The organism is Novosphingobium sp. 32-60-15 (assembly GCF_002280675.1).
GTDB lineage: Bacteria > Pseudomonadota > Alphaproteobacteria > Sphingomonadales > Sphingomonadaceae > Novosphingobium.
Map to the genome: position 1 here is coordinate 1 of NZ_NCEN01000001.1, position 115,343 is coordinate 115,343.

At 58.8% G+C, this 115,343-nt stretch carries 106 protein-coding genes (1 of these 106 running past the window's edge); 63 read left to right on the top strand and 43 right to left on the bottom strand.

What is annotated here, in order from left to right:
* Positions 1 to 73 precede the first annotated feature (73 nt).
* The 4 genes from B7Y89_RS00005 to B7Y89_RS00020 all read left to right on the top strand — a co-directional run bounded on the left by B7Y89_RS00005 (position 74) and on the right by B7Y89_RS00020 (position 5,391).
* On the top strand, positions 74 to 1,801 hold the full coding sequence (locus tag B7Y89_RS00005) for a class I adenylate-forming enzyme family protein (protein WP_292934553.1): 1,728 nt from the start codon (positions 74 to 76) through the stop codon (positions 1,799 to 1,801).
* 1 nt (position 1,802) lies between these two features.
* On the top strand, positions 1,803 to 2,669 hold the full coding sequence (locus B7Y89_RS00010; RefSeq protein WP_292934555.1) for an amidohydrolase family protein: 867 nt from the start codon (positions 1,803 to 1,805) through the stop codon (positions 2,667 to 2,669).
* Positions 2,670 to 2,788: 119 nt separating this feature from the next.
* Positions 2,789 to 3,871: a Rieske 2Fe-2S domain-containing protein gene (locus tag B7Y89_RS00015; protein ID WP_292934557.1), complete on the top strand. Its 1,083-nt coding sequence runs from the start codon at positions 2,789 to 2,791 to the stop codon at positions 3,869 to 3,871.
* Positions 3,868 to 5,391: an amidase gene (locus tag B7Y89_RS00020; protein WP_292934559.1), complete on the top strand. Its 1,524-nt coding sequence runs from the start codon at positions 3,868 to 3,870 to the stop codon at positions 5,389 to 5,391. The genes B7Y89_RS00015 and B7Y89_RS00020 overlap by 4 nt, the downstream gene beginning before the upstream one ends.
* A 63-nt stretch (positions 5,392 to 5,454) precedes the next feature.
* Here the strand turns inward: B7Y89_RS00020 and B7Y89_RS00025 are convergent, their stop codons facing one another.
* Positions 5,455 to 6,258 carry a crotonase/enoyl-CoA hydratase family protein gene (locus B7Y89_RS00025; protein WP_292934561.1) on the bottom strand — a complete coding sequence of 268 codons (804 nt, stop codon included), beginning with the start codon at positions 6,256 to 6,258 and terminating at the stop codon, positions 5,455 to 5,457.
* Between the two features lie 134 nt (positions 6,259 to 6,392).
* Between B7Y89_RS00025 and B7Y89_RS00030 the strand changes: the two genes are divergently transcribed.
* From B7Y89_RS00030 to B7Y89_RS00040, 3 genes are all read left to right on the top strand, one after another.
* The gene (locus tag B7Y89_RS00030) at positions 6,393 to 7,301 is read left to right on the top strand and encodes a LysR substrate-binding domain-containing protein (protein ID WP_292934563.1); all 909 of its coding nucleotides are present in this window, start codon (positions 6,393 to 6,395) and stop codon (positions 7,299 to 7,301) included.
* 72 nt (positions 7,302 to 7,373) lie between these two features.
* Positions 7,374 to 8,522 (top strand): acyl-CoA dehydrogenase family protein, encoded by a 1,149-nt coding sequence (locus tag B7Y89_RS00035; protein WP_292934565.1) that lies wholly within the window; start codon positions 7,374 to 7,376, stop codon positions 8,520 to 8,522.
* A 13-nt stretch (positions 8,523 to 8,535) separates the two neighbouring features.
* Positions 8,536 to 9,507 carry an acyl-CoA dehydrogenase family protein gene (locus B7Y89_RS00040; RefSeq protein WP_292934567.1) on the top strand — a complete coding sequence of 324 codons (972 nt, stop codon included), beginning with the start codon at positions 8,536 to 8,538 and terminating at the stop codon, positions 9,505 to 9,507.
* Positions 9,508 to 9,540: 33 nt separating this feature from the next.
* On the opposite strand, the gene B7Y89_RS00045 is transcribed toward B7Y89_RS00040, so the two are convergent.
* The 8 genes from B7Y89_RS00045 to B7Y89_RS00080 all read right to left on the bottom strand — a co-directional run bounded on the left by B7Y89_RS00045 (position 9,541) and on the right by B7Y89_RS00080 (position 16,299).
* Positions 9,541 to 10,074, bottom strand: coding sequence for a nuclear transport factor 2 family protein (locus tag B7Y89_RS00045; RefSeq protein WP_292934569.1), 534 nt, complete (start codon positions 10,072 to 10,074; stop codon positions 9,541 to 9,543).
* A gap of 6 nt (positions 10,075 to 10,080) precedes the next feature.
* Entirely contained in the window at positions 10,081 to 10,611 is a 531-nt protein-coding gene (locus B7Y89_RS00050) for an SRPBCC domain-containing protein (protein WP_292934571.1), read from the bottom strand.
* An 11-nt stretch (positions 10,612 to 10,622) separates the two neighbouring features.
* On the bottom strand, positions 10,623 to 11,393 hold the full coding sequence (locus tag B7Y89_RS00055) for an SDR family oxidoreductase (RefSeq protein WP_292934573.1): 771 nt from the start codon (positions 11,391 to 11,393) through the stop codon (positions 10,623 to 10,625).
* Positions 11,394 to 11,457: 64 nt separating this feature from the next.
* Positions 11,458 to 12,498 (bottom strand): 4-hydroxy-2-oxovalerate aldolase, encoded by a 1,041-nt coding sequence (dmpG, locus tag B7Y89_RS00060; protein WP_292934575.1) that lies wholly within the window; start codon positions 12,496 to 12,498, stop codon positions 11,458 to 11,460.
* 13 nt (positions 12,499 to 12,511) lie between these two features.
* Positions 12,512 to 13,450 (bottom strand): acetaldehyde dehydrogenase (acetylating), encoded by a 939-nt coding sequence (locus B7Y89_RS00065; RefSeq protein ID WP_292934576.1) that lies wholly within the window; start codon positions 13,448 to 13,450, stop codon positions 12,512 to 12,514.
* An 11-nt stretch (positions 13,451 to 13,461) separates the two neighbouring features.
* Entirely contained in the window at positions 13,462 to 14,256 is a 795-nt protein-coding gene (locus B7Y89_RS00070) for a fumarylacetoacetate hydrolase family protein (protein WP_292934578.1), read from the bottom strand.
* Complete coding sequence (locus B7Y89_RS00075) at positions 14,243 to 15,073, bottom strand: alpha/beta hydrolase (RefSeq protein ID WP_292934580.1); 831 nt, start codon at positions 15,071 to 15,073, stop codon at positions 14,243 to 14,245. Before B7Y89_RS00075 ends, B7Y89_RS00070 begins: the two co-directional genes overlap by 14 nt.
* Positions 15,074 to 15,087: 14 nt before the next feature.
* Positions 15,088 to 16,299, bottom strand: a complete 1,212-nt coding sequence (locus B7Y89_RS00080; protein ID WP_292934582.1) for a flavin-dependent monooxygenase — start codon at positions 16,297 to 16,299, stop codon at positions 15,088 to 15,090.
* 344 nt (positions 16,300 to 16,643) lie between these two features.
* Here B7Y89_RS00080 and B7Y89_RS00085 point away from each other — a divergent pair, with 344 nt between their 5' ends.
* The gene (locus B7Y89_RS00085; RefSeq protein WP_292934584.1) at positions 16,644 to 17,756 is read left to right on the top strand and encodes a flavin-dependent monooxygenase; all 1,113 of its coding nucleotides are present in this window, start codon (positions 16,644 to 16,646) and stop codon (positions 17,754 to 17,756) included.
* Between the two features lie 57 nt (positions 17,757 to 17,813).
* On the opposite strand, the gene B7Y89_RS00090 is transcribed toward B7Y89_RS00085, so the two are convergent.
* Complete coding sequence (locus tag B7Y89_RS00090; protein WP_292934586.1) at positions 17,814 to 19,943, bottom strand: FAD-dependent oxidoreductase; 2,130 nt, start codon at positions 19,941 to 19,943, stop codon at positions 17,814 to 17,816.
* 147 nt (positions 19,944 to 20,090) lie between these two features.
* On the opposite strand from B7Y89_RS00090, the gene B7Y89_RS00095 reads away from it, so the two are divergent.
* The 4 genes from B7Y89_RS00095 (at position 20,091) to B7Y89_RS00110 (ending at position 25,442) form a co-directional block, all read left to right on the top strand.
* Positions 20,091 to 20,945 (top strand): SDR family NAD(P)-dependent oxidoreductase, encoded by an 855-nt coding sequence (locus B7Y89_RS00095; RefSeq protein ID WP_292934588.1) that lies wholly within the window; start codon positions 20,091 to 20,093, stop codon positions 20,943 to 20,945.
* A gap of 132 nt (positions 20,946 to 21,077) precedes the next feature.
* Positions 21,078 to 22,763, top strand: coding sequence for an FAD-dependent oxidoreductase (locus B7Y89_RS00100; RefSeq protein ID WP_292934590.1), 1,686 nt, complete (start codon positions 21,078 to 21,080; stop codon positions 22,761 to 22,763).
* A gap of 19 nt (positions 22,764 to 22,782) precedes the next feature.
* Positions 22,783 to 24,615 carry an acyclic terpene utilization AtuA family protein gene (locus tag B7Y89_RS00105; RefSeq protein WP_292934592.1) on the top strand — a complete coding sequence of 611 codons (1,833 nt, stop codon included), beginning with the start codon at positions 22,783 to 22,785 and terminating at the stop codon, positions 24,613 to 24,615.
* Between the two features lie 5 nt (positions 24,616 to 24,620).
* Positions 24,621 to 25,442: a Coq4 family protein gene (locus B7Y89_RS00110; RefSeq protein WP_292934594.1), complete on the top strand. Its 822-nt coding sequence runs from the start codon at positions 24,621 to 24,623 to the stop codon at positions 25,440 to 25,442.
* Positions 25,443 to 25,483: 41 nt separating this feature from the next.
* Here B7Y89_RS00110 and B7Y89_RS00115 read toward each other — a convergent pair whose 3' ends face one another.
* The 3 genes from B7Y89_RS00115 to B7Y89_RS00125 all read right to left on the bottom strand — a co-directional run bounded on the left by B7Y89_RS00115 (position 25,484) and on the right by B7Y89_RS00125 (position 30,857).
* Positions 25,484 to 27,913, bottom strand: coding sequence for a TonB-dependent receptor (locus B7Y89_RS00115; RefSeq protein ID WP_292934595.1), 2,430 nt, complete (start codon positions 27,911 to 27,913; stop codon positions 25,484 to 25,486).
* Between the two features lie 213 nt (positions 27,914 to 28,126).
* Positions 28,127 to 29,005: a Coq4 family protein gene (locus B7Y89_RS00120; protein WP_292934596.1), complete on the bottom strand. Its 879-nt coding sequence runs from the start codon at positions 29,003 to 29,005 to the stop codon at positions 28,127 to 28,129.
* Between the two features lie 109 nt (positions 29,006 to 29,114).
* Positions 29,115 to 30,857 (bottom strand): D-aminoacylase, encoded by a 1,743-nt coding sequence (locus B7Y89_RS00125; protein ID WP_292934598.1) that lies wholly within the window; start codon positions 30,855 to 30,857, stop codon positions 29,115 to 29,117.
* A gap of 148 nt (positions 30,858 to 31,005) precedes the next feature.
* Here B7Y89_RS00125 and B7Y89_RS00130 point away from each other — a divergent pair, with 148 nt between their 5' ends.
* The 4 genes from B7Y89_RS00130 (at position 31,006) to B7Y89_RS00145 (ending at position 34,792) form a co-directional block, all read left to right on the top strand.
* On the top strand, positions 31,006 to 31,758 hold the full coding sequence (locus B7Y89_RS00130; RefSeq protein ID WP_292934600.1) for a helix-turn-helix transcriptional regulator: 753 nt from the start codon (positions 31,006 to 31,008) through the stop codon (positions 31,756 to 31,758).
* 126 nt (positions 31,759 to 31,884) lie between these two features.
* Positions 31,885 to 32,655, top strand: coding sequence for an SDR family oxidoreductase (locus tag B7Y89_RS00135; RefSeq protein ID WP_292935043.1), 771 nt, complete (start codon positions 31,885 to 31,887; stop codon positions 32,653 to 32,655).
* Entirely contained in the window at positions 32,648 to 33,193 is a 546-nt protein-coding gene (locus tag B7Y89_RS00140) for a nuclear transport factor 2 family protein (protein ID WP_292934602.1), read from the top strand. Before B7Y89_RS00135 ends, B7Y89_RS00140 begins: the two co-directional genes overlap by 8 nt.
* An 84-nt stretch (positions 33,194 to 33,277) precedes the next feature.
* The gene (locus B7Y89_RS00145) at positions 33,278 to 34,792 is read left to right on the top strand and encodes an NAD(P)/FAD-dependent oxidoreductase (protein WP_292934603.1); all 1,515 of its coding nucleotides are present in this window, start codon (positions 33,278 to 33,280) and stop codon (positions 34,790 to 34,792) included.
* Positions 34,793 to 34,826: 34 nt separating this feature from the next.
* Here B7Y89_RS00145 and B7Y89_RS00150 read toward each other — a convergent pair whose 3' ends face one another.
* Complete coding sequence (locus tag B7Y89_RS00150) at positions 34,827 to 36,125, bottom strand: MFS transporter (protein WP_292934604.1); 1,299 nt, start codon at positions 36,123 to 36,125, stop codon at positions 34,827 to 34,829.
* Positions 36,126 to 36,129: 4 nt separating this feature from the next.
* Positions 36,130 to 36,888 carry an SDR family oxidoreductase gene (locus B7Y89_RS00155; protein WP_292934605.1) on the bottom strand — a complete coding sequence of 253 codons (759 nt, stop codon included), beginning with the start codon at positions 36,886 to 36,888 and terminating at the stop codon, positions 36,130 to 36,132.
* A 352-nt stretch (positions 36,889 to 37,240) separates the two neighbouring features.
* Here B7Y89_RS00155 and B7Y89_RS00160 point away from each other — a divergent pair, with 352 nt between their 5' ends.
* Entirely contained in the window at positions 37,241 to 39,763 is a 2,523-nt protein-coding gene (locus B7Y89_RS00160) for a TonB-dependent receptor (protein WP_292934606.1), read from the top strand.
* Between the two features lie 112 nt (positions 39,764 to 39,875).
* Here the strand turns inward: B7Y89_RS00160 and B7Y89_RS00165 are convergent, their stop codons facing one another.
* Positions 39,876 to 41,330 (bottom strand): FAD-dependent oxidoreductase, encoded by a 1,455-nt coding sequence (locus B7Y89_RS00165; protein WP_292934607.1) that lies wholly within the window; start codon positions 41,328 to 41,330, stop codon positions 39,876 to 39,878.
* Positions 41,331 to 41,568: 238 nt separating this feature from the next.
* Here B7Y89_RS00165 and B7Y89_RS00170 point away from each other — a divergent pair, with 238 nt between their 5' ends.
* Genes B7Y89_RS00170 through B7Y89_RS00270 form a run of 21 tightly spaced genes read left to right on the top strand, consistent with a single transcriptional unit; the run spans position 41,569 to position 61,043 of the window.
* Positions 41,569 to 42,336 carry an SDR family oxidoreductase gene (locus B7Y89_RS00170; RefSeq protein ID WP_292934608.1) on the top strand — a complete coding sequence of 256 codons (768 nt, stop codon included), beginning with the start codon at positions 41,569 to 41,571 and terminating at the stop codon, positions 42,334 to 42,336.
* A gap of 5 nt (positions 42,337 to 42,341) precedes the next feature.
* Positions 42,342 to 43,265: a VOC family protein gene (locus tag B7Y89_RS00175; RefSeq protein WP_292934609.1), complete on the top strand. Its 924-nt coding sequence runs from the start codon at positions 42,342 to 42,344 to the stop codon at positions 43,263 to 43,265.
* Entirely contained in the window at positions 43,262 to 44,152 is an 891-nt protein-coding gene (locus B7Y89_RS00180; RefSeq protein WP_366415360.1) for a CoA-transferase, read from the top strand. The genes B7Y89_RS00175 and B7Y89_RS00180 overlap by 4 nt, the downstream gene beginning before the upstream one ends.
* Positions 44,152 to 44,943 carry a ketoacid CoA transferase gene (locus tag B7Y89_RS00185; RefSeq protein ID WP_292934610.1) on the top strand — a complete coding sequence of 264 codons (792 nt, stop codon included), beginning with the start codon at positions 44,152 to 44,154 and terminating at the stop codon, positions 44,941 to 44,943. The genes B7Y89_RS00180 and B7Y89_RS00185 overlap by 1 nt, the downstream gene beginning before the upstream one ends.
* 11 nt (positions 44,944 to 44,954) lie before the next feature.
* On the top strand, positions 44,955 to 45,848 hold the full coding sequence (locus tag B7Y89_RS00190; RefSeq protein ID WP_292934611.1) for an enoyl-CoA hydratase: 894 nt from the start codon (positions 44,955 to 44,957) through the stop codon (positions 45,846 to 45,848).
* The gene (locus B7Y89_RS00195) at positions 45,848 to 46,915 is read left to right on the top strand and encodes a nitronate monooxygenase (RefSeq protein WP_292934612.1); all 1,068 of its coding nucleotides are present in this window, start codon (positions 45,848 to 45,850) and stop codon (positions 46,913 to 46,915) included. The genes B7Y89_RS00190 and B7Y89_RS00195 overlap by 1 nt, the downstream gene beginning before the upstream one ends.
* Before the next feature lie 3 nt (positions 46,916 to 46,918).
* Positions 46,919 to 47,674, top strand: a complete 756-nt coding sequence (locus B7Y89_RS00200) for an enoyl-CoA hydratase family protein (protein ID WP_292934613.1) — start codon at positions 46,919 to 46,921, stop codon at positions 47,672 to 47,674.
* Positions 47,674 to 48,819, top strand: coding sequence for an acyl-CoA dehydrogenase (locus B7Y89_RS00205; protein ID WP_292934615.1), 1,146 nt, complete (start codon positions 47,674 to 47,676; stop codon positions 48,817 to 48,819). The genes B7Y89_RS00200 and B7Y89_RS00205 overlap by 1 nt, the downstream gene beginning before the upstream one ends.
* A gap of 17 nt (positions 48,820 to 48,836) precedes the next feature.
* The gene (locus tag B7Y89_RS00210) at positions 48,837 to 49,868 is read left to right on the top strand and encodes an acyl-CoA dehydrogenase family protein (protein WP_292934616.1); all 1,032 of its coding nucleotides are present in this window, start codon (positions 48,837 to 48,839) and stop codon (positions 49,866 to 49,868) included.
* On the top strand, positions 49,861 to 51,012 hold the full coding sequence (locus tag B7Y89_RS00215) for an acetyl-CoA C-acetyltransferase (RefSeq protein WP_292934618.1): 1,152 nt from the start codon (positions 49,861 to 49,863) through the stop codon (positions 51,010 to 51,012). The genes B7Y89_RS00210 and B7Y89_RS00215 overlap by 8 nt, the downstream gene beginning before the upstream one ends.
* A gap of 5 nt (positions 51,013 to 51,017) precedes the next feature.
* Complete coding sequence (locus B7Y89_RS00220; RefSeq protein WP_292934620.1) at positions 51,018 to 51,458, top strand: nuclear transport factor 2 family protein; 441 nt, start codon at positions 51,018 to 51,020, stop codon at positions 51,456 to 51,458.
* A 12-nt stretch (positions 51,459 to 51,470) separates the two neighbouring features.
* On the top strand, positions 51,471 to 52,388 hold the full coding sequence (locus B7Y89_RS00225; RefSeq protein ID WP_292934622.1) for an SDR family oxidoreductase: 918 nt from the start codon (positions 51,471 to 51,473) through the stop codon (positions 52,386 to 52,388).
* A 45-nt stretch (positions 52,389 to 52,433) separates the two neighbouring features.
* The gene (locus B7Y89_RS00230) at positions 52,434 to 53,489 is read left to right on the top strand and encodes an acyl-CoA dehydrogenase family protein (protein ID WP_292934624.1); all 1,056 of its coding nucleotides are present in this window, start codon (positions 52,434 to 52,436) and stop codon (positions 53,487 to 53,489) included.
* Positions 53,486 to 54,664, top strand: coding sequence for an acyl-CoA dehydrogenase family protein (locus tag B7Y89_RS00235; RefSeq protein ID WP_292934625.1), 1,179 nt, complete (start codon positions 53,486 to 53,488; stop codon positions 54,662 to 54,664). Before B7Y89_RS00230 ends, B7Y89_RS00235 begins: the two co-directional genes overlap by 4 nt.
* Positions 54,661 to 55,446 (top strand): SDR family oxidoreductase, encoded by a 786-nt coding sequence (locus B7Y89_RS00240; RefSeq protein ID WP_292934627.1) that lies wholly within the window; start codon positions 54,661 to 54,663, stop codon positions 55,444 to 55,446. The genes B7Y89_RS00235 and B7Y89_RS00240 overlap by 4 nt, the downstream gene beginning before the upstream one ends.
* A gap of 3 nt (positions 55,447 to 55,449) precedes the next feature.
* Entirely contained in the window at positions 55,450 to 55,920 is a 471-nt protein-coding gene (locus B7Y89_RS00245; protein ID WP_292934629.1) for a MaoC family dehydratase, read from the top strand.
* On the top strand, positions 55,913 to 56,290 hold the full coding sequence (locus tag B7Y89_RS00250; protein WP_292934631.1) for a steroid Delta-isomerase: 378 nt from the start codon (positions 55,913 to 55,915) through the stop codon (positions 56,288 to 56,290). Before B7Y89_RS00245 ends, B7Y89_RS00250 begins: the two co-directional genes overlap by 8 nt.
* A 26-nt stretch (positions 56,291 to 56,316) precedes the next feature.
* Positions 56,317 to 57,519: an acetyl-CoA C-acyltransferase gene (locus tag B7Y89_RS00255; RefSeq protein ID WP_292934633.1), complete on the top strand. Its 1,203-nt coding sequence runs from the start codon at positions 56,317 to 56,319 to the stop codon at positions 57,517 to 57,519.
* An 11-nt stretch (positions 57,520 to 57,530) separates the two neighbouring features.
* Positions 57,531 to 59,075 (top strand): FadD3 family acyl-CoA ligase, encoded by a 1,545-nt coding sequence (locus tag B7Y89_RS00260; RefSeq protein WP_292934634.1) that lies wholly within the window; start codon positions 57,531 to 57,533, stop codon positions 59,073 to 59,075.
* Between the two features lie 20 nt (positions 59,076 to 59,095).
* Positions 59,096 to 59,866, top strand: coding sequence for an SDR family NAD(P)-dependent oxidoreductase (locus B7Y89_RS00265; protein WP_292934636.1), 771 nt, complete (start codon positions 59,096 to 59,098; stop codon positions 59,864 to 59,866).
* The gene (locus B7Y89_RS00270; protein ID WP_292934637.1) at positions 59,856 to 61,043 is read left to right on the top strand and encodes a helix-turn-helix transcriptional regulator; all 1,188 of its coding nucleotides are present in this window, start codon (positions 59,856 to 59,858) and stop codon (positions 61,041 to 61,043) included. The genes B7Y89_RS00265 and B7Y89_RS00270 overlap by 11 nt, the downstream gene beginning before the upstream one ends.
* Position 61,044: 1 nt before the next feature.
* Here B7Y89_RS00270 and B7Y89_RS00275 read toward each other — a convergent pair whose 3' ends face one another.
* Both B7Y89_RS00275 and B7Y89_RS00280 read right to left on the bottom strand, forming a co-directional pair.
* The gene (locus B7Y89_RS00275) at positions 61,045 to 61,824 is read right to left on the bottom strand and encodes a glucose 1-dehydrogenase (protein WP_292934639.1); all 780 of its coding nucleotides are present in this window, start codon (positions 61,822 to 61,824) and stop codon (positions 61,045 to 61,047) included.
* Between the two features lie 70 nt (positions 61,825 to 61,894).
* Positions 61,895 to 62,974 carry a Rieske 2Fe-2S domain-containing protein gene (locus B7Y89_RS00280; protein WP_292934640.1) on the bottom strand — a complete coding sequence of 360 codons (1,080 nt, stop codon included), beginning with the start codon at positions 62,972 to 62,974 and terminating at the stop codon, positions 61,895 to 61,897.
* Between the two features lie 131 nt (positions 62,975 to 63,105).
* Here B7Y89_RS00280 and B7Y89_RS00285 point away from each other — a divergent pair, with 131 nt between their 5' ends.
* The 12 genes from B7Y89_RS00285 (at position 63,106) to estDL136 (ending at position 73,218) form a co-directional block, all read left to right on the top strand.
* Entirely contained in the window at positions 63,106 to 63,990 is an 885-nt protein-coding gene (locus tag B7Y89_RS00285) for a LysR family transcriptional regulator (RefSeq protein ID WP_292934642.1), read from the top strand.
* A 120-nt stretch (positions 63,991 to 64,110) separates the two neighbouring features.
* Entirely contained in the window at positions 64,111 to 65,277 is a 1,167-nt protein-coding gene (locus B7Y89_RS00290; protein WP_292934644.1) for a sulfotransferase, read from the top strand.
* A 22-nt stretch (positions 65,278 to 65,299) separates the two neighbouring features.
* Positions 65,300 to 66,061 (top strand): SDR family oxidoreductase, encoded by a 762-nt coding sequence (locus B7Y89_RS00295; protein ID WP_292934646.1) that lies wholly within the window; start codon positions 65,300 to 65,302, stop codon positions 66,059 to 66,061.
* A 13-nt stretch (positions 66,062 to 66,074) separates the two neighbouring features.
* On the top strand, positions 66,075 to 66,809 hold the full coding sequence (locus B7Y89_RS00300; RefSeq protein ID WP_292934648.1) for an EthD domain-containing protein: 735 nt from the start codon (positions 66,075 to 66,077) through the stop codon (positions 66,807 to 66,809).
* Between the two features lie 16 nt (positions 66,810 to 66,825).
* The gene (locus B7Y89_RS00305) at positions 66,826 to 67,698 is read left to right on the top strand and encodes an SDR family NAD(P)-dependent oxidoreductase (RefSeq protein WP_292934650.1); all 873 of its coding nucleotides are present in this window, start codon (positions 66,826 to 66,828) and stop codon (positions 67,696 to 67,698) included.
* 276 nt (positions 67,699 to 67,974) lie between these two features.
* Entirely contained in the window at positions 67,975 to 69,387 is a 1,413-nt protein-coding gene (locus tag B7Y89_RS00310) for a cytochrome P450 (protein WP_292934652.1), read from the top strand.
* Positions 69,388 to 69,444: 57 nt separating this feature from the next.
* Positions 69,445 to 69,615 carry a hypothetical protein gene (locus B7Y89_RS00315; protein WP_292934654.1) on the top strand — a complete coding sequence of 57 codons (171 nt, stop codon included), beginning with the start codon at positions 69,445 to 69,447 and terminating at the stop codon, positions 69,613 to 69,615.
* A complete protein-coding gene (locus tag B7Y89_RS00320) occupies positions 69,603 to 69,935 on the top strand; it encodes a 2Fe-2S iron-sulfur cluster-binding protein (RefSeq protein WP_292934656.1) in 333 nt (110 codons plus the stop codon). Before B7Y89_RS00315 ends, B7Y89_RS00320 begins: the two co-directional genes overlap by 13 nt.
* A gap of 127 nt (positions 69,936 to 70,062) precedes the next feature.
* Positions 70,063 to 70,935 (top strand): SDR family oxidoreductase, encoded by an 873-nt coding sequence (locus B7Y89_RS00325; protein WP_292934657.1) that lies wholly within the window; start codon positions 70,063 to 70,065, stop codon positions 70,933 to 70,935.
* Positions 70,932 to 71,360, top strand: a complete 429-nt coding sequence (locus B7Y89_RS00330) for a nuclear transport factor 2 family protein (RefSeq protein ID WP_292934658.1) — start codon at positions 70,932 to 70,934, stop codon at positions 71,358 to 71,360. The genes B7Y89_RS00325 and B7Y89_RS00330 overlap by 4 nt, the downstream gene beginning before the upstream one ends.
* 12 nt (positions 71,361 to 71,372) lie before the next feature.
* A complete protein-coding gene (locus B7Y89_RS00335) occupies positions 71,373 to 72,275 on the top strand; it encodes an NAD-dependent epimerase/dehydratase family protein (protein ID WP_292934660.1) in 903 nt (300 codons plus the stop codon).
* 16 nt (positions 72,276 to 72,291) lie between these two features.
* Positions 72,292 to 73,218 (top strand): chloramphenicol hydrolase, encoded by a 927-nt coding sequence (estDL136, locus tag B7Y89_RS00340; protein ID WP_292934662.1) that lies wholly within the window; start codon positions 72,292 to 72,294, stop codon positions 73,216 to 73,218.
* 45 nt (positions 73,219 to 73,263) lie between these two features.
* Here the strand turns inward: estDL136 and B7Y89_RS00345 are convergent, their stop codons facing one another.
* Together B7Y89_RS00345 and B7Y89_RS00350 are read right to left on the bottom strand one after the other, a co-directional pair.
* Positions 73,264 to 74,022, bottom strand: a complete 759-nt coding sequence (locus B7Y89_RS00345; protein ID WP_292934664.1) for a glucose 1-dehydrogenase — start codon at positions 74,020 to 74,022, stop codon at positions 73,264 to 73,266.
* 45 nt (positions 74,023 to 74,067) lie between these two features.
* Positions 74,068 to 74,571 (bottom strand): nuclear transport factor 2 family protein, encoded by a 504-nt coding sequence (locus B7Y89_RS00350; protein ID WP_292934666.1) that lies wholly within the window; start codon positions 74,569 to 74,571, stop codon positions 74,068 to 74,070.
* A 257-nt stretch (positions 74,572 to 74,828) separates the two neighbouring features.
* Between B7Y89_RS00350 and B7Y89_RS00355 the strand changes: the two genes are divergently transcribed.
* The 4 genes from B7Y89_RS00355 to B7Y89_RS00370 are packed head-to-tail and all read left to right on the top strand — an operon-like array spanning position 74,829 to position 78,145.
* On the top strand, positions 74,829 to 76,313 hold the full coding sequence (locus tag B7Y89_RS00355) for an NAD(P)/FAD-dependent oxidoreductase (RefSeq protein WP_292934668.1): 1,485 nt from the start codon (positions 74,829 to 74,831) through the stop codon (positions 76,311 to 76,313).
* Positions 76,310 to 76,828 carry a nuclear transport factor 2 family protein gene (locus B7Y89_RS00360; RefSeq protein WP_292934670.1) on the top strand — a complete coding sequence of 173 codons (519 nt, stop codon included), beginning with the start codon at positions 76,310 to 76,312 and terminating at the stop codon, positions 76,826 to 76,828. The genes B7Y89_RS00355 and B7Y89_RS00360 overlap by 4 nt, the downstream gene beginning before the upstream one ends.
* Positions 76,806 to 77,372, top strand: coding sequence for a carboxymuconolactone decarboxylase family protein (locus B7Y89_RS00365; RefSeq protein WP_292934672.1), 567 nt, complete (start codon positions 76,806 to 76,808; stop codon positions 77,370 to 77,372). Before B7Y89_RS00360 ends, B7Y89_RS00365 begins: the two co-directional genes overlap by 23 nt.
* Entirely contained in the window at positions 77,369 to 78,145 is a 777-nt protein-coding gene (locus B7Y89_RS00370; RefSeq protein WP_292934674.1) for an SDR family oxidoreductase, read from the top strand. Before B7Y89_RS00365 ends, B7Y89_RS00370 begins: the two co-directional genes overlap by 4 nt.
* A gap of 33 nt (positions 78,146 to 78,178) precedes the next feature.
* On the opposite strand, the gene B7Y89_RS00375 is transcribed toward B7Y89_RS00370, so the two are convergent.
* From B7Y89_RS00375 to B7Y89_RS00440, 14 genes are all read right to left on the bottom strand, one after another.
* Entirely contained in the window at positions 78,179 to 79,351 is a 1,173-nt protein-coding gene (locus B7Y89_RS00375; RefSeq protein ID WP_292934675.1) for an acyl-CoA dehydrogenase family protein, read from the bottom strand.
* Positions 79,352 to 79,357: 6 nt separating this feature from the next.
* Positions 79,358 to 80,143, bottom strand: coding sequence for an SDR family oxidoreductase (locus tag B7Y89_RS00380; protein WP_292934677.1), 786 nt, complete (start codon positions 80,141 to 80,143; stop codon positions 79,358 to 79,360).
* A 151-nt stretch (positions 80,144 to 80,294) separates the two neighbouring features.
* A complete protein-coding gene (locus tag B7Y89_RS00385; RefSeq protein ID WP_292934679.1) occupies positions 80,295 to 80,783 on the bottom strand; it encodes an Lrp/AsnC family transcriptional regulator in 489 nt (162 codons plus the stop codon).
* A 5-nt stretch (positions 80,784 to 80,788) separates the two neighbouring features.
* The gene (locus B7Y89_RS00390) at positions 80,789 to 81,286 is read right to left on the bottom strand and encodes an Lrp/AsnC family transcriptional regulator (protein WP_292934681.1); all 498 of its coding nucleotides are present in this window, start codon (positions 81,284 to 81,286) and stop codon (positions 80,789 to 80,791) included.
* A gap of 195 nt (positions 81,287 to 81,481) precedes the next feature.
* The gene (locus B7Y89_RS00395) at positions 81,482 to 82,063 is read right to left on the bottom strand and encodes a sugar transferase (protein ID WP_292934683.1); all 582 of its coding nucleotides are present in this window, start codon (positions 82,061 to 82,063) and stop codon (positions 81,482 to 81,484) included.
* Entirely contained in the window at positions 82,060 to 82,977 is a 918-nt protein-coding gene (locus B7Y89_RS00400) for an NAD(P)-dependent oxidoreductase (RefSeq protein WP_292934684.1), read from the bottom strand. Before B7Y89_RS00400 ends, B7Y89_RS00395 begins: the two co-directional genes overlap by 4 nt.
* Positions 82,977 to 83,966, bottom strand: a complete 990-nt coding sequence (locus B7Y89_RS00405) for an ATP-grasp domain-containing protein (protein WP_292934685.1) — start codon at positions 83,964 to 83,966, stop codon at positions 82,977 to 82,979. Before B7Y89_RS00405 ends, B7Y89_RS00400 begins: the two co-directional genes overlap by 1 nt.
* On the bottom strand, positions 83,963 to 84,682 hold the full coding sequence (locus B7Y89_RS00410; protein ID WP_292934687.1) for a metallophosphoesterase: 720 nt from the start codon (positions 84,680 to 84,682) through the stop codon (positions 83,963 to 83,965). The genes B7Y89_RS00405 and B7Y89_RS00410 overlap by 4 nt, the downstream gene beginning before the upstream one ends.
* Positions 84,683 to 84,742: 60 nt before the next feature.
* A complete protein-coding gene (locus tag B7Y89_RS00415; RefSeq protein WP_292934689.1) occupies positions 84,743 to 87,073 on the bottom strand; it encodes a Wzz/FepE/Etk N-terminal domain-containing protein in 2,331 nt (776 codons plus the stop codon).
* 114 nt (positions 87,074 to 87,187) lie between these two features.
* Entirely contained in the window at positions 87,188 to 88,291 is a 1,104-nt protein-coding gene (locus tag B7Y89_RS00420) for a glycosyltransferase family 4 protein (RefSeq protein WP_292934691.1), read from the bottom strand.
* A gap of 55 nt (positions 88,292 to 88,346) precedes the next feature.
* The gene (locus B7Y89_RS00425; protein WP_292934693.1) at positions 88,347 to 89,213 is read right to left on the bottom strand and encodes a sulfotransferase domain-containing protein; all 867 of its coding nucleotides are present in this window, start codon (positions 89,211 to 89,213) and stop codon (positions 88,347 to 88,349) included.
* A complete protein-coding gene (locus B7Y89_RS00430; RefSeq protein WP_292934695.1) occupies positions 89,210 to 90,424 on the bottom strand; it encodes a glycosyltransferase family 4 protein in 1,215 nt (404 codons plus the stop codon). The genes B7Y89_RS00425 and B7Y89_RS00430 overlap by 4 nt, the downstream gene beginning before the upstream one ends.
* A gap of 8 nt (positions 90,425 to 90,432) precedes the next feature.
* Positions 90,433 to 91,809: an oligosaccharide flippase family protein gene (locus B7Y89_RS00435; protein ID WP_292934697.1), complete on the bottom strand. Its 1,377-nt coding sequence runs from the start codon at positions 91,807 to 91,809 to the stop codon at positions 90,433 to 90,435.
* Positions 91,806 to 93,116, bottom strand: coding sequence for a hypothetical protein (locus B7Y89_RS00440; RefSeq protein ID WP_292934699.1), 1,311 nt, complete (start codon positions 93,114 to 93,116; stop codon positions 91,806 to 91,808). Before B7Y89_RS00440 ends, B7Y89_RS00435 begins: the two co-directional genes overlap by 4 nt.
* A gap of 272 nt (positions 93,117 to 93,388) precedes the next feature.
* Here B7Y89_RS00440 and B7Y89_RS00445 point away from each other — a divergent pair, with 272 nt between their 5' ends.
* Both B7Y89_RS00445 and B7Y89_RS00450 read left to right on the top strand, forming a co-directional pair.
* Positions 93,389 to 94,789: a pectate lyase gene (locus B7Y89_RS00445; RefSeq protein ID WP_292934701.1), complete on the top strand. Its 1,401-nt coding sequence runs from the start codon at positions 93,389 to 93,391 to the stop codon at positions 94,787 to 94,789.
* Positions 94,786 to 96,024, top strand: coding sequence for a glycosyltransferase family 4 protein (locus tag B7Y89_RS00450; protein WP_292934703.1), 1,239 nt, complete (start codon positions 94,786 to 94,788; stop codon positions 96,022 to 96,024). Before B7Y89_RS00445 ends, B7Y89_RS00450 begins: the two co-directional genes overlap by 4 nt.
* 94 nt (positions 96,025 to 96,118) lie before the next feature.
* On the opposite strand, the gene B7Y89_RS00455 is transcribed toward B7Y89_RS00450, so the two are convergent.
* The 5 genes from B7Y89_RS00455 to B7Y89_RS00475 all read right to left on the bottom strand — a co-directional run bounded on the left by B7Y89_RS00455 (position 96,119) and on the right by B7Y89_RS00475 (position 102,178).
* Entirely contained in the window at positions 96,119 to 97,300 is a 1,182-nt protein-coding gene (locus tag B7Y89_RS00455; RefSeq protein ID WP_292934705.1) for an outer membrane beta-barrel protein, read from the bottom strand.
* 47 nt (positions 97,301 to 97,347) lie between these two features.
* Positions 97,348 to 97,929 (bottom strand): polysaccharide biosynthesis/export family protein, encoded by a 582-nt coding sequence (locus B7Y89_RS00460; protein WP_292934707.1) that lies wholly within the window; start codon positions 97,927 to 97,929, stop codon positions 97,348 to 97,350.
* A gap of 62 nt (positions 97,930 to 97,991) precedes the next feature.
* Positions 97,992 to 98,849: a sulfotransferase gene (locus tag B7Y89_RS00465; protein ID WP_292934709.1), complete on the bottom strand. Its 858-nt coding sequence runs from the start codon at positions 98,847 to 98,849 to the stop codon at positions 97,992 to 97,994.
* The gene (locus B7Y89_RS00470) at positions 98,846 to 100,057 is read right to left on the bottom strand and encodes a DegT/DnrJ/EryC1/StrS family aminotransferase (RefSeq protein ID WP_292934711.1); all 1,212 of its coding nucleotides are present in this window, start codon (positions 100,055 to 100,057) and stop codon (positions 98,846 to 98,848) included. Before B7Y89_RS00470 ends, B7Y89_RS00465 begins: the two co-directional genes overlap by 4 nt.
* 3 nt (positions 100,058 to 100,060) lie before the next feature.
* A complete protein-coding gene (locus B7Y89_RS00475) occupies positions 100,061 to 102,178 on the bottom strand; it encodes a polysaccharide biosynthesis protein (protein ID WP_292934713.1) in 2,118 nt (705 codons plus the stop codon).
* 380 nt (positions 102,179 to 102,558) lie between these two features.
* Here B7Y89_RS00475 and B7Y89_RS00480 point away from each other — a divergent pair, with 380 nt between their 5' ends.
* From B7Y89_RS00480 to B7Y89_RS00510, 7 genes are all read left to right on the top strand, one after another.
* Positions 102,559 to 103,734 carry a glycosyltransferase family 4 protein gene (locus tag B7Y89_RS00480; protein WP_292934715.1) on the top strand — a complete coding sequence of 392 codons (1,176 nt, stop codon included), beginning with the start codon at positions 102,559 to 102,561 and terminating at the stop codon, positions 103,732 to 103,734.
* The gene (locus B7Y89_RS00485; protein ID WP_292934717.1) at positions 103,734 to 104,654 is read left to right on the top strand and encodes a formyltransferase family protein; all 921 of its coding nucleotides are present in this window, start codon (positions 103,734 to 103,736) and stop codon (positions 104,652 to 104,654) included. Before B7Y89_RS00480 ends, B7Y89_RS00485 begins: the two co-directional genes overlap by 1 nt.
* Positions 104,655 to 105,338: a PIG-L deacetylase family protein gene (locus tag B7Y89_RS00490; protein ID WP_292934718.1), complete on the top strand. Its 684-nt coding sequence runs from the start codon at positions 104,655 to 104,657 to the stop codon at positions 105,336 to 105,338.
* A gap of 304 nt (positions 105,339 to 105,642) precedes the next feature.
* Positions 105,643 to 106,374: a response regulator transcription factor gene (locus B7Y89_RS00495; protein ID WP_292934720.1), complete on the top strand. Its 732-nt coding sequence runs from the start codon at positions 105,643 to 105,645 to the stop codon at positions 106,372 to 106,374.
* A gap of 278 nt (positions 106,375 to 106,652) precedes the next feature.
* Positions 106,653 to 108,146: a hypothetical protein gene (locus B7Y89_RS00500; RefSeq protein WP_292934721.1), complete on the top strand. Its 1,494-nt coding sequence runs from the start codon at positions 106,653 to 106,655 to the stop codon at positions 108,144 to 108,146.
* A 304-nt stretch (positions 108,147 to 108,450) separates the two neighbouring features.
* Positions 108,451 to 110,055, top strand: a complete 1,605-nt coding sequence (locus tag B7Y89_RS00505; protein ID WP_292934723.1) for a hypothetical protein — start codon at positions 108,451 to 108,453, stop codon at positions 110,053 to 110,055.
* Between the two features lie 218 nt (positions 110,056 to 110,273).
* Positions 110,274 to 112,286 carry an acyltransferase family protein gene (locus B7Y89_RS00510; RefSeq protein WP_292934725.1) on the top strand — a complete coding sequence of 671 codons (2,013 nt, stop codon included), beginning with the start codon at positions 110,274 to 110,276 and terminating at the stop codon, positions 112,284 to 112,286.
* Here the strand turns inward: B7Y89_RS00510 and B7Y89_RS00515 are convergent.
* The 4 genes from B7Y89_RS00515 to B7Y89_RS00530 all read right to left on the bottom strand — a co-directional run.
* The gene (locus B7Y89_RS00515) at positions 112,283 to 113,377 is read right to left on the bottom strand and encodes an AI-2E family transporter (protein WP_292934726.1); all 1,095 of its coding nucleotides are present in this window, start codon (positions 113,375 to 113,377) and stop codon (positions 112,283 to 112,285) included. The genes B7Y89_RS00510 and B7Y89_RS00515 overlap by 4 nt on opposite strands.
* Before the next feature lie 76 nt (positions 113,378 to 113,453).
* Positions 113,454 to 113,792: a hypothetical protein gene (locus B7Y89_RS00520; RefSeq protein WP_292934728.1), complete on the bottom strand. Its 339-nt coding sequence runs from the start codon at positions 113,790 to 113,792 to the stop codon at positions 113,454 to 113,456.
* Positions 113,793 to 113,876: 84 nt separating this feature from the next.
* A complete protein-coding gene (locus B7Y89_RS00525; RefSeq protein ID WP_292934730.1) occupies positions 113,877 to 115,034 on the bottom strand; it encodes a thiolase in 1,158 nt (385 codons plus the stop codon).
* Positions 115,031 to 115,343: the 3' portion of an OB-fold domain-containing protein gene (locus tag B7Y89_RS00530; protein WP_292934732.1), read on the bottom strand. The gene runs 65 nt beyond the window's last position; 313 of the gene's 378 nt are visible here — the last part of the coding sequence; the start codon falls outside the window, past its right edge; the stop codon is at positions 115,031 to 115,033. Before B7Y89_RS00530 ends, B7Y89_RS00525 begins: the two co-directional genes overlap by 4 nt.

A 115,343-nucleotide genomic window follows, 5' to 3' on the forward strand; every position in this document is an offset into this window, starting at 1 on the left:
TTGGCTTTGAAATTCGCAAAAGTCGGTATATGGGTGTGTTAAATAACGCGATGCAGCGGTTTGGGAGTGTTTGATGTCCGATTTACAGGGCGCGGCAGGACAAGTGCGGGAAGAAGGTGCTGGGTCCGGCAGTCCTGTGTTTGCCGATCCTGTTTTGGCGCGCGTTTCGGGGCCGGGCTCTCCGTTTGAAATAGGGGTGCGTGACGGTTTGCGTCAGTTCGTGCAAGCCCCGTCCGATCTGAACCTGATGATCGAAGCAGCGCGCCGGTTTGGTGACCGGACTTGCGTGGTGGATTTTGACAGCGCGGGCAACGAGCGGCGTTTGAGCTTTGACCAGCTTTTCGAATGGCGCGATCAACTGGTGCCGATGCTGCATGTGCAGCGTGGTGACCGGGTGGCGATTGCCATGCGCAACCGTGCCGAATGGCTGGTGGCGTTTCTGGCGGTGATGAAGGCGGGTGGCGTGGCCGTGCTGGTCAACAGCCGGGGATCGGGTCCCGAACTGCTGGCGATGCTGGAAGATGTCGATCCCGCCGTTGTTCTGTGCGATGCCGAGCGGGCGGGTGCGATCCGCGATGCCGGATATGCGGGCCGCGTTCTGGACCTGACCAAGCCTTTTGCGCCTGAAGAAATTGGCCGTCGCGCCAGCGAGTATGCGGCGGATGCGAGTGTGGCAGTTGCGGACGATCCTTGTGCCATCCTGTTTACCTCGGGCACGACCGGGCGGGTGAAGGGGGCGGTGCTTTCGCATCGCAACATGATTACCGGCCTGATGAGCACGCAGATGTCGGGCATGGTTGTGCTGGCCAATATGGCCGCGCAAATGGGGGTGAGCGAGCAGGACCTGATCGCGCGGATGCCGCAACAGGCGGGGCTGCTGGTCTATCCATTGTTCCACGTTTCGGGGCTGGGAGCAGGGTTCCTATCGCCGTTCATGGCCGGATCGAAAGTGGTGATCATGCGCCGCTGGGACGCCGAGGAAGCCGCGCGGCTGATTGCGGCTGAACAGATCAGCATGTTCAGCGCTGTGCCCACGATGCTGTGGGACATCCTGCACCGCGCACGCACCGAAGGCGCCAGCCTTTCAAGTTTGCGCAATATCGGCAGCGGTGGGCAGGCGTTACCGGTCAATCTAGTTGAGGAAGTACATGCACTGTGCCCGCAGGCGCAGATCGGCACCGGCTATGGCATGACCGAATGTTCGGGCGCGATTGCGCAGGCGGTGGGGCCGGAATTCATGAAGCGACCAGCGGCGGCGGGGCGCGTTTTGCCGATGGTGGAAGTGCGCATCGAAGGGGCGGATGGTGCGGTTCTGCCGCTTGGCCAGGCAGGCGAGATCGTGGTGCGTGGCGCGCAAGTGATGAGCGGGTACTGGAACCGTCCCGAGGAGACCGCCGCCGTGCTGACCGCCGATGGCTGGTTGCGTACGGGCGACGTCGGTTATGTTGACGAGGACGGCTATGTTTTCATCGTCGACCGCAAGAAGGACATGGTCATTTCGGGCGGGGAGAACATCTATTGCGCCGAGGTGGAGCGCGCCCTTGGCATGATGCCGGGACTGACCGAATGCGCCGCCTTTGGCTTGCCCGACGAGCGGCTGGGCGAACGGCTGGTGGCGGTGGTCGTGGTCAGCGGCTTGACCGAGGCCGAGATTATCGAAGGCGTAGCGACGCAACTGGCGCGTTACAAAGCGCCCACGCGCGTCGTTATCAGCGAAACAACACTGCCGCGCAATGCGCTGGGCAAGGTCGACAAGATCGCCCTGCGCGCCTTGTGGCCGCAGCTTTCAGGAGAGAATTGATATGGCCATGCCAACCGATATCGGCATCATTGATTGCATGCTTGGCATTCCCGATGCCGAAGACCGCGCCGAGTGGTTTGCGCCGTTCCGTCCGCTGATCAAGGACAAGCAGACGCTAAGCCAGTTTGCCATGCCCGCACAATATATGTTCAAGGACATCCCGCAATCGGGCGAACAGGATGATTACATCGCCTGGACCGTGGCGCAGATGGACAAGCACAATGTCCAGCGCGCGCTGGTGGGGTGGAACGATAATGACACATCGCACCGCGCCAAGGAAATGTACGGCGACCGGTTCTTTTTCGATCTGCCGGTTGATCCCAATCAGGGTGTTGAAGGCATCCGCCGGATCAAGCGTATCCATGCCGAAGTGGGTTTGAGCGCGGTGAGCGTGTTTCCTTCGGGCACGCTGCCGCAAGTGGCGATCAATCACAAATACATGTTCCCGCTTTATGCAGCGTGTGAGGAAATGGGCCTGCCGATCCTGCTGAACGTAGGCATTCCCGGCCCGCGCATTCCGATGGAAACGCAGAAAGTGGAGCACCTCGACGAGGTGTGCTGGTTCTTCCCCGAATTGAAGGTGGTGATGCGCCACGGGGCCGAGCCGTGGGAAGCACTGGCCGTGAAGCTGATGCTGAAATGGCCGAACCTGTATTATTCGACCAGCGCCTTTGCCCCCAAGCATTACCCCAAGGCGATCATCGATTATGCCAACACGCGCGGGGCCGACAAGATCATCTACGCCGGGTACTTCCCGATGGGCCTCAGCCTCGACCGGATCATGAGCGACATGCAGAACGTTCCGTTCAAGGACGAGGTGTGGCCCAAGTTCCTGCGCGAAAACGCGATCAAGGTGTTCGGGCTTTAGACGAGATCGGGGCTGGGAAGTCTGCCCCGTAGTTCAGGCAAAATCCGGGCGGAAAAGACAACCCATTCCGCCCGGTCGCGCCCCGCAATTGTGCAGGCGCTTGAATTGGGAGACCGGCGATGAGTGCCAATGATCAGAAAGCGGCAACCGATGCGCGCACCGCGCCTGTGGCGGTGTGGCAGATCCTCGACAAGCTGAAAGGGCAGGACCTGACCAACTGGCGCACCGCGGCGGTCGAGGGCCGCGCCTCTGTGGCCGAGCGCAATCTGGATATCGGCATTCCGTTCGGCTGGTATCCGGTGGAACTGGCCGCGAACCTTGCCGTGGGCGAGGTCAAGCCGATGCGCTATTTCAGCAAGGATCTGGCGATGTGGCGCGGCGAGGACGGGCAGGTCCGCGTGATCGATGCCTATTGCAAGCATCTGGGCGCGCACATGGGCCATGGCGGCAGAGTGCATGGCAATCTGCTGGAATGCCCGTTCCACGCATGGCGCTATGATGGCGAGGAAGGCGTGGTCAAGGAGATCCCCTATTCCAAGTCCATCCCGCCACAAGTGAAGCGCAAATGCACCCGCACCTGGAGCGTGACCGAGGCGAACCGCTGGATCTGGGTGTGGTATCACCCCGAAGATGCCGCGCCGCTGTTTGAGGTGGAGCACCTGCCCGAAGCGACCGACCCCGAGTGGACCGATTATGACGTGTTCGAATGGAACGTCTACGGATCGATCCAGAACATGGCCGAAAACGGCGTGGACGTGGCGCATTTCAAATATATCCACGGCACCGCCGACGTGCCGCTGGGCGATCTGCGCTGGGGCGAATGGGGGCGCGGCGCCGATGTAAAGGCCAAGATGGGCACGCCGTGGGGCGAGGTCGATGGCCAGATCAGCTATGACACGATGGGGCCGGGGCAGAGCTGGACGCGCTTTACCGGCATTTCCGAAACGCTGCTGGTGGCCTGCATCACGCCGGTAGAACTGGACCATGTGCATGTGCGCTTCTGCTTTACGCAGCCACGCGCACAGGCCGAGGGCGAGCGTGCCGGGGTGGCCCGCGCGATCATCCGCGATATCTGCAAGCAGTTCGATCAGGACAAGATCATCTGGGATCGCCAGAAGTTTGAACCCAACGCCTATATCTGTGAAGGCGATGGTCCGATTGCGCAGTTCCGCAAATATTACGCAAGGTATTATGTGAAATGACGACGACACGGCGCGAGGCCATTGCCGGCGGGATTGCCCTTGCGGCAACCGCCGGGCTTCCGGCAGCAGCAGCAGCAACAGCAAAGGCACGAGGAATGGGCGAAGTTCTGGATAGCCACGATTGTCTGGGGCTGGCAGGCCTTGTGGCCAAGCGCAAGGTATCGGCGGCAGAGCTGCTGGAGGCGGCGATTGCCCGCGCCGAGGCACAGAATCCGAAGTTCAATTTCATGGCGCAAAAGCACTATGATTATGGACGGCGGGCGATTGCGGCGGGGTTGCCGGAAGGGCCGTTCCGGGGCGTGCCGTGGCTTTTGAAAGACTTGAATACGTACATTGCAGGTGAAGTGACCGGCAATGGCAGCCGTCTTTATGCAGGGCAAAAGGCGAGCGTTACGTCGGAACTGGTCAGGCGGATCGAGCGTGCGGGCTTTGTCATTTTTGGCAAGACTACGACGCCCGAATTCGGCCTGACCGGGACGACCGAAAGCGTTGCGACCGGGGCGACACGCAATCCGTGGAACCCGAAACGGGTGGCGGGCGGATCATCGGGCGGGGCGGCAGCGGCTGTGGCGGCGGGTGTCATCCCGGCGGCGCATGCAACCGATGGCGGCGGATCAATCCGCATTCCGGCATCGGCCTGCGGGCTGTTCGGGTTGAAGCCTTCGCGCGGGCGAGTGCCGATGGGACCGGCGCGTACCGAAGGCTGGGGCGGGATGTCGGTGCATCATGCAGTTAGCCGAACGGTACGCGATTCCGCAGCAATCCTTGATGCGACGCATGGGCCGGAGCTGGGCTCACGTTATAGCGCGCCAACGCCGGAGCGGGCATTCCTGGCCGAAGTGGGCCGCAATCCGGGCAAGTTGCGGATCGCTTTGATGCTTGCGCCATTTTCAGGCGCGCCGGTCGATCCCGAAGTGCTGGCCGCTACGCGCGCTGCAGCAAAGCTGCTGGAAAGCCTTGGCCATCATGTGGAGGAGGCCGCGCCGAAGATCGATTTCGCCAGCATTGCCGCGAGCAGCTTTGCCTTGATGGCGTCTTCTGTTGCTGCCGATTGCGAAGACCGTGCCAAATTGCTGGGCATCACGCTTGGGCCGGATGTGGTTGAGCGGACGACGATGGAGTTCATCGCGTTGGGCAAGGGCTATTCCGGCATGGACTTTGCGCGCGGCAACAATGCCTATCAGGCCGCCGCCGTGGCAATTGCGCAGTTCATGGAAAAGTACGACGTCATCTTGTCGCCCACGCTTTCCGCACCGCCATTACCATTGGGGCGGATCGGGTTGGATACAGGGCGGAGCATGGCTGAATGGGGGCGCGAGGTTGGCACGTTCACCGCATTTACCGGCATCTATAACGGAACCGGCCAACCAAGCATGTCACTTCCGCTGGGCATGTCCGCTGACGGATTGCCGATCGGCGTCATGGTTACGGGCCGTTATGGCGAGGAAGGGCTGTTGTTCCGGTTGGCCGGGCAAGTAGAGCAAGCTGCGCCGTGGATCGGGCGTCGGGCCAAGGTTTAGGCTGGACAGGTTGTAAACCCTCCACAGGCCCCTCCCTTAAAGGGAGGGGAGAAGGACTGCGTTCTACTTATCGCCAAATTCCGGGGCGCGTTTTTCGATGAAGGCGGCGACGGCTTCGTGGTGATCATCGGTGTGATGGGCCAAGGCCTGATATGCGGCGGACAGTTCGAGTAGGGGCGCAAGCTTCATATCTTGCCCTTCGCGCAACAGGCGCTTGGCCATGCGGGTTGCGTGGCCGGGATTGGCGGCGATGGATCGGGCAATTTCGATTGCGCGTGGCAGAACCTGTTCATGGGCCACCACTTCGGCCACGAGCCCGTATTCAAGCGCGTGCGCAGCATTAATGGTGTCGCCAGTCAACGTCAGCAGGCTTGTGCGGGCCATGCCGATGATACGGGGCAGTAGCCATGCACCACCATCGCCGGGAACAAGCCCAAGCTTTACAAAGCTTTCGGCGAACAACGCCTTTTCTGACGCGATCCGAACATCGCACATACAGGCCAAGTCAAGCCCGGCACCAATCGCTGGGCCATTGACCGCTGCGATCACCGGCACTTCGAGTTCATAGAGAGCAAGAGGGATCAACTGGATGCCTGTGCGATAGGCTTCGCGTTGCTGGAAGGGCGAACCTGCGAACATGCCAGCCCTGTCTCGCATGTGCTTGATATTGCCGCCTGCACAGAACGCCTTGCCAGCACCGGTGAGGACGACTGCGCGGACGCTGCGATCACGGGTCATCTGGGCGCAAAAGTCGGCAATTTCCTCGCTATGCGCGGTTTCGGAAATGGCGTTGCGATCATCAGGCCGGTTGAGGGTGGCAATGACGACCGGGCCATCGCGTTCGATCAGCAGGAAGGGTTCGGACAATGGACATATCCTCTTTTCAGGCAGGCAGGCAATTCAAACAGGCGGGGAGGGCCACATGCATCAATGTGCAGTCTGGATCGCTATGCCCTTGCGACTGTGTGTGCTAATATTGATTTTCATTTTTGCAATACACGATGAGTATCATGGATCTGCGCCAACTTCGCTATTTCACTGTGCTGGCCGAGACCCTCAATTTTCACCGTGCGGCCGAGCGGCTGAACATGTCGCAGCCGCCGCTGACCGTAGCAATCCGCAAATTGGAAACAGACCTTGGGGCGGTTTTGTTTGAACGCAATCCCCGTGGCTTGCGCTTGACCGAGGCTGGAATGGCGGCGCTGGGGCCTGCGCGCGCGGCCTTGATTCAAGCAGAACAAGTGCGCGAGGCTGCGCGGCAAGGAGCGGTGGGGATGCGTGGCCGACTGGTGGTTGGCTTTATCGGATCCGCTGTCGCGCAATTGCTGCCAAGCATCGTATCGCCATTCCGCAAGGCCTATGCTCAGGTCGAACTGGTGCTGGAAGAAATGACCAGCGTGGAAATCATGGACGCCGTTGCGGGGCGAAAAGTCGATATCGGGCTTGTCAGGTTGCCGGTGCTTAATGCCACGCCGGTTGCAATGGACGTGATCGACCACGACAGCCTGATCGTGGCGCTTCCCGATAATGATCTGCCCGAAGGTGCATCCGCTTTGCATCTGGCGGCGCTGAAAGACAGGCCGTTTATCATGTACGCGCCGATCAGCGTTTTGCATTCTACCATCCGGCTTGCATGCCAGACTGCCGGATTTGTGCCGCAAGTGTCACAAGAAGCAGGGCAGGTGCAGACGATTTTAAGCATGGTACAGGCGGGCCTTGGTGTGGCGCTGGTGCCGGCAAAATCAGCGCGGTTTGCGCCTGCGGGCGTACGGCTTGTCCCATTGGTCGAGCCTATCCCCATTGAAACGGGATTGGTGCGGGCGCTGGATGCCGGGCCGCTGGCCGACAATTTCGTGAAGGCAGCGCTTGCGATACGCGATAGCGTTTCGGTATCGCATCGGCCAAAATAAATATTTGATCCGATGACCCGCCAAGCACATCAAAGCGGCAGTCTGATATTGTTCCAGTAAGGACCAACCGCCGTGTTCGATACATTCACGCTTGCACCTTTGCCGCCAGAGGATGAAGCAATCCGCCCGCAGATCCGCGCCTTTATCGAGCGTGAGATTGCCGGGATGCCTTTGGCAAAGCGCGCGCGGACGTGGATGGGCTTTGATCCTGAATTCAGCCGTGCGCTGGGGCGCGAAGGGTTTTTGGGACTGACGTTGCCAAAGGCCTATGGCGGGCAGGAGCGTGGACCGTTCGCACGCTTCGTGGTGGTTGAAGAGCTGTTGATTGCGGGCGCGCCGGTTGCCGCCCACTGGATTGCCGATCGTCAAAGCGCACCGCTGCTCTTGAACTTCGGGACCGAGCATCAGCGCCAGAAGTACATTCCCGCCATCTGTCGGGGGGAGCAAATATTCTGCATCGGCATGAGCGAGCCGGGATCGGGATCGGATCTGGCCAGCGTTCGGACCCGGGCAGAACGGACGCCTGCTGGCGGCTGGCTGGTCAACGGACAGAAGATCTGGACGACCAATGCGATGCATTCTGACTACATGATTGCGCTGATCCGCACATCGGGTTCGGCGGCAGATCGCAATGCGGGGTTGTCGCAACTGATCATCGATCTGAAGGCGCCGGGAGTTACGATCCGTCCGATTGTCGATCTGACCGGCGATGCCCACTTTGCCGAAGTTTTCTTTGAAAACGTGGAGTTGGGCGACGATGCTCTGGTCGGCAATGAAGGTGAGGGCTGGAGCCAGGTCGTGGCTGAACTGGCGTTTGAACGCTCTGGCCCCGAACGCATCTATTCCAGCGCGCTTTTGCTGGACGCCTGGGTGCGGCATGTGCGGGCCGTGGGGCGGACAGATTGTGCCGCACTGATCGGGCGGCTGACGGCGGAACTGGCAACTTTGCGCGCCATGTCCATTGCCTGCACCGCGCGATTGGCACTGGGTGAAAGCCCGGTGGTGGAAGCCAGTATCGTCAAGGACCGGGGCACAACGTTCGAACAGGAATTGCCCGTGGTCATCGCCGATGATCTGGCGGCCCATCCTGACGAAGCAGTTGATCCGGAACTGTACCGCACGCTGACATACCTGACACATATTTCACCAAGCTTTTCGTTGCGCGGAGGTACGCGCGAGATCTTGCGCGGGATCATCGCGCGCGGAATGGGCCTGCGATAAGGGAGCGCGCGACATGAACGAACTTCTGGAACCCTTTGTCCGCATGCTCGAAAACATTGCTGCACCGGCTGCTGTGCGGGCGGTTGAGCAGGGCGGTTCAGCCGATGCGATGTGGGCTGAAATTGCATCATCGGGCTTTCTTGATGCTCTGGTGAGTGAGGAACAGGGCGGTGCAGGGCTATCGCTGGCCGAAGTGGAACAGCTTTTCGGCGCGCTTGGAGCCCACGCTGTGCCATTGCCGGTAGGCGAGACGATGATTGCGCGCGCGCTTCTGGCGCAAGCAGGCGTGGCGGCACCTGATGGGCCGATTGCGCTGGCAACGTCGGCGCTATCGGGACAAGTTGTGCCGTGCGGCCTTGTGGCGGACCATGTGTTGCTGGACCGGGGTGATGCCCTTACGCTCGTAGCAGTGGCAGATTTGCAGATTGCGCCGCTTGGTATTCACGGTGCGTTGGCGGCGCGCATATCTTGGGGCAATGCACCATCAGGGGCGGTTTTGCCGCGCCCTGCCAATGGTTTGCGCCCTGTCGCGGCAGCGTTGCGTGCGGCGCTGATTGCCGGGTGTGCGGGGCAGTTGTGCACGATGACATCCAATTACGCCAACGAACGGGTGCAGTTTGGCAAGCCGATCGGGCGTCAGCAGGCGTTGCAGCAGAACCTGGCCGTGATGGCCGAGGACATGATCGCTGCGCGGATTGCGGCACAACTGGGATGTGCTGGCGGGCTGGATATCAGCCTTGCCGCAGCGGCCACGGCAAAGGCCACGACATCAGGCATCGTGCCCCGCTTTGCCGCCACCGCCCATGCGGTGCACGGCGCAATCGGTGTGGCCGAAGAATATGACCTGCAATTGCTGACGCGGCGCTTGCACGAATGGCGGCTGGCCGATGGATCAGAAGGTTATTGGAACGAATTGCTGGGGGCCAAGCGGCTGGAAAGCGATGCCTCGACGCTCGATTGGGTGCGCGCCGAGGTATTTGCCTGAACAGTCAGGTAGCGTCGTGGCTTGTTCGCGGCGCTACTCGTCCCACTGTATGAGATGGCTGATGTCGGTGCGTTCTTCGGGTTTACGTCCGGTGGTTGCAAGTCGCTGGACCGAGAGCCGGCCGCCTGTCTTGCTGAACTTGGTGAGGACTTCGATCACGCGGTCGTAATAGGTGCTTTCGATCCGCCAGACCCCGCCTTCACGGCGGTAAGTGTCGGTATAGATCGCGGTGCCGAAGGTGTGATCGTCTTTCTCGGTATCGATGAACACGTCTTGCAGATACCAGATGCCGGTTGCGGTGTTGTCGCCGGTGATCGCCACTTCGGGCATGATGCCGATGTGCATGGCCGCAGCGCCTGAATGGAACGAATTGGCGAGGAATTCGAGCATCGCCGCACGGCCTTTGAGCGAGACTTTGTACGTGCCGCCATTGTAAGTGCAGGCGACATTTTCAACGAAGATATCGGCAAGCAATGCCTGATCTCCGGTATCTATGCCCCTGAAATAGCGGTGTTTGAGGACTTTGATTTCCTCGATGTCGGACAAGTGTTGCAGAGTGAATGGCATTGTGGATCAGGCTTTCACTTCGTTGGCGTAAAGCTCTTCGGCACGGGCTTTCAAGGCGCGGGCGGAATCGTCAAAGGCCCGTTTTACCCACGGTCCGGCAAAGCGGAAGACGTGGATGCCATTGATGCCGAGGAAGGCATCCGTGCTGAAATAGCGGCAGGATGCAGGGCTGGTCGCCTCGATCACCTGATCACGTCGGGCGGGGTAGGGCCATGCTTCGCTGTAGACCATTTCCCATGACAGCAGGCGTTCGGGTTCGTTTGCGCAGATGAACTCGCAATTGGGCACGATGCTGCCGGGCACGGCATAGTTCAACAGCTTCATATGGACAGCAGCGCCCATTTCCAGCGTGGATTCCGCTTTAACGCAGAACGGGTTCCATTCGTTGTAGCGCGGCAGATCGGTCAGCACCTGCCACACCACGCGGGCAGGGGCGGCAATTTCTACAGTATCGCTGACGGTTATGGCATCGGGATCAAGCCCTAATACCGGATCGTCAGAAAGCGTAGGGTGGCTTTTCATCCAGTCGAGCAGCATGACAGAGTTCCTTATGCTGCGACCCAATCGCCGCCGTTGACATCAAGCATGGCGCCGGTGATTTCCGAGGCATAGTCCGAAAGCAGGAAATAGACCGCCTTGGCACAATCGGCATCAGGCGGAATATGGCCCACCGGGATTTCGCTGGCGCGCTGGGTGCGGAAGGCCTCTGCGCCTTCGCCCAGCCCCTTGATAAAGCCTTCAAGCGGTGCGCCCATCATCCAGCCCATCAGCGCTGTGTTGACGCGGATGCCGGTGCCACCAAATTCAACCGCGAGATGCCGGGTCATGTGATTGAGCGCGCCCTTGGCCATGCCATAGCCACCTTCGCCGGGCATCGGCTTGCGTGTGCACAGGGTAGAAATGTTGACGATGGAGCCTGCGCCTTGTGCTTTCATCGTCGGGTAGACGGCCATGGCCATGCGCAATGCGCCTGCCGCGCCCACGTTGAATGCCTGTAGCACTTGTTCGACATCATGGTCGATCAGCGGACCCCAATCGGGGTGGTAATAGGCCGAGTTGATCAGCCCATCGATGCGGCCCCATTTGCTGACAGCGGCTTGTGCGGCGGCTTTGCACTGGTCCATGTTGGTCACGTCGAGTGGTACAGCAATGGCCTCGCCACCTGCGGCGACGATTTCCTGCGCGACTTCTTCGATGGCCTGTTTGGAACGCGCGGTGACGACGACTTTTGCGCCTTCACGCGCTGCGCCGCGACAGGCGGCTTGCCCCATGCCGGGACCAGCGCCTGTCACGATGACGACCTTGTCTTTCAGGATCATGTGCTTCTCTCCCGGTATGGCGCGTGGACTTTTGTCCGTTTTCTTGCGCTGGTGTATGAGGGTATCAGCCCTCGCGTTGTTTGATGATGTCGAGCGCGACGTCGACGATCATGTCTTCCTGGCCGCCCACCATCTTGCGGCGGCCCAGTTCGACAAGGATCGTGCGCGTATCGATGCCGTATGTTTCGGCGGCCTTTTCAGCGTGGCGCAGGAAACTGGAGTAGACCCCGGCATAGCCAAGCGCCAAGGTTTCGCGGTCAACCCGCACAGGGCGATCCTGCATCGGGCGCACGATGTCTTCGGCGGCGTCCATCAGCATCATCACATCGCAGCCGTGGTTCCAGCCCTTGCGATCAGCGGCGGCGATGAACACCTCCAATGGCGCATTGCCCGCGCCTGCGCCCATGCCGGTAAGGCTGGCATCGATGCGCACCGCGCCGCATTGTGCAGCAACAATCGAATTGGCAACGCCCAGCGACAGGTTGTGATGGGCGTGCATGCCGCGCTGGGTTTCAGGCTTCAGCACGCGGTCATAGGCTTCGAACCGCGCGCGGACACCGTCCATATCGAGCGCGCCGCCGCTGTCGGTGACATAGATGCATTGCGCGCCGTAGCTTTCCATCAGCAAGGCTTGCTTGGCCAGCAGTTCAGGCTCGATCATATGGCTCATCATCAGGAAGCCAGACACGTCCATGCCCAGATCGCGTGCGATGCCGATGTGCTGCTTTGATACGTCGGCTTCGGTGCAGTGTGTGGCGACGCGGACCGAGCGGACGCCGATGTCATAGGCGCGCTTGAGTTCCTCGACCGTGCCGACACCGGGCAGGATAAGGGTGGTGAGCACGCAAGTGGTCAGCACTTCGGCAACGGCTTCAAGCCATTCCCAATCGGTGTGCGCGCCAAAGCCATAATTGAAGCTGGCACCAGAAAGGCCATCGCCATGCGCCACTTCGATGGCATCGACGCCCGCCTTGTCGATGGCAGAGGCAATCGCCTTGACCTGATCGATGCCGTACATGTGGCGGATGGCATGCATGCCATCGCGCAGGGTGACGTCCTGGATATAGAGCTTGTCGCCAGCTTCCACGTTGAAGGTTGAGGTCATTTCCGGGTCTCCTTCAAGCGGCCGCTGCGGCCATGCGGCGCGCGGCAAGCAGTTCGCCCGTGGCTTTGGCGGCGGCGGTCATGATGTCGAGGTTGCCCGAATAGCTGGGAAGGTAATCGCCCGCGCCTTCGACTTCGAGCATGATCATCGATTTGACGCCGGAGAATTCGCCTTGGCCGGGGATCTTCAGCTTGTTGTTATCGCCATAGCGTTCGAACTGGACTTCCTGCTTCAAGCGGTAGCCCGGAACGTATTTCTGCACTTCGGCGACCATGTCCTTCACCGATTGGCGGATCGCGTCCTCGTCCGCGCCTTCGGACAGGGTGAACACGGTATCGCGCATGATCATCGGTGGTTCGGCGGGGTTCAGGATGATGATCGCCTTGCCGCGTGTTGCGCCGCCCACTTCTTCGATGGCGCGGGCGGTGGTGCGGGTAAATTCATCAATATTGGCGCGGGTGCCGGGGCCTGCCGAGCGCGAGGACACTGATGCGACGATTTCGGCATAGTGCACTTTGCCGACGCGGCTGACAGCAGCCACCATCGGGATTGTGGCCTGTCCGCCGCAAGTGACCATGTTGACGTTCGACGCGCCCAGATTGGCTTCCATGTTGACCGGCGGGACGATGAATGGGCCGATGGCGGCGGGTGTAAGATCGACCACCTGAATGCCATCGGCGCGCAAAGCTTCATCGTGGACCTTGTGAGCATAGGCGCTGGTGGCATCGAACGCGATGCCGATGTCCTTGTAAAGCGGGTGTTTGCGCAGGCCCTCAAGGCCTTCGTGTGTGGTGGCGATGCCATGTTCGCGCGCCATGGCAAGCCCTTCCGACTTTTCGTCGATACCCACGACGATGGCCAGTTCCATGTTCTGCGGATATTTGATCATTTTCATCATCAGATCGGTGCCGATATTGCCCGAACCGATGATTGCGGCCTTAACCCGTGCCATTGCCAATATCCTTATACGAAGTTTGCAACGCACGTGCCCAAGGGGCCGCTGGCGTCGCTCAAAATCATTTCAAACCGGTCACCTTTGGCCGCAGGGGCCAATGGAACCAGGCTGCCCGACAGGATCACATCGCCTGCATTCAGCGTGACGCCATAAGCGCCAAGGGTGTTGGCCAGCCACGCCACTGCCTGTGCCGGATCACCCTGCACGGCATGGCCATAGCCTTCTGACAGGGCCTCGCCGTTCTTGGTCACGGCGACGTGCAGATTGGGCAGATCAAGCCCTGATGGGTCAAGCCGCTCCTTGCCGATTACATAGACGCCGCAGCTTGCGTTGTCCGATACGGTATCGACGATCTTGATCTTCCAGTCATCAATCCGGCTGTCGACGATTTCAAAGCAGGGCGCGATGCTTTCGGTGGCGGCCAGAACGTCGGCAGCGGTCACGCCGGGGCCGTTGAGGCTGCTTTTGAGAATGAACGCGATTTCCGCTTCGGCACGCGGGGCGATCAGGCCTTTGGCGTCAATATCGATGTCGCCTTCGACATGCATCCAGTCGGTCAGGAAACCGAAATCGGGCTGGTGGACGCCCAGCATATCCTGCACGGCCTTGCTGGTAACGCCGATTTTCTTGCCCACCACCTTTTCCCCGTCGGCCACGCGGCGCGACAGGAAATCGAGGTTGATCGCATAGGCATCATCGAGGGTGAGCGACGGGTCCTGTTCGATCAGCGGGGTGATGGTTTTGCGCTGGCGCAGGGCTTCGTAAAGCGCGGCTCCGAACTTTTCGATCTTATCGGCGGGCATTGAGAAACTCGATGGCGTAGGCGTTGAATTCATCGGCGCGTTCAACCTGTACCCAGTGGCCGGTGCGGGCAAAGGTAATGGCGCGCACATCGGGGCAATGGTCAAGGAACAGGCGCGCGTGGGCCTCGGGGCAGAACTCGTCGTTCAGGCCCCAGAGCACGAAGACCGGTTGGGTGATTTCGGGCAGGCGCGGCGACAGATCGGGCGTGCGCATGCGCATCAGCACATCCTTGGGCTGGGTGCGCGCCACTTCAAAGCGTTCGGCCACCAGTGCATCGGGGATGTTGGGGGCAAAATCGGGGTGGACCAGATTGCTGACAAGGCGCTTCTGTTCGGCCAGATTGAAATCGGGGCTGCCGAAGTTCGACATCATCTTGGCAATGCCGGGCATCACGAAATAGCTTTCGCGTTCCGCCACGCAGCCCGGTGCCATCAGCACGAGATTGCGGGTGAAGCCGGGGTGATCCAGCGTCATCAGCAGGGCAATGCCGCCGCCCAGCGAATTGCCGACCAGACTGGCCGAGGTGATGCCGTGGGCAAGCAATGCTTCATAAAGCGTGTCGGTGAACAATTGCAGCGTGTAATCAATGCCTTCTGGCTTTGATGATCCGCCATAGCCGATTAGATCGGGCAGGATTACGCGATAACCGGCATCCACGAAAGCATCTATGTTCGAGCGGAAGTTTGACGCGCCCGATGCGCCGGGACCGCTGCCGTGGATGAACACGACGGCAGGCGCGGCTGCATCGCCCGCTTCTGCAATGACGATATCATATCCGCCCGAAACGCGGTGCGTTGTGGTGGCAATCTCAGCCATGAGTTACGCTCCGGTCAAAGGAAGGTGAAGCCGGGAGCCTGCCCGCCCATCGCGCCGACAACGTCGCCGGTGCGGTTGGCCGGATCATTGGCGACGTGGGCGCGACCGGCATGCAGATCGAGCCAGGGCTGGAGGATCGGGCTGGAGTTATAGATTGCACGGCCGCCCAGAAGCTTGACCATATCATCCACCAGATCGGCCATGCGGCGCACCACACTGGCCGAATTATAGGCATAGAGCGTGCGCTTTTCCATCGGGATAGCCTCGCCGCGCTCGGCAATGTCCATCAGGTCTTCGAAGGTGACGCGAAGGGTGGTTTCCATTTCGCTGACTTCGGCATGGGCGCGGGCGATGGCGGCCATCAGGAAGGGGTCATCTTTCGACGCCTTGCCGGTGTTGGTTGAAACGCGACTTGCGGCAATCTCGCGCGCGGCCGTGATTGCAGCACGCGCGCCGCCGAAGGCTGCGGTCGATACCGAGCGCATGAACACTTGCGCCCATGGCAGGGTGTAGAGCGGGCCGGTGTTGGTTTCCTGCCCCGGATTGGCGCAGAGGAAGCCATCGACTGAACGGTGGGTGCGGTGTTCGGGCACGAAAACGTCGTCCACAATCACATCATGGCTGCCGGTGCCCTGAAGGCCGAAGACATGCCAGCAGTCGGTGTCGATGGTGTAGTCGGCACGGGGCACAAGGAATGCGCGCATATCGGGCGCACCGCCGGGTTCGGTTGGCGGCACAAGCGCGCCCAGAACCACCCATTGGCAGTGCACCGATCCGGTGGAAAAGCCCCAGCGACCGGACAGGCGGAAGCCGCCTTCGACAGGCGTTACCTTGCCGACGGGTTGATAGGAAGAGGATACCAGCGTCGAGGTATCATCGCCCCAGACTTCTGCCTGGGCCTGTTCATGGAACAGCGCGATTTCATAGGGGTGGCAGCCCACCACGCCATACATCCAGCCGGTGGACATGCAGCCTTCGGCAAGGGCCTTCTGCACATCGTAAAAGACGTTGGGGTGCATTTCATAGCCGCCCCAACGCTTTGGCTGAAGGATGCGGAAAAAGCCCGCCTCGTGCATTTCTGCAATGGATTGAGCCGAAACGTCGCGGTTTGCCACACAGGCGCGCGAACGTTCGCGCAAGGTCGGGATCATCGCGCGGGCGCGGGCCACGAGTTCCTGCCCCGAGGGGTAAGCGTCCAACTGCGGCAAGGCGACTGCGCTGGCCATAATTCAGGTCTCTCCAAACCGAATCAACATGCATTGGATTGCACTGCATTCGTAATTTATATTTGCATCGGATACGCAAATCGTCAATTAAAAACCCATAATCCTTTCAAAAGCGGTAAGTTGGTACTTTTTGCACATCAAGAAGTGCGGTCTAGTGGGAAGAGCGTCCTGCACTTGTGGCATGTGCGGACGCGCGGGCGCTGTGCGGGCAAGTGCCCCTTTGGGCAAACCGGTGCTTTTGGCAGTTTTACAAATGCAAAGTTTGGTTTATTCGTTAATCAAAGCTACTAATGCGTAATGTTAGAAGAATCTGTTTACGCACAGATTGGATGGGAGTTGAGGGTATGGCGATTTCGTCGAAAACGCTGGAACTTGTAGCGGAACATGCCGCGCAGGGGCGCAAGGCGCGGCGCATTTCGGAAGAGGTGGTTGTTGCGCTGCGTGAAGATGGCTTCTTCCGGCATTTCACGCCTGTCAGCCACGGCGGCACCGGCGGGACGCCGCAGGACTTTTTCATCGATCAGATCGCCATTGCCGAACGCGACATGAGCACCGCGTGGGCGCTGGGCATTGTGGCAGTCCACAATTACCAGATCGCGCTGATGGCACCGCAGGCGCAGGACGAGGTCTTTGCAGATGGCCCCGATGCCATGATCTCAAGCTCGTACAATCCGGTTGGCGCCAAGGCCAAGGCAGTAGACGGCGGCTTCATGCTCTCGGGGCGCTGGGGCTGGTCAAGCGGGTGCCTGCACTGCAACTGGGTACTGCTTGGCGGGGTTATCCCCGGTGACGGCTATCGCACGTTTCTGGTGCCAGCCAGCGATTACCGGATTGATGACACATGGTACACGATGGGCCTGCAAGGCACCGGATCGAATGATATCGTGATTGATGAGCCGGTGTTCGTGCCCGAACATCGCACGCACAAGCAGATGGACGGGTTCAATTCAGTCCATCACCAGTCTGATCCGGTTTACGATCTGCCATGGGCGCAAGTGTTCATCCGCGTGGTCAACACCAGCGCCATTGGTGCGGTTCGCCATGCGTTGAGCCTGTTCAAGGACCGCGTGGGTCTTTCATCCACTGACATGAGCAAAAGCGCGACCGATCCTGATGTGCTGGACCGGATTGCCCGGGCATCCAACCTTGCCGAAGAAAGTCTGGCCGTGATGGTCAGCAATTTCAAGGCGATGGAAGCGGTGCAATGGAAGCCTGCGATCGAGGACCGCGTGCGCTATCGCTATCAGGCAAGCCTTGTGGCGGATCGCTGCATTGAGGCGATGGATCTGCTTATGGACGTGGCCGGTGGCCGTTCGGTTTACAGCGACAGCGCGTTTCAGGAATTGTGGCGCGATGTCCGCATGTCCCGCGCGCATGTGGCCAATAATCCGGTCGGCTTTGCCCGCAATTATGCCACTGTGCTGATGGGCGGCCAGAACGGCGATTATTTCTTGTGATCCATCCGGTGGCTTGGGCAATGCAAGGCCCAAGCCACCGGTCTTGGCGGGCCGGTATCAGGCAGCGATGGCCCTGACGGCAGCCCGCGCATCGCGCATTGCACCTTCGATATAGCCAACGCCATTGGCATCGCCGATGGCATGAACGGTAAAGCCGGCGCTGCGTAGGGCATCGGCCAGCGAGAGATCGCCTTGCGCGCCTTTGGCTACGATCACATTGCCGCCAGGCACGTTCTGGCGGGCACCGGATGCGTCGGTAAAGCTGACGGTGTCAGTTCCGATCACGATGTCGGTGGCACCGCTGTGCAGGCCGACGCCGTGTTCTGCAAGTTCGCTCATCAGCCGCATCCGGCGCACCAACGTCAGGCCTTTGCCCATGCGCGGGGCTTCTTCGATCACGTTGACAGTGCGGCCGCGCTCACACAGGAATTCGGCAAGTTCAAGGCCAACCAGTTCGCCCCCGATGATAGTGACCGTATCGGCCAGCGGCATCCATGTGTGCGTGGCTTTCCGGACAAGAGCGAGGTTGGCCGTGGCTCCTGTTGCAGCGCCCACTTTGGTGGCAAGGCGCGTGAACAGGCCGGTCTTGCGCTTCAGTTGATCCGAGCTTTCGCCCAGCATCATCTTGCGCATGTCATCGCCTGAATAGACGTGATCCTGATCACCCCCGGCAATCGCGGGCATGTTGCGCAGCGCGCCGGTGGCAACGATCACTTCATCGACGTTCAGCGTGCTCAGCAATTCCGGCGTGGCAAGCGTTGAAAGACGCACGTCGATCCGGGCTTCCTTTACCTCGCGCCGCAACCATTCAAGGATGCGTTCGTTGGGTTCATAGGCAAGGCTGGCAAAGCGCAGCGTCCCGCCGAGCCGGTCCGACTTTTCGAGCAACGTTACTTTGTGGCCAAGCGCGGCAAGGCGACGGGCAGATTCCATGCCGCCGGGGCCGCCGCCGATGATAGCGACATGTTTGGGGCTTGCACTCGCTGGCGCTGGTTCAACTTCAAATTCAAGGCCTAGCCCCGCGTTGACGGCGCAGCGAGTCGGCTGGCCTGCGTAAATGGCGGAAACGCATGTGTAGCAATACACGCAAGGGCGGACCTTTTCGGTTTGGCCTTCGGCCAGCTTGCGGGGCAGATGCGGGTCTGCCAGCAACTTGCGTCCCATGGCGATGAAATCGGCGTCACCTTTGGCAATTGCGCTTTCGGCTGTGTCCACTTCGATCCGGCCGGACCCGATCACCGGGATTTTTACGGCTTTGCGGATTTCCGCTGTGGCAGGCAGGTTCCAGTTTTCCAGATGCGGAATGTTTGATTCCGAATGCAGCTTGCCGATGCCGGTATCGTGGTACGATGTGATGGTGATCGCATCGACACCTGCGGACTCGACCATTTTGGCATTGGCGATGGCATCTTCCATGGTGATACCGCCGTCTTTGCCCACTTCGCGGGAATCCAGCTTGATCCACAGCGGATAATCGCGGCCCACTTCGGCGCGGATGGCGGCGATCACCTCAAGCGTCAGGCGAAGGCGGTTTTCGCGGCTGCCGCCGTACTGGTCAGTGCGGTTGTTGATATAAGGCGAGGTGAAGGACGATAGAAGATAGCCGTGACCGCCATGGATTTCGATGCCGTCAAAACCCGCCTCTTTGGCGCGGCGCGCGCCTTGGGCAAACTGCTGCACAGCGATGTTTATATCACCCTGATCAAGGATTTTCAGCTCTGGCATCGCCCCGCCACCAACGCCGCCCATTTCCTCGGGCAGGAAGAAATTCATGAAATCGCCCTTGAACGGCTTGGGATAGGCCGGTCCCCACAGCGGATGGCCCCAGCGCGCGGCGGAATAGCCTGCAACAAAGCCGCCGTGATGCAATTGCGCGGCAATCTTTGCGCCATGGGCATGGACGCGGCGGGTCATTTCCTTGAGCGCGGGAATGAAGCGGTCATCCGAGATTGCGGTTTGCTGCATAGCCACGGCACCAACTGGCCAAGCCACTCCAGCCACGCCCGAGATGATCAGTCCGGCACCACCGCGCGCCTGTTCCTCGTGATAGGCCATCATGCGTTCGCCTACGGTGCCATCATCTTCCGACAGGCTGACGCCCATCGCGGTAACGGCAATGCGGTTCTTCACTTCCAATGAGCCGATACGGCCGGGTGAAAGCAGGTGCGGATAGAGATTGGAGGACACGAGGTTTGGCTTTCCCAAAAGATCGATGCAGAAGACCAGTCTTATGCAATTGGTCTATTCATTGCACTCGGCCGGTTTTTGCGCCTTACGGCTTGTTATTGCGTAATGCATGATGGAATATGCTACGAAAATCAAGGGTAACTGATCATGGCATGCGATACGGACATATTTAATCACGGCGTGGCGGTTATCACAGGCGCCGCATCTGGCATCGGCGCAGGACTGGCGCGCCGGGCCGGAGCGCTGGGGATGACTGTGATTGCCACCGATATCAATGCTGATGGGGCGGCGACGACCGTTGCGGCCATTGTGGCAGCAGGCGGCAAGGGAGAGGCGGAACGGGTTGACGTTGCCATCCCCGATGAACTCGACCGTTTGGCCGAACGGGTGTTTGACCGGCATGGTGCCGTACGTTTGCTGATAAACAATGCCGGGATCGAAACGGTGGGCAACACATGGGAAGTGCCCGCCGCGCGATGGGAGGCCACGCTGAACATCAACTTGCACGGCGTGATCCATGGCGTTCGTGCGTTTGTGCCGCACATGATTGCCAGCGGTAAAGAGGCTTGGATCGGCAATCTTTCATCGGTTGGCGCGTTCGGGCAAATGCCGGGGCAGACCGCCTATACCGTGACGAAGCATGCGGTTCAGGCGTTCAGCGAATGCCTTTATCTGGAAATGGAGCTGAAGGCCCTGCCGATACACGTTTCGGCCATCGTTCCCGGCATGGTTCGCACTGCAATCTTTGATGCAGAGGCGGGGTTTGGCGAGCCTGAAAGCGCCACCGGCCATCGCCGCGCGATGTTCGACATGATGCGCGCGCATGGGATGGACATTGATCAGGCAAGCGCGATGTTCCTTGAACAGATGGCGCAAAATCGGTTCTGGGTGCATAGCGATCCAGCAATGGCTGCACAGATTATTGGCGCGCGCATAAAGTTTTTGCAGGACCAGTTGCCACCGATCATGCCGGATCTGGCACGGGCAATTGCAGTTGATTGAGTTGATACTTACGTAAATTAATACCTCAAATTTTACGCATGGTGTTGACAGAACTGGGCCAATAGCGGCACTTTCGTTGGATGGGAATGGAATGGCCCGGCACAGGGCAGCGCTTTGCGGGATCACATGATAATGGGTTGGGATAGGGAAGTTGACATCGTCGTTGTGGGATCAGGCGCGGGCGGCATGCTCTCGGCGCTGATCGCGGCGAAGAACCGTGCCGATGTGCTTATTATCGAAAAAGACAAGCTGTGGGGCGGATCAAGCGCTACTTCGGGCGGCGGTATCTGGATACCCGGTAGCGATCAGGCCAAAGCGGCCGGGTTTGAAGACAATCTGGACGATGCGTTCAAATACGTCCGCGCGTTATCGGCTGATAATGTGCCCGATGAAAACATCCGCGCGTTTGTCGATAATGCTGCGCCCATGCTGCGCTGGGTTACAGCCAATACCGGCGTTGTTTATACAGCGCAGCCCTATCCCGATTATCATGCGGAAAATCCCGGCGGATCGGTGACGGGTTATCGCACGCATCTGCCTGAAATGTTTGATGGAACGCTGCTGGGCGATGATCTGAAGACGCAGCGTTTTCCGTCGCCTGCTGCCAGCCTGTTCGGGTATCTCAACTGGACGTTTGCCGAGACGTATCAGCTGCTTTACCGCAGCAAAGGCTGGTTGATCGGGCTTGGCCGCAACATGGCGAAATATTGGTTCGACTGGCCGCTTCGCTTCACGTCACGCAAGGACCGGCGCTTGACGCTGGGCAATGCACTGACCGGTGGGTTGCGGGTGGCGCTGAATGAAGCAGGAGTGCCTGTCTGGCTGAAAACGCCGATGCGCGAACTGGTGACAGAGGGCGGCAAAGTGACCGGCGTTGTCGTTGAAAAGGATGGCAAGCCATATCGCATCGGCACCCGCAAAGGTGTGGTGCTGGCCGCCGGCGGTTTCGACAAGAACCAGCAGATGCGCGATGCCAATGCGCCGCTATATCGCAGTGCGCAATATTCGGGCGGCGTTACCAGCAATACCGGCGATGCCATTCGCGCGGGCGCTGCGGCCGGTGCAGGGACGATGAACATGCAATCGGCGTGGGCTGCGCCTGTATTCTATATTCCGGGCGAGGATCGCGGGCGACTGTGTACGATCGAGCGCGCCTTGCCGGGCTGCATCATGGTCAACCAGAAGGGCCAGCGTTACCTCAACGAGGCGGCGTCTTATCATATCGTTGGCCAGCAGATGGCGCGGCGTCATCTGGAATATCATGATGCATCGCCAAGCTGGATGGTGTTTGACAACCGCTATCGCCACCAGTTTCCGATGGGGCCATTGTTGCCGCTGGTGCCGGACTGGCTGCAATCGGGCGCGGTCAAGACCATCCTGAAAAAGGGGCGCACATTGGGCGAATTGGCGCAACAAATGGGCGTTGATGCGGCGGCACTGGAAGCAAATGTGGCGCGTTTCAACACTTATGCGGCCAAAGGCGAAGACCCCGATTTCCAGCGCGGTGTTGCGGCTTATGACAAGATGTATGGTGATTACCGGCATCAGCCGAATCCATGTTTGCGCCCGCTGACCGAAGGGCCGTTTTACGCGATGCCGATCTATCCGGGTGACATCGGCACAAATGGCGGTTTGCGCACCAATGCCCGTGCACAAGTGGTGGATGATGCAGGCGTGGCGATCCACGGCCTTTATGCGGTGGGCAACAATGCGGCCTCATCCATGGGGGAAAGCTATCCCGGCGCAGGCGTTACAATCGGCCCGGCCATGACCTTTGGCTATATCGCCGCGCGTGATCTGACCGGCGCCAACGACTGAGTTGATTGGAGAGATTGCAATGCCAGAAGTTGCGACCGGCAAGGCCCGAAACGGGAAAGTCGTGCGCATTGGCGGGGCAAGCGGTGCGCTGAACGATAGCGTGATTGCGGTGCCGGGGCTGTTGACGGTCGAGGGGCTGGATTACCTGGCGTTTGATTATCTGGGGGAAGGGGCGATGGGCCTGTTCCGCCGGATGAAGCAGGCCGATCCGGCATCGGGATTCCTCACGGATTTTGTCGATTTGCATGTGGGGCCATACCTTGCCGAATTGAAAGCGCGTGGCATCCGCGTGATTGCCAATGCGGGCGGCATGAACCCCGAAGGCCTTGCCGAATTGATCCGTCAGCGCGGGCGCGATCAGGGATTGGACCTGAAAGTTGCGACGGTCACGGGCGACGATGTGGAGCCTTTGCTGCCGCAACTGCGCGCCGAAGATTTGCGCGATATGTATAGCGGAGCGCCGCTGCCGCAAGGCGACATTGGCATTCAGGCCTATCTGGGGGCATTCCCGATTGCCTGTGCGCTGGATGCTGGCGCGGATTTGGTGATTACCGGACGCGTGGTGGATTCCGCGCTGATCCTGGGGCCGCTGATCCATGAATTCGGCTGGGGACCGGATGATTATGATCTGCTGGCGGCAGGGACCGTGGCGGGGCATTTGCTGGAATGCGGCGCACAGGCGACCGGCGGCACATTTACCGATTGGCGCGATGTGCCCGATTGGGCCAACATCGGCTTTCCCGTGGGCGAATGCCATGCTGATGGCAGCGTGGTTATGACCAAGCCTGATGGCACGGGCGGGCTGGTATCGGTGGGCACGATTGCCGAGCAGTTGCTTTACGAGGTGAGCGATCCGCAGGCCTATATTGTGCCCGATGTTGTGTGCGATTTCAGCGGTGTAACGGTTGAACAGGAGGGGCCGAACCGCGTGCGCGTGGCGGGGGCAAAGGGCTATCCGCCTACTGCCTCGCTCAAAGTATGTGGCACTTATGATGATGGCTGGCGATCTGTGGCGCTGATCCCGATTACGGGGATTGATGCGGTGGCCAAAGCCGAACGTACCGCTGAGGCGCTGCTGGAACGCACCGGAGGCCTGCTGGCGCAGCGCGGCTTGCCCGGATGGACGCGCAGCCATGTGGAGGTGATCGGCACTGAAACCGCCTATGGCCCGCGCGCGCGCGATCTGTCCCCGCGCGAGGTGTTATTGAAGGTGGTGGTCGATCACGCGCAACCGGCAGCCGCAATGCTGTTTGGCCGTGAACAGACCACTGCGATCATGAACATGGCGGTGGGCACATCCATTGCACCGATTGTTGCCGCACCGCGCGCCTTTCCGCTGACGGGGATGTTCTTCGGCCTTATCGGGCGGGATCGGGCGCATGCACAGGTCAGGCTTGACGGGCGGGCGCTGGACTTCAGCGATCCCGTACTGGCCGGTTATGATCCGGCGGTGATTGTGCGTCCGCCAGTGCCGGTGGGTGATGCTGCCGGAGAAATGGTGGAAGTCCCGCTGATAGAATTGGCCTGGGCGCGCAGTGGTGACAAGGGGCGGCTGTTCAATGTTGCGGCCATTGCCCGCAAACCGGCTTTCCTGCCGTTCATCCGGGCCAGTCTGTCAGTTGTCGCGGTGACTGATTGGTATCGCCACTTGTTTGATGATCCCGCAAATGCGCGGGTCGAGATTTTCGATGTGCCCGGAGCCCATGCGATCAACATCGTTGCCCTTGATGCGCAGGGTGGCGGGATCAACCTTTCACCGCGATTTGATGCGGCGGCCAAGAGCATGGCGCAGCATTTGCTGGAAATGCCTGTCCGCGTGCCACTGGCCCTGTATAAGATTCCAAGAGGATAACCGCGATGGTCGATGATCTTCCCTACCTGGCACGGGGTGCAAAGCCGATCCCGACAGACAGCAGCGTTCTGGTGAGCAGTTCGCGCTACTTGAACGAGCCGCGCTTGCGCGATTGGCTGGCAGGTGCGTTCCTGCGCAAGAGCGGGAAGGATTCACCTACCGCGCTCGATGCGCACAAACTCTATGGCATTCTGGCGGACGTGTTCGACATTGACCGGATCGAAGCGCTGTTCACGCAGGAGCGCGCGCGCTGGCCCGAACTGGACCGGTGGTTTTCCGAAGGGTTTTCATCGAACTTCACGGTGGATGAATTGCTGGGCCATCCCGCAGGTTCGCTGGGCCACATCTTTGGCAGGTACTTGCGCGATAATGGCTTCGAGATCGATATCGTGCCGCGTTTCGAGCCGAAGAACCAGTTCCAGTATTTCTCGTTGCGCAGCGGGCAGACGCACGATCTGGAGCACATCGTGTGCGGCGGCGGGTTCGATATTATTGGCGAACTCGTCCCCTATTTCGGGCGGCTCAGCAATATTCCGCGCTTTCTGGATGCAGAACTGGTCGGCCTTATCCATCCGGGGCAATTGTTGGGGGCGCTGAGATTGGTTTCGCGCACCGGTCTGCATTATCCCGCCGCCTTTCCCACCGTCTTGCGCGCGATCCGTTGCGGGATGGATGTGGGGGAGCAATCAGGCCCTTATTTCATGGCGAAATATGAGGACGTTTTCCATTTGCCACTGGAAGAAGCGCGCGAGGCATTGGGCATTGTGGGCGCGGTTGATCTTGATAGCCGCGCTGCATCGCTGTGCTGGGACGAATATCAATCGTGAAAGACAGCCCCCGCCGTGATGTGCGGCGGGGGCTGTAACTTTCAGAACGCGATGGTAGCTTCCAGTCCGTAAGTGCGGCCGCGTTCGTATGTGCCGGTAAACAGCAGCACCGGCGCACCGAAGCCGATATAGCGTTCATTCAGGAGGTTTTCGCCAAATGCGGAAATCGAAACTGTACCCCCGCCAACCGGCATTTCGGCAAGACCCAAGCGCCCGTTAAGCAGCCAGTAGCCGGGTTGCTTGTTGAAGTTTTCAAGCGTTGGCTGCCCTGTCAGGATATTGCGCAGCGGGGTTGAAGTGAGGAAGTACGAGCTGCGATACCGTCCTTCGAGCAAAGCCATGACATGGCCACCACCGTTGAATTCTGGCGAATTGTAAACGGCTGCTGCACGCCCGGTCCATGGCGAGAAGTACGTTGGTCGGGCAAACGAGGCGACTTCCTGACCGTTGAGCACGAAGGTGTCGTAGTCGAAGTGGGTATAGGATGCGCTGCCTGACAAGGTAAGGCCTTGCACCGGCACAATATCGATTTCGGCTTCAAAGCCCTTGATCTTGGCCTTGCCTGCGTTGTCGAAGAACTGCCGGCCATTGATGAAGTTCTGCGTCTGCAGGTCGGTGTAGTCGTTGTAATAGGCCGATAGGTTCAGGCGGACCTTGTTGTCGAGGAACTGGGTCTTTGCGCCAACTTCGTAAGACTTCAGGCTTTCCGGCTTATAGGGAATGCCGCTGAGGATGCCGCCCGAGACATAACCGGTGGCGATCTTGGCAAAGATCATGGACTGATCGGTCGGTCGCCATGTGGCGATGCCGGTGTATGTCAGCTTCTTGTATTCGGCCTTGTATTTGCCGATGCCGAGCGAGCCGCCCTGAGCGCCGGAAATGGCCCGAATGTCGAGTTCGCGATCATCAATCGTTCCGCGCAGGCCCGCCGTGATGTCAAACGTATCGGTAAGGTGCACGGTTATTTGGCCGTAACCGGCCATGGAATCGTTTACGCCAACCGTGCGTGTGATGCCGCTGCCAAAGACAGCGTCAAGCGGGCTGGGCACGATTGTTGCCGATGGTGCGGGTGACAAGATGCCCAGCACTTCGGTTCCGGGTGAGCGTTCATGGAAGTAGAACAAACCGGCAGTCAGATCGAACTTGTCGTTGGTGACCTGGAATTGCAGTTCCTGGCTGAACTGGCTTTGGTTGGTTGCACGCGCCGATAGCAGCGGGAAGAAGTAATCGTTCGCGCCCGGAACATTTGCGGGGTTGAACAGTGCGCCCTGAATTTGCTGCGGGGTAAGGCCGGGTGTGATCAAAGCGCCCAACTGGTTGAAGGTGAAGCGCAGTCCGCCCGCCGCGCCAAGATCAAATACGACCGGGTCTTGGCGGAATTTGCGATAGGCGGAGATTGATTTGACCGTCAGATTGTCATTGGCTTCCAAGGTTAGCGTCAGGCTGTGACCTTGGGTTACGGTGTGTTCGTTGCTGGTGGCAGCGGCCACGGATTTGAGCGGGCCGTTCACGCCAAGGTTCGTTTGTCCGCCAAAGAAGGGCTGCAACGCTACAATCGGCGCGAGCAATTGGCCGGACGCATCAGGGATTACGCCGAAGCTTTGCATGGCGCGGCCCGAGGCGTTGGAATCAGTATAATCAAACCGGTAATCGGCAGTCAAATTGCCGAAGTCACCATGAACGGCGATTTGTCCTGCATCGACATTGCGATAGCCGAGCCGGTCTACAAAGCGTTGTGTGCCGAACTCAGGCGCGCGCAGGGCAATGTTGAGGCCGCGCCCTGCTTGCGTGTTCGCAACATCGCCTGCGATCTGGTCGTGCAGGTAGGAAAGCTTGATTGAAAACGGGCCGATCTGGGGCAGGTCGAGCGATACCTTTCCGCGCCACGCATCATAATTGCCGTATGAGCCGGTGGCGCGCAGGCCCCATTCGCCCTTCGGTTTGGCCGTGACGACGCTGATTGCGCCCGATGTGGCATTGCGGCCGAACAGGGTGCCTTGTGGTCCGCGCAGCACTTCGATGCGCTGGATGTCGCTGAAATCCAGCAACGAGCCGACCGCGCGGCCGATGTAAACGCCATCGATATAGATGCCGACCTTGGGATCGACCGAGTTGCTGGATGTGCCGGACGATACGCCGCGAATGATGATTGTCGGGTTTGATTGCTGACCCTGGGTGTTCAACTGGAGGCTTGGCGCAAGGCCTGCAAGATTGCGCACACTGTTGACGCGCAATGCCTCGAGCTGTTCGCTGCCAATAGCGGTGACTGCCACGGGAACCTTTTGCAGGCTTTCTTCGCGGCGCTGCGCGGTAACGATGATTTCCTGGATCGAGGTTTGTGACCCCGCTGGGGAAGCTTGCTGGTCATCGGCTGGCGCTTCGTTGGCCCACGCTGCTGGTGCAAGGCCGATTACACCCAAGGCAAGAATTGACCCGCGCAAAAGCCGCGCGCGCTGTGTCGCTCTGATCATCGTTCTCTCTCCCGTCGCATTTTTTGCGGTTGCTTTGTCGTTTTATTATTCGTGGAATATTTCACATAATTCTACGCAAAACCACAAAAATCTTCACCACCATAAATGTTAAGAGGCGGTCGAGGCGATTTTACGCTTCGACCGCCTCGGTTGCGGATCAGTCAGGGCCGGTCATGGTCATACCGTGGCCGGTTTTGCCGGTCACAGCCGCGCCTATTCCGCAGCTTCCATCAATGGCACGCCATAGTTGGGGTCATCTTCGTTGCACAGACGGTTGGTTTCGTCCCAGCGCCCGTCGATAACCGGCGTGATGTTCAGTTCGCGGCGGATATCCTCAATCTGGACGTTCACATATTCGCGCCAATCGACGAGCATCAGCGGATACTTCCAGTTGCGTCCTTGCTGCGCGCCGATGAATTCGGCTTCAAGGTTGACGACCATTGCTTCGGGATAGAACAGCGCGTCCTTCATGACGGTCTTGGCCTTGAGATAATAGGCAATGCGGCTGAAGAAGTTGCTGAGTTCGGGCACGAAATAGCGGGCTTTTGCGTGCATGTTGGCGCTGATAAGCGCAACTTCGCCGCCGTGGTTGGGGCCAAAGCCGGTAACCATGTGTTCGATGTCATGCGTCAGCGCGGTTTGCCGCAAGTAGAAAGTGAAGTCGTTTACGACCTGGATTTCCTGAAAGAACAGGTCAAGCTGATAGCCCGAATTGGCCATGAAATCATGGATGGCAGCACCCAGTGTTCCGGGGGCGCAATCCTTGGTTTCGGCCAGTGTGAAGTTGGAAAGGCTGCGCTTCTCCAACCATTTGCCAAACTGGGGCAGGCGGCGCTTTTCCATCTCGAACAGCGTTATGACCTGCTGCATGTCCTCCAGATCGTGCAGGATCTGCGCCACTTCGGGAATATAGGCGGTGTTGGGAAGATCAGGCCCGTTGCGGCGCAGCATTTCCTGAGAGATCAGGCTGCGCAGCATCGGGTGGTTGAGGTACTTCGATGAACTGACAAGCACCGAGCTTTCAGTTTCAACCTTACGGATATTGCCATTGAAATAGGCCCGGTCGGCATCGCCGATTTTTGCTTCGGTCATGTTCGGCATCCTTTCTGAAACGTTGTTTTTATATGGAGTTGGGGCGCCCGGGAGGGATGGGCGCCCCATTCAGAAGGATCCGACAGGGCTCCTTCTTAGCTTGGTGCGATTATTCCGCTGCCACTGCGAGCGTCGCGTCTTCATTGGCGGGCGAAAGGAACTTGCCGGGCATTGCGCCGGTGAACGCACCATTTTCAAAGGTCGGTTCACCATTGACCAGCGTCAGGCGGGTTGGCATCGCGGCGCGGGTAAAGCGCCATGTCGTACCGCCGCGGCCATCGGGAACATCATGCGCCTTAACCATTTCGCGGCGCTGGATTTCGTCCATGTTGAACACGGCGATATCGGCTCGCTTGCCCACGGCAATGACGCCGCGATCGTTCAGGTTGAAGTGGCCAGCAAGCTTTCCGGTCATTACGTGAATGGCCTGTTCCAGCGAGAGCTTCTTTTCTTCGCGAACATACTGCGTCAGCAACAGCGCATTCTCGCCGCCGCCGCACAACATTTGCAGATGGGCGCCAGCGTCAGAAATGTTGCCTACGGTGCGCGGGTCCAGCATCAGTTCCAGCGTCAGGTCCTCATCCTTGGGGAAGGGGGCCATGTGCACGGTTGATCTGACGCCGTTGCGGATGATCCATTCGGCCATTGCGTCAGACCGGTGCAAGCCAAGGCTTTCGGCATAGTCCTTCAGCGTGATGCCAACCGGCCCGGCTCCATTTTCGCTATCGATCAGGAACAATTCCTGCGGGTTCTTGAGCGGTGAATGATCCCATGCCTGCGTATCCCAGCTTTCCCGGGCGCGGGCACGCCATTCGGGATTGGCAAGCAGTTCAGCCTTTTTGTGCAGATCGTCTTCCAGCACAACTTCGTGCCAGACGTAATCGTTGGATTGCGCGAAGATCAGGGACTTGATCAGGCTGAGCGTCGAGGTGGGCGATACGTGGGCGAATCCTGGCCATACATCGACACCTGCTTCACGCATCTTGCGCACCGATTCCTGCATGGCAGGCAGGATCGGCTTCTGGAACTCGAGCGTCGGGATGGCGCCTGCAATCTGCACCTTGATAGGCCGGCCAGCCAGCAGCTTTGACAGACGCTCAAGATTGGCGGGGCCGGTCATGCGCATGAACGTGTCGACAATGACCTGATAGCAGCAATTGGGATAACGCTCCATCACATCAAACAGCGCTTCAAACTCGGCGTCACTGGCCTTGAGCGAAGGCACAGGGCGGTTCTGGCCGTCGTGGTCATGCATGTTGTCAGACATGCCCAGCGCGCCAGCGGCCAGTGCATCGTCGAGCAGTTCGGCCATGCGGGTGATTTCCTGCGGCGTCGCCTCGCGGTCCCACGCTTCCACGCCCATGGCGGCAAGGCGGATGGCGATGTGGCCGACATAGGCTGCAAAGTTGAGCGGCGATTTGACGTTGCGTTCAACCGAGGCGCGATATTCGCTCCATGTGTTCCAGTCCCAAGGCAGGTTGTCCATGAACGGACCTTCGGGGATGTCCTCGAAAAACGAGAATATGCCGATCATTTCGCGCTGAGCGGGCATGTATTTGTGGAGCGGTGCAGGCGAAAAGCCGCAATTGCCCATGATCATCGTGGTTGCGCCATAACCTGGCAACGGATCGAGATCAGGTTGCCACCACATCGTGCCGTCATAATGGGTGTGGCTTTCAATGAAGCCCGGCGTCACCTGACAACCGGTTGCATCAAATACGCGCTCGCCATTGGGGCTGAGGTTCGGCCCGACTTCGGCGATGAGGCCATCGCGCAGGCGGACGTCTGCTTCAAAGGCAGGGGCGCCGGTGCCGTCCACGACTGTACCGTTCTTGATGAGGATGTTCGACATTTCATTCTCCCAGACTTCCGCACCGGTGGGAAAATTGCTGCACTTTGACAGCCTGCCACCGGCCGGGTTGTGCGCAACATATGCCTAAGCTTGATTCTGCCGAAGTGGCCCCTTGCCAAACGGATCACTTCGTTATCTGATGCAGATCATGACACGATACGAATCAAGTGCATCGGCCATGCTGACTGTTTTGCGCATTCATTTGCGCAAGGATGGTTGGACGATTCTACGACTTTCCCGGGAATTGAACGTCGGCGAGGCAACCGTGAAGCGCTGGTTGGCCGGTAAAGGGCTGACGATTGACCGGCTCGAAGCGATAGCGCGCCTGTGCGGGCTGGTGCTGGGCGATCTAGCGCGTGAGGCAGAAGACGCGCCGGGAGACCTTGCTCACGAGATGACGTTGGCGCAGGAAAAGGCGTTGTCGAGCAACATCTTCCTGTCCTTCCTGTTCATGACTATCCTGAATGGTGTGCCGCCACAGGAAACAGGTGCGGATTTTGGCGTGCCCCCGCGCACGATGGAAGCGGCGCTGGCGCGGCTGGAGCGACTTGCGCTGATCGACCGGTTGCGCAGTGGCAAAGTGCGTCCCTTGATTGACCGGACGATGGTGTTTCGCAAATTGCCGCTGCGTTCCTTGTTTGAAGAGCATATGAAGCGGGTCTTTTTCGAACTGGATTATAGCGCGCCAGAAACCGTTTATACCTCAGAGGTGGTCAAGCTTTCGCGTACGGGTGCGGCGCAATTGGCCGAACTGATGGAACAGTTTCGCGGACAGGTTCAGGCGCTTGCCGATCGTGATGCGCAAAATGCCACTTTGGGCCGGAAGTGGATCGGCGTGCTTTCGGTGATGCGGGAACTGGACATGACACCGCTTAAGGAAGCGGGTTGGGAGATCACCTGACGCGATATTACGCATTTGTTTTACATGAAATATCATGGTTTGATTAATGCGTAGAACTGTTGACATTTTGATTTCATTTTCTGAGGATGGCGATCATTGCGCGATCAGCAGCAGAAGGGTGAGGTCATGGATGCCAACTTTCCGGCCGGTGCGGCCATTGTATTCGGGGGCAGTGGTGGAATCGGACGCGGTGTGGCGCTGGAATTTGCGCGCGAAGGCAGCGATGTTGCCTTGGTCTATCGCACCAAACGTGATGTGGCCGAAGCTGTTGCCGCAGAAATCGGTGCAACAGGTCGTAAGGCTTCGCTCTATCAGGCTGATGTAAGAGAGCGTGCGCAAGTGCAGGCCGCGTTTGCCGAAGCGGTTGCTGGACATGGCCGCGTTCATACCGTGGTTTGGGGGGCTGGTCCCGTTGTGCCGCAAGTCGCGATTGCGGATTGGACCGAGGATATGTTTCGCGCATCGATGGAAATCGAGGCTTTCGGTTTCAACAATGTGGTGCACACCGCGTTGCCACACATGCGCGCCAGTGGTGGTGGAAGCTTTGTCCATCTCGGCTCTGCCGGTCATGACTGGTGGCCAAAGCTTGATGGTCTGTCGGTTGCGCCCAAGGCCTGCAATGAAGCGCTGATAAAGGGCATCGCCAAGGAAGAGGGGGTGCACGAAATCCGCGCAAATTCGATACTTGTGGGCGTGATCGACGCAGGCCAGTTCCAGATTGGCAAGGCGGCAGGAACGTTTTCCCCCGAATGGGAAACTGCGGTGAAAGCCATGCTCCCGCTCAAGCGTTGGGGCACGCCGCAGGACATTGGCCAGGCGGCTGTTTTCCTTGCATCATCGCGGGGCAATTATATCACCGGGCAGACCATCTCCGTAGGTGGCGGGTTCGGTGTCTGAACGCCGTAATCTGGCGCCACATCCGATGGCGGTGGATGAAATGGTTGCGCGCGAAAGCCTGCGTCATCTTGTCGCGGCATATGGCCATGCGATTGACCGGCGCGACTGGTCACTTTTGCGCACCCTTTATCATGACGACGCTACCGATGATCACACGCCCTATTATTGCGGTCCGGTCGATGGCTATATCGCCTGGCTGCCCACGATGATGGCCAATTGGCGAGCGACGATACACACAGCCATGTCAGCGCTGTTCGTAATTGATGGTGACCACGCGCAAGGCGAGATTGCTGCGCGCGCATGGCATTTGACGCTGGATGGATCGCGCCAGTTTGTCGCTTGGGGGCGCTACGCCGATCATTACGAGCGGCGGGAGGGAATTTGGCGCTTTGCCCGGCGTTCATTCATCCTTGATCATGCAGAAGATCTGCCCGCGCATTGTGGCGATGATTTTGGCAGCGCAGGGGTGGCAACCGGATGCGCCGGGGAAGATGATCCCGTTCACGCGCGGCTGTCATGGTTTTCTCGTTCATCATGATAATGCGTAATTAATATTGACTTTCCGTGCGCTTTTGTTGGTATTCAGCCTGAGAAATCCACCATCACGTTCTAAAATCAGCTTTTGGATACGAATCGATGGTACTGGTATGAAGGGTCAAAAATGGGCACGACTGGTGAAACGCCGCTACGATATGCGATTATCGGGGCAGGCATGTCGGGAATTATGGCGGGAGCCAAGCTGCTAAAGCGTGGTGACAGCGATTTTGTTGTGTTTGAAAAGGGCGCTGAAATTGGCGGCACATGGCGCGACAATCGCTATCCCGGGCTAACGTGCGACACACCTTCGCACACCTATAGCTACAGCTTCGCGCTTAATCCCGAATGGAGCGCGTATTACGCTACAGGGCCCGAGATTCACGCCTATTTCAAACGCGTTGCGGATGAAAGCGGGGTCATGCCGCACGTGCGATTCAACAACGAAGTCCGCGCGTGTGTGTTCGATGATGCTACGGCCAAGTGGCATCTGACACTGTCCGATGGAAGCACGTATGATGCGGACATCGTGATTGCGGCATCGGGTGTATTGCACAACCCCAAGGTTCCCGAGCTTCCCGGACTGGAAAGCTTTGCCGGCAAGGCGTTCCACAGTGCGCGTTGGGATGATGATGCCTTGCTTGATGGCGCGCGTGTGGGCGTGATCGGTTGCGGTTCGACCGGCATCCAACTGGTGAATGCGCTGTCCAGCCGCGCCTCCCGATTGGTTCATTTCCAGCGTTCGCCCCAGTGGATCATGCCGGTGGTGCAATTCGAATATACGGCTGAACAACGCGCAGCTTTTGCTGCCAATCCACAGTTGATCGAAGATATACGCACCAATGCCGAATATTGGGACGCGGTTTATCGCTTCACCGAAGGTGTGACCGATTTTACCAGCCCACAAATGCAGGAAATCGAGGATATCTGCCGCCGCAATCTGGAAGACAATGTGCACGATCCGGTGCTCTGCGAAAAGCTGCGTCCAAACTATCACGCAGCTTGCAAGCGGTTGATTTACAGCTGGGAATATTACGAATGCGTGCAGCGACCCGGTGTGTTTGTGGAAACCGGCGGGATTGAGCGGATTGAACCTGCGGGTGTCCGCATGAACGACGGGACGCTGCACGAACTTGACACGCTGATCCTTGCCACTGGATTTGATGCCAGCCGGTTCATCCGGCCTGCAGTCGTTTCAGGCCGCGATGGCCGCTTGCTGGACGATTTCTGGGAAGAACGGCCTCGCGCTCATTATGCTGTCAGCATGCCGGGCTTTCCCAATCTGTTCATGCTGAACGGTCCGGGGGCGCCGGTTGGCAATTTCCCGCTGATCGACATTGCCGAGCGCCAGTGGGATTATATCGAACAGGTCATCGCACCTTTGCGCAAAGGCGAAGGCCGCACGGTTGAACCGACGGCAGAAGCTTTTGACGCATATGAGGAACGCCGGATTGCGGCGGCGCGCAAGACCATTTTCGGATCGGGCTGCACCAGCTGGTATCTGGACAAGACCGGCATTCCTGCAACCTGGCCATGGGGATACCACGATTTTGCCAAAGCCATGGAGAGCCCGGTGACATCAGAATTTGTGGTGTCCGCCTAGGGTGAGGCCTGCTTGAGCGGGGGGCTTGCCCCGCTCAAGCACCGGCCAAGGCGGCTTTATCGTCCTCAAGGCGGCGGACGGTGCGCAAGGCTGCCCATACGCCGATGTAACCAGTCGGGATCGCAACGCTTAACCCTATGCGCAGACCATTCGGGCCGGTGCCAGCGATCCAGTCACTCAATTGCCCCGCCATGACAGGGCCAAGCACCGTCGCGAACATGCTGGAAATAAGCAGGACAAGCGCCGTTCCGGTGGCGCGGTGCGCATTGGGTAAAAGATACTGCAACCCTGCCAAAACACCGACAGACCAGCCGCCACCCATCAATCCTGCCGGAATGGCAAACATCTGCGCCAGAAAAAGGCTGTTGGTCCATGTAACGGCAAGGATCATGGTTGTTGCACCGCCCAGCGCCAATGCGGTCAGCCGCAATTGCACCGTCGGATCATCTTTGCCGAGCTTGTCCGCCAGAACGCCAAAGCCAAGGACGCCGAGCAAGCCGGGTAGGCCGAAAGACAGCGCGAAGGTCGTGCCCGCAGCTTGCGTGGTCATGCCATAAGCGCGTTCAAACAGCGCAGGGCCCCACATCCCGAAGGTGACACCTGATAACGAGCCGAGTGCCATGATCGTGGCCAGAAAACGCACCGATGGCGTGCCGATTAACAAGCGGATGGTCCGGGTCAAAGGCAAGACCGGCGCAGCATGTGCCACCGTATCGCGCGCGGGTTCGCGAATGATGATAAATGTGGCAATCGCAACAACGATCCCGGCAATGCCCAGCGCATGAAAGGCGGTTTGCCAATCGGATGCCGCAGCAATGGCAGGGCCGCCTGCAAGCCCCATCATCTGGCCAACGTATATTGCGGTGCCAAGCAGCGCAAAGGCGCGACCGCGTTCATGAACCGGAAAATACGCTGCAATCAGCGCAGCGGCCGGTGCCTGAAACGCCGCCTCGCCAATGCCGACGCCAACGCGAGCCAAGGCCAACATCGTCGCGCTTGTGGCCATACCCGAAAGCATGGTGAAGAAGCTCCATACACCGCAGCCCCCGGCGATGATCATAATCCGCGACCGGCGGTCAGCCAGGCGTGCGATGGGCAGCGTGAACAAGGTATAGAGCAGCGCGAAAGCAGGCCCCATTAACAGGCCCATCATCGCATCACCGATGCCGAAATGCGTTTTGATCGGTTGGGCAAGGCCCGAGATCAGGAAGCGGTCGGCATAGTTCAGGATAGCCACAAGCACGAGCAACGCCAGCGCCAGCCAGCGATTGGTCAACGTCTTGCCCGTTTCCGTCATCGTGGCCATGGGCGTCAGCGGGACAGGAGCAGCCATCCGATCAATCCCTCATCAGTGCACCGCCGTTGACGTGCCATACTTGCCCGTTGACCCACATGCCATCATCCGATGCAAGGAAGGTTACGGCAGCGGCGATGTCTTCGGGCAGGCCAAGGCGAACGTGCGGCACGGACTTCAGACCGCGTTCGACATATTCGTCGGTCAGGTGCTGCTTCACGGCTTCGGTCAATACAAGGCCGGGGCAAATAACATTTGCGCGAATGCCCTGTTTGCCGTGGCGCGCGGCAACGTGGCGGGCAAGCGCATGGATTGCGTTCTTGGTCATCGGATAGGCCACTTGCCATGCTGCGCCGCTCGATGCTGCGCCCGATGATGTGTAGATCATCGCGCCGCCGCCGCGTTCAATCATTTTGGGCAGTGCAGCTTGCGATGCCAAAAAGTGGCTTTTGGTGTTGATCGCAAAACTGTTGTCCAGCACATCAACAGGGCAGTCGAGGATATCAATATCGCCACCGGTCCCGCCGGCCAGATTGGAATGGTAGAAATCAAGCCCGCCATATGTCTCAACGGCGCAGGCCACAATTGCGGCTTGAGAATCCGCATTCGTGCCATCCAACGCGATGCCTGTGGCGGTGCCGCCCGATTTGCGGATGCTTTCGGCAACCTCGGCAGCCCAGTCTCCCATAAGATCGCCCACAACTACGTGCGCGCCTTCATCGGCAAGCCGCCGGGCAGTTGCTGCACCAATGCCGCGCCCACCACCTGCAACAATCCCAACTTTGCCTTTGAGGCCTCTCATCCTGTTTCTCCACTTGTATATATGATTTGCGGAGGGTCTAGCCCTCAATATTATGCAAACCGTGTTACCATCTCGAATCTTACACTGCAACACGGATTGATTGCGGCATAAAATTTCCGCAAAAAACTTCCGGTGATTCGCCGCGATCGCCCATGAGGGCAACGCCTCGCTTTGCACTTTGCGCAACCATTTGCGCTACAATTTCAGCATTTTCCTATTCTCCTGTTGCCATTTATCGATAGTTGAGCACGTTTGCGTATTATATATTGCATGAATCTACGCATTAGGTATGTTGAGGAATAACAAGATTAGGGGAGTGAAGATGAAGGCTGTGGTTTGCACACGTGTAGCTATGAAATTGCTGGCAGGCGTCAGCGCCTTGTCGTTAAGCGGAATTGCGTTTGCTGCTGACGACGCAGCGCAAGAAGCCACCAACGATCAGGGGCAGCTTGAGCAGATCGTTGTCACGGCACAGAAAGTCTCGCAAAACCTGCAGGACGTGCCTTTGGCTGTAAGCGCCATAAGCGCCGAAAAAGTTGGCCAATTGGGCATTCGTGATGCGAAGGACCTTTCCGGTCTCGCACCGAACGTAACGATTGTTCAGGGCACAACCAACGCCAACGCCACCGTCATTTCAATTCGCGGGATTCCAACGCCCGCAACCGAAACATTCGGCCTTGATACGGCAAACGGACTCTACATCGATGGCGTCTTTATCGCGCGCTCGGGCGGCAGTGCGATTGATGTTACCGATATTGAACGGATTGAAGTGCTGCGCGGGCCACAGGGCACCTTGTTCGGCCGCAACACCACAGGCGGCGGCATCGCGTTCATTTCGCGCGCGCCATCCAGGGAACTGCGGCTTGCTGCAGAAGCAGGTTATGGCACGTTCAACGCCTTTAACGGCCGTATCACGTTTGATCCAGGTGAAATCGGCGGAATTGCAACCAGCTTCACCTACAGCCACCGCCAGCGCAATGGCACGGTCGATAACCTGAACGAGGCCGATGATTCACGCGATCCCGGAGCGATCAACACCGATTCCTTCCGCGTCGCTGCCAAGGCTGATCTGGGCGGCACCGGCTCGATCCAGTACATTTTTGACTGGAGCCGCACAGACTCCTCGCCGATCAACTTCCAACTGACCAATGCTGCAAGCGGCGCGGCCAATCCGCCTGTCACTGTCGGCGGGGTGCCAGTTCGGGTGACGCAGCAGGCTCCGGTCGCGCCGTTCCTTGCCGGTGTGAACTTCCTTGATCCACGCTGCGCAGCTTTGGCTGCACCGACGCGGGTATGGCGCGAGACTGTTTGCAACGACATCAACAGCCGATCGACCGACAAATCGTGGGGCCATAATTTTCAGGTCCAGAACGATTTTGGCGGGTTCCATGTCAAGTCGACGACTGGCTATCGGCAGTGGAACAATGACAGCGTAACCGATCTTGATGGCATGGGAGCGTTTACGGCCAAAGCGTTCAGCAACGCTACGCTGTTTAACGGGATGCCCGCCAGCTTGCTGCAGTTCATTCCAAGCATTCCCGAAGCATTCCGGCCATTTATTGCGGCTGCTCCGGTGCCCAATATCCAACAGAACCTGTTTGATACAAACAACCAGCGCCGGCATAAGCAGTTCAGCCAGGAAGTTGAAATCGGCAACGAAAGCGACACGCTGGATTGGGTCGTCGGTGGCTTCTATTTCTGGGAAAAGGGTTCGGAAAACAACCCGCAGAATAGTGGCTTTGTGCTCGATACAAATAGCATTTTTACAGCCAACTTTGGTCCATTGGGGCCGGGCTTTGTCGCGGCGAACCCCGCACGCTATCGTCTGGTCCAGACCCGTTCGGTCTTGCGCTACACCGCAAGTGCAGAAAGTACGGCTGTCTATGGTCAGGCTACATTCTATCCAGGTGGTCGCGACAGTGGTTTGCGTCTGACAGCGGGTGGCCGCTATACTTGGGACAGCAAGTCGATGATCCGCTTGCAGAACGGGCCTGCACCGCTGGCTTTGCCAGACCAGGGCAAGGCCAAATTCAGCCGGTTCACCTGGAACCTTATGGTCGGATATGATCTGTCGGATGACATCAACGTCTATGGCCGCATCGCCACCGGTTATCGTTCGGGTGGTTTCAATGCGCAAGATCCGGCGATTGCAGGTGTGCTGCCATCGTTCCGTCCTGAAAACGTGACGTCCTATGAAGCTGGTCTGAAGTCTGAATTGTTTGATCGGCGCGTACGTTTCAATCTGGCCGGTTACCACAACGTCTATAACGATCTGGCGTTGGCTGTTCCAATCACGAACCTGCCGCCGGGCACTTTTGCCACCGCCATCACAAATGCCGGCAAGGTGACTTACACCGGCATCGAAGCCGAATTGCTGGCGGTGTTGAATGACAACTTTACGATTGAAGCCAACATTGGCTACGTTGACATCAAGTTCAAGGAATTCCTTGCAGGTCTTCCTGTGGCAGCAGGTCAGCCGTTGGTTGATGTGTCCAGTTTTGCAACATCGGGGTACACATCGCCGTTGACAGCCAATGTTGCGCTGAATTCGCAGTTCCCGCTGGGTGACAGCGGCATGCGCCTGACCAGCCGTGTCAGTTATGCTTATGAAGATGGAAAATACAGCTTCTCCAATACTTTGGCATCGCCCTTGAACGAGTTGCTGCGCGGTGAAAACCGCAACATCGTGGATGCACAGATTGCAATTGACCGTATTCCGCTGGCGGGCGGTGAAGGGTTTGCACGATTCTGGGTTAAGAACCTGACCGATGAGAACAATCTTGTCCGCGCGATTGACTTTGGCCAACTTGGTTACGGCGGTGGTTACTTCGCCGATCCTCGCACTTATGGCCTGACCGTTGGCGTGAAGTTCTGATCGCTCCAGCTTGATACCCCCCCTTTGCCCACTTCAGAGCAAAGGGGGGGGCAATAAAAAACCCCTTCCGCGATGCGGGAGGGGTTTTTTATTTCCGAACGCGACGTGAAGATTAAGTCATCGCAACATTGCGTCCTGCCTGCCGCCCGAAAAAGGTGCAATCGGCAAGGCTGAGGCCCGACGAGTAGCCATGTCCCCAAGCTGGCAGACCTGATGTGCAGCGTCCTGCGGCGTAAAGGCCGGGGATGGGGGCGCCTGACCGGTCCAGCACTTCTGCATCTACCGAAGTTTTCAAACCGCCAAGGGTGAAGATGCTGAAAAAGCTCGTTTCAAAATTCAATTCGAGCGCGACGAACGGGGATTGATCAAGCGGCTTCAGAATAGGTGGCTGCTTGTCAAACAAGGGATCACGGCCTTCAAGGGCATGTTCATTGTATACCGCCATCGTTGCCGATAACGTGCCAGCAGGCATCTCCAATTCTGCTTCTACTTCTTCCCACGTCTCACCAGTTCCGGCAATTGTGATTCCGGCCAGATCAAACGGTTGCGAGAAGTTGGCGCTATCCAGCAGCAAGTAGACCTTGCCACCAGGTTGATCAATTGCGCAACGGCTGACGCGCCCATGATAACAGTCTTCATTTATAAAGCGTTGTCCGGCAACATTTACGAAAACGCCATGCGCCTGGTCAGCCGGGATCGTCCACGGGCACGTGGTGAAAAACTGGTCCATGTGGATAGCATCGCCACCGACTGAAACACCCAGTTCAATGCCGATACCATCATCTTTATCGCCAATCGGATTTTTTACACGGAAGCTGTCCGGGCAATACTTGCGGCGCATTGCTTCATTGAAAACAAATCCGCCAGTGGCAAGCACGACGCCTTTATGTGCACGCACGAATTTATATGTGTTATCGATGCGGACTACAGCGCCCGCGATGCTTTTCCCATCGACAATCAGTGCAACCGCGCGGGCATCCAGTTCAATTTGCGTTCCAAGGTCACGGGCGCGGGCTTCAAGTATATCAACCAAGGGGCGCCCGCCACCCCAGCCCATGTGCTGAATGACATGGCCGCGCGGCGCGGGCTTTGCCTTGGTATAAAATGGTGCAGCAGTTTCGCTGCCAGACCAGATCAACGTGGAATCGTCTATCGGTTCAATCACTTTTCCGGGCAGGTAATTGCCGCGATAGGGGACACCTTGGTTTTTGAGCCACTGATAATGATTAAGCGCCTCGCGGCCATAAAGTTCACATTTGGCATCATCGACGCACGGGCCTTGGGCTAGCTTCAGATACGCTGTGAAGTCCGCCACATTATCATCAAATCCGGCTGCTTTTTGCGCATCAGTGCCACCACCAATGTATATTTCTCCGCCTGACAACGCCGATGCTCCACCACTACCCGAGCTGCGCTCAAACAGGATGGTGCGCGCGCCTGCTTGGCGCGCTTCGATTGCTGCCGAAGCTCCTGTTGCCCCAAACCCGATAATCGCGACGTCCGTTTCAAAATCCCAATAGGGTACGTCTGCCAGTCGAACCGGATTGTACTGCGAATAAGCGATCATTTTGGCCTTTATCTCCCATCCTGGTCACGCACGATATTTTCGTCTGTCGTGACCCGATCACAGAGGTAACTCCGGATCGACTCCCTAAGAGCAAATCTGCGCGTCATTCGTAATTTCTAATTGCATTAGGTACGCAAATGGTCAATTGAAAAGCTCATAGCCTTTCGATATTGGCGATTTTCGAATCCAGTGTGACGGTCATTCCGCAATACTGAAGTGATATGGGAGAACAGGCCCCGTGCCGGGCAAAGATCACATCAACCTTGACGGTCAGGTGGCTATTGTCACCGGCGGTACGCGGGGGCTGGGGCGTCAAATAGCTGATGCCTTGGCACACGCTGGCGCTTCGGTGACGGTTTGTGGCCGGACTGAACCGGAAAGTTTGCCTGCTGGTGTTTCGTTCTGCGCTGCCGACATTCGCGATCCGGATCAGGCGCAAGCATTGGTCGATGCCGTGGTGAAGCAGCATGGCCGGCTCGACATTCTTGTGAACAACGCAGGCGGTTCGCCGCATGCTGCCGCCGCTACTGCCAGTGCGCGGTTTTTCGATGCCATCCTGAAGCTCAATTTGCATGCTGCGATGTATATGTCAAAGGCGGCATTTGCGCCGATGAAGGCGGGCGGATGTGGCAGCATTGTTAACATCGCCAGCGTTTCGGGGATCAGGCCATCGCCGATGACTTCTGCTTATGGCGCAGCAAAGGCAGGGCTGCTTAGCCTCACCCAAAGCTTGGCGCAGGAATGGGGGCCAGACGGTGTGCGTGTGAACGCGATCATTGTCGGCCTTATGCAAACTGAAACCGCACAAGAAACGTATGGCGATGCAGCAGCGCAAGCGGCTGTGGCGCAATCGTTGCCGCTGCAGCGCATGGGAACCGGGGCAGACGTCGCGGGTGCCGTTTTGTGGCTAAACTCCGGTTTGGCCTCATGGGTCAGCGGCGCGCGTATCAATGTCGATGGAGGGGGTGAGCGCCCCTATTTCCTTGATCTCGTGAAAGGAACCTGACGGCTATGGCCATTAAATCACTCGGCTATGTCAGAATTCAAACCGCCAATGCCAAGGCATGGGACCATTTCATGACTCAAGTCATTGGTGTCATGCGCGCTGATGCGCCGGCAGACGGAGTTGCAGCTTACCGGATCGATGACCGTCCTTTCCGGTTCTGGATTGAATCCGGACCGTTTGATCGGCTTGTTGCCGCAGCGTACGAGGTAAGCGATGCGGGCGAACTGGCCGCGTTGCGCGCGGAAGTGATCGGGCTTGGCCGTGAAGTTGTGGATGGCGATGCTGCTGGCGCTCTGGCGCGGGGTGTCGATGCCTTTTTTGCAACATCCGACCCATCAGGCAATGGCCTTGAATTCTTCTATGGTGACAAGCGCGACAATGTTGAATTCGTGTCACCTGTGGGCGTCAGCGGCTTTGTGACCGGCGATATGGGCATGGGCCACGCCGTGTTCGCAACGCCCAATTTTGAAGAGGCCCATGACTTTTACAAGGCGGTGGGCTTTGGTGATACCGATATCCCGCGCTTTCGTTTTTCGGATGATCCGGACGATCCGGGCATGGGCTTTGCGTTTATGCATGCTGCAAATGGTAGGCACCATTCGGTGGCCATCGCTGAAATGCCGGTGCCGCCATCAGGGTGCATCCATCTAATGCTGGAAATGAAAACGCAAAGCGACGTGGGCAAATGCCATGACCGGATGCGCCTGCACAAGGTTCCTGAAAGCGCGACGATCGGGCGGCATGTCAATGACCAGACGTTTGGCTTCTACATGCAGACGCCATCAGGTTTCGACATTGAAATCGGTTCAGACCCGTTAGTCATCGACCCGGCAAACTGGACGCCGACCGCGCATCTTGTGCCCAGTGAATGGGGCCATGTCTGGACTTGGCAAAAAGCGCTTGAAGAACAGCAGGGAGAGTCTGCGTGACCGCCAGAATGCTCGACAAAAGGATGAGCGCAGGCGACATCGTCGCGCAGTTATCCGATGGAATGACGATTGGCATTGGTGGCTGGGGACCGCGCCGCAAACCGATGGCGCTGGTGCGTGAAATCCTGCGGTCTGACCTGAAGGACCTCACCGTGGTCGCCTATGGCGGTGCGGATGTGGGCATGTTGTGCGCGGCTGGCAAAGTGCGCAAGCTGGTGTTTGCCTTCGTCAGCCTTGATGCCATCCCGCTTGAACCATGGTTCCGCAAAGCCCGTGAAAGCGGCGCGCTTGAAGTGCTGGAACTGGACGAGGGCATGTTCCAGTGGGGTCTGAAGGCAGCAGCCTTCGGCTTGCCGTTCCTGCCGACGCGGGTGGGCCTTGGCACGGATCTTGCCGAGCTGGGCGGGTTGAAGACGGTGCAATCGCCCTACGATGATGCCGAAACACTGATCGCGATGCCAGCGTTGAAGCTGGATGCTGCGCTGATCCATGTGAACCGCAGCGATTGGCGCGGCAATGTGCAAGTGTTCGGACCGGACATCTATTACGATGAATGGTTCGCCCGCGCGGCGGCCAAGTCGTTCGTATCGTGCGAGGAACTGGTCGACCGGATGGAGGATCATTACCCTGACAACGCAGCAGCCAACGTGTTCGAACGCTGCTTTGTTTCTGGTGTAGTTGAAATGCCGTGCGGGGCGCATCCCAGTTCGATGCCGCCGCACTATGGCTGGGATATGAAGGCGTTCAAGGCTTATGCCGATAGCGCGCGCGATCCGGGCGATTGGGAGGCGGTGAAGGACCGCTTTGTTGGCGCATCGGAAGCCGAATATCTTGCAAACATTGGCGGAAAGGAGGCGGTGACGGGCTTGCCCTTGCCGATTTTCTGATGAGCGACATTACCCTTGTAGACTTGTGCATCTTTGCCTGTTCCGAGGCATTCCGCGACAATGGCGAGATCGTGGCAACAGGCGTTGGCCCCGTGCCGCGTCTGGCGGCGGGGCTGGCCAAGCTGACGCATACGCCCGAACTGATGATGACCGATGGCGAGGCCTATCTGGTCGAGCAGCCGGTGCCGCTGGGGCCGCGCGCCTATGATGCGCGCAAGCCTGCGGGCCACCTGCCGTTCTCGCGCTTTTTCGATAGCGCGGTGTGGTCTGGCCGCCGCCATGCGATGGTGACGCCAACGCAGCTTGATCGCTTTGGCCAGATCAACCTTTCGTACATGGGCGGCACATACCAGAAGCCCAAGACCCAGATGCTGGGTGTGCGCGGGTTTCCGGGCAATACGATTTATCACCCCAATTCGTTCTTCTTCCCCGCACATGGACCGCGCGTGTTCGTGCCGGAAGTCGATATGATTTCAGGCGTCGGTTATAATCCGGCCAAGCGCACACCGGGCGGTAATTTTTCCGCCGTGGATTTGCGCGTGATCGTGACGAACTTGTGCGTGATGGACTTTGCAGGTCCTGAAAACGCGATCCGCGTGGTGTCTTTGCACCCCGGCGTCACGTTTGACGAAGTGCAGGCAGCCACCGGATTTGAACTCGCCCAAGCCGGGACGATGACCGAGACGGCAATGCCAAGCGTCGAAGCGCTGGAGGTGATCGCCGCGCTTGATCCGCACAATATCCGCGCCAGCGTGATCAAAGATAACCCGCCCGCCGTGCGGGCCGCCTGAGGAGAGACGCGATGACAGATCTGGTCGAACCAAAACAGGTGGATATCGTATACGAGACGGAGGAACCCGTCCGTTACGAAGTGATCGACAATGTGGCTTGGATCACGATGAACCGGCCGCAGTTCAACAATGCCCAGAACGGGCAGATGACTTATGCGCTGGACGATGCCTTTGGCCGTGCGGTCAAGGATGACGCAGTGCGCTGCATCGTGCTGGCAGGCGAGGGCAAGCACTTTTCGGCGGGCCACGATATCGGCACGCCGGGGCGTGATCTGCATCATGAATTCGACAAGCGGCTTTTGTTTCCGCCCCACACGAACAAGCCCGCTGCCGAATTGCTTTATACGCGTGAACAGGAACAGTACCTTGGCATGTGCCGTCGCTGGAGGGACATCTCCAAGCCAACCATTGCCATGGTGCAGGGCGCCTGCATTGCGGGCGGGTTGATGCTGGCATGGGTATGCGATCTGATCGTCGCATCGGAAGACGCGTTCTTTCAGGACCCGGTCAATCCGCTGATGGGCATTCCGGGCGTTGAATATTTTGCCCACGCCTATGAACTGCCGCCGCGCGTGGCCAAGGAATTCCTGCTGCTGGGCGAACGGATGCCCGCCGCGCGCGCTTATGATTTCGGCATGGTCAACAAAGTGGTGCCGCGTGCGGAACTGCGCGATGCCACGGCCGTCTGGGCAACAAAGCTGGCAGGGCAGAACCGGCTGGGCAACTGGTTGACCAAGCAGGCGGTGAACCACGTCGAGGAACTGCGCGGCAAGCGGGCAGCGATGGATGCGGTGTATCACATGCACCACTTTGCCCATGCGCAGAACGACCTGGTGACCGGCAATTCGATTGCAGGCGTCAGTGGCAAATCGGCTGCCGCGGCGAATAAGGCTGATCAATCCTGATGGGCGATGCACTTGCCACTGTTTTGACCGAGCGTCTGGGATGCCGTTTGCCGGTAATCCAGACCGCGATGGGCTGGGTTGCCAAGCCTGAACTGGTGGCCGCATCCAGCAATGCAGGCGCGTTCGGGTTCCTTGCCTGCGCCGTGATGCAGCCTGCCGAGGCGCGCGAGGAAATTGCCCGGCTGCGTGATCTGACACCGCACAATTTCGGGGTGAATTTTCACAGTTTTCAGCCCGGTGCCGATCAGATCGTTCAGGCGATTTTGGCGAACAAGGACCGTGTACGCGCGGTCAGCTTCGGGCGCGGGCCGGATGCAAAGATGATCGGCGCATTTCGCGATGCAGGTATCTTGTGCATCCCCACCGTCGGTGCGGTGAAACACGCACAAAAGATGGTGCAACTGGGCTGCGAGATGGTGACGGTGCAGGGCGGCGAGGGCGGCGGGCATACCGGCGCTGTGCCGACGACAGTGTTGTTGCCGCAGGTGCTGGACGCTGTTGATGTGCCCGTGGTGGCTGCAGGCGGTTTTGGCGATGGGCGCGGCCTTGCCGCAGCGCTGGCTTATGGTGCTGTGGGCATTGCGATGGGAACCCGCTTTCTGATGACCGCCGAAAGCCCGGTTCCGCAAGCGCCCAAGGCGGCCTACGTCAAGGCGGGTACCGGCGATATCGCGGTTTCCACCAAGGTTGATGGCATGCCGCAGCGCATGATCCTGAACCCGCTGCTGCGCCGGATCGAGGCGTCGGGCAAACTGGCGATGTGGTTGCGGGCGATGGAGGCGGGCCTTGCGATGAAACGCCAGAACGGCTGGAGCGTGGGGCAGGTTATTGCCAGCGCCCGCGCGATGACTGCGCATGGCGAGATGCCGCTGGCGCAAGCGATCATGGCAGCGGCTGCACCGATGATGATCATGCGCGCGGTCGTGTCTGGCGATGCCGAACAAGGTTTGATGGCAACCGGCGTTGTTGCCGGAAGGTTGGGCGATCTGCCCACGTGTGCCGATCTTATGGAATCCATCGAAGCACAGGCGCGGGCAAGCATTGCCGCGCTTTGTAACGGGAATTGACTCATGCCCATAACCACCGAAATCCGCGACCGCATTGCCGAGATCGTGTTCGATGTGCCGCCGGTCAACGCGTTTGACAGCGAGACGTGGATGTCCCTGCCCGCCATCATCAAAGCGGCGGCGAGCAATCCGGACGTCAACTGTGTGATGATCCGTGCTGCCGAAACCGCGCGCGGGTTTTGCGGCGGGGTGGATATCAAGGAGATGCAAGCGCATCCTGAACGGATCACCGTGCTCAATCGCGGCAACTACCTGACGTTCAAGGCGATCCGCGATGCCGAAGTGCCAGTAGTGGTGGCTGCGCACAAGTTTGTGATCGGTGGCGGCATCGGCATTTGCGGGGCGTCTGATACGATTATCGCTGCGGACGATGCGTTCTTTTCGCTGCCCGAGGTTGATCGCGGCGCGATGGGCGGGGCAAGCCATCTTTCGCGGATGTTGCCGCTGCACAAAGTCCGCGCGGCATTCTTTACCGGCGGCAATATTCCTGCAGCCGAAGCCTATCGGCTGGGCGCGGTCGAAAAAGTGGTCCCGCGCGCCGATCTTGTGGGCGAAGCGCGCGCATTTTGTGCCGTCATCGCATCGAAAAGCCGCAAGGCGCTGGTCATTGCGAAGGAGGCGCTGAACGGGCTGGAGCCGCGTGATGTGGATCGCGGCTATCGCTGGGAGCAGGGCTTCACGCTGGAAATGTACATGCACGAAGACAGTCAGAAAGCGCGCGACGCTTTTGTGGAAACCGGCAAGGTGGCCAAGTTCTGATGAACCTGACGTACACTCCTGAACAAAACGCTTTCCGGGCCGAAGTGCGCAGCTGGCTGGCGGCGCATGTGCCCAAGGGCAAACTGGAACACTTCGATGCATCGCGTGAAGGGTTCGAAGCTCACCGCGCGTGGGAAGCAACGCTAAAAAGCGGGGATTGGGGCATGGTGACATGGCCCAGGGAATACGGCGGGCGCGGGCTGGATTTGATCCAGTGGCTGATATTCGAGGAAGAATATTACCGTGCCGGTGCGCCGGGCCGGGTCAATCAGAACGGCATTTTCCTGCTTGGCCCAACGCTGATGGAGTTTGGCACGCACGAACAGAAGCAGCGCTTCCTGCCGCCGATGGCAAGTGGCGAAGAGATATGGGCGCAGGCCTGGTCTGAACCGCAGGCAGGATCAGACCTTGCAGGCGTGCGCGCCACGGCGGTGTTGGAAGGCGATGAATACGTGCTCAACGGGCACAAGATCTGGTCAAGCCGCGCGGCCTTTGCCGATTGGGCCTTCGGCCTGTTCCGCGCACCGGGCAGCGAACGCCACAAGGACATGAGCCTGATCTTTTTCCGGCTGGATCAGGAGGGCGTCACGCGCAACCCGATCCGCAAGATCAATGGTCACGCAGGCTTTGCCGAAATCTTCCTCGACAACGTGCGCGTGCCTGCTTTCAACCGGCTGGGCGATGAGGGGCAGGGTTGGCATATCTGCATGGCGACTGCCGGGTTTGAACGCGGCCTGATGCTGCGCAGTCCGGCGCGTTTCCAGGAAGCCGCTGCCGCACTTGCCGCTTTGTGGCAAAACCGCAAGGACCAATGCGATCCGGGGCTGGAAGCCGAAGTGGTGCGCGCACACATGAACGCAGAAGCCTATGCTCTGAACATTTACCAGACCGCATCGCGCCTTATTGCCGGGGCGAAGATTGGTGCCGAAGCATCAACCAACAAGATCTTCTGGTCCGAGATGGATATCCATCTGCACGAAACCGCTCTGGCCATTCTGGGTGCAGAAGCGGAACTGCTGCCGCCAACCGGCGAGCATGAATGGCTGGATGATTACATCTTTTCGCTGGCGGGGCCGATCTATGCCGGGTCCAACGAAATCCAGCGCAACATCATTGCCGAGCGCATGCTCGGCCTGCCGCGCTGAACCGGAGGGAGCAGGACATGGACTTCACCCTCACCGACGAACAACTGATGTTCGCAGACACCGCACGGACGCTGCTGGGCGATACGTGCACGCCCGATCATTGGCACAAGATGATGGAGCGGGGCACCGCGTTTGATGCCGCACGCTGGGGCCAGATCGTCGACAACGGCTTTACCCTTCTCATGTTGCCCGAAGCCGTTGGTGGCATGGGCCTTGCCGAACTTGATCTGGCGTTGATCGCGATCGAGGCCGGTTATGTCGCGCTGCCAGAACCGCTGCTGGAAAGTGCAGGGGTGGGTACGCCGATGCTCGCAGGCCTTGCTCCAGACCATCCGGCGCTGGGTGATCCTTCGGCCATTTTTGCGGTTGCGCCTGCGATCAATCCTGTTGTGGCCAATGCCGACATTGCAACTGCGATTCTGATTGAAAAGAATGGACGCGCCTTTTTGGCAACGCCCGATCAGGTTGCGTTGACACCTTCCGAAACGATTGATCCGCTGCGCCGCTTGTTCCGGATCGAATGGGATGAGACCAACGCGGCAGACCTTGGCCCTGCTGATTGGGGCATGGCGCTGGACCGGGCGGCGCTGTTTGCGGCGGCACAAGGTTTGGGTCTGGCGCAGCGGTCGGTTGATCTGGCCGTTGCCTATTCCAAGGACCGGATGCAGTTTGGCAAACCCATCGGGTCCTATCAGGCGGTGAAGCACCACCTTGCCAGCGCGCAAACCGCGATTGAATTCGCCCGGCCTGTCGTGATGGCTGCTGCGGCCGGGATTGGCCATGCAGACGTGCATTCGCGTGCGCGGGTTTCACACGCCAAGATCGTCGCGCTTGAAGCGGCGGAAAAGGCTGCGCGCGCATCGATCCAGGTGCACGGCGCGATGGGCTATTCATGGGAGGTGGACGTCCATTTGTTCCTGAAGCGCACCCTTGCACTGAAGGCGGCATGGGGCACGCCGACATTCCACCGCAACCGCATCGCCACCCGCGTCTTTTCGCAGCCGATAGGTGCCGATCAGACCTTTGCCCGCGAGAATGAACATGCCTGAAGCTTATATCATTGATGCCGTTCGTTCGCCGGTGGGGCGCAAGAAGGGCAGTCTGGCCAGCGTGCATCCTGCCGATCTGGGGGCGCATCCGATCAAGGCGCTGATCGCGCGGACCGGGATCGATGCCAATCTGGTTGATGATGTGGTGTGGGGCTGCTGTGATACCATCGGGCCGCAAGCAGGAGACATCGGGCGCACTGCGTGGCTGGTTGCAGGCTTGCCCCAGCACGTGCCGGGCACCACGATTGATCGCCAGTGCGGTTCAAGCCAGCAGGCGCTGCACTTTGCCGCGCAAGGCGTGATGAGCGGGACGCAGGATCTGGTCGTGGCGGGCGGCAGCCAATCGATGAACGCCATACCTATTTCCGCTGCGATGTATGCGGGCGAGGCCTATGGCTTTGGCGATCCGTTCACCGGCGCAGTGGGCTGGCGTGAACGCTATGGCGACGGGCTGCTGAACCAGATCAACTCAGCCGAAATGATTGCTGCCAAGTGGGGCATCACGCGTGAGGCTATGGAGGCGTTTGCCTATACCAGTCACCAGCGCGCGCAAGCGGCGACAGATGCGGGATGGTTCAGGCATGAAATCGCCCCGCTGGGCGATCTTGCCCATGATGAGACGATCCGCTCCGGCACCACGCCTGAAGGGCTAGCCGCCTTGCGCACGGTGCAGGAAGGCGGCGTGATTACCGCAGGCGTGGCAAGCCAGAACTGCGATGCCGCCGCAGCATTGCTGGTGGCAAGCGAACGTGCGGTGAAAGAGCATGGGCTGCGTCCGCGCGCGCGCATCCATCACATTTCGGTCCGCGCCGATGATCCGGTGTGGATGCTGACCGCGCCGATCCCTGCCACGCAACACGCGCTGGCCAAGGCCGGAATGACCGTGGCCGATATCGATCTGTTCGAATGCAATGAAGCCTTTGCATCGGTGCCGATGGCGTGGATGCAGGAACTGGGCATCCCGCATGACAAGGTGAACATTCACGGCGGCGCGATTGCGCTGGGGCATCCGCTGGGCGCATCGGGCGCGCGGTTGATCACCACGCTGCTGGGGGCGCTGGAACGCACCGGCGGCCGCTATGGTTTGCAGACGATGTGCGAAGGCGGTGGCCAGGCCAACGTCACGATCATCGAAAGGCTTTGAAGGCGATGGACGAAAACCCGGCTATTGCCATCCCCAACCTGCTTTACACTTATGCCATGCGGTTCGACGATGGCGACTTTGATGGTGCCGCCGCGCTGTTTGATCACGGTAGCGTGCTGGCGGGCGGTCAGCGGATCACCGGGCGTGAGGGCATTCTTGCAATGTGGCGCAACTGGGTGAAGCTGTATGGCGGAAAGCCGCTGACGCGGCACATCACAACCAACCCGATTATTGAAATGGGCGCAGATGGCCGGACGGCAACCTGCCAGTCACAGTGGACCGTCATTCAGGCCGCGCCCGGCTATCCGCTCCAGATCGTCGCCAGTGGCCGATACCGTGACCGGTTGGCCCGAAACGCGGACGGCTGGCATTTTATCGAGCGTGAATATCTCCAGACCGATCTGGTCGGCGACAGTTCCGCGCACACTCTGCAATCCCTAAACTGAAAGCGAAGATCCATGGGCACTGGCAAAGGTATCTGTGACGGGCGCACCGTCATCATCACAGGGGCAGCTGGCGGGCTTGGCCGCGCCTATGCGCTGGCGTTTGGTGCCGAGGGCGCGAACGTCGTGGTCAACGATATCGGCACATCGCTGGGCGGTGACGGGCGCGATACCAGTGCGGCTGATCGCGTGGTTGACGAAATCAAGGCGGCAGGCGGCAATGCCATCGCCAATTACGAAGACATCACGGATTGGGATGCCGCAGGGCGCATGGTCGAGGCTGCGCTTGCCGCGTTTGGCGATCTTCACGTCATCGTCAATAACGCCGGGATCGTGCGCGACCGGATGTTCGTTTCGGCCACGCTGGACGAATGGGACGCAACCATGCACGTCCATTTGCGCGGCCACTTCTGCCTTGCGCGCCATGCCGTGAACTATTGGCGGGCCAAGCAGAAGGAAGGCCGCGATCCTGATGCGCGGATCATCAACACATCATCTGGTGCGGGTCTGCAAGGTTCGATTGCGCAAGCGGCCTATTCAACGGCAAAGGGCGGGATAGCCGCACTGACCCTTGTTCAGGCAGCAGAACTGGGCCGTTATGGCATAACCGCAAACGCTCTTGCCCCATCGGCGCGCACGCGGATGACCGAGGGCGCTTTTGCCGAAAAGATGAAGACGGTCGAAGACGGTTTTGATGTGATGGACCCGGCCAATGTTGCGCCCACGGTTGTCTGGCTGGGCAGCGGCCAGAGTGCGCATGTGAGCGGCTGTGTCTTTGAACTCGAAGGCGGCAAGATCATGCTTGAAGACGGCTGGCGCGAGGGGCCGTTTGTCAATCAGGATGCGCGCTGGAACCCGGCCGAAGTTGGCGATGCGGTTGACAAGCTGCTGTCAGAGCGGGTGCCCCCGCGCAAGGTTTGGGGCACGGCTTAAACCCGCTGCCCGCACAATTTTTCGTATTTTCAAGGATTTGGATCAATGGAATTCGCCTTTACCGAAGAACAGGTGATGATTGCGGATACGGCTCGCGGGTTTTTTGCCGAACACGCCACCAGCGCGCGCACGCGCGCGGCGATGGCGGCTGATGGCATCGACCGCGAATTGTGGAGCAGCTTTTGCAACGAACTCGGGCTTGCCGGCGTTGGCGTGCCTGAAGCGTTGGGCGGCGCTGGTCTTGGCATGGTGGAATTTGCCCTGATCGCCGAAGCTGCGGGCGCGCAAGTGGCCGCTTTGCCGCTGATGGGCAATGCCCGTGCCGCCCATGCACTGGTTGCAGGCGGCACTCCAGAACAGCAAGCGCGCTGGTTGCCTGCGCTGGTTTCCGGTGAAAGCATTGCAACTTCGGCATCAAGTCAGGATGCGTCGTTCAGTAATGGCAAGCTTTCGGGCACGTTCCGCTTTGCTCCTCACGGCGGGTCTGCCGATCTGCTGCTGCTGACCGCTGGCGAGCAATGTCTGGTGGTAGAAGCCTCTGCGCCGGGAGTTGCGGTAACGGCTCATGTGACAATGGACCAAACGCGTCCTTTGGCGACGATCGTGCTGAACAACGCGCCCGCAGAAACCGTGGCCGATCACGCTGCGGCCAACCGTGCGCTGGATGTAACCGGATTGATATGCCTTGCGGCTGAAGCCTTGGGAGGGGCACAGGCGGCGCTGGACCGGACAGTGGCCTATTCCAAGGAACGTGTGCAGTTCGGACGCGCTATCGGATCGTTTCAGGCTTACAAGCATCGTCTGGCCGACATGATGATCGAAATTGAGCAGGCGCGCTCTGCCGTCTATTGGGCGGCCTGCGCCATTGATGAAGGCAGCGACGAAGCGCAAATCGCGCTGCATTCGGCCAAGGCATTCTGCGCCGATACCTTCCATATGTGTGCCGGCAACATGATCCAGTTGCACGGCGGCATCGGCTTTACGTGGGAGCATGATGCGCACTTGTTCTTCAAGCGGGCGCGCTCGATCCTGTCGATGCTGGGCGATAGCCAGTGGCACCGTGAACAGATTGCTGCACTTGTTCTGGATCAGGCTGCATGAAGCTGGGCTTTTCAGCCGAGGATGAGGCCTTCCGCGCCGAATGCGCGGGTTGGCTGCAAGCGCAGATGGCAGGGCCGTTTGCGGATATTCGCGGTATTCCCAATCTGTGTGACGAAATCCCGCGCCGCAAGGAATGGGAGCAGCAATTGGCCGCTGATCGCTGGTCGTGCATCGGTTGGCCTGCTGCGTGGGGCGGGCGTGATGCAACGCTGGCACAGCAAGTTATCTTTGCCGAAGAATATGCGCGGGCGGGCGCGCCCAACCGTATCAACCATATCGGTGTGGAACTGGCCGGGCCGACGATCCTTGCCTTCGGATCAGAGGCGCAAAAGGCGCAATATCTGCCCGATATTGTGGCGGGCAGGAAAATCTGGTGCCAGGGTTATTCAGAACCGGGCGCGGGATCGGACCTTGCCAATGTAAAGACCAAGGCCAGACTGGAAGATGGCGACTGGGTGGTTGATGGCCAGAAGGTCTGGACCAGCCTTGCGCATTATTCAGACATGATCTTTGTTGTCGCGCGCAGCGAAGAAGGATCGAAGGGGCCAAAGGGACTATCGTTCCTGCTGATGGACATGGATCAGCCCGGTGTCGAGGTTCGGCCCATCCGCCAGATCAATGGCGAGGCCGAGTTCAACGAGACTTTCCTGACCGAGGCGCGTTGCCCTGCCGATGCTATGCTTGGGGCAGCAGGTGACGGCTGGAAAGTGGCGATGGCGCTGCTGGCATTCGAACGCGGGGTATCCACGCTGGGCCAGCAGATGCAGTTCCGCAACGAACTGGATGCTGTAATCGCAGCGGCCCGGACCAATGGAAAAGCAGCTGATCCGATCATCCGCCAGCGGATTGCCCAGGCGGAAATAGGCTTGCGGCTGATGCGCTATGGTGCGTTGCGGATGCTTTCGAACACCGACTTGTCCGACATCGATGGCGCGGCTTTGACCTACAAGATCCAGTGGGCCAAATGGCGGCGTGATCTGGGCGAACTGGCGATGGATGTGCTGGGGCAAGAGGCAGAGATTGCCGCGAGTAACCACTACGAATGGGGCGTACTTCCCAACATCTATTTATACAGCCGGTCTGACACGATTTACGGCGGCACCAATCAAATCCAGCGCAACCTGATTGCCGAACGCGGCCTTGGCATGCCGCGTGAACCGAGAGGAATTTCATGACAGTCCCCGTCCCTGCCTATCCCGCGCCGCTGGGCATGCTTAAAGGCAAGACCGTGGTGGTTACGGCCGCTGCCGGAACGGGCATCGGCTATGCCGTGGCCAAACGCGCCGCCGAAGAGGGCGCGCAAGTGCTGATCAGCGATTTCCATGAACGCCGTCTTGGCGAAGCGGCTGACAGTATCGCCGCCGAAGTGGGCTGTGCGCGACCTGCCACATGCGTTTGCGATGTGACCAGCGAGGAGGCCGTGCTGGCCTTGCGCGATGCATCGCTTGCCGCGTTGGGCAAAGTCGATGTGCTGATCAACAATGCAGGCCTTGGCGGCGAGGTGAGCGTGGTCGATATGACCGACGACCAGTGGCACCGCGTGCTTGACGTGACGCTGACCAGCCTGTTCCGCATGACGCGCGCCTTCCTGCCTTCGATGTACGCCAACAAGTCGGGCGTCATGGTCAACAACGCATCGGTGCTGGGCTGGCGGGCGCAGCGGGGGCAGGCGCATTATGCCGCAGCCAAAGCGGGCGTGATGGCGTTTACCCGCTGTTCCGCGCTTGAAGCGGCCGATCACGGCGTGCGGATCAATGCCGTGGCGCCAAGCCTTGCGATGCACCCGTTCCTTGCCAAAGTGACGACCGAGGAAATGCTGGCACAACTGGTCAAGACCGAAGCTTATGGCCGCCCTGCCGAAGTGTGGGAAGTGGCCAATGTGATGATCTTTCTTGCCAGCGATCTTTCATCCTACATGACCGGCGAAATCGTCCCTGTCTCAAGCCAGAAGGCCTGACCCGTGACTGTGATATTTGAAAAGCCCTCCGATCTGACCGGCAAGGAAGGCACAAAGCTGGGGCCAACAGAGTGGCTGGCCATAGAGCAGGATCGGGTTGATGGTTTTGCCGAGGTTACCGGTGATCACCAGTGGATCCATGTTGATGTAGAGCGGGCTAAGGCCGGACCGTTTGGCGGGACCATCGCGCACGGCTATCTTACCATGAGCCTCGTCAATTACTTCCTGCCGCAATTGATCGAAGTGCGCGGCTTTGCCCATGCGGTAAATGTTGGCGCGGACCGGCTGCGGTTCCTCAACCCCGTCAAAGTTGGCAGCCGCATTCGCGGGGTAGGTGAAATTGTTACGGTCGAGGAAGTGAAGGGCGGCATCCAGTCTGTCGTTCGCGTCACGGTCGAGATCGAGGGGCAGGACAAGCCCGCCTGTGTTGTTGATACCATAAGCCGTTATTTTCCGGAGGTGAGCCATGCCTGATCCAGTCAAGATGGAAGCTGCTGTGCACGAATATGTTGCCGCCTTCGATGCCGGCAGCCCCGAGCGAGTTGCGGCGTTGTTTGCGCCCGATGCCAATGTGGAAGACCCCATCGGCAGTCCGGCCCATAACGGCCACGATGCGATCCTGGGCTTTTACACCGCTTCCATGCAAACCGGTGCGAAGCTCAAGCTGGATGGGCCCGTGCGGATTGCAGGCCCTTATGCCGCCTTTGCTTTCAGCGTGTTGTTGAACCTTGGCGGCAAGGACATGCATGTCGATGTGATCGACACGTTCAAATTCAACGATGACAACAAGGTCATTGAAATGCGGGCCTATTTCGGCCCGACCAACATGCACGGCTTTGCCTGACCGCCAACCCGTTTAGAGGATATCCCATGCGCGAAGCAGCGATTGTTTCCACCGCCCGTACCGGCGTTGGCAAGGCCTACCGTGGGGCCTTTAATGATACCGAAGCACCGGTTCTTTCAGCCCACGTCGTTAATGCGGCGCTAGACCGTGCCGGGATCGATCCGGCGCGGGTGGATGACGTGTACCTTGGCGTGGGCAATCACTGGAACACGCAAAGCTACAATCTGGGGCGGTTGACCGTGCACGGATCAAAGCTGCCCGATAGCACTGGCGGCTTCACGCTTGATCGCAAATGTTCGTCAGGCCTGAACGCCATCGCGCTTGCTGCACGCGGCATCATGTGCAACGAAATAGACGTTGCCGTTGCCGGCGGCATGGAAAGCATTTCGCTGACGCTTAACAAGCATGCGCCGCAATTCCGCAACCGGTCGGAATTCATCAAGGCGGCTGATCCTTATGCTTATATGGCAATGATCGAGACAGCCGAAATCGTTGCGGAACGCTATGGCATCAGCCGTGAAGAGCAGGACCGTTTTGCAGCCCTTTCGCAACAGCGCGCATCTGCCGCCCAGGCGGCGGGCAAGTTCGATGACGAGATTGTGCCGATCACGGTCATGAAGGCGCTGTTCGACAAGGAAGGCAATGAAACCGGCAAGGAAGAATGCACCCTTGCCAAAGACGAAGGCGTGCGCGCTGGCACAACGTACGAAGCCTTGGCGGGCCTGAAGCCTGTATTCAAAAACGGACAAGTCGTTGCCGAAGGCAAGCATGTGACAGCAGGCAACGCCAGCCAGCTGTCCGATGGCGCGTCGGCGCAAGTGCTGATGGATCTGGACACCGCCAAGGCTGAGGGGCGCCCGGTGCTGGGCATCTATCGCGGGTTCCAGGTGGCCGGATGCGGCGCGGATGAAATGGGCATCGGTCCGGTCTTTGCGATACCGAAGCTGCTGGATCGTGCGGGCCTGAAGCTTGACGATATCGGCCTGTTCGAAATCAACGAAGCCTTTGCCAGCCAGGCCGTCTATTGCCAACAGAAGCTGGGGATCGATCCTGACAAGCTGAACGTCAACGGCGGCGGCATTGCCATTGGCCATCCGTTCGGAATGACGGGTTCGCGCCTTGTTGGCCACGCCCTGATCGAAGGGAAACGGCGCGGCGTGAAATACGTGATCGTTTCGATGTGCGTGGCAGGCGGCATGGGTGCTGCCGGTCTGTTCGAAGTCGCCTGACGATTACGGCCATGGCAACGCTGAACCCGCTTCCCCCGACCATCCCCCACGCTGCGCAGGCCGCTGCTGCGCAATGGGGCGCTGCGCCCGCTGTTATTGATCGGGGCGCGGTATGGAGCTTTGAACAACTGTGGCAGCACAGCCGCGCCGTTGCTTCATCGCTTCTGGCACAAGGTATCGGCGCGGGTGACCGCGTGGCAATCTGGGCGCCCAATTCGTGCGAATGGATTGTTGCCGCCATTGCGGCAATGACCTGCGGGGCAAGCGTGGTCACGCTGAACACCCGGCTGAAAGGGCGTGAGGCTGGCGATATCCTGCGCCGCACGAACACGCGCCTATTGTTCACCGTGGAAAGCTTCCTTGGCATTGATTATCGCGCGTTGATTGCAGACGAGGCGCTGCCCGCGCTTGAGCATATCGTGATGATTGGCGATGGCTTTGACGCCTTTGCGGCCTTGGGCAAAGGGGCTGATGATCCGGCAGCCTATGCCGCGCTGGCACAGATCGGTGCCGATACCGTGTCGGATATCCTGTTCACCAGCGGCACCACCGGCAGCCCCAAGGGCGTGCTGATGACGTATGGCCAAGTGCTGCCGCAGGCGGCCGTATGGATCGCCAATACACGGTTGGTGACGGGGGATCGCTATCTGATCGTCAATCCGTTTTTCCACTCCTTCGGCATGAAGGTTGGCTGGGTTGCGTGCATCCTTGCAGGAGCGGTGGCGGTGCCGATGCCGCAGTTCGATGTTGTCCAAGCCATTGATCTGATCGAGCGTGAACGGATAACTTTCATGCCCGGACCGCCGACGATTTTCCAGATGCTGCTGGCCGAACTGGACAAGCGGCAATGGGATTGTTCATCACTGCGGGGCGGGACCACCGGTGCTGCCACTGTGCCGCCATCGCTGGTTGAACGTATCCGCCGTGATCTGGGCATGACTGATCTGATCACGGCCTATGGCATGACGGAGTGCGTCAACATCACCACTTGTGTGCCCGGTGACGACGCCGAAACCATTGCGCGGACGTGCGGTGCGGCATTTCCAGGCAATGAGGTGCGCGTGGCCGATGATGCGGGCAATGAGGTGCCGCGTGGCCAGACCGGCGAAGTGCTCGTGCGCGGGCAGGGGGTCATGCTGGGATACCTTGATGATCCGACGGCCACAGCAGAAGCCATCGACGCGCAAGGTTGGCTGCACACTGGCGACATCGGCACGATGGACGAGCGCGGCTATTTGCGCATCACGGATCGCAAGAAGGATTTGTACATCTCGGGCGGGTTCAATGTTTACCCCGCTGAAGTGGAAAAGCTGCTGGCCGAACATCCCGCAATCGGCATGGTTGCGGTGGTTGGCGTGCCCGATGAACGGCTGGGCGAGGTGGGACGCGCTTTCGTTGTGCTGCGTCCGGGCTCATCGGTCGCCGAAGCCGATTTGATCGCTTGGTCGCGTGAAAACATGGCAAATTACAAAGTGCCCCGCCAGTTCGTATTCGTCGACGATTTGCCACGCAACGCAGCGGGCAAAGTCCTTAAGACAGAACTGCGCGCGGCGTAGAACAACACGGGGATATGAGGATGACCGTACGTTTCGAAGGCAAAGTTGCCCTGATTACAGGCGCAGCATCGGGCATAGGCCGGGCAGCGGCCATCCGCTTTGCGCAAGAAGGCGCACGCGTGTTCTGCGCCGACCTGAACTTTGCTGGTGCGGAGAACGTCGCTGCGGAAATTGGCGGGAACGCAGCGGCAATTCAGGTGGATGTGGCTGATTATGCAAGCAATCAGGCGATGGTTGCACAGGTCATGGAACAGGCAGGACAGTTGGACGTCGTGTTCCTCAACGCCGGTTTTTATGGCGCGGCCGAAGGATTGGACACGGTTGACGAGGCCTTTTTCGATCGTGTTGTCGCAATCAATCTGAAGGGAACGTTCAACGGGATCAAGGCGGTGGAGCCGGTTATCGCCCAGGGCGGTGCTGTGGTCGTCACAGCATCGGCGGCGGGCGTGATCGGACATCCAGCCAATCCTGCATACAGCGCGGCCAAACACGGCATTGTCGGGTTGGTGAAATCGTGCGTTGATGCCTTTGCCGCACGCGGCGCGCGGATCAACGCTTTGTGCCCCGGTGGCGTCGAAACGCCGCTCATCGGCGCCGCAGATGTGCCGATGATCGACCCGCAGGATTTGCCGCGCGTCGCGTTACGCGGGATGGGCAGCGCACAACATGTGGCCGAAGTTGCACTGTGGCTCGCAAGTCCGGCAGCGGGCTTTATCACCGGACAGGCGCAATTGCTGGACGCGGCGCTGCTCTCAACATTTGCACCGGTGATGTTGCCTGTTGGCCCTTAGGACAGACAGCGAAGTTTCGCCCTTGGCCCAAGCCGCTTCAACCGCCTATGCTTGGGCCATGGGCGATGTCATTGATCCTCAGTTTTCCGGCCTGTTGGCGCGGCTCTATGCCGGGATACAGGAAGAGCAACCATGGCGTGGCTTTCTTGAGGCGCTGGCGCGGTGGATGGATTCCACATATGCCACGCTGATCATCACCGCGCCGGGCAAGGGAACGCCCGCCACATTCCTGACGCCGGGAAGCAATCCCGATTTTGATGCCAATTACATGCAAAGCTTGTTTGCAGGCGATCCGTTTCAGGGTCTGGCTGACGGCACTGTCATTTCCTATGCCGAGTTCATGGCGGGCCTGCCTGCAGACGCCTTTCCGGAATACCGGCGGGTCATGGCCGAAAGCGGATTTGATCAGGTGCTGGGATTGGACCTGCAATTCGGGCGGCAAAGTTCGGGTAGCCAGCGCGTTGATGATGGCCGCTATGAAGCGCGCTTTCGCCTCAGTCGTCATAATTCGCTGCCCAATTTCACACACGCTGACCGCGCGCGGTTGCAGGTGTTGGCCGATCACCTCAGAATAGCGGTCAGGTTGTATGAAAAGCTGCAGTTTGCCGGTGCAGAACACGGCGTCTTTCATGCAACGGCGCAGGGTTTAGGGCTGGCGCTTGTCGTTTTGGATCGCAATCGCCGGATTGTCAGCACGAATGCACTGGCCGACAGCCTGATAGAGGAGGCTGCGGGGCTGTTGCGCAGGGGGGATGAACTGCTCTTTGCCGATCCTGCGCACCAGCGCACCGTTACCGATCTGCTGGCTGGTACGAACGCATCCGGTCTTACGCGCTTTCGCATAGAGCGAGCAGGTCAGAGCGATCTTGTCGTTACGGCGCGGCCCTTGAATGTCAGCGCTATCCACGCTGGAGCGGGCGCGCTGGCGCTGTTCATCGCACGCCCCGGCCCTGATAAACGCGCCGACCCGCAAACCCTGCGCGATTTGTTAGGCCTGACCATGGCCGAAGCCCGTCTGGCTGCATCGCTGGCCGAAGGGCTAAGCCTTGTTCAAGCGGCCAAGCGCTTGGGCATCGCACACAACACCGCCAAAGCGCAGCTCAGTTCGGTCTTTGCCAAGACTGGCGTCCACCGCCAAGCCCAGCTGATTGCTCTTCTGGGCTCTTTGGGCGTTTAGATCACATTCCCGGCGAACCCGGAAAGCCCATGTAATAGGTGCCTACCGTCATGCCGCCATCGACCACGATTTCGGCACCGTGGATATAGGACGCGTCATCGCTCGCCAGAAATGCGCTGGCGGCGGCGACCTCTTCGGGGCCACCAATGCGCTGCAGCGGCACGTTGCTGTAAGATTTGTTCAGTTCCTCGCGCGAGCTGTCGTTGTGATTGGACATGATCGTATCAACCCCGCCGGGATGGACCGAATTGACGCGCACACCTTTGTGGCCAAGTTCCATCGCGGCCACTTTGGTCAAGCCGCGCACGCCCCATTTGGACGAGGCATAGGCCACAAGGCCGTTCGCGCCCTTCATCCCGTCAACGGATGAGACATTGATGATAGACCCGCGTCCACGCGCGATCATGCCCGGTGCTAACGCTTTGATCCCCAGCAGTTCACCCACCAGATTGACGCCCAAAACGCGCTCGAAATCGGCCTTGGTCGTTTCCAGAATACTTTTGAACATCAAGATGCCGGCGTTGTTCACCAATGCATCAACGGGCCCGAGTGTGGCTTCAGCTTCGGTGACGACGTCGGCCCAGTTTTCTTCATTGGTCACATCCAGCTTTAAGAACCGTGCGCTTTCACCCAGCTCTGCTGCAAGGGCCGCGCCTGCATCGTCCAGCACGTCTGCGATCACAACCTTTGCGCCCTGTTCAACGAAAAGGCGACAGGTGGCAGCGCCCATGCCGCGCGCGCCACCTGTGATAATCGCGACTTTTCCGGAAAGCCTGCCCATCAGAAATTCTCCCGTTGCGCGCTTTGGCGCTTGTCATTGTTAAGCGGGGGGCATCCGTTGCCCCGCAAATTCAGGCAACCTTTTGCCCCGGTCGCTTGTCCAGGGTTACGTGCAGACCATTAACGCGGCCTTGGATTTCGGGCGCTTTGTTGCGCGGGTTATAGAACTGGCGATACCACAGGCGCACTTTGGCATAAGGGCCATCGTTGGGGATCGCCAGCGGGTTGATGCATTCGCGCTTGTTGGCCCAAATCTCGACATCTTGCGCAAAGGCCAGACGGCTGCCTTCCTGATAGGCCAGCGCCATTGCGCGGTCTTCGTCAGTGGTCTCGCGGCTGCCGTCGTGCACCTTCACCATCAGCGCGTGCCAACTGCGGGTGACGCCATCTTCAACCGGAGTGTTGGCGATCATGATGAAGCTGTCGAACGCGCCCGCCATGGCCGATTGCAGGAAGCCGGGGCCTTCGTACCAGGTATCCAGCACGAGGAAATCTTCGGGGTTTGCCGTCAGCGTGCGGTGCCCTGCGCTGTAATACTGGTGCAAGTGCGGGCCGATGAACTCGTTGGCAAAATACTGCCAATCAGTGGCCCCGTGGATCGGGATAAAGTGGCCAAAATCGGCCATGTTGTCGACAATTTCGATGCCGTGGCTGTTGAGATCGCCCATGTAGTCGATCTTCCATTCCACCCAGCCCGGCTGGCCATAGTGCCCGCCGAAATCCGGCAGTTCGACATCAGGTTCAAGCCCCTCGGGATCGTGCCATACCCACAGGATGCCCGCGCGTTCGATCACCGGATAAGTGCGCAACTTGGCCGCCTTCGGGATGAAATCGGAATAGGGAATGTGATTGCAGGCGCCATCAGGACCATAGCGCCAGCCATGGAACGGGCAGCGGATCGCTTCACCTTCAACATGTTCACCATCGCGGACAATATACGATGTGGTGTTCTTGGCCAGATGAGCGCCCATGTGCGGGCAATAGGCATCCACCACATAAGCGGTGCCGCTTTCACCGCGATAGAGCACCAGATCCCTGCCAAAATAGCGAATGGGTGCGGGCGTGCGGCTGGCATCGCTTGCCGGACCGATCATGAACCAGCCTCGTGCAAAGTCGAATTCGCCCAGGCCATAATCTTTGGAAGTCGCCATCAGGGTGTTCCTTCTCTTGAAATTTCCGCTTCTGGCCGGGGACGGCACGGCGCAATTGGAGGTAGTTTAGCGAGTTTGGTGAAGATTTGCGAAGTATCTTGTATTGCACATCTATTGTGCAAGAATGCACGATGGCACAAGGATATCAAGGACCGGTCATGCTTTGGAGCGATCTTGAGGTGTTTCTGGCTGCAGTCCGCACCGGATCATATACCGCCGCAGGCCGCCAGCTGGATGTAAACCGGACCACGGTTGGCCGCCGGGTTGATGCGTTGGAGCGCGCGCTTGGCACGCCGTTGTTTGAGCAGACCCCGCTTGGTTATGCACCGACACCGGCGGGCGCGCGCCTTCTGGCAGCAGCCGAGGCGATGGAGCGCGAAGTTGCGGCGATGCTGGCTGATATCGGCGGCATCGGCTTGCGCTCTGCGCCGATCCGCATTGCCGGAAGTGGGGGCATTGCTTGCGAATTCCTGCCCGAACTGGCCGCGTTCCGACAAGCCCATCCCGATGTGCCGATTGAACTTTTGGGCGAACTGGATCCGCTGGATGCGGTGACCCAGCGCCGCGCGGATCTTGGGATTGTGCTTGTCCGCGCTTTGCCCCTGCGGCTGACAGGCGTGCAAGTGGCCACGCTGCGTCAATCGCCCTATGGTATTGCAGATAGCTTGCCTAGCTTGCCGCAGTTGGGTTGGGGTTATGAATTCAATGCGGCTTTGCCCGGCGGTCCGTGGAATTCAAACCCCGCAGGAGAGGTGGCACAAGCTGCAGGGCTTGCGACCTTCAACAGCTGGCCGCAACTGAAGCAAGCAGTGCTATCGGGTATTGGCAAGGCCAGCCTGTGGTGCTTTGCCGCAGATGCTGAACCGGCACTTTTGCGCCTTGCACCGCCTGATCCGCGCCACGATTGTCCGTTGTGGCTGGTTCACCGCGCTAAAGCACCGCCAGGGCCGGGGCTATCACAGCTTATCGCGTTTCTGGAAAAGCGCATTGCGGCGCGGTGCAATCAGGAATCATGATGAAAAAGCGATTTTTGTTTGCAAAGCGTCGTTAGTGATGACAGTTTACCGAAAATTGCGGATATTTAAGCGTCATCCTCTACGCATGGTAAAGCGCGACGCCGGAGAGATCTTACCGTTATGGCAACCCGACCATTCGCACCGGTGTTTGACCGCGAAACCCTGCTTGCTGCCGCGCGTGATCGTACCGGTTTATCAGACTTTGGTGATACGTGGTTCTTTGAGCCGATGGACCAGTACATCGCTGCGGCCAATGCCGAGGGCAAGCTGACGCCTGCCGGATTTGGCGGGCAGACAGAGTCGATCCTCAAGGGCCTCGCCAGTCGTTTGCGCATGGTTGACGATATCAAGCGCCATCCTGAAATCCTTGACGAGACGGTCGAGGTTGCCGCGATCATTCTGGGTCTTCCGCGCACGGGCAGCACGATATTCCACCGCCTGCTGGCGTCTGCGCCGGGGATGACCGCGATCAGGTGGTATGAGGCGCAAAACTATGCGCCATTGCCGGGCGATGAACCTGGCAATCCGGTGGCAAGGCGGGCTTATGCCGAAGCTATGATTGAGGGGTGGCTGAACCTCTCGCCCGAACTGGCCTCGATCCATCCGCTTGATCCTGATGCGCCGGATGAGGAAATCATCATCCTTGGCCAGTTGTTCATTACAACGATGGTCGAAGCGATGACGTTCATCCCTTCGTTTGCTGCGTGGCTAAATACTTATGATCAGGCTAGGGGTTTTGAGGATCTCAAGACCATCCTGCAATATCTGCAATGGCAGGACCCGGCGCGGCGGGGGCGCAAGTGGGTGCTGAAAAGCCCTTCGCATCTGCCCTATACCGATGCCGTGGCCAATGCCTTTCCCGATGCGGTGCTGGTGATGACGCACCGCGATCCGGTGGAGGTCGTGCCGAGCTACGTCAGCATGGAGGCGGCTCTTTACAAGCTGAATTCCGAGCATTCGGACAGGCAAGTGGGGGCGTTCTGGTTTCCGCGACTGGCGGGGTGGATGAAGCGCTTTGAAGAGGCCCGCGCGCGGATTGGCGAGGATCGGTTTATCGACATCGATTACCGCGAAGTGGCGCGCGAGCCGTTGAAGCAGGCCGAGCGGGTGCTGGCGCATATCGGCATTCCGCTGGACGACAAGATCGAGGCTGCGCTCGCCGAGTTCATGGCGGGCAACAAGCGCGAGCAGCGCCCGATGCATGATTACTCGCTCGAACGGTTTGGCCTGAATGAAGATGCGGTGCGCGAGGCATTCGCTTCCTATCGCGCGCGCTTCATCGTTTGATTTTGATCCAGGGAATTTTGGAATGACGGACCTTTCGGGAAAGAGCGTGCTGATCACCGGTGCGGGGCAGGGCATCGGGCAGGGTGTTGCGCTGGCAATGGCGGGGGCAGGCGCCAGCGTGGCGGTGACCGGGCGCACGCTTTCAAAAGTGGAAAAGACCGCGCAAATGGTGCGCGAGCGCGGCGGGACGGCGCTGGCGCTGGCCTGCGATGTGAAGTCTGCTGCCGATCTGGCCGCGACGGTTCAGGCGACAGTGGCAGAGTTTGGCGGGCTGGATATCCTTGTGAACAATGCGCAGGAAGTGCCGCTGGGCAAGCTTGAGGACGTGACTGACGAGGCCTTTACCGCAGGGTTTGAATCCGGGCCGCTGGCCACGCTGCGGCTGATGAAGCTGGCGCGTCCGCATCTTGTGGCGCGGGGCGGGGGCACGATCTTCAACTTCTGTTCTTCGGCCGGCATCCGCTGGGACATGACCGGCTATGGCGCTTATGCCGCGGTGAAGCAGGGCATCCGTTCGTTGACCCGCGCGGCGGCGGCGGAATGGGGCGGCGAGGCCATTCGCGTGCTGACCATCGCGCCGCATGCGGAATCGCCGGGGCTGAAGTGGTGGATCGAGAACAATCCGGAGGAAGCGCAGGCGTTTTTCCGCACGATCCCGCTGGGCCGCGTCGGATCGCTGGAAGGTGATATCGGGCGGGCGCTGGTGGCGCTTGCGGGGCAGGATCTGGCCTATCTGACTGGCGCGACGATCCCGCTGGATGGCGGGCAGGCCAACTTCGACTGAGGGGGCTTGCGCTGTGGAGAAAGTGATCGTTGCGCTTTGGGCGTTTGTTGATGAAACACATGCGCAGTGCGGTGCGCGGTTATTGCAAAGCCTGCCTGCAGCCTTGGCGCAAGTTGGCATAAAATCGTTGCGAATCAATGTTCGGGACGAGGCGGTGGCGGCGGGTGCCGGATTGGTCCAGCGTTGGCAGGAACCGCAGCAGGCGGCCATTGTGCAGTTCTGGATGCCATCGGCCAATGCCATGTTCCGGAGCGGGGTGGATGCGGTGCTGGCGGCGCATGGGGCGAAGTTTGCGGCATGGCTGGTGTGTGAATCCACGGTGATTGCCAATACCGATCATCCGGCGGTGCCGGTTTCCCCCGGGAAACTATCCAACATTGCCGGAATTACAAGGACTTGGGGGTTCGCCCAGGCGAGCTTCATATCGTTCCGGCCCGATCTGCCGCGCGACGATGCGATTGCCCACTGGCATTCGCACCACACCCGCGTGGCGATAGAGACGCAATCGAATTTCGAATATGTGCAGAACATCATCGTGCGCCCGCTGACCGATGATGCGCCCGCCTATGACGCCTTTGTGGAAGAGTGCTTTCCGATCGAGGCGCTGGACCAGCCCGAAGTGTTCTTCGATGCTGTGGGCCAGCCTGAAAAGTTTGCCGCCAATCTGGCCACGATGATGGACAGTTGCGCAGGGTTTATCGACTTCACCCGGATCGATGTGATCCCGACTTCGCAATACGATTTTTAAGACAAGGATTTTCGCGATGACACAATCGAAGGTCGCAATCGTTACCGGTGCCAGCCGTGGCGCAGGTGCGGGGATTGCCCGTGGCTTTGGCGAGTTGGGCTATACCGTTTATGTGACGGGCCGCACGGTGACGCCCGGAGACGCCAAGGGCTGGGACGGCACCGTGTTGCCCGGAACCGTGGCCGAAACCGCACAGCGCGTGACCGACAATGGCGGCAAGGGCATTGCCGTGGTGTGCGACCATGGCGACGATGAATCGGTTGCGCGCCTGTTTGAACAAGTGATGGCCGAGCAGGGGCGGCTGGATGTGCTGGTGAACAATGCGGCCTATATGCACCACCAGTTGATTGAAAAGATGCCGTTCTGGGAAAAGGAACTGGACGCGCAGAAGATCATCGATGTGGGTTTGCGCAGTGCATATGTGGCAAGCTGGCATGCGGCAAAGATCATGGTGCCGCAAGGTTCAGGCATTATTGCGATGACATCATCGTTTGGCGCGACCTGCTATATGCACGGGCCAGCCTATGGCGCGCAGAAGGCCGGACTGGACAAACTGGCGCACGATATGGAGCATGATTTCCGGGGTACGGGGGTTGCTGCGGTATCGCTGTGGCTTGGCCCGCAATTGACCGAACGGGCACAAATTGCGGCGCAGACAAACCCCGAGCAATATGAGGGCTTTCTGGCGATGGCCGAGAATCCGGAGTTTTCGGCGCATGTGATCGACGCGATTGATAAGGCATCGAACCGTGACGAACTTTCGGGGCAGACGCTGATCGTGGCCGAGATTGCCAAGGAATTGGGCGTGACCGATCGGGGGAATGAGCGACCATCGCACCGCGCGATGCTGGGCAATCCGCGCGAGAAGAATCCGGCGGCAGTTTATTGATTGTTGCGGGGTGTGTGGGGCTGGTGTCGTAGGCCTACCATCGGCGACATCATCCTTCGACAAGCTCAGGATGAGCGGAACGGGGAAGAAGGGTAGCCCCACCCCCGACCCCTCCCGTAAACGGGAGGGGGGAAGAAGGGGTATTGCCTGCCATCTGGTGATCCGATGTAGATCATGAAGTGATCTGTTTTGATGTCGCCCTCTTGCGTCGTGTTTGGCACGCCATACGCTTGACCTTTCAAGCCGGATCAACCGGCGACTGACGGGAGAATTGGCATGGCAAGTGCAGCGAGCGCCGCTGGCGGTCTTCCCCTTCTTGATGGCGGTGCGCCCCTGTTGGGCCATCTTGCCCAGTTTTTCCGTGATCCGGTGACCGTGCTGAAGCGCGGGTACAAATCAAAGGGCCGGATGTTTGCGATGAATTTCATGGGCCAGCGCATGAATGTGATGCTGGGGCCGGAGCATAACCGGTTCTTCTTTGAAGAGACGGACAAGCTGCTTTCCATCCGTGAATCCATGCCGTTTTTCCTGAAGATGTTTTCGCCCGATTTCTATTCGTTTGCCGAGATGGACGAATATCTGCGGCAGCGTTCGATCATCATGCCGCGCTTCAAGGCGGCATCGATGAAGCAATATGTGCCGGTGATGGTCGAGGAATCGCTCAATCTGGTGGAGCGGCTGGGCGATAGCGGCGAGTTTGATCTGATCCCCACATTGGGACCGGTGGTAATGGATATTGCCGCGCACAGCTTTATGGGGCGCGAATTCCATGAAAAGCTGGGGCACGAGTTTTTCGATCTGTTCCGCGATTTTTCGGGCGGGATGGAATTTGTGCTGCCGCTATGGCTGCCCACGCCCAAGATGATCAAATCGCAGCGCGCCAAGAAGAAACTGCACACCATTTTGCAATCGTGGATTGAAAAGCGCCGCGCCGCGCCGCTTGATCCGCCCGATTTTTTCCAGACGATGATCGGCACGAAATATCCCGATGGGCGGCCGGTGCCGGATGAGATCATCCGCCATCTGATCCTGCTGCTGGTATGGGCAGGGCATGAGACGACCGCCGGACAGGTAAGCTGGGCGCTGGCCGATTTGTTGCAGAACCCGGCCTATGCCCAGGTGCTGCGTGACGAGATTGCGGCCACTGTGGGCGGCGGCAATGGCAGCAACCTGAGCTGGGAACATGCCATAGCGATGGAGAAGATGGACCTTGCCCTGCGCGAGACCGAGCGGCTGCATCCGGTGGCCTATATGCTGTCACGCAAGGCCAATGCCGATATTCACCGCGAAGGTTACACCATCAAAAAGGGCGAATTCGTGCTGTTGGCGCCTTCAGTCAGCCACCGCATGGAAGAGACATTCCGCAATCCCGATGCCTATGATCCGGAACGTTTCAACCCGGCCAACCCCGATGCGCAGATTGAAAGCAATTCGCTGATCGGATTTGGCGGCGGGGTGCATCGCTGTGCGGGCGTAAACTTTGCGCGCATGGAAATGAAGGCGCTGGTGGCGATGCTGTTGCAGAACTTCGACATGGAATTGATCGACGAGGTGAAGCCCGTTTCGGGCGCGACGACTTATTGGCCTGCGCAGCCGTGCCGGGTGCGGTACAAGCGGCGCAAGGTTGAGGGTGCGCACGCAGATGTTGCGGCGCTGGCCAAGGCGGCTGGTTGCCCCGCGCATGTTTGAATCTTGGGCGTAAACTTCGTTTCGTCATTGCGAGCGTAGCGAAGCAATCCAGAGGCGGTGCGCGCTACGCTCTGGATTGCTTCGTCGGCTTCGCCTTCTCGCAATGACGAAGGTTTTCAGGACGAAGGTTTTCAGGACGAAGGTTTTCAGGACGAAGGTTTTCAGGACGAAGGTTTTCAGGACGAAGGTGGGGATACAGCGTTGAGGGATGATCAATGGCCAAAGTGACGTTCGTTCAGCCTGATGGTTCATCGCGTACGGTTGTGAACTTTGAGGGCATGACGCTGATGCAACTGGCGGTCGGCAATCTTGTCGACGGGATCGATGCGCTGTGCGGGGGGATGATGCAGTGCGCGACGTGCCACTGCTATATCGCGCCCGAATGGCTGGACCGGACGGGACCGGCGCGACCCGATGAGCGTGATATGCTGGAGGCGATTGACGGGGCGGAGATACGGCCCAACAGCCGTTTATCGTGCCAGGTGCAATTGGGGGAGGAACTGGACGGGTTGATCGTGCATGTGCCTGCAGATCAGCCGGGGGTTTAGCGAAATTATCGTAAACATTTTGCGCATATTGTTGACTTGATCGAAAACGAAACGCACCTTGCGTAAAAATAGCGATACTGATTGTCGAATCAGGTGGTCGCCAGAATACCGTGAGAGGAACTTTGGCATGACCGGTGGACTCCCGCCCGCGCAGCTTTCGCAAGGCCTCGATTTTGGTGGCAAGACCGTGCTGGTAACCGGCGGCGGGGTGGGCATTGGCCGCGCCATTGCCGAGGCGTTTGCCGGAGCGGGCGCGCAAGTGGTGATCGCCGAGATTGATCCAGCCAATGCCGATGCCGCCGAACAGGCAATGCCCACCGCGCGGGTGATCCGTTGCGATGTGCGCCAGCGCGGAGTGGGCGCGATGCTGGGTGAGCGGATCATGGCTGAAAGCGGCAAACTGGATGTGCTGGTCAACAATGTCGGCCACTTTGTTCACGCGCGACCCTTTGCGATGCTGGCCGACGAAGAGGCCGAGGAAATCCTCGATACCAATCTGGGGCAATTGCTGCGGATGACGCGGGCGATGATCCCCTTGCTGCGGACGGCTGGAGCGGGATCGAGCATCATCAACGTGACTTCGATCGAGGCACATCGCGGCATCCCTTATTGCAGCGTTTATGCAGCGGCGAAGTGGGCGGTAACGGGCTTTACCAAAAGCCTTGCGCTGGAGCTGGGGCCGGAAGGCATCCGCGTGAACGATATTGCGCCCGAGACGACCGATACGCCGCAACTGGCGCTGGATTACATGATCCCGCCCGCCAACCGTGCGCATGAGGAACGCTGGATTCCGCTGGGCCGGTTTGGCCAGCCTGCCGATTGCGCGGGCGCGGCGCTCTATCTGGCCAGTCCGCTGGCATCATGGGTAACGGGGACGACGCTGCATGTCGATGGCGGGGCGCTGGCGGCAGCGGGCTGGTATCGCACGCCGCAGGGCGAATGGACCAATGTTCCGCTGATTTCGGGCAACGGGTTGGTCGTGCCCGGAACCGTGGCGTGAGCGACGAGGCGGCGCTGCGGCGCACGGCAGAGCTCTATGCGCTGGGGGCGGACCGGCGCGACAAGGACCTGTGGCGGCAGGTGCTGGCCGATGATGTGGAAATGACGGGGCCGGGCTTTGCGATTGCGGGGCTGGAGGGCAACCTTGGTTCGATTGACGCGCTGGGGCAGATGTTCAAGGCCACGCGCCATGTGGTGCACGATCAGACGGTGCTGATTGATGGCGACGGGGCGCAGGGCGAAACCCGCTCTACTGCCGAACACCGGATGACGGGGCCTGATGGCGGCGATGTGCTGCTGGTGTGGGCGATCCGCTATCAGGACCAGTGGCGGCGCGAGGCGGGTGCCTGGAAATTCACGAAGCGGACGCTGATCGTTGACTGGGAAGAGACGCGCCCGGTGCATGACGTGGGCGGCGGAAATTAAAGGACGATGCGGATGAAAGTGCTTGTTGTTGGCGGGACCGGTGCGTTGGGTGGCCATGCGGCGCTGCATCTGGCGGCGCAGGGCCACGATGTGACGATTACCGGGCGCGGAACGGGTGCGCCTGCGGGCACGCCATTGACCGCACTGGGTTTCATGCAGGGCGATTATGTGGCGGGCGACTTTACGCCAGAGCGGTTGCGCGGGTTTGACTGGGTGGTGTTTGCTGCCGGAAACGACCCGCGCCATGTGCCGGAGGGCGAGGACTTTGGCGCATGGCTGCACAAGGCCAATCATGTGGCGCTGCCTGCATTCTTTGCCGCCGCGCGCGAGGCGGGGGTGAAGCGCGCGGTACAGCTTGGCAGCTTTTATCCGCAGGCCGCGCCCGAACTGATGGCGGACAATATTTATATCCAGTCGCGGCTGGCAGCGTGCGAGGGAGCGCGGGCGCAGGGGCGGCCAGGCTTTGATGTGGTGAGCGTGAATGCGCCGTTCATGGTGGGCACGGTGCCGGGGCTGCCGTCGGCGATATTCGATCCTTATGTGCAGTGGGCCAAGGGGCTGATCCCGATTGCGCACTATGCGCCGACGGGGGGCACGAACTTCATGTCGTTCCGGTCATTGTCGGAAGCGATTGAGGGTGCGCTGCTACGGGGGGAGCCGGGCAAGGCTTATCTGGTGGGGGATGAGAACCTTTCGTTCCGCGAATACTTCCAGCTGTTTTTCAAGGCGGTTGGTAGCGTCGTGACGGTGGAGGAGCGCGACGAGGAATTGCCGCTTCTGCCCGACATTGCCATTCCGCAAGGACGTGGCAATACGATTGCCTATGAACCCGATGCGGATGAAACCGCGCTTCTGGGCTATCGCCGGAATGATGTGGCGGCGGCGGTGGCGGAAATCGCCGCGCAATTCGGGTAAACGGGAGAGACCGACGATGACGCTTAACCCTCAAGTCGAAGCGCTGCTGGGCTATTTGGCGCAGATGCCGACGGTGGACTTTGCCACGATTACGCCTGAAGCCATGCGGGCGGCCAATGCGCTGATGGCGATGGGGCCGCCGCCTGTGGTGGCACAGGTGCGCGATCTGCTGCTGGATCTGGCGGGGCGCGATATTGCGGCGCGGCTTTATGTGCCTGAAGACGCGGGCGATAATCCGCCGCTGGTGGTGTTCTATCATGGCGGGGGCTGGGTGATCGGCGATCTGGAATCGCATGATGCCACATCGCGCGCGCTGGCCCGTGCCAGTGGTGCGGCGGTGCTGTCTGTCGGTTACCGGCTGGCGCCGGAAGCGCCGTTTCCCGCGCCGCTGGATGATTGCTATGACGCGCTGGTGTGGGCGGTGGCCCATGCCGGGGAACTGGGCGTTGATGCGATGCGGCTTGCAGTTGCGGGCGATAGCGCAGGCGGCAATCTGGCGGCGGCGGTGGCGATCCGCGCGCGGGATCAGGGCGGGCCGAAGCTGGCGCACCAGTTGCTGATCTATCCGGTGGCTGATGCCGATTTTACGCGCGCGTCCTATGTGGAAAATGGCGGGGGGGAATATTTCCTGTCGACCGCGATGATGCAGTGGTTCTGGGCGCATTATGTGGGCGATCATGCCAATGCGCCGACGCTGGCAGCGGTGTTGCGGCATGATGATCTGGGCGGATTGCCATCGGCCACGGTGCTGGTGGCGCAATATGATCCGCTGCGCGATGAAGGCCGCGCTTATGCCGAGGCGCTGGCAGCGGCGGGTGTGGCGGTGGATATGGAAGAAGCGCCGGGGATGATCCACGGCTTCTTTTCGATGTTCGAGGCGGTGCCCGATGCCATGCCGTTTATCGAGCGGGCGGGGGCAAAATTGAAGGCTGCGCTTGGTTGAGATGGGGCACCCTCCCGCCATTGTTGTGGCGGGAGGGTGAGGCGATCAGCCTGCGGTTGCACCGCCATCGATGACCATCGCGTGGCCGGTAACGAAGCTGGCGGCAGGCGAGCAGAGCCAGACGACAGCCTCGGCGATTTCATCGGCGGTGCCCATGCGGCCCATCGGGGTCATGGAATCGATCATCTTTTTCATATCGGGATTGGCGACCAGAGGCGCGGTCATCGGCGTTTCGATGACGCCGGGGCATACCGCATTCACGCGGATGCCGCCTTGTGCCCAGCGCAGTGCGCCGTGCCGCGCAAGGCCGACGACGCCGTGCTTTGCCGCAACGTAGGCGGGCTGTGCGCCATTGCCGACGATGCCGTTGATCGAGGCGGTGTTGACGATGGCGCCGCCGCCGCGCGCCAGCATCACTTCGGCTTCCTCGCGCATGCAGCGCATCACGCCCGACAGGTTGATGCCGATGTTGCGCTCCCAAATGGCGTCATCGTATTCATCATCGCCCAGACGGTTCAGCCCGGCGTTGTTGAAGGCGCAATCGAGCCCGCCAAAGGTGGACACAGCGGCGGCAACCATCGCCCTTACCTCGTCAGACTTGCTGACATCGCAACGCTGGAAGGCGGCTTTGCCACCGGCGGCTTCGATCATGGCGACGGTTTGCGCGCCGCCTTCTTCGTTGACATCGCTGACCAGTACGCTGGCGCCGGAGCGGGCGAAGACGAGGGCCGCAGCGCGTCCGATGCCGCCGCTTGCGCCGGTGACCAGCGCCACTTTTCCTTCGAGCCCGTAATTGATGGCCATGGGTCTTTTTCCTTTTTGAAAGATCGTTATCAATGGGGCGCGAGATCAGGCGGCTGGAGGTTCGGCCAGCGCAAGCACCGTGATGCTGCCATCTTCGGCTACTTGTTCGGTGATCATTGATGTGACGTGGCTGACTGTTTCGACAATCCACCAGCGGCCATCGCGGCGGGCATAGACATCGTCATATTCCACGGCCAGCCGCACGATCTGGCGCGGGCCGGTGAGGATGGTGCGGAAATTGAGCGACCATTTGCCGGTGGCGGAATTTGCGCCGGTCAGCGCGATTTCCCAGTTGGTTGCGTGGTGAAGATCATAAACACCGCCATTGCAGGCCATTTGTTCATAGATGGCGACGAAGGCATCACGATCGGTAAATTCGGGAAAGTTTTCATAAGCGATGCGGATGGGGCCGGTGGCAAAGCAATCGCGCACGGCCTCGACCTGTTTGAGATCGCATGCCCGCAGATAGCGCGCCTTCAGTGCCCGGATCGCTTCCTTGTCTTCAAGCGCGGTAAGGCGTGCAGCAATATCCTCTAACGTGGCGGTCATAGCGCTCTCCCGATTGATTCGTGTTTTATGCGGTATAAGCATCCGCAAATCGATGGCAAATTATGGATGTGGCATCGAAACGCGAAATTTTTTGGATGTTATCGTGCCGTCATCCGCTGATGTGCGGAGGATGCCACCGGTGTAGCGATGGCGCGCATAGTACCTTTGGGTGATGTGCCATCCGATTACCGATGCGATCACGGTGCCACACCAACCGGCCAGCAGACGCCGGATCGGGTTCAGAGGATACCGGTTTTATGACATCACCGAACACGCGCGCCTTGCGTTATGCCGTTGTGGGCGCAGGCATGGCAGGCATCCTTGCCGCGATCAAGCTGAAGGAGCGCGGCGAGGACTTTACGGTTTTTGAAAAGGCGGCGAAAGTTGGCGGGACTTGGCGTGAGAACCGCTATCCGGGGCTTTCCTGTGATGTGCCGGCGCATGCCTATACTTATACGTTTGAGCCTTACCCCGAATGGAAGGCCTATTATGCGACCGGGCCTGATGTTCAGGACTATTTCCAGTTCGTCACTGAAAAGTACGGCATAACGCCGTTCATCCGTTTCAACACCGAAGTGGCGGGGCTGGACTGGAGCGACAGCACCAGCAAATGGACCGTGACGCTGGGGGATGGCAGTTCCGAGACGTTCGATGTTGTGATTGCCGCATCGGGCGTTTTGCATCATCCCAATGTCCCCAGGATCGAAGGGCTTGAGAGTTTTGAAGGGCCAGCCTTCCACACTGCGCGCTGGGACGATGACGCGCCGATTGACGGGGCCAAAGTCGGCCTGATCGGTTCAGGATCAACCGGCATCCAGATTGTGACGGCTATCAACAAGCGGGTTGAAAAGCTTGTCCATTTCCAGCGTTCGCCGCAATGGGTCATGCCGGTGCCGTACTTCCAGTATAGCGATGAAGAGCGCGAGGCGTTCCGCCGCGATCCGGCCTTGATTGATGCGATCCGCTTTTCCGATGAATATATCGGCAATGTCCGCCGGTTTACCGATGCGATAACCGATATTGACGGCCCGCAGATGCAGATGATCGAAGACATCTGTCGCGACTATTTTGAACAATCCATCCGCGATCCCGAACTGAAGGAGAAGCTGCGCCCCAACTATCGTGCGGCGTGCAAGCGATTGATCTATTCGTGGTGCTATTACGATGAAGTGCAGCATCCCGCCGTGTTTGTTGAGACGGGCAAGATTGCACGCGTTGAACCCAAGGGCGTGCGCATGGCGGACGGTACGTTCCACGAACTGGATACGATGGTCCTTGCCACCGGTTTCCAGGCCGACAAGTTCATTCGGCCGGCCGGTGTGACGGGGCAGGGGGGCATGACGCTGGATGCGTTCTGGGCAGAGCGGCCGACAGCGCATTATGCCGTAACGCTGCCGCATTTTCCCAACTTCTTCATGCTGAACGGTCCGACCGGCCCCGTTGGCAACTTTTCATTGATAGACATCGCCGAGAGGCAATGGGACTATATCGACCAGTTGATTGACGTGCTGCGGGCGGGGGAAGCGGCGTCGGTGATGCCGACGGTTGAAGCCCATGCAGCTTATGAAGAACGCCGCATAGCGGCTGCAAAAACAACGATTTTCGGTTCCGGTTGCACCAGTTGGTATCTTGACCGGACAGGCGTTCCGGCAAGCTGGCCGTGGAGCTATGATGCATTTGCCGATGCGATGGCGCACCCGGTGATGACGGAATATGCATTCAAGGCCCCCGTTGCAGCATGATGACCTTGCAGGAAATATCCGATCGCCTGGAGATACAGGATCTGTTCGCGCGTTACAGCTTTGCCATTGATGAGCGGGACTGGGACGTGCTGGACACGATTTTCACGCCCGATGCGCGGATCGATTATTCCGAAACCGGCGGGGCGAAAGGATCATTTCCGCAAATCAAGGCGTGGTTGCCGCGTGCGCTGGAGCAGTTTCCGGTGTTTCAGCACATGGTAGCAACCACCAAGCTGACGCTTGCGGGGGACCACGCGACAAGCCGGACGATCCTGTTCAACCCGATGGTCCACCGCAATGATGCGGGCGAGAACACAACGTTCTTTATCGGGCTGTGGTATCGTGACACACTGGTTCGCACAGGCGATGGTTGGCGCATCGCCGAACGGTGCGAAGAATTGGGTTACACACACAATGTGCCACCAATTTCCCCGGTACCGGCGATTGGCGAAGCCCGAGAAACCGATAACAAAAATGTGAGAGGAGCCTTTGATGATCAAGATCTCGATTCCTGACGAGCAGGCACATGATCCCTTCGGCTATGCATCGCGCAATCACGCGAGCGCGATCATGGCTGCTGCCGGTGGCTTTTCGCGTGCGGTCTATTGTGAATCGCAATTGTCCTTGCGTGAGTTTGAAGGCGCACGGATGCGCACGGCGCAGCTTAACGGTTGCGCGATCTGTCAGGATTTCCGGGCGGCGCGCGATGCGGGGCCGATGTATTCGGTGAATGGCGAAACGCCCGAACGGATGGTGACGGGCAATGGACCATCGCCTGATGAAGCGTTTTTTGATGCTGTTGCTGATTGGCAAACGGCGTCGGTCTTTTCGGAACGCGAGCGTCTGGCCATCGAATTTGCCGAACGGTTTGCGGTTGAGCCTAAAGTGTTGAGCACAGATGAAGGCTTCTGGCAGCGGATGCACGATCATTTCAGCGATGGCGAAATTGTCGATCTGGCGCATTGTACGGCGGCATGGATGGGGCTGGGCCGCGTGGCGCATGTGCTGGGCTTTGATAGTGTGTGCCTTGTCATGCCTGCGCATGAACCTGCTGAATGATGCAATACGGTCAACAGCTTGGCAATCCCGGAACGCCGGTGGTGATAACCGGCGGCGCTTCGGGCATTGGCCTTGCCAGCGGCCATGCCTTGGCCGCCGTCGGGCGGTCTGTCGCGCTGTGGGACATAAACGCAGCAGCGGTTGAGGACATGGCTGCGCAGATTGCAGCGCTGCATGGGGTTAAGGCAATCGGCCTTGCGATCGATCTGCGTGATCCGCAGGCCATCATACCGGCCGCGTTGGCAACGCGCGTTGCGCTGGGCACAGTGGGCGGGATTGTCCACAGTGCGGGTACGGCCGTGCAAACCGGCATTGCAGGTGCAACGCCTGATGTGTTTGATGCAGGGATGGCTTTGCACGTCCGGGCGCTGCTGTCGTTGGCGCAGGCGTTTTCCGATGATCTGAAGGCCAATCCCGGTAGCGCGATTGTTGCGGTGGCGTCGATCAATGCGTGGTTCGGCAATGCCATGATCCCGATCTATAGCGCAGCAAAAGGTGCTGTGATTTCACTTGTCCGGTCAATGGCGGACGAATTGGGGCGCGATGGCATTCGCATCAACGCGATCAGTCCCGGAATGATCGACACGCCGATTCTGGGGGAAATGCGCGACGGGATGGAGCAGCTTTACGGTCCGCGCATTTTTGCGGGGCGGTTCGGCCAGCCTGAGGAAATCGGGCGGGTGGTGCGCTTCCTGCTTTCGCAGGAGGCGAGTTACATTACCGCAGCCGAGATCGTGGTGGATGGCGGGATAATGCATTCGCAGCGGCCATAGGCTGCGAAGATAATCCCGCCCTTTCCTGTCGCATCAACCGCGTGGTTCGCGGGGGAGGGCAAGGCCGCGTTCGGCGATGAGATTGCGCTGGATCTGGTTGGTGCCGCCATAGATGGTGTCAGCGCGGCTGTAGAGATACAAGTTGGGCAAGACGTCCCATTCATAAGCGCTGCCTTCGGCAATTTCGCCGGACTGGCCCAGGATGTCCATGCCAAGTTCGCCCAGAGCGCGGCGCCAGGTGGCCCACTGGATTTTGTAGGTAAGCGCGGCGCCATCGATTGCTGAATGGTCGGTCTTCGATAGCATGCGCAGCGCGCCATAGCGCATGAGATTGAGGCCGATTTGCGCGCTGGCGATACGCTGGCGGATGACGGGATCGGCCGCCCTGCCATTGGCTTTGGCGGCGGCAATCAGTTCGTCCAGTTCGTTACGGAAGCCCATTTGCTGGCCGAGCGTGGAAACTCCGCGTTCAAACGCCAGCAGGCCCATCGCAATGCGCCAGCCATCGCCGGGTGCGCCGATCAGGCTGTTTTCGGGGCAGCGGGCATCGGTAAAAAACGTCTCGTTGAATTCGGCATCGCCATTGATCTGGCGGATCGGCCTGACTTCGATGCCGGGCTGGTTCAGCGGCATCATCAGAAAAGACAGGCCTTTTGGTCCGGCAGAGCCTTCGGTTGTGCGCGTTACGACGAAGATCCAGTCAGAAATGTGGGCAAGACTGGTCCAGATCTTCTGGCCATTGACCACCCATTCGCCATTTTCGACAACGCCTTTGGTGCGGACGCTGGCAAGGTCTGATCCGGCTCCGGGTTCTGAAAAGCCCTGACAGAATATCGTCCGGCCTGCGGCGATATCGGGCAGGAAGCGGCGCTTTTGTTCGTCGGTGCCGAATGTCAGGATCGTGGGGCCGGCAAGTTCGATGCCGATGTGATTGATCCGGCCCGGTATTCCGGCGCGGGCATATTCTTCGGCAAAGATGACTTGCTGGGCAAGGCTGGCTGCGCGGCCACCCCATTCAACCGGCCAGCCGATGCAGCCCCAGCGGTTTTCACCAAGCTGTTGTTCCCATTCCCTGCGCCGTTCGGGCATGGCGGTCAGTTGGGTAACGCCCTTGATGTCGGCAAATTCGCCAGCCATCTGGCCATTCAGCCAATCGGCGCACTCGGCACGGAAGGCTTCATCCTGCGCGGAAAATCCAAGCTTCACGTGCGATCAACCTGGCATGTAGAGTTGGGCAGCCTTGCCGCCATCGACGGGAAGCGCGGTACCTGTGATGTAGCTTGCAGCATCGGACAGCATGAAGACGATGGCTTGCGCCAGTTCATCAGGATCACCGCCGCGTTGCATGGGGATGGCTTTGGTGGTGGCGCTGGCTGCTTCGGGGGCGTGGGATTCGTAATCCTGCGTGGCCGCAGTCTGTACCTGGCCCGGGACAATGGCGTTGATGCGAATGCCCTGGGTGGCACCTTCCATCGCGGCGGCGGCCGTGAAGTGGACAAGGGCAGCCTTGGATGCCGAATAGCTGGCCATGTTGGGCATGGCGCGGATGCCGCAAGTGGAAGCGATGTTGACGATCGACCCGCGCTGGCGGCCTGCAAGATCCTGCTTGGCCATGACTTTCATCGCGGCCTTTGTGCCGATGAACACGGCATCTGCGTTGACCGCGAAATCCTGCCGCCAATGTTCAAGCGTCAGCTTGGCAATGGGGGCGTAATGGACGGACATGGCGTTGTTCACCAGCATGTCCAGCCTGCCGTGGCGCGCGGCGATGTCTTCGATCAGCGCAGTAAACGCGGCATCATCGGACACGTCCAGTGTGTGCACTTCGACATTGCCGATGGCGGACAATTCAGCCCGCGCGGCTTCAAGCTTTTCGGCACGGCGCGCGCAGATGGCCACTGTTGCGCCGCGCTGTACCAGCAGGCGTGCGGTGGCAAGGCCGATGCCATCGCTGCCGCCGGTGACAAGCGCGACCTTGCCGATCATGTCCTGAACCATCTGCGAGTCTCCCACTGGATATTTGAACCGCATATGCCCACCAAGTGATCATGGTGTCAATGTTATGCGTAAAACTAGAGTGAGAATTATGCGTATGTGTGGATTTTTGAGCGGTGAGGTCCGGTGGTTGCGTCGAAAATGCGGGGGTTGATCAATCGTCGTCTTCAACAACCTCGGGTTTGGTGATCTTGGCCATGCGGGCGTTGTATTTGACGGTTTTGACCGCAATCGAGGTTTCGACGTGGTGCACGCCATCGACAGCGAGGATCTTGTCGGAGGCGAGTTCAACCAGAGCGTCAAGATCATCGATCAGGCACATGGCGGTAATGTTGAACTGGCCCATTGTGATGAGCACCGCGTTTACGCCGGGGATATCGGCAATGACCTGTGCAATCGGGCGGACACGGTCAACATCGACCTGGACGTTGATAAAGGCGAGACGGGCGCGCTGTTCCAGCTGAAATCCGGTGATTGCGGTGAAGGCAATCAGGCCGTCTTGTTGCAAGCGTTTGATGCGGCCACGAACGGTGCCTTCGGTAACGCCAAGTTCAGCCGCGATCCGGCGGTTGGATACGCGGGCATCGCGGGAAAGCAGATCGACAAGCTGCGTGTCGAGTTGATCGAGTTGAGGTGCTGCCATGATACTTATGCCGCTCCGGTGGCTGAAGTGGTGCTCCGGCTTTCGATCGGGGCGACTTCGAAATTGTATTTGATGATATCAACGACGATGGCCGGGGTTAATGTGCGGATTCCGCGAACGCCCGACAGCTTGTCCAGCAGGAAACCGGACAAGTCATCAAAGTCATGCAAGGCAACCAGCATGTCGATGTCATAGCCGCCGGTGACCATGTGTGCGGCGACAACTTCGGGCAAGGCGGCCAATTCGTTGGCAACTTCGGAAGCGGGCCTGCCATCGACCGAGACCGAAATGCGCAACAGGACGTTGAAGCCGTGCGCGGAAAAATCGGACACGGCGACAACGCGCAACTGGTCGGCGTCTTCCATCCGGCGGATGCGCGTGGATACGGTTGTAGCGGTGAGGCCCAGTTTTTCGGCGATTTGCTGATTGTTGGCACGACCATTTGCGCGCAATTCGCGAATAATTGCGACGTCTGTCGCGTCAAAGCTGAAAAGTTGGCTCATTCGACCTCACAGAACAATTTGGATGCGGCGCACCAACCTACCCACTTACTTTCCGCAAGTCTGCTGTCAACACGCGCCTTAAATGCAATTTGAATGCATGCAGCCTTCAGCTTTTACTCACTTCGCTCTTGTTCAGCGTGGTTCAGCGGGCTGATTGAGAGGTTCGACGCCCGGTTCTTAATCAGTGGCGGGTGTTTATCGGGTTTCGGTGTGCTGAACCGGAATGACCTTGCTGCGTTTCTCGCCGCCGAGCATGACCCAAAGCGTGGCGATCAAGACGGCGCAATCTGTGCGCAAGCTGCGATGATCGATGTACCACAAGTCGAGGTCGATCTTTTCGTCGAGCGTCAACAGCGTGTTTCCGTTGACTTGTGACCAGCCTGTCAGCCCCGGCGCAACCTGGCCACGCTTTATCCCGCGTTCACCCAAGCCGATGATCGTTTCGGGCAACAAGGGGCGCGGGCCGATAAAGGCGATATCGCCTGTGGCGACGTTCCATAAGCCGGGGAGTTCGTCCAACCGCGAACGCCTGAGGAATGTGCCGATTTTGGTGACACGGGCTTCATCCGGCAAGGGAACGCCGTTGGCATCGCGCAAATCCCGCATCGAACGGAACTTGACCATCTTGAAGGGGAGCCCGCCTTTGCCAGACCGCATTTGATGGAACAGGATGGGCCGTCCCTGGAAGACCAGTACCACGGCAGCAAGGATCAGCAGGATCGGCAGACAGGCAAGCAACAGGACAAGGCCGGTAACCCGCGCGATGAGTTTGGTCATTTGCCAGCCCCGTTGACCGTTGCCCTCGCTTGGGCGATCAATTGGTTGATCATTCGCGGATAGGGTGTCGGGCGGTAGCCAGCCGACACAAGTTTATCGCAATTGATGGTGGGGAAGCCGAAATCATGTTCCCCTTCATGTTCGATTTTGACAGCATTTGCAGGATGTTGTCCGGCAAAAGTTGCAAGATCGCTTGCCACATCGACCAACAATCTGCGCTGTCCCGATGAGACGTTCCAGACCCCTTCCAGCGCCTTATCGACCGTAATCAGGAAAGCCGCCACGACGTCATCAACGTGGACGAAATCGGCACCGAAGGACCCGTGACCGGCGATCATGACCGGTTCGCCAGCGACCAGACGACGGGCAAAGTGATCGATGACGCTGCGGCCTGTGCCGACGACAGAGGCGATCCTGAGCGCTGCAAAAGCGATATCGTGCTGATGCGCCAGACCGGCGGTCGTCCATTCCTGTACCGCTTTCGAACCGAGATAGAGCGTACGGGTGGTGGGCATGATGGGCGAAAGTTCGGAAGCTTCGGGCCGATCAGGCGCATAAAAATTGGCAGTCGAGCCCAATATCATACGCCGCACCCCGGCGCTTTTCATGGCTGCCATCAAGGTTTGGGTTCCCAGCACGTTGATGGCCCACAAGCTTGTCGCGGTGTGGAGATCCGGTGCTTCGCCGCAGATGACTGATGCCAGGTGAATGACCGTGTCGACGCCTGCGAGGGCATCGGCGAAAGTATCAGGTGCGGCAAGATCGAATTGCCGCCACGAAATGGCTTCAGGCAGATCTTTTGGGCGCTGGCGCGAGAGCGCGACGACGGTGTGGCCATTGGCATGTGCCGCCAGCACCAGCCTGCTGCCGATGGCGCCACTGGCACCGGTAACGGCGATGGTAGCGCCGCGCATTACGATGCGCTTGGGATGATGGATGAGGCTTCGACGAACTGCTCTTCAAGGTAGCGCAAGACGACGCCCGGGCGGATTGCCGGTTGGGTGATGGGCTGGCCGTGGAGCAAGTGCTTTAGCGCAAGGTCAACCTCGTTGAAGCCAACCAGCGCGCGCATCGGCGTCGTTCCCGAAAAGCGCGCGTTGATCTCGAACAGGCGACAGCGCCCGTCTGCTGCTTTGCGGAACTGGAAATTGGCGGGGCCATAGGGCTTGAGCGCCATCGCGACGGAGCGGACATAATCATCACATTCGGGATAATCGCCCACGAATGCGCGATATGTGTTCCCGTCACGAAGATCGCGACGCAGCACGATTGATGCTTTCACCTCGTCATCAAAGAACAGCACGCCAGCGGTAAATTCCTGATCATCAGGTCCGGCAAGTTGCTGCACGACAAGGCCGGTGCGGCCATGTAGAGCCTGTTCCAGTTCGGCGTGATCGCGGACAAGCGATACACCGACCGCGCGCGCGCCACGGCGCGGCTTGACGATCAACGGGAAGCCGACCGTAGCGATGAGAAGATCAAGGGCGGCGCGGTCTTCGGGCAGGACCGAGATGGGGTGATTCAGCCCGTGGCTTTCAAGGAAGCGCGCGGTGGCATATTTATCGTCAGCAATTTCAATGGTTTCAGGATCGCTGACCAGGATGCGCGTGGAATACTTGCGCTCCCATTCGTGGCGGTGTGCTGCAAATATGCCAAGTTCAACGTCGGTGCCGATAAGCACAATGTCGGGCCGGACTTTGTCCAAAAGCGCTTCCATCGCCGCAGGGTAGGCCGGATCGTTCGCCATCGGCAGAAGCTCTGCCTGATCTGCCCAATAGAGGCCAAGCGAAAGCGGGTTCGGATCAGCCGCGATGATCTCGCAAGGGATCGTAGCGGACTTTAGCGATTTGATGATGCCTTGGCCAAGGACCGCACCGGCACCGGTTACGAGAACGCGTGTCATTTGAAATACCTACAGAGCATATCGCGAGTGACCTGTGTCATCGCGGTGGTTTGCTGAATGGCCTGGCGGTGCTCTTCGGGGTTGAAGTCAACGCTGCGTGCCGTGATGGAAAGTTCGCCATTGTCAATTTCGACCATCGACCATTGCGGCATGGGGTGCTCGTTCGAGCGCGGCTGCCCGATGGAGCCCACGACGTAAGCAGAGGCGCGGTCGCCGATGTATTGCACCGGGCGATGCAAATGGCCGAAAATGCCCCAGCGGAACCCTTGGGAAGATAGGGCGGATGATGCCTGATGCAGACGGCTTTCGTCGGACAGATACGTCCAATCGCCATAGCCGAACGGGTTGGCGTGGGCGAACAGGGCCTGTTCGGCGGTCCAGCTTTCGTGCCAGCCAATATCGGCGGGCCATTGCGTAATCCGGTGCATCGTCCACTCTACGGATTCACGGATCCAGTCGGGCATAGCGTTGAAATAGGCCGCGTCGCCAAGCGCCAGATCAACGTAGAGTTGATCATGATTGCCGCCGACCAGAATGGCGCCGTCCTTCGCCATAGTGTTGCGCGCCAGATCGAGGCAAGCCTCGGGTTCAATCCCGTACGTCAGCAAATCACCAAGCAGGACAAGGTGATCAAACCCCTCGCCGCGCGCATCATCAAGCGCTTTTGCGAATGGCTTTGCAGCGCCATGGATGTCGCTGATGACCGCAATCCGCATACCGTTGACCAGAACTCAGGTTGGAGACTTGGGTGTAGAGACTTGGGAATTGAAACGCCCTTAGTTGTATTGCGGGCCGTATTGGGGGTGCTTGCCGAACATGCGGCGGATCCGGTCGATTGGCCGCCAGGCGACAGGCACAGGAGGGCGGTAATAGTCTGACGAATGCATGTAGAATTCGATGGAGTCGCCGTAGCGGCGGCGCGCATGCTCTTCGTAATCCACCTGATTGAATATCACGCCCCGAATTTTGTCGCGGCCAAGCATTTCCAGCGTGGCAGACATCTGATCGATTGTGGTCAGCCCCCAACGCGCGACAACGATCGTATCATCGGCAAATTCACACATGGTCCGCGCATCACGAACCGCCAGAGTGGCTGGTGCGTTGATTATCACAAGATCATGGCGCAGCTTGAGATCATCGATCAGGCGATGAATGCGACCAGACGTCAGCAGGGCTGCAGGCTCTGTGACGGGCGATGTGGCGCTGAGCAAAGTGAGGCGCCGCAAATCGACTTCGGGCTCGACATAATGCTCTGTCAGTGCCGTTTGGTTCGTTTCAGGGCCGCCAAGGCTTTTCAGATCAACCGCGCCGCGCAGCACATCGAGAAGTTCAGGCGCATGCAGTTCGCGGTGAATGCGTTGCAGGATGCTGGCCTTGCGCAGATCGAGATCGACGATGACAACGCGCTTGCCCATGACCATTGCGGCGGCGGCCAGCGTTAGCGCGACGACAGATTTGCCATCACCGGGCAGGGGCGAGGTGATCAGCACGGACTGCGCCCTGCCATCTGGCGCAAGCGCGTTGACCTCAACGAAGCTTGAACGGGCGACTTCTGCATAAAGCGATTGCGGATCGCTGATGACCGGGCTTTCTTCAATCTTGTCACTTACGCCATCGGTAAGGATGGGCAGCATGCCGAAAGTGGGCAGGCCGAACAACCGGCGGATTTGCGACATGGTGCGCAACTTGTCGTCGGTGATCTCAATCGCGAAAACCAGCAAAAGCCCAAGCAAGGCCGATGCGAAGAAGGCGATAACCGTCATCTTCAACGGGGCTGGCGAAAACGGATTGTCATCAGCCGTTGCCGGCGAAAGCAGGGTTGAGGTCAGGCCTGCGACCAGCATTTCGGAACGGACCTGCGAAATTCTTTGCGCGATTTCGTTATAGGCCTTTGCGCTGGCGTCGGCTGCGCGGTCCAGTTCGTCAAGTTCGACGGTATTGGCGGTGTTTGCGCGGGCTTTGCTTGTCAAACGCCCGACTATGCCTTCAAGCTGCCCAGCGCGTGCAGCATCGCGGCTGGCCTCGCTGTTGGCCATTTGCGTCATACGGGCAGCCTCGGCGCCAGCAACCTGGCTTGCGATTGTTTCGGCGCGTGCGCGTTCGCTGCTGACATCGCGGCGGACTTCGGACAATTGCGAATTGAGCCGGACCATATCGGGATGGTTCGATCCGTACATGGGCGAAAGGCGCGCGAATTCGGCTGAGAGTTCAGCCTCCTGGCGCTCCAGCGATTGCAATACGGGTGACGTCGCATTTGCGGTGGTGTTCATTTGCGCCGCGCGCGAAATGCCAGCGCTTTGGGCCGCAGAACCTGCCCGCATAGCCCCGGCAGAAGCGGCTTCTGCAGCAATCCGGTTGATCTGTTCAAGGTCTTGGACTGTGCCAGAACCGACAAACATGTTGTTGGCCAGGCGGAAGTTGGCAAGGCTTTTGGCCGCTTCGGCGGCTTGGGTGGCGCGTTTGTCCCGCTCGGCTTCAAGCGACTTCAGCAGTGCATTGCGGCGATCGTTGTTCTTTTCCGATTTCAGCTTGGCATTGGCCGCAGGGTAGGCGTTCGCAATGATTGCCGCCACTTTGGGGGAGCGGGCAACGGCGGTGATCTCGATAAGGTCCGATCCCTCCTCGGCCTGCACACCAATCATGTCGCGAATGGCCGATGTTGCCGCGGCAATCCGACGCTTGCGCGGTTCCTTGGGGCCAACGTCGGTCCAGCGCAGGACGCGGTAAAGGTCTTCTTCAGAAAGATCTTCGGCAACTTGTTCAGCAACGGCGCGCGAGCGGTAGACTTTGACTTCGTTGGCGATGCGCTGCACGTTTTTGGCTTGGACATCGGCCTGGTTGGTGCCGACGTCATCGATGAGTTCAACCTGCACGTTGGCGGTTGCGCTGAACAGGCGCGGCGAGGTGAGCTGCCAGATCAAGGTGGCAAGGGTGATAAGGCCGATCACGGCCAGCAGCATCGCACGATGCCGCATGATGACTCGCACAAAGTCCTTCAGGCCAAATTGCTCTGACGGCGCAGTCCCGAAAGCCTCGCCGCGATCCAGGAATCCTGGAACAATAGCGCCGGGGCCGCGGTTCTCTTGTTGAACGAGAAGATTGGTCACATCACACTTCCACAACGCCGGTGCCCGCTGGATTGCAGGCGGTCGGCAGGATCAACTACAGGGAATTAAGGGGTTGCAACAAAGACCCATTGGGTTCTGGCCGTCTTAGTCACATTATCCTTTAGGATAAGAAGGCGCTGTCGTTTTGGCTGGTCTGCGCAAATCGCGGTAAAGTTTCAGATGGTGTTCAGCAGCCGTGCCAATAGAATACTCTTCTGCGCGAACTAGCGCGCCTTGGGATAGCCTTGCGTACAGATCATTGTCAGCGGCCAAAGACTGGAGCGCGGTGGCAAGGGCTTGAGGCTGTTCGGCTTCCAACAGACCGGTTTGACCGGCAATGACCAGCTCTTTATTGCCAGCAACATTGGTTGCAACGATGGGCAGGCCCATCCGCATCGCTTCGAGCAAAGCAATAGGCATGCCTTCATAGCGCGAGGTGTTTAGGTAGATGTCTGCCGATTCCATCAGCGCGCGCACATCGCTTCGCTCCCCCAGAAACTGGACGTGGCTTTCCAGATTGGCCGCAGCCACAGCGTCCTGCATTTTGCCAAGGTCAGCGCCATTTCCGGCGATGAGGAATTCGGGCAAGGGATCGATCAATTGGCGATCGCGGATAAGCCGTGCCGTTTCAATCAGCAGCGGATAGTTCTTCTGATCCGAAATTGTCCCGACACTGAGGATCCGCAGCGGTTTTGAAGGAGCGCCTCTGGGCGCTGCGCAGGCAAAGCCACGCCCGGCAGCGTTGACAATCATGGCAACGGGGCGACGCACGTGCTGGCCAAGGATTGTCTGTGTATCGCGGCTTATCGCGACATAGGCCGAGGCAACCCGATCAAACACGCGGAACAAGGCGGGCGGGAAGCCGAGCACACTGTTATGGTGGGTCAAGACAACGGGGGCCTGCGATTTTCCCGCAAGCATCATCAGCAATGCCCGGGCCGTATGGGCGTGGATCACGTCCGGTTGTATTTCACGAAGCGCGCGCCGCATTGCGATTGTTCCGGCAACGAGCTTGCGCGAGGCGGGCAGGCCCAAAGAGATGAACTTTCCGCCCGAACTTGTGATTTGGGCCTTGAGCCGGTCTTCTGCCTCTGTTGCATTGCCCAGCGTCACGGCATCACACAGCGCCAAAACGACGCTTTCATGGCCATTTGCGCTGAATTCTTGAGACAGGTTGGCAACAAGCGTTTCAGCGCCGCCTGATGTCAGGCTGGTCACGATTGAGCATATCCGCATCGCGTCTTGGGCCTTTACTGCTGTGAGACGCGGGCGTTCAAACGCAATAGCCGCTGCGAGCCATGAGTTTCACCGCGTCGGCAGACAGGCCACTGCGCATCATGTCCTCTATGTTCTGAACATCGGCAGGGCTGAGGTTGTCTTGATAGCCGCCGACCTTGCCTTTGCGCACGCGGCTGCTGTCGGCGTTGTCTGCGTTGTAAGCGTGGCCGGGGATGGGCTTGGCTTTTTCAACCTGCTTCATCCGGTCAAACGCTGCGCCGGCGATGGCGTCACGCAGATAGTCTTCGTTCAGCGGGATATTCAGGAAGGCAAGGATCTGGCGCACAGTTGTATCGGTGTTTTTGCTGAGGTCTTCATAGCTGATGACCAGAGCCGGGGAGTGGCCCAAGCCTTCGGCCCAGCCATTGTGATAATCGATGACCGACTTGATGCCGAATTCATCATCGATCAGGAATTCAGGGATCGTGCCGCTGAAGCGCTTTTTGTGCTGCGTTTGATGGAAGTATGCCGAAACGATGACGTCGCGCGGATCGCGCACGAGCATGATGACGGGCTTCTGCGCAAAAAAGCGTTGTTCATAGGTGCGGTGGCTGACGGCGATCAGCGGCAACTTGGCGTCATTGCCGGATGATGCAAAGACCGGCAATCCGCGACCGCGATCAAGATCAAAATTCGGAAGAACTTGAAATGTGGTTGCAAGATCAAGCTTGACCGGCACGGCATAGACTTTGGCCAGATAGATCGACAGCAAGTAGCGCAGCCACGTCCGTCCGCTTTTGGGATAGGACACCAGAAAGGCATCAACATCTTTGACCTTGCGCGCAAGTTGTAGATCAATCAGCGCGCGGCGGCCCTTGCGAACCGCCGATCTGGCATGTTTGATCGGCATGGTGATCATCATGCGAAGTTCCTGACTTTGGTGGTTGCAAGTACGGATTCAATGAGGTTTTCCCACTGGTCCCCGATGCGGTCCGGTGCAAAGCGCTGGGCCGCGTTGGCGGCGCTTGCACCAAGGCGGGCGCGCAAATCAGCGTCGCCCATGACGTGTGACAGTGTTTGCGCCAGCGCTTTGGCATCGCCATCGGGCACAAGAAGGCCGTCCAATCCACTGGTGATCATATCTGCCGGACCAAACGGGCAATCGAACGAGACGCACGGCAGGCCTGCTGCCATCGCCTCGCCCAGAACCAAGCCCCAACCTTCGTAACGCGAGCTTAAGACGAAGGCATCGGCCGTTTCGATCCAGCTGCCGGGGCTGGGCGATACGCCGGGCAGTTCGATGCGGCCAGTCAGGCCAAGGTCGGCAATCTGCTTTTCCAATTGCGGCCGCAGCGCGCCTTCACCCCAAATGCGCAAACGCCAATCAGGATGGCTGGACGCGGTGGCGGCAAAGGCGGCAATCAGCAGATCAAAGCCCTTTTGATCGGTCAACCGGCCAACTGCGGTCAGGACGCGATCCTTGTTTTGATAGAGCGGCTTAACATGCTGCCAATCAGCCATATTGGGGATGACCCAACCGCGTTTGCGCATGTGTTCGGGGAAGAAAGCCAGCGCGCCCTTGGTCATGGTGACCAAGCCATAGGCCCGCGCATAAGTGAACCGGCGCAACAGGTCCCACACGCGATTGACCCGCTGCCTTTGGGGATTGTTACGTTCGGACACGATCACGGGAATGCCCAATCCTTGGGCGGCAAGGACCGCAATCACATTGGTGCGGGTGAGGAAGCTTATGACAAGGTCCGGGCGTTTGGTGCGCAACAACTGGCGCAGCGCGCTCACGCGGCCAAAAATCGAGCGGACGCCCTGAAGCTTGCTTTGCTTGCCAATGGGGAGGCCAAGGTAGCTTACTGTGACGCGCGGATCACACGGGTAATAGGGCGTGCTGCCTTCGGCCTCGCAGCTTGCGATGATCACGTCATAGCCGTTGGCCACAAGGCGATTGGCGTTGAAGGTGACGACGTGTTCTGATCCCCCTGCGGTCAAGCCGGGCAAAAAGAACAAGATTGTGCCGCGTGTTTGCCTGGTTGCGACGCGGGGGCCGCTAGCGGTGGCAGGGGCATCGGAAATCGATGGAAAATCTGCATCGCGAAGGGCTGAAGGCTGGTTTGTCATGTCATCAATTATCCGGGCAATGCCGCATCGTTGGGCACGGGGATTGCGGCACGGCTACCGCGCCACCATGCGATGTCCATGGCGATGGCCGTGAATCCGGCAAAAGCGATGTGGCCGTAATTCGCGCCGATTGCACCAAAGCGGGGCAATGACAGCAAGGTGACGGCAAAAAACAGGATGGTCGAGATGATGGCGGTGATCAGGACAAACCCCGGTTTGTGCATGGCCAGCAAAGCCGACCGTGATGGCGCGGAATGCATGATGAGAACGACAGCGATCAGCTGTGTCATCAACAGCGGATAAGCGTCGGCAAAATCGTTGCCGAACGCAAACTTGATCAGCAAATCGCCGAAAACCCAAACGGTTCCCAGAATGATCACGCCAACGCTGGCAAGCGCGAGTTGGACCCGTCCGACCATTTTCCGAAAGGCGGCAAATTGCGCGCGCGCCCACATTTTTGCCATGTCGGGATAAAGCACGGCCTGGACCATTGAGCCGACTTGCTGGGCAACTTTCGCGATACGTTTTGCGATATGATAGAACCCGGCGGCATTCGATCCGGCAAATGCACTGACCAGCAGCGTATCTGCTTCCTGGGTGAGAGTGCGCAAAGTGCTGGACACGTTGGTTGACCACGCAAAACCCATGAAGCCAGGAAACTTGGTGCCAAGTCCGCGCACACTGGCACGCAGCGGGCTGGGGATGTCTGTCTGCTTCAAAGAGCGTAGACCCAGCACGAGGAAGAGTGTAGAATCAATCACTTGGGCCAGTGTCCAGATGATGACAAAGGCCAGCAGATCGAGCCCTAAAACCAATGCGATTGTCGCAAAGCCAAGCCGCATCAGACTGGCAAGCAACTGGACATAGGCAAGTGTGCGAAACTGCCCGTTCAGGCGCAAGGCGGCAGTCGGCATGCCCCGAATGTTCAGCGCAATTGCGACGGCATAGATCGCGACCAGTGGCATATCGCTGGCTGACAGGTGGATGACAGGGGCCAGCACGTACCCTGCAACTATGGTCAAACCCGCAGACAACAACGCACTGCCAATATCCAGCAGCAGGCCATAGAGCATCAGTTCGCTCATCCTTGCCGGATCGCGCTCAACGTCGGGCTCGGCTGCAAACTTGATCAGGGGCTGCCATGATTCAAATCTCAACAACCGCTCGCTGAGGCGTCCAATCGTCAAGACCAGCGCAAGGATGCCGTATGCCTGTGGGCCAAGCGTGCGGGCGGCGATCATTGTGCTGACCGCCATGATCACCGCGTTGGCACCGCTGCCTGAAAGCAAATGTGCAATGCTGTATAGTCGCGGGCGCAGCACTTCGCTTTTGGCCCAGTTGCGGCGCATCGCGGCAAAAGTGTGCGGATTGCCGGTAGCGTTCATAGCCAGGTTCCAGTTGGGACATTGCGTGGATGCCTGGGGACCGACCATCGCTTTGGTATCCGCCCGACAGCGGCCAAAGCCATCAGAACAGGGCCGATCCATAACCGTGTATACATGTGCGGCACCGCAGTGGTGAATATGCAGAAAACGACGAGGACTGCGACGGCGGTTGCGCCGCCTTCGCGATCAAGCTTCAGGCTTTTCAGGGCGATAATCCAAAGAATGGCCAGCATGATCAACAGGCCCGCCAAGGCGACTGCACCGCCTTCCGTCAGGATCAGCAGCAGGAATTGGTGAACCGGAGCGCCAAATTCGCTGACTTCCCGGTAACGGTCAGCGCCGAAGCCCAGGAACATGGTCTGTTCCGAAAGCCGCCAAGCCTCGGCAATGAGCATGGAGCGCCCTTCGAACGTGCCGGCGTTGCTGAGATCGCCTGTAGTCAGGGCGCCCGCGACGCGTTGCTGGAAAATAGCGGGCAGCGGCAGGCCGGCGACGATATAGCCAATCACCAACCCGGCAAGAGGCAAGCCGAATTTGAACAATCGGCCCGGATTGGACAGGCCCAGGGTGATCATCACGGCCAAAAGAGCCGCGCCAAAGCCGGTGAAGCTGGCGCAGGCAATCAAGCCCCACCCCAGAAACACGATACAAATCGCAGCGCGAAAGCCGCCGATCAATTTGTGATGCAGGCAATTGATCAACATCGGCAGAGCAAAGGCGATAACCGCCCCGTTCCAATTGCTTTCGCCGGTAAGCGCACCCAAACGCCCGTTTCCTGCCAGGAAGCCGGGCCCGAAAAGTCCCTTCAAAGTGCCGACGGGCAGGACTGCGCTGGCGGCCAGAGCGAAAGCCTGCGATGCGGCAACGCCATAGACGAACCACAGCATGCAGCGCCGCATCTGGGCCGATGACAGGCTGAAGAACACCATCGGCAAGAGCAGCCATGCAAACACATATTGGCCGGCAATGACGATCCAGCGCAGCGGATCACCATTGGCAAGCGAGCTTAACAAAAGCCCGCCGAGCATGAGCGCTAGTCCGCCGCACCAGAAAAACGTCGATCGCCCGAACGGGGTAGCGTTGATCCGGTTGCGCAGCATCAAAGCAACCATGCAACCGCCAATCGCCGCATCTGATAGCGTGACGTTTACCGGACCCAGCCGCAGCACATGCATGGACATGGTGAACACGGCAAAGACGATGAAGGCCAGAGCAAGGGCGTCCATGCGATTGGGACGCATTGCCGCAACGCCGTGGGATGGCGATTGCACGGTCCATTCCGCCGCGTTGAAATTTGTTGATGGCACGATGTCACAGTGAATAGTTTTCACGCAACCTGCAAAGGCACGTGTGGCCAGCCAAGGTGTTCAAAAGACTGAAGCACCCGGGTAAAGGGGCTAGGGACACTATACTAAAGATCATCGCACAATCGTATTCAATCTACTCAATTGCCGGTACGCCCTTGTGCAGGGGATGTATTGAGGGTTTTGAAATTCGCGCGGGGAGAGCCCGCTGAAATCATTGCCGAAAGCTTGATTATGCAGCGTTGCTGCGGGGCATTTTCGGATGAGCGAATATCATGCACGGAGACGTTACGGTGAAACGGCAGGACTATCTTCCCAAGCTGTTGCTTGCCGTAGCAGCCCTGTCTGCCTGCTCTGCGTCCAACGGACGTGACGGAAAGCACGAAAATTCAAAGGGTTTAAGCAAAGAAGCGCTCGATGAGTTGAGCCAGAGCAAAGGCGATGCCCAACTCGCATTCCCCGGCGCAGTTGGATATGGTGCCCATGCGCGGGGCGGACGGGGCGGAAAAATCATGCCCGTCACCACGCTTGGTGACGATGGTCCGGGCTCGTTGCGCGCTTGTGTGGAAGCCCAAGGTCCGCGCGTTTGTGTCTTTCGGGTCTCGGGCGTAATCCGGTTCACCAAGCGTCCGCCACGCATCACTAATCCCTATTTGACAATTGCCGGGCAGACGGCACCGGGCGACGGCATAACGCTTGCCCATTCGGGCGGGGCGGTCGGGCTCACCCCGCTTTTGATCAAGAATACCCATGACATCGTGGTGCGCAATATCCGCGTTCGGGCTGATTTATCCGGAACCGAACGCGGTTCGGAAGATTCCTTTACCATCGAAAACAGCGCGCGCGTGATCCTTGACCACGTCAGCAGCAGTTGGGCGCGCGATGAACTGGTCAATGGCTATGCAGATAACGACTGGATCACGATCAGCAATTCGATCTTCGCCTATGGTATTCCCAAGCATGACAAATGCGCATTGCTGGCAAGCGATCCGACCAATGCCCAACACTTCAGTTTTGTCGGCAATATCTGCGCGCACAACGGTGATCGCAACCCTGACATCAATTTTCCGCCGGGTTCGTGCGTCGAAGTGTTGAACAACGTGTTCTACAATGCGCAGTCCGAATTTGCCGAGATCTGGGAGAGTTATGGCGGCACGCCAGTCTCGATTGCGGGCAATGTGTTCAAGGCCGGGCCCAATACCTCGCCGTCCACGGTCGGGGTGGTGCGCCAGAGCATCGGCAGTAAAGGGCCGGGCGCGATTTACCTGAACGACAATCTGTTTGACGGGAATTTCGTGCAAGTGACCACGTCGGCACAGGGCATTTCCCGGCCAAGCCCGACCTGTCCGCTGACGATCACACCGCTAAATGCGCAAGTTGCATACGCCTCGGCGCTGGCGCGTTCGGGTACGTGGCCGCGTGATGCCATTGATGCCCAAGTGGTTTCTGACGTGCGGAACAGGACGGGCAGGATTGTGAAGGCGCCCGGCATCATTCCCGCCTTTGCGATCGCCACGGCTTATCCCGACAGCGATGATGACGGGATGGATGACCGCTGGGAGAAGGCGAACGGCACCAATGCCGCCGCTTATGATCCTTGGGAAGATGCCGATGGCAACGGCCTCAACAATTTTGACAGTTTTATCGAGTACCTGAACAAGGAACGCGGCCTTTGAGCAGTATCCACCGCGATCTTGATACGCCAGACAGCCCGTTTGAAGGGCTGGGCTTTGCATCAAACGTGCTCCTGCAAGAGCGCAGCGCGGAAGCAGATACGCGGCCCACTTTATGCTTTCCATTGGCAGGCGATAGCCTGGGGGGGAGCCATCATTCGCTGCTGGGCCTGCTTCAGCAACTTGATCAGCGCAAATACCGCATCCTCGTCGTTGTCGAAGTGCCCGGCGGGAAGCTATCGACCTTTTTTGCCAATTTTGAACAATGTGCAGACCCGGCAGCGCCCAAGACATCGTTTACCGCAGACAAGCGCATGGGCCTTTTCAAATTTGCCACGACGTTGACAGGCTTGATGGCGCGGCGGCGTTTCCTTCGGGAGCAGAACGTCCGCATTGTCCATACCAACGACGGCCGCAGCCATGCAACGTGGGCCTTGGCGGCCAAATTGGCGGGGGCGCGGCTGTTATGGCATCACCGCGCCGATCCCAATGCACGCGGGCTGCGGTTTCTGGCACCGTTGGTGGCTGACCAGATCGTCACGGTTTCAAGGTTTTCCTTGCCGCAAGGCAAATCGTCGCGGGCGGTGCGGGACGCTGAAGTTATTTTCAGCCCGTTCGATACCGATATTGTCGTGGACCGGTCTGTGCAGCGGAAGCTGTTGTGCCGGGAACTGTCGCTTGCAGACGATGCGTTCATTGTCGGCTTTTTTGGCAACCTGATTGATCGCAAGCGCCCGATCAAGTTCGTCGAAGCCATCGCCCATTTGCAGAAACTGGTTTCCGTGCCTGTCTATGGCGTGATTTTTGGCGAAGCTGAAGATCCGGCGATGGAAGACCAGATCCGTCAGCGCACGTTGGAATTGGGTATTCGCCACCAGATCCACTTGATGGGGTACCGGTCACCGGGGAGTGACTGGATTGCGGCTTGCGATGTGCTGTCAGTGCCTGCTGTTGGTGAACCGCTGGGGCGCACTCTTATTGAAGCGATGGTGGTTGGCACGCCCGTGGTGGCTACCCGATCAGGCGGCAATCCCGAAGCGATCCTTGATGGATTGGGCATTCTTGTGACGCCGGATGATCCGGCGGCAATGGCACAAGGCTGTGCAAGGATTGCGCACGGGTTTGAAGGCGACGCAGCCATGATCGCGCAGGCAAAGATCAGTGCGGCCACGCGGTTTACGCGGACGCGACATCTCAACTCGGTCGAGCAGGTTTATCAACGTCTGCTGGCGCTATAGAGCGCTTGCGGCGGCGGGTTGATTTTGGTCCATTGCAGCACTGCTCCCTTTGAGCGCCTTGCAATGAACCAAAATCTTACCGGCTGCGGACGCCCTAAAGCGTGAAGCGAAGCGCTACGCTGGCGCGGAAGCGTTCAAAAGGTTCGATGGGATTGTCGCTTGTCCGCTTTGCATAAGCGATGGTGCCGACTGTCGAGAACTGCCGGCTGATGAGCAGCTCCATTTTTCCCTGTGCTTCCACCGTGCGCAAGGCATTGACGCGGCTGCGGTACTCCGTTTTGCGCCATCCCAGACCGGCAGAACCAAACAGATTGTGCCGCACCTCTTGCTGGACGGTGAGGCCCACTTGCGTGTCGGTACGGGCTGCAGCGCCCAGGCGGAAGGTTGCGACATCGCCCTGGAATGCATTGAGGACAATGGCTGTGCGGCGGCGCGGACGATAGGTGACGTTGGCATCAATCGAGATGCCGGTGTGATCCTGAATCTCATCCGCTGTCGCGTCAAACCGGAACACGCCCACACCGATGTGCCCATCAAGGAAGGCGTTTGAGGTGAAATCAAGGCCAGCGCGCGCACCATACGTCAACGAATTGCGGCTGAACCCGCCGGCTGAGTCCAGCAGGCGAAAATCGCGATGGGAAACAAACGCCGTTGCGGTGATGTAAGTCGCACCTGTCAGGCGTGTACCGGCCTTGGCAGACAAGCTGTATGACGTGAAATCACGATCATCATCGCGCGCGGCAAGGGCATCGTACTTTTGTACCAGGCCGTTTACATCAAAGCGCAAGCGCCCGCGTTCATGCCGAAACCTTGCGCCACCGCTGAGCAGGTTTGTCAGGCGCGGCCCCGATGCGGGATTGCGCAGCCGCTCAACATCGCCGCGATCTTCGACGAGCCTGCTGTAGCCGACGTCTGCACCCAAGCTTACGCCGGTCCGGGCGCGCCACAACACGCCAGCCGTTGTTATGGCAGAGACGGAGTTTTCTGTCGTGAGCGAGGCGAACCTTGTGATGTTTGCACGGGCAAGCGCGTTGAAATCAACGTTCTCACGCGAGGCTGAGGCCCGCAACTGGGGACTGGCGACAAATAGCGCGTCTGAACTTTTGTTGTCAGGCGCGGCATAGACATTGTCGTTGTATTCAGCGGCGAAATCGAACGATGGCACGAGCTTGATCGACCCCAACTGGACACCCCGATTGAGATATTCAGGATTGTCCGGTGCATTCAGGGCCGGTGCAATGGTCGTTTGGGCGAGGGCGGCACTGTTGTATCCCATCAGGATTGATGCCCACAACAGTCTCTTGGCCAGCTTAACCACCGGCGTCAAAACCAACGCTCGAGAACTTTGATGCGGTCACCGGGCAGGATGATGGTGTCATCGGTTGCGGTACCTGTGACAGACTTCCCGTTGACGGTCCGGGTTATCGTGACCTTTTGCGTGTTGGCGCGATAGGTGTACCCGCCTGCGGCCGATACGGCGGCAAACACGGTCATGCCTTGGCGGAACGCATATTCACCGGGCCGGTTCACTTCGCCCAGAATGGCGAGCGGGCGCAATTCCAGCGGCTGGATGCTGACCTTGGGATCGACCAGAATATTCTGGCTGGTGAGCACTTTTTCAATTTCACCTTCGGCTTCGCGGAGGGTCTTGTCGCGCAGCATGACACGCTTGATCAACGGAAACGCAACATACCCCGCTTCATCAACCACATAGTCGTTGGAGAGGTCCTTCATTTCCTGGACCACGATCCGCAACTTGTCTGCCGTGTCGATGCGATATTCCGCACTGGCTACTTGCGTGGGCAAAGGCGCAAGGTTGTCCAGGCCGTTCGCACAGCCGGTTGTTGCCAGCAGCATGCAACTGGCTGTCACGGCTTGCAATAATGAAGGGAACATACCTCTCATAACGAATTCCTTTTTTGATCTTTGACCAGAGAACTGGCTGGAGGATTTGCAGTCTGACCGGTTCACGCGGTCGCCTTGATGAATTGTGTCTTGCGCCAATGACTAAGGTCCCACCCTAGCATAGCTTCCAATTGCGCGACGTCATCTTGGTAGAATTGCTCAAGGTGATGGCGCAAAGCAGGGGCGAGCGGCGGATAGGCGATTTGCCGGGCCATCATGCCACGGGTTGCCTGAAACCAACGCTGGTTGCGCAAGGGCGCAACCGCGCTTTTGAGCGGCGAGAGAACTTTGCGCACCGGCAATGGCAGAAACCGTTCCGAGCTGTCATTTTCACGCCGCGCCGCAGCAATGGTTGGCCTTGGTTCAACGCCAATGTGCTGGCAGACTTTGCGGAATGTCGCGTCCGGCCGATCGCGCACGTCTTCGTACAAGAACGGCAGGATGTTTTCACGGGGGAACAGGTCGAACCAGCGCGCCAGGTGTTCGGCATAAAGACCGTCACGCAAGAAACGCGGCTGTTCGCAATCGGGCGAGGTCAAATAGGCTTCGGGCGCACCGCGGATTGTTCCGCGCCGAAAAAGCATCTTGTAATCAGAATATGCGCGGTCGACCGGATTGCGGAATTGGACCATCAACTTGATGTCCGGATATGTCCGCGCAATGCGTTCTGCCGCCAAAGGGTGGGCCAGATAGTCTGCCGACTTCTCACCCAGCAGCGCACCGGGTGCAGCCGAGCGGAACAGATCGTCATAATAGGCAGGGCCACGTTCATATTCGCTGCTGAAATAATGTGGCTCAACATCGGGCAGGAAAACTGCGGGATGGCCTTGCAACTGCTTCTGGATCCAGGTGGTCGCAGCTTTCACCGCACCGATCACGATGAAGGCGGGCTGGACCGTAGGTGGCGTTTGCTGGTTCATGCAAGAACCTCTTGAAAAGCAACAATGATTGCGTCGATATCCTGCGTTGTCAGCAAATGGTCAACCGGAAGCATGATGGTGCTGCCGCCAAGCTCCTGTGCGCAAGTCAATTCGCCATCACGCTTGGGGTTTGCGGTGCCAAAGGCAGCTTCCTTGCTCATATCCGGGCATGACCCGCTGCCGCACTGAATGCCCCGCGCAATAAGACCGGCCAGCACATCGGAACGCGTCATTCCGTTGGGAAGGCGTGCCGGATCAACCCTGACATAGAATTTATACCAAGCGGATTCACATCCTTCGGGAGCTGCATCAACAATCAGCCCCGGCAACTTGTCCAAAGCCTGCATCAAACGGGCCGCGTTTGAACGGCGCGTTTCAAGCCATGCTGGCAATTTCGTCAATTGGACGCGGCCAATTGCGGCTTGCAGTTCAGTAAGCCGGAAGTTTGAGCCGAAGCTGTCATGGGTAAAGCGGAATTCGCCCGGTGCGCCCACAGCAGGCGCGCGCATCTTTACCGGGTTTTTGCCGTGATCTTTATAGGCGAACGCGGTTTCCCATGCTTCGTGCGTGCGGAACAGCGCCATGCCGCCTTCGCCGCCCGTCGACATGATCTTGTCAGTGCAGAATGAAAACGCTGCGCAATCACCGAACGAGCCGACCGGACGTCCGTGATAGGTGGCGCCATGGGCCTGCGCGCAGTCTTCGATCAGCGCCAGGCCGTTGTCTTTGCACAACCGGACAAGGCCATCCATGTCACAGGGCTTGCCTGCAAGGTGGACGCAGATGACCGCTCGGGTACGCGGCGAGATCATTCGCGCAACCGATGCAGGATCAATGTTCTGCGTGTCGATCTGGACGTCGGCAAAGACCGGCTCCGCCCCTACGGCCAGGACGCAGCTGACGCTGGCAAAGAAACTGCGTGCAGGAACAATGACTTCATCGCCGGGGCCAACGCCCAATGCCCGCAAGGCCAGTTCCAGGGCGACGGTGCCGTTAGCCACTGCACAAGCAAAAGGCATTCCGATGAAAGCGGCGAATTCCTTTTCAAAGGCCCGCGTTTCATCGCCGTGAACCAAAGCGTTCACCCTGCCGCTTTGCAGCACCTGGACGGCGGCTGCGATCTCGTCGGCTTCATGCAGAGGCCAGCGCGATGCGACTTTCCGGGGCAATTCCTGCACGTCGGCTTTAAGGGCTGTCGTGGTTGACATGGCTTAGGCCTCCATCACCAGTTTGGGACCAATTGCGCGCCAGGCGGTTGGTGATTTTTCGTAAAGGCTGGTCATGTCGACACCGCTGCTGGGCAGTTTGGTGAGTGTGTGGGTAATTTGCAGCACTTCGGCTGCGTTCCCTGCGCGGATGGCCGCATGCAACTGGTCGATCGCTTTGGAGATGAGGGGCAGGGGGATGGGCTTGGACCGCGCTTCTTGCAGCCCATCAATGCCGGATTCGACTTCCTCTTCGCAGCTGTCGAACAGCTCTTCGAACAGCTTTTCGCCAGGGCGAAGGCCAACGACCTGGATTGGCACATCGATGTCCGGTTCAAGACCGAAGAGACGGATCATGCGCCTTGCCAGATCGATGATCTTTACCGGCTCGCCCATATCGAGGACGAAGATGCTGCCACGGGTCGAATTGGCCTCAAGTGCGTGCGAGCTGCTTTCGAGGATCAAATGCACAGCTTCCTGCACGCTCATGAAGAAGCGTTCGATATCAGGATGCGTGATGGTCAGCGGGCGGCCTTCGAGCAGCTGGCGCTTGAACAACGGCACAACCGATCCGCTGGAGCCCAACACGTTGCCAAAACGCACGGTCATGAAACGCGGTGCGTCTGCATCGTCGATGCCGCAGAAATCGAGCGACTGGCAGTAGAGTTCGCCGACGCGCTTTGTTGCGCCCATCAGGCCGATGGGGTTAACCGCTTTGTCGGTCGAGACTTGAACCATCGCGCGGGCTGAAAATTCGCAGACCGCATCGGCAATGTTTCTGGTGCCGATGATGTTGGTATGCGCGCCGCCACAGGGGTTCATTTCCACCATGGGGACGTGCTTGAGAGCGGCTGCATGATAGACGATGGAGGGCAAGTGCCGCGCAAAAAGCCGACGAACTTCGAGGCCATCGCGGATGTTGCACAATTCAGGGACAATGGTGAGGTCCGGATAAGCTTCGCGCAGACGCATCTCGATGGAATAGAGAGCGAACTCGCAATGATCGACCAGCACCAGCTTTGACGGGCGGAACCCTGCAAGCTGCCGGACAAGTTCGCCGCCGATGGTACCGCCAGCGCCGGTCACCAACACGCATTGCCCAAGGACCTGGCGGCTGATCGCTTCGCCTTTGAGTTCAACTTCCTGACGGCCCAGCAGATCGCTGATCGGCAGCTTGTCAAAATCGACACTTGGCGGACGTTCGAGCAGTTTGTTCCATGGGTCGTTGATGCGGATGAGTTCCAGACCGTGTTCGCGGATCTGCCGCATGACCTGGGCAAGTTCCATGTCGCTCAGGTTCACACCATCATCGCAGACCACAACCGCGTCGGGCTTTTTGCCCTTGAGCGCCAAGGCTTCAAGCGACCGTGCGAAATCGAAATGACAACCGAGCACCGGGACACCGGCGAGGCGGGTGATCGTGTCGGCGCGGCGTGGCAGCAAGACGCCAATGACGTTGACCGGGGTGGTCTTGTTTGCCCGCATCAGATCGATAACCGAAACCGCCCATTCAGGATCGCCGATCAGAACGATGCGTTTGGATACGCTCGCAGTGCTTGTCGTCGCATCGCTGAAGAAGCGCGCATGCAATTCGCGGACGGACCGGCGCAACATGCGCATGGTGAGCATCAAGATGGCCGATACGCAGAAATGCACCACCATGAGCGGCCAAACAGCCACGCCGAGATTGAACAGTTCTGATGCGCTGAGCGACGTGATCCAAGCGACGGCAAGCGAACCTGCCACTGTCAGCAACAGTGTGCTGCAATCAGCGAGCGATACAAACCGCCAATTCTGTTTGTAGAGCCCTGCAGAAAAGAAGCAGAAGGTCGTCACGGCCGAGAACAGCGCTACAAACGAGGGGTTCATTATCCGTGGTGTCAGGCTGCTTGTTTGTTCCAGGCTGATCAGGAATGTCAGCGTGATCGCGATCACCATGAAATCCAGCGATACGACAACGGACGTGCGCGCCAGACGGCGGAGGCCCGACTTCGGTTGCAGGCGGCTTAACGCCGACCAGGCAGCGCGAAGGCCGCCTTGCTGTGTCGATAGCTCGGCAGTTACGGCCGGGACTTCGGCTTGGCGTGCTGAAATGGAAGCCACTTCTGTTCGATTGATAGTCATGTACCGCGACCTTGATAGGTGGATTGCATCCATCGCGAGCCAGGTGCCATCACCGGAATCGCGCTCACAAAGGTGAGTGTTAACGAAAGGTTACCGTGACTTGGCCAAAACTGCGCGGGCACAAAGAAACATTAGACCTAATGGTCATTTCGGCGAGACAGGTCGTGATTAAGGGAAGTTCCGTACTCGCAAGTGTTAGTCGTATGCGGGCGGTTGTCTCGAAATGTCTCTTTAGCATCGCTCGCGGCGCAAACGGCTAATACTCCAATGCCAAGTTGCCCCGGCGGATGGTTGATCGTCTCTATAGGGGCAGAGTGGGTGTGGTGTTTGCGCGCGGAATCATCCCGTTTGGACAATTCACACAGATCAAGGAGCGACTCGTGAAAGTACTGGTTCTTTCGAGTCTTGCGTTTTCACTCTTGAATTTCCGGGGGGCGCTGCTGGCAGAGTTGCGGCGCCAGGGCCACGATGTGGTGGCCGTGGCTCCCGATTATGACCCCGCCGTCGAGGCCGGGCTTAACGCAATGGGCATAGAACTGCGGATCGTACCGATGCACCGGACGGGGACCAATCCGCTTAAAGATTTGCAAACCCTGTTCGCCTATTGGCGCCTGATGCGCAAAGAACGGCCCGACGTTGTGCTGGCCTATACCCAGAAGCCAATCATCTATGGCGGGATTGCCGCAAGGTTGTACGGCAAAGCGCGGTTCCATGCGCTGATGTCAGGTCTTGGGCATTTGTTCAGCGAGGATGCGCGTGATCGTGTTCTGGTGCGGGGCGTTTTCAGTCGCCTGTACCGGGCTGGATTGAAAAAGGCCGTCACGTTGTTCGTGTTCAACCGCGATGACCGGCCGGACATGATCGCCGCCGGGATCATTGATGAGCGGCACAGGGTTCTGCAAGTGCCGGGGTCAGGCGTTGATACGCAGCACTTTGTCGAAACGCCGGTCCGCGATGGCGCTCCGATCTTTCTGATGATGGGGCGGCTGATGCGCGACAAGGGCGTCTACGATTATCTGGAAGCTGCGCGGATTGTGCAGCAGAAATATGGCGAAGTGCGGTTCCAACTGCTCGGGCGTCCTGAAGACAGCAACCGTACCGGCATTTCCGAAGCTGAAGTACACCGTCTGTCGTCGGAATATCCCGTTGAGTTCTTGGCAGAAACACGCGACGTCCGGCCGTATCTGGCCGGGTGCAGTGTGTTCGTTTTGCCATCGTTTTACCGGGAAGGGCTGCCCCGAACGATCCTTGAGGCAATGTCCAGCGGGCGTGCCGTTATTACCACGGACATGCCGGGTTGCCGCGATCCGATAGAGCCGGGCGGAAACGGATTTTTGGTACCGCCAAAGTCACCGCACGATTTGGCCAAGGCGATGCTCAAACTGATCGAGAACCCGCAATTGCTTCAACTGATGTCGCGGCGTTCGCGTGAGATTGCCGAGCAGACTTATGACGTGAAGATCGTCAATCGCATGCTGTTGGAGGCCATGGATCTGATCATGCCCGAAGACGCGGCCCAACGCGGACAACGCCGTACGATACCGGTTGCGGCCTGATGAACAGCAAAGCGCAGATGACCGCTGTCATCATCGGTGCGGTGGAAAGCACGCAAGTGGCCATCGCGGCCTTCGCACGTTCGGATTGGAAGCTGGCGCTTGTGGTAACGCTTCCGCCCGAAGCGCACTCGCGGCATTCGGATTACGTGGACCTTGGTCCCGTTGCTGCGCAAGCGGGGGCGGCGCTGCATCATACGCGCCAGGTGAACAACGCAGAGACAATCGCAGCTATTCGCGCCGCCAAGGCGGATTTCATTTTCGTCATCGGATGGTCCCAGATTTGCGGGCCGGAATTCTGTGCGATCGCGCCTGGGCGCACGGTCGGTTACCATCCTGCTGCCATTCCGCGGCTGCGGGGAAGGGCCGTGATCCCCTGGACAATTCTGCTGGATGAAAAGATCACGGCTGGTTCACTCTTCTGGATAGATGACGGCGTGGATAGCGGAGCGATTCTGGCGCAGCAGTTCTTTCACGTGGCACCGGATGAATGTGCGGAAAGCCTGTACGCCAAGCATATGCAGGCCCTTGGCAGCATGATGGACGAGGCTTTGGTTGCAATTGCCGGAGGATCTCCGCCGCGAAAAGTGCAGGATGAACGCTGTGCCACTTACGCGACAAAGCGGACCAAGGAAGACGGGCTGATCGACTGGACACAGCCCGCTGTCGAAATTGATCGATTGGTCCGCGCGGTCGGTAGGCCCTATCCCGGCGCTTTTACGCCTGTTCAGGACGGGCAGATCACGATTTGGCGCAGTTCATTGCCTCGTGACGAGGTGCAATCTGCAGGCCAGCCGGGCCAGGTGGTGGCCACCGATGGCACATCATTTACCGTGAGCACGGGAAAAGGCCTGTTGCGCATTGACGAATTGGAAGGGCCTGACGGCTATACACCCATAAAGCACGAGATATTGGGGACTTAAGTGACGAACCTTGCACATTTTGGAAAGACTTTGGTCATCGCGCCCCACCCGGATGACGAGGTTCTTGGCTGCGGCGGAACCATAGCGCGTCTGGCTGATGAAGGCTTGCCCGTAATCGCGGCGATCATGACCAAGGGACGAGAGCCTGCCTATTCAAAGGCCTTTGTTGACCAAGTGGCAAACGAAGCTGTGACCGCTCACGCCATTCTTGGGACAAGCGAGCTGCGCCATCTCGATCTGCCTGCAGCCGCGCTTGATACTCTTGCCGCGGCAGAGCTGAATGCGCATTTTTCGGACCTCATCAGTGACATTCAGCCCGACACGCTGTTTGTTCCGTTCATCGGAGATATTCATCTCGACCATCAATTGAGCTTTCTGGGTGCACTCGTCGCCGCCCGGCCACGCAGTTTGAGCGCGCCTACACGTATTTACGCCTATGAAACCCTGTCCGAAACGAACTGGTTTTCACCGGGTATTACGCCTGCATTCGTGCCGAATGTCTTCATCGACATATCGGCCACGCTTGATCGCAAGCTTGAAGCCTTCAGCGCATTTGAAAGCCAAGTGAAGGCATTTCCAGACGAACGCTCCCTGATAGCCATTGAATCCCTTGCCCGCGTGCGTGGAGCTAGTGTCTTTAGGCAGGCTGCCGAGGCCTTCATGTTGGTTCGTGAAATTGGTTAACGCTCAACCGGCGTGGTGGGAAATGTAACACCGAAACGGTTCTATGTGTCTCAAAATGAACAACGCATTGTGCTAAGAATCATAGCCTTAAGCGAAATGATGTGTCAGAGGACACGCCTCGTTCATATAACTTTCGGTAGAGCGTTAAGACTCTAAAGAGAGATTATAGTTTATACTTCGGGATCGGGCGCCTTATTTAGATGATTAGTTAATAATCATCGAAAGTAAGTAAGTTTAAGTTCTGACAGGTCGAGGTAACTAGGACGGGGTCACCAAAGCCTAATTTTGTAATTAGGGGTGCATTATGTTTAAGCATGACGATTGTTCACTCGTCTTGATTGGCCAGAATACTCTGGTCCGTGAGGGACTGAGGCGGATACTTCTTGATGGTGGTTTTTCTCTCGAGCACTCTGCTGCTTCGATTGAAGAGCTTGAGGATCCGGCATTCTTGTCCAACCCGCGATTGGTGGTATTGGATTGGTCTAAGTCCGATGAACTCGATTTGGCAGTTGCCCGCATTCGTTCGACTTTCCCAAGTTCACATGTCGTCGTTCTGACCGATGATTTTTCATACGAAGCTATGGTTAAAGCGTTCAATTCGGGCGTTCATGGTTTCATCGTCAAGCGCATGGGTTGTGAATCGCTCGTAGCGTCACTGCGCCTTGCTGCGGTGGGCGAAAAGGTCATGCCAAGCCAACTTGCCAGCCAATTGGGCGAGGTCGTGCTGAACAACTCTTTGTCCGAGGCCAAGACTGCTGATCTTGCAGAGCTTTTGTCGGACCGTGAGCTTGAAACGATGCGCTACCTGCTCGGTGGGAACCCGAACAAGGTTATTGCAAACCACCTTGAGGTGAGCGAGGCAACCGTGAAGGTTCATGTGAAATCGATCCTGCGCAAGCTGGGTGTGCGCAACCGCACGCAAGCAGCGATCTGGGCCGTCAACAACGGGGTCGAGTTGGGTTCGCCGACATACACTCCTGATGTGCCATTCGTAGATGGCTACATGGCCCCAATGAGTTCGCATGCAGCGCGTTGATCAGTAGTATAGCCTATAGATTTGCAAGACCGAAATCAGTTCCCCGAAAAATTGCACCGGCCTGGCGCTTTGTTGTTTCATGGTTAACGACCCGGCGCTAGGCGACGAAGGCCCCCTCTTCGGTCTGTTCGATGCCATATTTTCGCGGGAATTTTAAGCGTAATCGCTCAGGTCTTGGCTTGACTGTTAAGGTCAGGCCAATCTCTTGCGCATTTCTTCCACTATACTTGCTTTCGGGTTGTGGAGGCGACAGTGCGGGAACAAGTTCTCCCAATGTGTTGCCGACGCCGCCTGTTGTAACGGCTCCAGCACCAACCTCCACACCGACGCCAACACCAACGCCGTCATCGACGGGGACACCCATCACGCCCGGCACCTTCGATCCCGCGAAGTTGCCGGACGGCCAGCAGCGTGCGTTCCCCACTGCCGAGGGCTTTGGCGCCGCTGCCAAGGGCGGGCGCGGGGGGCGGGCGATTGCCGTCACCACGCTGGCTGATTCAGGCGCGGGCTCCTTGCGCGAATGCATGATGGCAACCGGCGCGCGGACTTGTGTTTTCCGCGTTGCAGGCACGATCAATCTGTTGAGCCAGATCAAGCCGACTGCTGGCAACCTGACGATTGCCGGGCAAACCGCGCCCGCAGGCGGGATTGCGATCCGCAACGACCTGTCAAACCTCACCGGCTCTCCGCTGTTCATCAAGGTGCCTGACGTCATCATCCGGCACGTCCGCATCCGCCCAGGCCCAACGTCCGGGGCGAAGCAGGACACGACAGATGCGATCACGCTGGATGGCGGATCGCAGAATACCATTCTTGACCATGTCAGCCTGTCATGGGCGACGGATGAGCCCTTCAATTCTACCAAGAGCGCAGCCAAGCTGACCGTGCAATGGGCGTTGGTCTATGAAGGGCTGAGCCGGTCCACGCATATATCGGGTGAGCATTCCAAGGGCATGTTTGTCGAAGGCAGCGACATCACCGTGCATCACACGCTGATTGCACACGCCACCGATCGCATGCCCAATCTGGGTGTGGGTGGCCGGGTCGATCTGGTGAACGTCGTTTCCTATGACATGGGCCAAAAAGCGCACCAGTATTTCTCGATGCTGCAAAAGCAAAATTCAACCATCAGCGGCGTTACGCGCGAAGTGAACGTGGTGGGCAATTGGGTGTCGATGGGGCCAAGCACGCTTCGCGGGTCCCCGATTTATGGCGCTGATTACGATGAGGTGAATTCAACTTATCCCGGCAATGCGTCCTTCTATCTGTCGGGAAATGTCGATGGCCGTCGCCGCTCGCAATCCGCAGACGAGAGGCTGTTCATGGACCCGCAGGACTGGAAATATGTCTCACCAAATGTGATCGGAACACTATCGGTCCTGCTCTTTTCCGCAGCTGAGCAAGCGGTTGGCGATGTTATGTTGTTTGCAGGTGCATTCCCCCGTGATGCTGCCGACCAGCGGGTGGTCAATCAGTTTCAGACGTGCCGTGGCAGTATTATCGACAATCCGTCGGAAGTAGGGGGCTGGCCTGTCCTGGCAGGTGGTACGGCCTACACAGATGCAGACGGCGATGGCATGGATGACGCTTGGGAAAGAGCGCACCAGGTATCTGATCCCAATGCCGACAGCGATAGCGATGGCTATACCAGCCTGGAAGAGTTCCTCAACGAGCTTGCTGGCGATCAGGACGCAAATGGCGTGGCCCTCAGCAAGGTTGGCACCAGCAGTGCTGTGGTTCCGCCAATCAATTGTAACATAAACATAATCTGATCAGGCGCTGCGCTTTTCAAGCGAGGGACGGGCGTCGGTCTATCATTGCGGGTCAGTGCGTTTTTCCAGTTTGGAGGGCACGAAATCGTGAGCCCGAAAGTCTGGAGTTTTTGCCTATAAGGGCTAGGTTAACTTTCTCGAAAGTATTATTCACACTTTAAGTGCTTGTAAAATATGCAAAATATAAGTGCTTTTAAGTTTCTGCGAAATCCCGGGATAAGTACACTTAACCTTAGATCGTAGGGCCGCGGTTAGAGCATCTGAACAAATTATAAACCTCCGCAACGGAGGGATCGCGAAGCACATGAATACGAAAACAAAAGTCCTTGCTGCCACCGCGGTGGGGCTGGCAATTGCGACGCAAGTTTGGGCCTTGAAAGTGCCCGACCGCAAAAAGTCCCCGGCAGTCATTGTGACTCTGCCCGCCACTCCAAAGCCTGTTACAATTCCGACAGCGACCCCCACGCTCTCACCCCCTGTGACGCCGCCGATGGCGCCGCCAATGACGGGCGCGTTCAATCCTGCGAAACTGGCAGACGGCCAGCAGCGCGCATTTCCTACGGCAGAGGGCTTTGGCGCCGCTGCCAAGGGCGGGCGCGGGGGGCGGGCGATTGCGGTCACGACGCTCGCTGATTCAGGCGCTGGGTCTTTGCGCGAATGCATGATGGCCACTGGCGCGCGGACTTGTGTTTTCCGCGTTGCGGGCACGATCAACCTGTTGAGCCAGATCAAGCCGACCGCTGGCAACCTGACGATTGCAGGGCAAACCGCACCCGGAGGCGGGATTGCAATCCGCAACGATCCGTCAAACCTTAGCGGCTCTCCGCTGTTCATCAACGTGTCTGACGTCATCATCCGGCACGTCCGCATCCGCCCCGGCCCCACGTCCGGGGCGAAGCAGGGCACGACCGATGCGATCACTTTGGATAGCGGTTCGCAGAATACCATTCTTGACCATGTCAGCTTATCATGGGCGTCTGACGAACCGTTCAACTCCACGAAGGGTTCATCCAAGCTGACCGTGCAATGGTCACTGGTCTATGAAGGGCTGAGCCGATCCACACACACTTCAGGCGAGCATGCCAAGGGTATGTTCGTTGAAGGCAGCGACATCACCGTGCACCACACGCTGATTGCACACGCCACCGATCGCATGCCCAATCTGGGCGTGGGTGGCAGGGTCGATCTGGTGAACGTGATCTCGTACGACATGCGCGAGAAAGCCCATCAGTATTTCTCGATGCTGCAAAAGCAGAGCGCTTCGGTGAGCGGTAACAATCGCACCGCAAATATCGTCGGCAATTGGGTTTCGATGGGGCCGAGTTCGCTTCGCGGGACGCGCATTTACGGCGGCAATTACGACGTCGCGTTCTCTAGCAACCCGGGTTACGCCAAGTTCTTCCTGACCGGCAACATCGATGGAAGACGCAAGAACGCTTCCTATGATGAGCGGCTGTTCTTTGATCCATCGGATTGGAGCTACCTTTCCAACACGATGATCGGCACGCTGACGGTGCAAATGTACAGTTCAGCCGAACAGGGTGTGAAGGATGTCATGGCCTCTGGCGGTGCCATGCCGCGCGACACATCTGATATGCGCGTGCTGACAAACTTTGCGAACTGCGGCGGCAGGATCATTGATAATCCGTCAGAAGTTGGCGGTTGGCCGACGCTTGCATCCGGCACACCATATGCCGACAGTGATGGTGACGGGATGAGCGATGCGTGGGAGGCGGCGCGCAAGTGGACTGACCCCAATCAGGATAGCGATGGGGATGGCTACACCAATCTGGAAGAGTTCCTGAACGAATTGGCCGGAGATCAGGACGCTGCTGGCAACGTGATCAGCGCGGTTGGCAAGGGGCAGGGCGCAGCGCCACCGGTGAATTGCAACATCGCAACCCTTTAAGCGCAAGCTTGCTTTAAACTGAGGGGGCATGGCCAAGATTGGCCGTGCCCCCTTTGTTGCGCCTGCTCATAAGCATTACCACATATGCGCACGCACGAACTGAGTGCCCCTGCAGTATAGTAAATTATGTTTAAATTTACGCACTTTGCGATCCAGTCTGTCTGTCCTCATGTGCCAAGACGACCGTGAAGCAGGCGATGCCAAAGAGCCCGATGCAAATGTCGCAGCACCACGCGCGACCCTATAGGCATGACATTGACGGGTTGCGTGCCATCGCAGTCTTGGCTGTGGTATTGTTTCACGGCAAGTTTGCTGCAATGTCAGGGGGATACGTTGGTGTTGACGTGTTTTTCGTCATTTCCGGCGTACTCATCACAGACATCATCACACGCGATATAAGCGCGCAGCGATTTTCCGTTATCTCGTTTTACGAACGCCGCATTCGCCGCATTTTTCCGGCGTTGTTCGCCATGCTGGCTGTTTCAGTCCTTGTTGGCGCGTTTATCCTGTTGCCGCAGGACCTTTCCTATCTGTCGCGCAATGCCTTTGCCGCAGCGTCCTTTGTTTCCAACGTATCGTATTGGATGCAAATGGGATATTTTGAAGGCGATGCGCGGGTTCGGGTGCTTTTGCACACGTGGTCGCTGGCGGTCGAGGAGCAGTATTACATCCTCTATCCCCTGTTGTTGCTGACGATAAACCGCTTTGCGAGCAGCCACCGCAAGGCAATTATCGCAGGACTTGCGATTGTTTCGTTTGTTGCCTGCCTGATCGTAATGCCCTTGGATTCATCTGCGGCGTTCTATCTCATGCCATTTCGGGCTTGGGAGTTCCTGATGGGGGCCTGCCTTGCCTTGGGCGTATTCCCCTCGCTTGCGAACGCTCCCCGCCTGCGCAGTGCTTTAGGCGTTGTAGGTGCAGGCCTTATTCTTGCTGCGGTCGTGCTGTTTGACGAAAGCACCAATTTTCCCGGCGTGACAGCCCTTGTGCCCTGCGTCGGGGCTGCATTGGTGATCTATGCAGGGCCTACGTCAATCATCGGGCGGTTGTTGTCCTTCCGTCCGCTCCAATTTGGCGGCAAGATTTCCTATTCGGTTTACTTGTGGCATTGGCCCTTGTTCGTTTTTGTAAATTACTATGTGATTGAAAAGCTTAGCCCGCTCGAAAATTTGCTGTTGGTGGGATGTGCTGTTTTTCTGGGTGCGCTGTCGTGGCGGTTTATCGAGCTTCCGTTTCGCAGCAAACCAAGCGGAGGTACAAAAGGGGTTCAACCAGCATTTGTGCTGGCGACAGGCGTCATCGCCATGACCTGCGGGACGTCGGCGTTCATCTATCTTAATCGCGGACTGCCAGAACGCTTTAACGCCCAGAGCGTTGAACTTGCCAGCTTTGCAGCATCATTGAACCCCAATGCTGACAAATGCGGTGATATCAACTTACAGCTCGCGCAGCCATCGCCCTGCACAATCGGCATGGCGGCTGATCCCGCCGTTTTCCTTTGGGGGGATTCCCATGCAGGGGCCTTGTATGGCGCGCTCCGGCTGATTGCCGAGGATGGGCCAAGCATTGCCTATGGGGCAACGCCGCAATGCCCTCCGTTGATGGAAATGGGCACAGGACAAGCCTGCCTTGATGCCAATCGGCGCAAGCTGGAATATGTGATCGCCCACCCTGAAATTCGCACTGTCGTGCTGGCTGCGCGCTGGTCTTTGTATTTCGAAGGGCGCTTCATTTCGACAGGCGATGCGGAAACCAACGCCAACGCACCGGAATTGATGGGGCCTGGTCAAAAGCGCTATCCTTTGTTCACCGACGATGCGCGATTGGCGTTTCGCGAGGCGCTTTCGCGGTTGGTGCAGCAATTGTTAAGCCACGGAAAACACGTGGTCGTGGTCTATCCGGTGCCCGAAACAGGTTACGATATTCCGGCAACGCTGGCGCTGATGAAAAGCCGTGGCGAGGACCCTGCGCAATTCACGATACCCTATTCAGTCTATGCGCAGCGGCAGGGTAAGGCCATTCGTATCCTTGATAGCCTTGGTGAGCATGCGATGCTGTCGCGCATTTATCCCGCAAGCTCCATTTGCAAAGGTGGCCAATGCAGGACCTATGCGCGCGGCACGCCGATCTACTTTGACAGCCACCATTTGAGCATCCCCGGCGCGCTGCGGTTGGAGCCTGCCCTGCGCGCGGCATTTGCGCGGGGGCATGCGGCGAAATCCGAAAGCTAACGCGCGCCTGCGACGTTGATCTTTTTGCCAAGGATTGCTTGCACATAGATGCGCTGAACAAAGACGTAGCACACGATGGTCAGCGGCGCGGCCAGAAGCACACCGAGGAATCCGAACAACAGGCCAGCCGCCAGCACTGCAAACAGCAACAGGGCAGGGGGCACGTCCACTGCGTGCTTTTGGATCATCGGCTGAAGGAAGTTTCCTTGGAGTTGCTGGATCACCAGAAACAGCACAAGCGTCCACAACGCCGTCATCGGAGATACGGTGAATGCCAGCAGAACCGCCGGAATTCCTGAAATGACCGGCCCGACCATGGGGATAATGTCCAGCAAGCCTGCGATTATGGCCAAACCGCCGGAGGCCGGAACACCCAGCAGCGAAAGTCCGCCCCACGTCAGCGCGCCAACGACCAGCGATGAAATGGCCTGCCCCATCATCCAGCCGCGCAAACCCGCGCCAGCATCATCCAGTGCCTGGGCCGCCACGGGTTCAGCCTTTGTGGGGAGCAACAGCATCAGGCCACGGCGATAGACGTCAGGGTTTCCTGCCATGAAAATGGCCCCGACAATCACCAGAACCAGATCGGCAAGGCCGCTGCTGGCAGCAAGCGCATAGCCACCGGCTTGGGTAAGGATGCGCGAGACATCTTCACCGCCGACTTTGGCCAGTTCGCGCGCGCGTTCACCCATGCCATAGTTATCGAGGAAGCCTTCGATGCCTTGCAACGCGGCGGGCACTGTCTGTTTGATCGTGTCGAATTCGTTGGCCAATTGTGTGCCGAACAATACGAAGCTTCCGATGAAGACGGTAAACAGCCCCAAGACTGACAAGATCAAGCTGAACGTGCGGCTTAAGCGCGTGATCCGGCCAATCCAGCTTGCAATTGCGTCGAACACTGCGCCCAGCACGATCGCTGCGAAAACCAGCATGAAAAAGCGGTTCAGTTCAATCGCCAACCAGAAAACACCGATGATCGTCAAAACAATCACCGTGGATATCGCAACATGGCCAAAGCTTATGGAGCGTGGCGTTTCCGGGCTTTCGCTTCCACGAAACGGGGGGGTGGCGCTGTTTTCAGGTTGGTGCATGCAGATTTGATACCGCGAATATCAGGGTTTGGGGAGTGGCGAAAGAACACGCGCTTGATGGCATGGTTCCAAGTTTCTAGCGCTTTTTCTTTGCTGTCGTTGCGGTGAAGTCAGGCTCTTTATTGGCCACCCAGTCCACGAATTTGCGCACCGTGGGGTTGGCCAGCAAGCCTTCAACATCCATCCCATGGCGTTGCAGTTCGGAATTGGTGAAATTTGCGATCAGCGTTTGCTGGCAGATGGGGTGCATCGGCACGACATCGCGGCCACCCCGGCTTTTGGGAACGGGATGATGCAAGACTACGGTTTTGCCGGTGGGTCTGCCGCATAGCCAGCATGGGGGGACTACGACAGGAACTTCGTCCTCGTCTGGCAAGTCTTCATACGAACTGTGCTTGGAATGTTTGCGAGCCATGCGTCTGCCTGTAATTGCGTTGTCAGCGCCCTTACCACATCCGATCACCGGGCTGGCAAGAGCATGTCGAGAGGCTCGATAGCCTCACACGGTGTCGGCGATCCCCATCAGGCATGTGGCCTGGCTTGACAAGGTTCCGCCATTGCCGTGCGCCAATGCAATTTTTGCACCGGCGATCTGGCGCGCGCCTGCTTCATTCCGCAACTGGCGAATGGATTCCACCATCGTGAACAATCCGTACATGCCGGGATGACAGAACGACAATCCGCCGCCGTTCGTGTTCACCGGCAGGCTTCCACCCGGCGAAATAGCGCCACTGGCGATGAACGCGCCGCCTTCGCCCTTTTTGCAAAAGCCCAGGTCTTCGAGGAACAGGATCGTGTTGATGGTGAACGCGTCATAGACGTTCACCACGTCAACGTCAGCAGTGCCAAGCCCTGCTTGGGCAAAGGCGCGAGCGCCAGATTCCGTGGCCGCTGTGACCGTCAGGTCTTCCAGCTGTGAAATTTCAGAATGCCATGTGGCGGATGCCGCACCCAAAAGGGCGATCGGTGGCTTGCGCAGGTCTTTTGCGCGGTCAGCCCGCGTCATCACCACTGCGGCTGCGCCATCGGTTACCAGACAGCAATCCGCCACGCGCAGCGGATCAGCTACAAGCCGGGTTGAAAGGACATCTTCAATCGACAGCGGGCCCTGGCGGAAAGCTTCGGGATTGAGGTTGGCCCATTGTCGCGCTGAAACCGCCACCGATGCCAATTGCTCTGCCGTGGTTCCGTACACATGCATATGCCGCGATGCCGCCAGCGCATAGGATGCGACAGGATTGTTCGGCCGATAGGGATGCTCAAACACTGATGGCGCCTGCGCGCTTACCAATTTGCCCGCGCCTGTGCGTTGGTTGCTGCCATAGACGATCAACGCATGATCGATCAGCCCGGCGTCCAGCGCAAGCGCGGCCCATTCCACATGGCCGAAAAAGGCAGAGCCACCGGTGCGGCTATTGTTGGTCATTTTGGGGTGGATGCCGTAATATTCGGCGATGCTGAGACCCGAGAGGAAGTCTGCGGGCAAGCATATGAACAACCCGTCCATTTGCGATAGCGAAAGCCCCGCATCTTCAACCGCCAGCCGTCCGGCCTCGGCCGCCAGTTCAATTGCGGTGTAGCCGGGCGCTTCGCCGCAGCCAAAAGTTGCCGCGCCAACGAACGCCGTCTTGCCGCGCAAGTTGGTGCCAATTGTCATGCGCCGGTCTCCGGTTCGAACACAAGGATTTTGGCGTCATCCGGGCCATCGACAATGCGCGCGCGCACCCGCATGCCGATCTGTACATCTTCAGGCGCAATGCCCTGAACATGCGTCATCATGCGCGGACCTTCGTCCAGTTCAACGATGGCAATGTTCACGTGGGCCGCAGGCGGCTTCATCCGTTTTACGGTTGTGGCATAGACAGTGCCAAGGCCGCTGGGTTCGGCCCATTCTATATCCGTCGCCCCTGTTTTGGGCGCAACCATGCGCGGATAATAGACCCATTCGTCAGTGCTGGGCGAATGC

Coding starts and splice junctions, on each gene's coding strand:
- B7Y89_RS00255 (WP_292934633.1), top strand. CDS start 56,317: ATGCGCGAAGCAGCGATTGTTTCCACCGCCCGTACCGGCGTTGGCAAG.
- B7Y89_RS00390 (WP_292934681.1), bottom strand. CDS start 81,286: ATGAGCCAACTTTTCAGCTTTGACGCGACAGACGTCGCAATTATTCGC.
- B7Y89_RS00075 (WP_292934580.1), bottom strand. CDS start 15,073: ATGGCTGAGATTGCCACCACAACGCACCGCGTTTCGGGCGGATATGAT.
- B7Y89_RS00175 (WP_292934609.1), top strand. CDS start 42,342: ATGGCCATTAAATCACTCGGCTATGTCAGAATTCAAACCGCCAATGCC.
- B7Y89_RS00320 (WP_292934656.1), top strand. CDS start 69,603: ATGGCCAAAGTGACGTTCGTTCAGCCTGATGGTTCATCGCGTACGGTT.
- B7Y89_RS00465 (WP_292934709.1), bottom strand. CDS start 98,849: ATGAACCAGCAAACGCCACCTACGGTCCAGCCCGCCTTCATCGTGATC.
- B7Y89_RS00150 (WP_292934604.1), bottom strand. CDS start 36,125: ATGGCTGCTCCTGTCCCGCTGACGCCCATGGCCACGATGACGGAAACG.
- B7Y89_RS00470 (WP_292934711.1), bottom strand. CDS start 100,057: ATGTCAACCACGACAGCCCTTAAAGCCGACGTGCAGGAATTGCCCCGG.
- B7Y89_RS00325 (WP_292934657.1), top strand. CDS start 70,063: ATGACCGGTGGACTCCCGCCCGCGCAGCTTTCGCAAGGCCTCGATTTT.
- B7Y89_RS00095 (WP_292934588.1), top strand. CDS start 20,091: ATGGCATGCGATACGGACATATTTAATCACGGCGTGGCGGTTATCACA.
- B7Y89_RS00235 (WP_292934625.1), top strand. CDS start 53,486: ATGAAGCTGGGCTTTTCAGCCGAGGATGAGGCCTTCCGCGCCGAATGC.
- B7Y89_RS00125 (WP_292934598.1), bottom strand. CDS start 30,857: ATGTCGAACATCCTCATCAAGAACGGTACAGTCGTGGACGGCACCGGC.
- B7Y89_RS00165 (WP_292934607.1), bottom strand. CDS start 41,330: ATGATCGCTTATTCGCAGTACAATCCGGTTCGACTGGCAGACGTACCC.
- B7Y89_RS00210 (WP_292934616.1), top strand. CDS start 48,837: ATGGACTTCACCCTCACCGACGAACAACTGATGTTCGCAGACACCGCA.
- B7Y89_RS00050 (WP_292934571.1), bottom strand. CDS start 10,611: ATGCTGCTCGACTGGATGAAAAGCCACCCTACGCTTTCTGACGATCCG.
- B7Y89_RS00395 (WP_292934683.1), bottom strand. CDS start 82,063: ATGACCAAACTCATCGCGCGGGTTACCGGCCTTGTCCTGTTGCTTGCC.
- B7Y89_RS00005 (WP_292934553.1), top strand. CDS start 74: ATGTCCGATTTACAGGGCGCGGCAGGACAAGTGCGGGAAGAAGGTGCT.
- B7Y89_RS00525 (WP_292934730.1), bottom strand. CDS start 115,034: ATGACAATTGGCACCAACTTGCGCGGCAAGACGGCGTTCGTTGGCGCG.
- B7Y89_RS00430 (WP_292934695.1), bottom strand. CDS start 90,424: ATGACAAACCAGCCTTCAGCCCTTCGCGATGCAGATTTTCCATCGATT.
- B7Y89_RS00345 (WP_292934664.1), bottom strand. CDS start 74,022: ATGGCCATCAATTACGGGCTCGAAGGAAAAGTGGCGCTGGTCACCGGC.
- B7Y89_RS00110 (WP_292934594.1), top strand. CDS start 24,621: ATGGTCGATGATCTTCCCTACCTGGCACGGGGTGCAAAGCCGATCCCG.
- B7Y89_RS00190 (WP_292934611.1), top strand. CDS start 44,955: ATGACAGATCTGGTCGAACCAAAACAGGTGGATATCGTATACGAGACG.
- B7Y89_RS00360 (WP_292934670.1), top strand. CDS start 76,310: ATGATGACCTTGCAGGAAATATCCGATCGCCTGGAGATACAGGATCTG.
- B7Y89_RS00445 (WP_292934701.1), top strand. CDS start 93,389: ATGCACGGAGACGTTACGGTGAAACGGCAGGACTATCTTCCCAAGCTG.
- B7Y89_RS00220 (WP_292934620.1), top strand. CDS start 51,018: ATGGACGAAAACCCGGCTATTGCCATCCCCAACCTGCTTTACACTTAT.
- B7Y89_RS00285 (WP_292934642.1), top strand. CDS start 63,106: ATGGCACAAGGATATCAAGGACCGGTCATGCTTTGGAGCGATCTTGAG.
- B7Y89_RS00455 (WP_292934705.1), bottom strand. CDS start 97,300: ATGGGATACAACAGTGCCGCCCTCGCCCAAACGACCATTGCACCGGCC.
- B7Y89_RS00195 (WP_292934612.1), top strand. CDS start 45,848: ATGGGCGATGCACTTGCCACTGTTTTGACCGAGCGTCTGGGATGCCGT.
- B7Y89_RS00065 (WP_292934576.1), bottom strand. CDS start 13,450: ATGGCACGGGTTAAGGCCGCAATCATCGGTTCGGGCAATATCGGCACC.
- B7Y89_RS00355 (WP_292934668.1), top strand. CDS start 74,829: ATGACATCACCGAACACGCGCGCCTTGCGTTATGCCGTTGTGGGCGCA.
- B7Y89_RS00250 (WP_292934631.1), top strand. CDS start 55,913: ATGCCTGATCCAGTCAAGATGGAAGCTGCTGTGCACGAATATGTTGCC.
- B7Y89_RS00520 (WP_292934728.1), bottom strand. CDS start 113,792: ATGGCTCGCAAACATTCCAAGCACAGTTCGTATGAAGACTTGCCAGAC.
- B7Y89_RS00275 (WP_292934639.1), bottom strand. CDS start 61,824: ATGGGCAGGCTTTCCGGAAAAGTCGCGATTATCACAGGTGGCGCGCGC.
- B7Y89_RS00260 (WP_292934634.1), top strand. CDS start 57,531: ATGGCAACGCTGAACCCGCTTCCCCCGACCATCCCCCACGCTGCGCAG.
- B7Y89_RS00010 (WP_292934555.1), top strand. CDS start 1,803: ATGGCCATGCCAACCGATATCGGCATCATTGATTGCATGCTTGGCATT.
- B7Y89_RS00105 (WP_292934592.1), top strand. CDS start 22,783: ATGCCAGAAGTTGCGACCGGCAAGGCCCGAAACGGGAAAGTCGTGCGC.
- B7Y89_RS00115 (WP_292934595.1), bottom strand. CDS start 27,913: ATGATCAGAGCGACACAGCGCGCGCGGCTTTTGCGCGGGTCAATTCTT.
- B7Y89_RS00425 (WP_292934693.1), bottom strand. CDS start 89,213: ATGATGATCACCATGCCGATCAAACATGCCAGATCGGCGGTTCGCAAG.
- B7Y89_RS00230 (WP_292934624.1), top strand. CDS start 52,434: ATGGAATTCGCCTTTACCGAAGAACAGGTGATGATTGCGGATACGGCT.
- B7Y89_RS00460 (WP_292934707.1), bottom strand. CDS start 97,929: ATGAGAGGTATGTTCCCTTCATTATTGCAAGCCGTGACAGCCAGTTGC.
- B7Y89_RS00015 (WP_292934557.1), top strand. CDS start 2,789: ATGAGTGCCAATGATCAGAAAGCGGCAACCGATGCGCGCACCGCGCCT.
- B7Y89_RS00155 (WP_292934605.1), bottom strand. CDS start 36,888: ATGAGAGGCCTCAAAGGCAAAGTTGGGATTGTTGCAGGTGGTGGGCGC.
- B7Y89_RS00410 (WP_292934687.1), bottom strand. CDS start 84,682: ATGCGGATTGCGGTCATCAGCGACATCCATGGCGCTGCAAAGCCATTC.
- B7Y89_RS00475 (WP_292934713.1), bottom strand. CDS start 102,178: ATGACTATCAATCGAACAGAAGTGGCTTCCATTTCAGCACGCCAAGCC.
- B7Y89_RS00365 (WP_292934672.1), top strand. CDS start 76,806: ATGATCAAGATCTCGATTCCTGACGAGCAGGCACATGATCCCTTCGGC.
- B7Y89_RS00485 (WP_292934717.1), top strand. CDS start 103,734: ATGAACAGCAAAGCGCAGATGACCGCTGTCATCATCGGTGCGGTGGAA.
- B7Y89_RS00070 (WP_292934578.1), bottom strand. CDS start 14,256: ATGCCCGCCGATAAGATCGAAAAGTTCGGAGCCGCGCTTTACGAAGCC.
- B7Y89_RS00240 (WP_292934627.1), top strand. CDS start 54,661: ATGACAGTCCCCGTCCCTGCCTATCCCGCGCCGCTGGGCATGCTTAAA.
- B7Y89_RS00385 (WP_292934679.1), bottom strand. CDS start 80,783: ATGGCAGCACCTCAACTCGATCAACTCGACACGCAGCTTGTCGATCTG.
- B7Y89_RS00215 (WP_292934618.1), top strand. CDS start 49,861: ATGCCTGAAGCTTATATCATTGATGCCGTTCGTTCGCCGGTGGGGCGC.
- B7Y89_RS00510 (WP_292934725.1), top strand. CDS start 110,274: ATGTCGCAGCACCACGCGCGACCCTATAGGCATGACATTGACGGGTTG.
- dmpG (WP_292934575.1), bottom strand. CDS start 12,498: ATGACCTCAACCTTCAACGTGGAAGCTGGCGACAAGCTCTATATCCAG.
- B7Y89_RS00135 (WP_292935043.1), top strand. CDS start 31,885: ATGGATGCCAACTTTCCGGCCGGTGCGGCCATTGTATTCGGGGGCAGT.
- B7Y89_RS00205 (WP_292934615.1), top strand. CDS start 47,674: ATGAACCTGACGTACACTCCTGAACAAAACGCTTTCCGGGCCGAAGTG.
- B7Y89_RS00185 (WP_292934610.1), top strand. CDS start 44,152: ATGAGCGACATTACCCTTGTAGACTTGTGCATCTTTGCCTGTTCCGAG.
- B7Y89_RS00380 (WP_292934677.1), bottom strand. CDS start 80,143: ATGGTTCAGGACATGATCGGCAAGGTCGCGCTTGTCACCGGCGGCAGC.
- B7Y89_RS00370 (WP_292934674.1), top strand. CDS start 77,369: ATGATGCAATACGGTCAACAGCTTGGCAATCCCGGAACGCCGGTGGTG.
- B7Y89_RS00405 (WP_292934685.1), bottom strand. CDS start 83,966: ATGACACGCGTTCTCGTAACCGGTGCCGGTGCGGTCCTTGGCCAAGGC.
- B7Y89_RS00265 (WP_292934636.1), top strand. CDS start 59,096: ATGACCGTACGTTTCGAAGGCAAAGTTGCCCTGATTACAGGCGCAGCA.
- B7Y89_RS00130 (WP_292934600.1), top strand. CDS start 31,006: ATGACACGATACGAATCAAGTGCATCGGCCATGCTGACTGTTTTGCGC.
- B7Y89_RS00335 (WP_292934660.1), top strand. CDS start 71,373: ATGAAAGTGCTTGTTGTTGGCGGGACCGGTGCGTTGGGTGGCCATGCG.
- B7Y89_RS00040 (WP_292934567.1), top strand. CDS start 8,536: ATGAACGAACTTCTGGAACCCTTTGTCCGCATGCTCGAAAACATTGCT.
- B7Y89_RS00515 (WP_292934726.1), bottom strand. CDS start 113,377: ATGCACCAACCTGAAAACAGCGCCACCCCCCCGTTTCGTGGAAGCGAA.
- B7Y89_RS00495 (WP_292934720.1), top strand. CDS start 105,643: ATGTTTAAGCATGACGATTGTTCACTCGTCTTGATTGGCCAGAATACT.
- B7Y89_RS00020 (WP_292934559.1), top strand. CDS start 3,868: ATGACGACGACACGGCGCGAGGCCATTGCCGGCGGGATTGCCCTTGCG.
- B7Y89_RS00350 (WP_292934666.1), bottom strand. CDS start 74,571: ATGACCGCCACGTTAGAGGATATTGCTGCACGCCTTACCGCGCTTGAA.
- B7Y89_RS00435 (WP_292934697.1), bottom strand. CDS start 91,809: ATGAACGCTACCGGCAATCCGCACACTTTTGCCGCGATGCGCCGCAAC.
- estDL136 (WP_292934662.1), top strand. CDS start 72,292: ATGACGCTTAACCCTCAAGTCGAAGCGCTGCTGGGCTATTTGGCGCAG.
- B7Y89_RS00225 (WP_292934622.1), top strand. CDS start 51,471: ATGGGCACTGGCAAAGGTATCTGTGACGGGCGCACCGTCATCATCACA.
- B7Y89_RS00055 (WP_292934573.1), bottom strand. CDS start 11,393: ATGATCCTGAAAGACAAGGTCGTCATCGTGACAGGCGCTGGTCCCGGC.
- B7Y89_RS00100 (WP_292934590.1), top strand. CDS start 21,078: ATGGGTTGGGATAGGGAAGTTGACATCGTCGTTGTGGGATCAGGCGCG.
- B7Y89_RS00200 (WP_292934613.1), top strand. CDS start 46,919: ATGCCCATAACCACCGAAATCCGCGACCGCATTGCCGAGATCGTGTTC.
- B7Y89_RS00160 (WP_292934606.1), top strand. CDS start 37,241: ATGAAATTGCTGGCAGGCGTCAGCGCCTTGTCGTTAAGCGGAATTGCG.
- B7Y89_RS00505 (WP_292934723.1), top strand. CDS start 108,451: ATGAATACGAAAACAAAAGTCCTTGCTGCCACCGCGGTGGGGCTGGCA.
- B7Y89_RS00305 (WP_292934650.1), top strand. CDS start 66,826: ATGACACAATCGAAGGTCGCAATCGTTACCGGTGCCAGCCGTGGCGCA.
- B7Y89_RS00045 (WP_292934569.1), bottom strand. CDS start 10,074: ATGCCATTCACTCTGCAACACTTGTCCGACATCGAGGAAATCAAAGTC.
- B7Y89_RS00030 (WP_292934563.1), top strand. CDS start 6,393: ATGAGTATCATGGATCTGCGCCAACTTCGCTATTTCACTGTGCTGGCC.
- B7Y89_RS00280 (WP_292934640.1), bottom strand. CDS start 62,974: ATGGCGACTTCCAAAGATTATGGCCTGGGCGAATTCGACTTTGCACGA.
- B7Y89_RS00290 (WP_292934644.1), top strand. CDS start 64,111: ATGGCAACCCGACCATTCGCACCGGTGTTTGACCGCGAAACCCTGCTT.
- B7Y89_RS00120 (WP_292934596.1), bottom strand. CDS start 29,005: ATGACCGAAGCAAAAATCGGCGATGCCGACCGGGCCTATTTCAATGGC.
- B7Y89_RS00085 (WP_292934584.1), top strand. CDS start 16,644: ATGGCGATTTCGTCGAAAACGCTGGAACTTGTAGCGGAACATGCCGCG.
- B7Y89_RS00295 (WP_292934646.1), top strand. CDS start 65,300: ATGACGGACCTTTCGGGAAAGAGCGTGCTGATCACCGGTGCGGGGCAG.
- B7Y89_RS00400 (WP_292934684.1), bottom strand. CDS start 82,977: ATGCGCGGCGCTACCATCGCCGTTACCGGTGCCAGTGGCGCCATCGGC.
- B7Y89_RS00310 (WP_292934652.1), top strand. CDS start 67,975: ATGGCAAGTGCAGCGAGCGCCGCTGGCGGTCTTCCCCTTCTTGATGGC.
- B7Y89_RS00080 (WP_292934582.1), bottom strand. CDS start 16,299: ATGGCCAGCGCAGTCGCCTTGCCGCAGTTGGACGCTTACCCCTCGGGG.